97 protein-coding genes and 2 tRNA genes (2 of these 99 running past the window's edge) are annotated in these 115,343 nt (G+C 44.5%); 29 read left to right on the forward strand and 70 right to left on the reverse strand.

The window, feature by feature from the left end; genetic code table 11:
* Nucleotides 1-2,500, forward strand: the 3' portion of a protein-coding gene (mprF, locus tag IE104_RS08460) for a bifunctional lysylphosphatidylglycerol flippase/synthetase MprF (protein ID WP_189417488.1). It extends 68 nt beyond the left edge of the window; the window shows 2,500 of its 2,568 coding nt (coding positions 69-2,568); its start codon lies off the left edge, out of view; it ends in the stop codon at nucleotides 2,498-2,500.
* Between the two features lie 37 nt (nucleotides 2,501-2,537).
* Nucleotides 2,538-3,947, forward strand: a complete 1,410-nt coding sequence (locus tag IE104_RS08465) for a virulence factor family protein (protein WP_189417490.1) — start codon at nucleotides 2,538-2,540, stop codon at nucleotides 3,945-3,947.
* A 14-nt stretch (nucleotides 3,948-3,961) separates the two neighbouring features.
* On the opposite strand, the gene IE104_RS08470 is transcribed toward IE104_RS08465, so the two are convergent.
* The 16 genes from IE104_RS08470 to flgB form a co-directional block, all read right to left on the reverse strand.
* On the reverse strand, nucleotides 3,962-6,628 hold the full coding sequence (locus tag IE104_RS08470) for a CHASE domain-containing protein (protein ID WP_189417491.1): 2,667 nt from the start codon (nucleotides 6,626-6,628) through the stop codon (nucleotides 3,962-3,964).
* 134 nt (nucleotides 6,629-6,762) lie between these two features.
* Nucleotides 6,763-9,351, reverse strand: coding sequence for a flagellin N-terminal helical domain-containing protein (locus IE104_RS19150; protein WP_189417493.1), 2,589 nt, complete (start codon nucleotides 9,349-9,351; stop codon nucleotides 6,763-6,765).
* Nucleotides 9,352-10,144: 793 nt separating this feature from the next.
* The gene (locus IE104_RS08480) at nucleotides 10,145-10,513 is read right to left on the reverse strand and encodes a flagellar protein FlaG (RefSeq protein WP_189417495.1); all 369 of its coding nucleotides are present in this window, start codon (nucleotides 10,511-10,513) and stop codon (nucleotides 10,145-10,147) included.
* Nucleotides 10,514-10,570: 57 nt separating this feature from the next.
* Entirely contained in the window at nucleotides 10,571-12,901 is a 2,331-nt protein-coding gene (locus IE104_RS19155; protein ID WP_189417496.1) for a flagellin N-terminal helical domain-containing protein, read from the reverse strand.
* A gap of 222 nt (nucleotides 12,902-13,123) precedes the next feature.
* A complete protein-coding gene (locus IE104_RS08490) occupies nucleotides 13,124-13,450 on the reverse strand; it encodes a flagellar protein FliT (RefSeq protein WP_189417498.1) in 327 nt (108 codons plus the stop codon).
* 70 nt (nucleotides 13,451-13,520) lie between these two features.
* Entirely contained in the window at nucleotides 13,521-15,500 is a 1,980-nt protein-coding gene (gene flgL, locus IE104_RS08495; protein WP_189417499.1) for a flagellar hook-associated protein FlgL, read from the reverse strand.
* 40 nt (nucleotides 15,501-15,540) lie between these two features.
* Complete coding sequence (flgK, locus tag IE104_RS08500) at nucleotides 15,541-18,336, reverse strand: flagellar hook-associated protein FlgK (RefSeq protein WP_189417501.1); 2,796 nt, start codon at nucleotides 18,334-18,336, stop codon at nucleotides 15,541-15,543.
* Nucleotides 18,333-19,361: a flagellar assembly peptidoglycan hydrolase FlgJ gene (flgJ, locus tag IE104_RS08505; protein WP_189417502.1), complete on the reverse strand. Its 1,029-nt coding sequence runs from the start codon at nucleotides 19,359-19,361 to the stop codon at nucleotides 18,333-18,335. The genes flgK and flgJ overlap by 4 nt, the downstream gene beginning before the upstream one ends.
* Nucleotides 19,362-20,489: a flagellar basal body P-ring protein FlgI gene (locus IE104_RS08510; RefSeq protein ID WP_229837729.1), complete on the reverse strand. Its 1,128-nt coding sequence runs from the start codon at nucleotides 20,487-20,489 to the stop codon at nucleotides 19,362-19,364.
* Between the two features lie 41 nt (nucleotides 20,490-20,530).
* Entirely contained in the window at nucleotides 20,531-21,226 is a 696-nt protein-coding gene (gene flgH, locus IE104_RS08515) for a flagellar basal body L-ring protein FlgH (protein WP_189417504.1), read from the reverse strand.
* 22 nt (nucleotides 21,227-21,248) lie between these two features.
* Nucleotides 21,249-22,037, reverse strand: a complete 789-nt coding sequence (gene flgG, locus IE104_RS08520; protein ID WP_189417505.1) for a flagellar basal-body rod protein FlgG — start codon at nucleotides 22,035-22,037, stop codon at nucleotides 21,249-21,251.
* Nucleotides 22,038-22,076: 39 nt separating this feature from the next.
* Entirely contained in the window at nucleotides 22,077-22,820 is a 744-nt protein-coding gene (gene flgF, locus IE104_RS08525) for a flagellar basal-body rod protein FlgF (protein WP_189417507.1), read from the reverse strand.
* 288 nt (nucleotides 22,821-23,108) lie between these two features.
* Nucleotides 23,109-25,559, reverse strand: a complete 2,451-nt coding sequence (locus tag IE104_RS08530; protein ID WP_189417508.1) for a flagellar hook-basal body complex protein — start codon at nucleotides 25,557-25,559, stop codon at nucleotides 23,109-23,111.
* Between the two features lie 119 nt (nucleotides 25,560-25,678).
* Complete coding sequence (locus tag IE104_RS08535; protein ID WP_189417510.1) at nucleotides 25,679-26,398, reverse strand: flagellar hook assembly protein FlgD; 720 nt, start codon at nucleotides 26,396-26,398, stop codon at nucleotides 25,679-25,681.
* 69 nt (nucleotides 26,399-26,467) lie between these two features.
* Complete coding sequence (gene flgC, locus IE104_RS08540) at nucleotides 26,468-26,914, reverse strand: flagellar basal body rod protein FlgC (protein WP_189417512.1); 447 nt, start codon at nucleotides 26,912-26,914, stop codon at nucleotides 26,468-26,470.
* A gap of 47 nt (nucleotides 26,915-26,961) precedes the next feature.
* Nucleotides 26,962-27,363: a flagellar basal body rod protein FlgB gene (gene flgB / locus IE104_RS08545; RefSeq protein WP_189417514.1), complete on the reverse strand. Its 402-nt coding sequence runs from the start codon at nucleotides 27,361-27,363 to the stop codon at nucleotides 26,962-26,964.
* Nucleotides 27,364-27,744: 381 nt separating this feature from the next.
* Between flgB and gloA2 the strand changes: the two genes are divergently transcribed.
* Nucleotides 27,745-28,152 carry an SMU1112c/YaeR family gloxylase I-like metalloprotein gene (gene gloA2 / locus IE104_RS08550; protein WP_189417515.1) on the forward strand — a complete coding sequence of 136 codons (408 nt, stop codon included), beginning with the start codon at nucleotides 27,745-27,747 and terminating at the stop codon, nucleotides 28,150-28,152.
* 127 nt (nucleotides 28,153-28,279) lie between these two features.
* On the opposite strand, the gene IE104_RS08555 is transcribed toward gloA2, so the two are convergent.
* Both IE104_RS08555 and IE104_RS08560 read right to left on the reverse strand, forming a co-directional pair.
* Nucleotides 28,280-29,161 (reverse strand): CheR family methyltransferase, encoded by an 882-nt coding sequence (locus IE104_RS08555; protein WP_189417517.1) that lies wholly within the window; start codon nucleotides 29,159-29,161, stop codon nucleotides 28,280-28,282.
* Between the two features lie 83 nt (nucleotides 29,162-29,244).
* Nucleotides 29,245-30,201 carry a chemotaxis protein CheV gene (locus IE104_RS08560; protein ID WP_189417519.1) on the reverse strand — a complete coding sequence of 319 codons (957 nt, stop codon included), beginning with the start codon at nucleotides 30,199-30,201 and terminating at the stop codon, nucleotides 29,245-29,247.
* Between the two features lie 247 nt (nucleotides 30,202-30,448).
* On the opposite strand from IE104_RS08560, the gene flgA reads away from it, so the two are divergent.
* The 8 genes from flgA to IE104_RS08600 all read left to right on the forward strand — a co-directional run bounded on the left by flgA (nucleotide 30,449) and on the right by IE104_RS08600 (nucleotide 38,942).
* Complete coding sequence (gene flgA, locus IE104_RS08565; RefSeq protein WP_189417521.1) at nucleotides 30,449-31,216, forward strand: flagellar basal body P-ring formation chaperone FlgA; 768 nt, start codon at nucleotides 30,449-30,451, stop codon at nucleotides 31,214-31,216.
* A gap of 185 nt (nucleotides 31,217-31,401) precedes the next feature.
* Complete coding sequence (gene flgM, locus IE104_RS08570) at nucleotides 31,402-31,716, forward strand: flagellar biosynthesis anti-sigma factor FlgM (protein WP_189417523.1); 315 nt, start codon at nucleotides 31,402-31,404, stop codon at nucleotides 31,714-31,716.
* A gap of 123 nt (nucleotides 31,717-31,839) precedes the next feature.
* Nucleotides 31,840-32,316, forward strand: coding sequence for a flagella synthesis protein FlgN (locus IE104_RS08575; RefSeq protein WP_189417524.1), 477 nt, complete (start codon nucleotides 31,840-31,842; stop codon nucleotides 32,314-32,316).
* A 151-nt stretch (nucleotides 32,317-32,467) separates the two neighbouring features.
* Nucleotides 32,468-32,544: transfer RNA gene (locus IE104_RS08580), tRNA-Arg, on the forward strand.
* A gap of 188 nt (nucleotides 32,545-32,732) precedes the next feature.
* Nucleotides 32,733-33,497, forward strand: a complete 765-nt coding sequence (locus tag IE104_RS08585; RefSeq protein ID WP_189417526.1) for a diguanylate cyclase — start codon at nucleotides 32,733-32,735, stop codon at nucleotides 33,495-33,497.
* Nucleotides 33,494-35,023: a Y-family DNA polymerase gene (locus tag IE104_RS08590; RefSeq protein ID WP_189417528.1), complete on the forward strand. Its 1,530-nt coding sequence runs from the start codon at nucleotides 33,494-33,496 to the stop codon at nucleotides 35,021-35,023. The genes IE104_RS08585 and IE104_RS08590 overlap by 4 nt, the downstream gene beginning before the upstream one ends.
* Nucleotides 35,024-35,035: 12 nt before the next feature.
* Entirely contained in the window at nucleotides 35,036-38,143 is a 3,108-nt protein-coding gene (locus IE104_RS08595; RefSeq protein ID WP_189417530.1) for an error-prone DNA polymerase, read from the forward strand.
* 85 nt (nucleotides 38,144-38,228) lie between these two features.
* The gene (locus tag IE104_RS08600) at nucleotides 38,229-38,942 is read left to right on the forward strand and encodes a 16S rRNA (uracil(1498)-N(3))-methyltransferase (protein WP_189417532.1); all 714 of its coding nucleotides are present in this window, start codon (nucleotides 38,229-38,231) and stop codon (nucleotides 38,940-38,942) included.
* A 43-nt stretch (nucleotides 38,943-38,985) separates the two neighbouring features.
* Here the strand turns inward: IE104_RS08600 and IE104_RS08605 are convergent, their stop codons facing one another.
* Complete coding sequence (locus IE104_RS08605; RefSeq protein ID WP_189417534.1) at nucleotides 38,986-41,448, reverse strand: putative bifunctional diguanylate cyclase/phosphodiesterase; 2,463 nt, start codon at nucleotides 41,446-41,448, stop codon at nucleotides 38,986-38,988.
* A gap of 462 nt (nucleotides 41,449-41,910) precedes the next feature.
* On the opposite strand from IE104_RS08605, the gene IE104_RS08610 reads away from it, so the two are divergent.
* Nucleotides 41,911-42,438 (forward strand): hypothetical protein, encoded by a 528-nt coding sequence (locus IE104_RS08610; RefSeq protein WP_189417535.1) that lies wholly within the window; start codon nucleotides 41,911-41,913, stop codon nucleotides 42,436-42,438.
* Nucleotides 42,439-42,648: 210 nt separating this feature from the next.
* Nucleotides 42,649-44,706 carry a transglycosylase SLT domain-containing protein gene (locus IE104_RS08615; protein ID WP_189417537.1) on the forward strand — a complete coding sequence of 686 codons (2,058 nt, stop codon included), beginning with the start codon at nucleotides 42,649-42,651 and terminating at the stop codon, nucleotides 44,704-44,706.
* Between the two features lie 38 nt (nucleotides 44,707-44,744).
* Here IE104_RS08615 and IE104_RS08620 read toward each other — a convergent pair whose 3' ends face one another.
* Nucleotides 44,745-45,686 carry a chemotaxis protein gene (locus IE104_RS08620; RefSeq protein WP_189417538.1) on the reverse strand — a complete coding sequence of 314 codons (942 nt, stop codon included), beginning with the start codon at nucleotides 45,684-45,686 and terminating at the stop codon, nucleotides 44,745-44,747.
* Nucleotides 45,687-45,816: 130 nt separating this feature from the next.
* Here IE104_RS08620 and IE104_RS08625 point away from each other — a divergent pair, with 130 nt between their 5' ends.
* Complete coding sequence (locus tag IE104_RS08625) at nucleotides 45,817-47,115, forward strand: EAL and HDOD domain-containing protein (protein ID WP_229837735.1); 1,299 nt, start codon at nucleotides 45,817-45,819, stop codon at nucleotides 47,113-47,115.
* Between the two features lie 9 nt (nucleotides 47,116-47,124).
* On the opposite strand, the gene IE104_RS08630 is transcribed toward IE104_RS08625, so the two are convergent.
* From IE104_RS08630 to IE104_RS08650, 5 genes are all read right to left on the reverse strand, one after another.
* Nucleotides 47,125-47,382 carry a glutaredoxin family protein gene (locus IE104_RS08630; protein WP_189417540.1) on the reverse strand — a complete coding sequence of 86 codons (258 nt, stop codon included), beginning with the start codon at nucleotides 47,380-47,382 and terminating at the stop codon, nucleotides 47,125-47,127.
* Nucleotides 47,382-48,245, reverse strand: a complete 864-nt coding sequence (locus tag IE104_RS08635; RefSeq protein ID WP_189417542.1) for an FHA domain-containing protein — start codon at nucleotides 48,243-48,245, stop codon at nucleotides 47,382-47,384. Before IE104_RS08635 ends, IE104_RS08630 begins: the two co-directional genes overlap by 1 nt.
* Before the next feature lie 164 nt (nucleotides 48,246-48,409).
* Nucleotides 48,410-49,102 carry a sensor histidine kinase gene (locus IE104_RS08640; RefSeq protein WP_189417543.1) on the reverse strand — a complete coding sequence of 231 codons (693 nt, stop codon included), beginning with the start codon at nucleotides 49,100-49,102 and terminating at the stop codon, nucleotides 48,410-48,412.
* Between the two features lie 45 nt (nucleotides 49,103-49,147).
* Nucleotides 49,148-50,785, reverse strand: coding sequence for a response regulator (locus IE104_RS08645; RefSeq protein WP_229837740.1), 1,638 nt, complete (start codon nucleotides 50,783-50,785; stop codon nucleotides 49,148-49,150).
* A 150-nt stretch (nucleotides 50,786-50,935) separates the two neighbouring features.
* Entirely contained in the window at nucleotides 50,936-52,696 is a 1,761-nt protein-coding gene (locus IE104_RS08650) for a bifunctional diguanylate cyclase/phosphodiesterase (RefSeq protein ID WP_189417545.1), read from the reverse strand.
* Between the two features lie 186 nt (nucleotides 52,697-52,882).
* Here IE104_RS08650 and cmoA point away from each other — a divergent pair, with 186 nt between their 5' ends.
* Together cmoA and cmoB are read left to right on the forward strand one after the other, a co-directional pair.
* Nucleotides 52,883-53,611, forward strand: coding sequence for a carboxy-S-adenosyl-L-methionine synthase CmoA (gene cmoA / locus IE104_RS08655; RefSeq protein WP_189417546.1), 729 nt, complete (start codon nucleotides 52,883-52,885; stop codon nucleotides 53,609-53,611).
* Nucleotides 53,608-54,579: a tRNA 5-methoxyuridine(34)/uridine 5-oxyacetic acid(34) synthase CmoB gene (cmoB, locus tag IE104_RS08660; protein WP_189417547.1), complete on the forward strand. Its 972-nt coding sequence runs from the start codon at nucleotides 53,608-53,610 to the stop codon at nucleotides 54,577-54,579. Before cmoA ends, cmoB begins: the two co-directional genes overlap by 4 nt.
* A gap of 5 nt (nucleotides 54,580-54,584) precedes the next feature.
* On the opposite strand, the gene IE104_RS08665 is transcribed toward cmoB, so the two are convergent.
* From IE104_RS08665 to IE104_RS08680, 4 genes are all read right to left on the reverse strand, one after another.
* Complete coding sequence (locus IE104_RS08665; RefSeq protein ID WP_189417549.1) at nucleotides 54,585-54,980, reverse strand: cell division inhibitor SulA; 396 nt, start codon at nucleotides 54,978-54,980, stop codon at nucleotides 54,585-54,587.
* The gene (lexA, locus tag IE104_RS08670; protein ID WP_189417550.1) at nucleotides 54,973-55,578 is read right to left on the reverse strand and encodes a transcriptional repressor LexA; all 606 of its coding nucleotides are present in this window, start codon (nucleotides 55,576-55,578) and stop codon (nucleotides 54,973-54,975) included. The genes IE104_RS08665 and lexA overlap by 8 nt, the downstream gene beginning before the upstream one ends.
* A gap of 87 nt (nucleotides 55,579-55,665) precedes the next feature.
* Nucleotides 55,666-56,976, reverse strand: a complete 1,311-nt coding sequence (locus IE104_RS08675) for an APC family permease (RefSeq protein ID WP_189417553.1) — start codon at nucleotides 56,974-56,976, stop codon at nucleotides 55,666-55,668.
* A gap of 48 nt (nucleotides 56,977-57,024) precedes the next feature.
* Nucleotides 57,025-57,600: a flavodoxin gene (locus tag IE104_RS08680; protein WP_444542197.1), complete on the reverse strand. Its 576-nt coding sequence runs from the start codon at nucleotides 57,598-57,600 to the stop codon at nucleotides 57,025-57,027.
* A 207-nt stretch (nucleotides 57,601-57,807) separates the two neighbouring features.
* Between IE104_RS08680 and IE104_RS08685 the strand changes: the two genes are divergently transcribed.
* Complete coding sequence (locus IE104_RS08685; RefSeq protein ID WP_189417554.1) at nucleotides 57,808-58,506, forward strand: response regulator transcription factor; 699 nt, start codon at nucleotides 57,808-57,810, stop codon at nucleotides 58,504-58,506.
* 6 nt (nucleotides 58,507-58,512) lie between these two features.
* Nucleotides 58,513-59,922: an ATP-binding protein gene (locus IE104_RS08690; RefSeq protein WP_189417556.1), complete on the forward strand. Its 1,410-nt coding sequence runs from the start codon at nucleotides 58,513-58,515 to the stop codon at nucleotides 59,920-59,922.
* Between the two features lie 9 nt (nucleotides 59,923-59,931).
* Here the strand turns inward: IE104_RS08690 and IE104_RS08695 are convergent, their stop codons facing one another.
* From IE104_RS08695 to IE104_RS08710, 4 genes are all read right to left on the reverse strand, one after another.
* Nucleotides 59,932-60,489: a hypoxanthine-guanine phosphoribosyltransferase gene (locus IE104_RS08695; protein ID WP_189417558.1), complete on the reverse strand. Its 558-nt coding sequence runs from the start codon at nucleotides 60,487-60,489 to the stop codon at nucleotides 59,932-59,934.
* Nucleotides 60,489-60,953, reverse strand: a complete 465-nt coding sequence (locus tag IE104_RS08700; protein WP_189417560.1) for a methylglyoxal synthase — start codon at nucleotides 60,951-60,953, stop codon at nucleotides 60,489-60,491. The genes IE104_RS08695 and IE104_RS08700 overlap by 1 nt, the downstream gene beginning before the upstream one ends.
* 85 nt (nucleotides 60,954-61,038) lie before the next feature.
* Nucleotides 61,039-62,940 (reverse strand): molecular chaperone HtpG, encoded by a 1,902-nt coding sequence (gene htpG, locus IE104_RS08705; RefSeq protein ID WP_189417562.1) that lies wholly within the window; start codon nucleotides 62,938-62,940, stop codon nucleotides 61,039-61,041.
* Nucleotides 62,941-63,142: 202 nt separating this feature from the next.
* Nucleotides 63,143-63,219, reverse strand: a tRNA-Val gene (locus tag IE104_RS08710).
* Between the two features lie 96 nt (nucleotides 63,220-63,315).
* Between IE104_RS08710 and IE104_RS08715 the strand changes: the two genes are divergently transcribed.
* The 4 genes from IE104_RS08715 to IE104_RS08730 are packed head-to-tail and all read left to right on the forward strand — an operon-like array spanning nucleotide 63,316 to nucleotide 67,981.
* The gene (locus IE104_RS08715; protein ID WP_189417563.1) at nucleotides 63,316-64,188 is read left to right on the forward strand and encodes an NAD-dependent epimerase/dehydratase family protein; all 873 of its coding nucleotides are present in this window, start codon (nucleotides 63,316-63,318) and stop codon (nucleotides 64,186-64,188) included.
* Nucleotides 64,188-65,195, forward strand: a complete 1,008-nt coding sequence (locus IE104_RS08720) for an MraY family glycosyltransferase (RefSeq protein ID WP_189417565.1) — start codon at nucleotides 64,188-64,190, stop codon at nucleotides 65,193-65,195. The genes IE104_RS08715 and IE104_RS08720 overlap by 1 nt, the downstream gene beginning before the upstream one ends.
* A gap of 42 nt (nucleotides 65,196-65,237) precedes the next feature.
* Nucleotides 65,238-67,166 carry a nucleoside-diphosphate sugar epimerase/dehydratase gene (locus IE104_RS08725; RefSeq protein WP_189417567.1) on the forward strand — a complete coding sequence of 643 codons (1,929 nt, stop codon included), beginning with the start codon at nucleotides 65,238-65,240 and terminating at the stop codon, nucleotides 67,164-67,166.
* Nucleotides 67,166-67,981, forward strand: coding sequence for a glycosyltransferase family protein (locus tag IE104_RS08730; protein ID WP_189417569.1), 816 nt, complete (start codon nucleotides 67,166-67,168; stop codon nucleotides 67,979-67,981). Before IE104_RS08725 ends, IE104_RS08730 begins: the two co-directional genes overlap by 1 nt.
* A gap of 59 nt (nucleotides 67,982-68,040) precedes the next feature.
* Here IE104_RS08730 and ihfB read toward each other — a convergent pair whose 3' ends face one another.
* The 14 genes from ihfB to gyrA all read right to left on the reverse strand — a co-directional run bounded on the left by ihfB (nucleotide 68,041) and on the right by gyrA (nucleotide 85,060).
* Complete coding sequence (gene ihfB / locus IE104_RS08735) at nucleotides 68,041-68,334, reverse strand: integration host factor subunit beta (RefSeq protein WP_189417570.1); 294 nt, start codon at nucleotides 68,332-68,334, stop codon at nucleotides 68,041-68,043.
* Nucleotides 68,335-68,563: 229 nt separating this feature from the next.
* On the reverse strand, nucleotides 68,564-70,246 hold the full coding sequence (rpsA, locus tag IE104_RS08740) for a 30S ribosomal protein S1 (RefSeq protein ID WP_189418390.1): 1,683 nt from the start codon (nucleotides 70,244-70,246) through the stop codon (nucleotides 68,564-68,566).
* Nucleotides 70,247-70,503: 257 nt separating this feature from the next.
* Nucleotides 70,504-71,847, reverse strand: coding sequence for a UDP-glucose dehydrogenase family protein (locus IE104_RS08745; RefSeq protein WP_189417572.1), 1,344 nt, complete (start codon nucleotides 71,845-71,847; stop codon nucleotides 70,504-70,506).
* A 51-nt stretch (nucleotides 71,848-71,898) separates the two neighbouring features.
* Nucleotides 71,899-73,314: a mannose-1-phosphate guanylyltransferase/mannose-6-phosphate isomerase gene (locus IE104_RS08750; RefSeq protein WP_189417573.1), complete on the reverse strand. Its 1,416-nt coding sequence runs from the start codon at nucleotides 73,312-73,314 to the stop codon at nucleotides 71,899-71,901.
* 66 nt (nucleotides 73,315-73,380) lie between these two features.
* Complete coding sequence (galU, locus tag IE104_RS08755; RefSeq protein WP_189417575.1) at nucleotides 73,381-74,274, reverse strand: UTP--glucose-1-phosphate uridylyltransferase GalU; 894 nt, start codon at nucleotides 74,272-74,274, stop codon at nucleotides 73,381-73,383.
* A gap of 74 nt (nucleotides 74,275-74,348) precedes the next feature.
* Nucleotides 74,349-75,698, reverse strand: a complete 1,350-nt coding sequence (locus IE104_RS08760; protein WP_189417577.1) for a phosphohexomutase domain-containing protein — start codon at nucleotides 75,696-75,698, stop codon at nucleotides 74,349-74,351.
* A gap of 98 nt (nucleotides 75,699-75,796) precedes the next feature.
* Nucleotides 75,797-76,465: a (d)CMP kinase gene (cmk, locus tag IE104_RS08765; protein ID WP_229837746.1), complete on the reverse strand. Its 669-nt coding sequence runs from the start codon at nucleotides 76,463-76,465 to the stop codon at nucleotides 75,797-75,799.
* Between the two features lie 10 nt (nucleotides 76,466-76,475).
* Nucleotides 76,476-77,189, reverse strand: coding sequence for an orotidine-5'-phosphate decarboxylase (gene pyrF, locus IE104_RS08770; RefSeq protein ID WP_189418391.1), 714 nt, complete (start codon nucleotides 77,187-77,189; stop codon nucleotides 76,476-76,478).
* A 215-nt stretch (nucleotides 77,190-77,404) separates the two neighbouring features.
* The gene (locus tag IE104_RS19105; RefSeq protein WP_189417580.1) at nucleotides 77,405-77,734 is read right to left on the reverse strand and encodes a ComEA family DNA-binding protein; all 330 of its coding nucleotides are present in this window, start codon (nucleotides 77,732-77,734) and stop codon (nucleotides 77,405-77,407) included.
* 209 nt (nucleotides 77,735-77,943) lie between these two features.
* Nucleotides 77,944-79,368, reverse strand: a complete 1,425-nt coding sequence (gene cysN / locus IE104_RS08780; RefSeq protein WP_189417581.1) for a sulfate adenylyltransferase subunit CysN — start codon at nucleotides 79,366-79,368, stop codon at nucleotides 77,944-77,946.
* Complete coding sequence (cysD, locus tag IE104_RS08785) at nucleotides 79,368-80,276, reverse strand: sulfate adenylyltransferase subunit CysD (protein ID WP_189417582.1); 909 nt, start codon at nucleotides 80,274-80,276, stop codon at nucleotides 79,368-79,370. Before cysD ends, cysN begins: the two co-directional genes overlap by 1 nt.
* Before the next feature lie 30 nt (nucleotides 80,277-80,306).
* Nucleotides 80,307-81,248, reverse strand: coding sequence for a prephenate dehydrogenase/arogenate dehydrogenase family protein (locus tag IE104_RS08790; protein ID WP_189417583.1), 942 nt, complete (start codon nucleotides 81,246-81,248; stop codon nucleotides 80,307-80,309).
* A gap of 4 nt (nucleotides 81,249-81,252) precedes the next feature.
* Nucleotides 81,253-82,377, reverse strand: coding sequence for a prephenate dehydratase (gene pheA, locus IE104_RS08795; protein ID WP_189417584.1), 1,125 nt, complete (start codon nucleotides 82,375-82,377; stop codon nucleotides 81,253-81,255).
* A 4-nt stretch (nucleotides 82,378-82,381) separates the two neighbouring features.
* The gene (gyrA, locus tag IE104_RS08800; RefSeq protein WP_189417585.1) at nucleotides 82,382-85,060 is read right to left on the reverse strand and encodes a DNA gyrase subunit A; all 2,679 of its coding nucleotides are present in this window, start codon (nucleotides 85,058-85,060) and stop codon (nucleotides 82,382-82,384) included.
* A gap of 562 nt (nucleotides 85,061-85,622) precedes the next feature.
* On the opposite strand from gyrA, the gene IE104_RS08805 reads away from it, so the two are divergent.
* Entirely contained in the window at nucleotides 85,623-86,534 is a 912-nt protein-coding gene (locus IE104_RS08805) for a GGDEF domain-containing protein (RefSeq protein WP_229837747.1), read from the forward strand.
* A 63-nt stretch (nucleotides 86,535-86,597) separates the two neighbouring features.
* On the opposite strand, the gene rluB is transcribed toward IE104_RS08805, so the two are convergent.
* The 3 genes from rluB to IE104_RS08820 form a co-directional block, all read right to left on the reverse strand.
* Nucleotides 86,598-87,512, reverse strand: a complete 915-nt coding sequence (gene rluB, locus IE104_RS08810; protein WP_189418393.1) for a 23S rRNA pseudouridine(2605) synthase RluB — start codon at nucleotides 87,510-87,512, stop codon at nucleotides 86,598-86,600.
* Between the two features lie 303 nt (nucleotides 87,513-87,815).
* Entirely contained in the window at nucleotides 87,816-88,742 is a 927-nt protein-coding gene (gene scpB / locus IE104_RS08815; RefSeq protein WP_189417586.1) for an SMC-Scp complex subunit ScpB, read from the reverse strand.
* Nucleotides 88,739-89,608 carry a segregation and condensation protein A gene (locus IE104_RS08820; protein ID WP_373298485.1) on the reverse strand — a complete coding sequence of 290 codons (870 nt, stop codon included), beginning with the start codon at nucleotides 89,606-89,608 and terminating at the stop codon, nucleotides 88,739-88,741. Before IE104_RS08820 ends, scpB begins: the two co-directional genes overlap by 4 nt.
* A gap of 258 nt (nucleotides 89,609-89,866) precedes the next feature.
* Here IE104_RS08820 and IE104_RS08825 point away from each other — a divergent pair, with 258 nt between their 5' ends.
* On the forward strand, nucleotides 89,867-90,205 hold the full coding sequence (locus tag IE104_RS08825; RefSeq protein ID WP_189417589.1) for a zinc ribbon domain-containing protein YjdM: 339 nt from the start codon (nucleotides 89,867-89,869) through the stop codon (nucleotides 90,203-90,205).
* Between the two features lie 79 nt (nucleotides 90,206-90,284).
* On the opposite strand, the gene IE104_RS08830 is transcribed toward IE104_RS08825, so the two are convergent.
* Both IE104_RS08830 and IE104_RS08835 read right to left on the reverse strand, forming a co-directional pair.
* The gene (locus IE104_RS08830) at nucleotides 90,285-90,905 is read right to left on the reverse strand and encodes an L-threonylcarbamoyladenylate synthase (RefSeq protein WP_189417590.1); all 621 of its coding nucleotides are present in this window, start codon (nucleotides 90,903-90,905) and stop codon (nucleotides 90,285-90,287) included.
* A gap of 40 nt (nucleotides 90,906-90,945) precedes the next feature.
* The gene (locus IE104_RS08835; protein WP_189417592.1) at nucleotides 90,946-91,782 is read right to left on the reverse strand and encodes a PHP domain-containing protein; all 837 of its coding nucleotides are present in this window, start codon (nucleotides 91,780-91,782) and stop codon (nucleotides 90,946-90,948) included.
* A gap of 72 nt (nucleotides 91,783-91,854) precedes the next feature.
* Here IE104_RS08835 and IE104_RS08840 point away from each other — a divergent pair, with 72 nt between their 5' ends.
* Genes IE104_RS08840 through IE104_RS08860 form a run of 5 tightly spaced genes read left to right on the forward strand, consistent with a single transcriptional unit; the run spans nucleotide 91,855 to nucleotide 95,200 of the window.
* Nucleotides 91,855-92,628: a VC0807 family protein gene (locus IE104_RS08840; RefSeq protein WP_373298474.1), complete on the forward strand. Its 774-nt coding sequence runs from the start codon at nucleotides 91,855-91,857 to the stop codon at nucleotides 92,626-92,628.
* Nucleotides 92,629-92,646: 18 nt separating this feature from the next.
* A complete protein-coding gene (locus tag IE104_RS08845; RefSeq protein ID WP_189417594.1) occupies nucleotides 92,647-92,946 on the forward strand; it encodes a YciI family protein in 300 nt (99 codons plus the stop codon).
* A gap of 16 nt (nucleotides 92,947-92,962) precedes the next feature.
* On the forward strand, nucleotides 92,963-93,622 hold the full coding sequence (locus IE104_RS08850) for a TIGR04211 family SH3 domain-containing protein (protein ID WP_189417595.1): 660 nt from the start codon (nucleotides 92,963-92,965) through the stop codon (nucleotides 93,620-93,622).
* Nucleotides 93,623-93,629: 7 nt separating this feature from the next.
* On the forward strand, nucleotides 93,630-94,388 hold the full coding sequence (locus tag IE104_RS08855; RefSeq protein ID WP_189417597.1) for a pyridoxine 5'-phosphate synthase: 759 nt from the start codon (nucleotides 93,630-93,632) through the stop codon (nucleotides 94,386-94,388).
* Nucleotides 94,389-94,405: 17 nt separating this feature from the next.
* Nucleotides 94,406-95,200 carry a TrmH family RNA methyltransferase gene (locus IE104_RS08860; RefSeq protein ID WP_189417599.1) on the forward strand — a complete coding sequence of 265 codons (795 nt, stop codon included), beginning with the start codon at nucleotides 94,406-94,408 and terminating at the stop codon, nucleotides 95,198-95,200.
* A 6-nt stretch (nucleotides 95,201-95,206) separates the two neighbouring features.
* Here IE104_RS08860 and IE104_RS08865 read toward each other — a convergent pair whose 3' ends face one another.
* From IE104_RS08865 to IE104_RS08950, 18 genes are all read right to left on the reverse strand, one after another.
* Nucleotides 95,207-97,273, reverse strand: coding sequence for a glycosyl hydrolase family 28-related protein (locus tag IE104_RS08865; RefSeq protein WP_189417601.1), 2,067 nt, complete (start codon nucleotides 97,271-97,273; stop codon nucleotides 95,207-95,209).
* 167 nt (nucleotides 97,274-97,440) lie between these two features.
* The gene (locus IE104_RS08870) at nucleotides 97,441-98,712 is read right to left on the reverse strand and encodes an ammonium transporter (RefSeq protein WP_373298486.1); all 1,272 of its coding nucleotides are present in this window, start codon (nucleotides 98,710-98,712) and stop codon (nucleotides 97,441-97,443) included.
* 368 nt (nucleotides 98,713-99,080) lie between these two features.
* Nucleotides 99,081-101,069, reverse strand: a complete 1,989-nt coding sequence (locus tag IE104_RS08875; protein ID WP_189417604.1) for a transglutaminase TgpA family protein — start codon at nucleotides 101,067-101,069, stop codon at nucleotides 99,081-99,083.
* Complete coding sequence (locus IE104_RS08880; RefSeq protein ID WP_189417606.1) at nucleotides 101,069-102,028, reverse strand: DUF58 domain-containing protein; 960 nt, start codon at nucleotides 102,026-102,028, stop codon at nucleotides 101,069-101,071. Before IE104_RS08880 ends, IE104_RS08875 begins: the two co-directional genes overlap by 1 nt.
* Nucleotides 102,029-102,068: 40 nt before the next feature.
* Nucleotides 102,069-102,995 (reverse strand): AAA family ATPase, encoded by a 927-nt coding sequence (locus IE104_RS08885; protein WP_189417608.1) that lies wholly within the window; start codon nucleotides 102,993-102,995, stop codon nucleotides 102,069-102,071.
* Between the two features lie 78 nt (nucleotides 102,996-103,073).
* Nucleotides 103,074-104,267, reverse strand: a complete 1,194-nt coding sequence (locus tag IE104_RS08890) for an O-succinylhomoserine sulfhydrylase (RefSeq protein WP_189417609.1) — start codon at nucleotides 104,265-104,267, stop codon at nucleotides 103,074-103,076.
* A gap of 99 nt (nucleotides 104,268-104,366) precedes the next feature.
* Entirely contained in the window at nucleotides 104,367-105,317 is a 951-nt protein-coding gene (locus tag IE104_RS08895; RefSeq protein ID WP_189417611.1) for a Tll0287-like domain-containing protein, read from the reverse strand.
* A 45-nt stretch (nucleotides 105,318-105,362) separates the two neighbouring features.
* A complete protein-coding gene (locus IE104_RS08900; RefSeq protein ID WP_189417613.1) occupies nucleotides 105,363-105,620 on the reverse strand; it encodes a DUF8082 domain-containing protein in 258 nt (85 codons plus the stop codon).
* 42 nt (nucleotides 105,621-105,662) lie between these two features.
* The gene (purF, locus tag IE104_RS08905) at nucleotides 105,663-107,189 is read right to left on the reverse strand and encodes an amidophosphoribosyltransferase (RefSeq protein ID WP_189417615.1); all 1,527 of its coding nucleotides are present in this window, start codon (nucleotides 107,187-107,189) and stop codon (nucleotides 105,663-105,665) included.
* Nucleotides 107,190-107,269: 80 nt separating this feature from the next.
* Nucleotides 107,270-107,788, reverse strand: coding sequence for a CvpA family protein (locus IE104_RS08910; protein WP_189417616.1), 519 nt, complete (start codon nucleotides 107,786-107,788; stop codon nucleotides 107,270-107,272).
* Nucleotides 107,789-107,905: 117 nt separating this feature from the next.
* Nucleotides 107,906-108,499 carry an SPOR domain-containing protein gene (locus tag IE104_RS08915; protein ID WP_189417618.1) on the reverse strand — a complete coding sequence of 198 codons (594 nt, stop codon included), beginning with the start codon at nucleotides 108,497-108,499 and terminating at the stop codon, nucleotides 107,906-107,908.
* Nucleotides 108,496-109,806, reverse strand: coding sequence for a bifunctional tetrahydrofolate synthase/dihydrofolate synthase (gene folC / locus IE104_RS08920; RefSeq protein ID WP_189417620.1), 1,311 nt, complete (start codon nucleotides 109,804-109,806; stop codon nucleotides 108,496-108,498). Before folC ends, IE104_RS08915 begins: the two co-directional genes overlap by 4 nt.
* Before the next feature lie 8 nt (nucleotides 109,807-109,814).
* The gene (gene accD / locus IE104_RS08925) at nucleotides 109,815-110,681 is read right to left on the reverse strand and encodes an acetyl-CoA carboxylase, carboxyltransferase subunit beta (protein WP_189417621.1); all 867 of its coding nucleotides are present in this window, start codon (nucleotides 110,679-110,681) and stop codon (nucleotides 109,815-109,817) included.
* An 87-nt stretch (nucleotides 110,682-110,768) separates the two neighbouring features.
* Complete coding sequence (gene trpA / locus IE104_RS08930; protein ID WP_189417623.1) at nucleotides 110,769-111,578, reverse strand: tryptophan synthase subunit alpha; 810 nt, start codon at nucleotides 111,576-111,578, stop codon at nucleotides 110,769-110,771.
* A gap of 58 nt (nucleotides 111,579-111,636) precedes the next feature.
* Nucleotides 111,637-112,845 carry a tryptophan synthase subunit beta gene (gene trpB, locus IE104_RS08935; protein WP_189417625.1) on the reverse strand — a complete coding sequence of 403 codons (1,209 nt, stop codon included), beginning with the start codon at nucleotides 112,843-112,845 and terminating at the stop codon, nucleotides 111,637-111,639.
* 61 nt (nucleotides 112,846-112,906) lie between these two features.
* Nucleotides 112,907-113,518, reverse strand: coding sequence for a phosphoribosylanthranilate isomerase (locus IE104_RS08940; RefSeq protein WP_189418397.1), 612 nt, complete (start codon nucleotides 113,516-113,518; stop codon nucleotides 112,907-112,909).
* Nucleotides 113,519-113,678: 160 nt separating this feature from the next.
* Nucleotides 113,679-114,584: a tRNA pseudouridine(38-40) synthase TruA gene (truA, locus tag IE104_RS08945; RefSeq protein WP_189417627.1), complete on the reverse strand. Its 906-nt coding sequence runs from the start codon at nucleotides 114,582-114,584 to the stop codon at nucleotides 113,679-113,681.
* Between the two features lie 87 nt (nucleotides 114,585-114,671).
* Nucleotides 114,672-115,343, reverse strand: partial view of a motility hub landmark protein FimV gene (locus tag IE104_RS08950; protein ID WP_189417628.1) — the final stretch only. Its footprint extends 2,811 nt past the window's final position; the window shows 672 of its 3,483 coding nt (coding positions 2,812-3,483); the start codon falls outside the window, past its right edge; its stop codon occupies nucleotides 114,672-114,674.

Here is a 115,343-nt window from a genome sequence, read left to right on the forward strand (position 1 = left end):
CGCTTATGGCGTACATCACCAAATTGCAAACTACGGTTGGAGCAACCTTTGGGTGGATCTTTTCGCTACCCCATTCCAAACACTCGAAGCCATGTTTTTTATGAGTATTTTTGGCTACGTTACCTTGAGTTTATGTGAGTGGATTGCAATTCGTTATACAACAGAGAAGCTTAATTATCGATTTATTTTGTTAGGGTCTTTTTTAAGCAATGCTATTAGCCACAACGTGGGCGCATCACCCATTACTGGTGGTGCAATTCGTTACCGGTTTTACAGTGAATGGGGATTGAGTAATAGCGCTATTGCAAAAATTACTGTTTTTGGCACCTTGAGTTACTTTTTAAGCGCTTTTACCTTATTGATTATTGCTTATCTGGTTGAATTTAATTCGATTCCCATCGAATCAGCCGTAGCTAAAAATACCGTTAATTTATTATTAATCATAGGTATGGTTTTTATCGCGGGGTGGATAGCGCTTTCCTTCTTCAGCAAAAATCAATTCACTATTGGCAAATTTAGCATTTCGCCACCAACGCCAGCTTTAGCGTTCCAACAAATTGCAGTCGGCGCTATTGATCTTAGTATTGCTGCCATAGTGCTTTACATTCCCTTGTTGAATTTTACCGACATCAGCTTCAGTGAATTTTTAATTTATTACGTGGTAGCGCAGTTATTTGGTTTGATTAGCCAGGTACCGGGCGGCATAGGTGTATTTGAAAGTAGCTTTATGTTTTTGGCAGGCAGCCGCTTTCCACCAGAACAACTTTTATCGGCGTTGATTATTTACCGAATTGTTTATTACATAGTGCCCTTAATTTTTGCGGGTGTACTAATTGCCGCTTATGAAACTAAAAGCCATCGCTTTGTTTACACCTTAAAACTGCATTACATATTTAAACTCATTTACATAGCCACACCAAAAATATTCTCAGTGCTCTTGCTGATTGGCGGTTGTATTTTATTAGCGTCAGGCGCCACACCGGGAATACAGGAGCGTTTGGACTGGTTGCAATTTTTTATCCCACTGCCACTGATTGAATTTTCGCATTTGGTAAACAGCTTGGTAGGCTTAGGCATGATATTTCTCTCACGTGCCGTGAGTATCAAGCTTGACTCAGCTTATTACGCAACCATTATTTTGCTTTGTATCGGGATAGTTGCATCACTGGCTAAAGGCTGGGATTTTGAAGAAGCCTCGGTTTTAGGTTTGATGTTAGTCACCTTCATTCCCGCACGAAAACATTTTTACCGTAAATCGGCCCTCATAAGATTGGAGATTCCCTTTTCGCAATTTTTGGTAGGTGCCGCTATCGTAGGTTTATCTACGTGGTTAGGATTTTTCTCCTACAAAGATGTAGCTTATTCCAATGATCTCTGGTGGCAATTTTCATTAGATAGAGCCGGTGACGCCTCGCGTTTCTTACGTTCGCTGTTTGTTATTTCGGTGGTATGCGGCGGGGTATTGATTTATCGCTTGATGAGCAAAACCACTACTAACTTAACATTACCTACTAAAGAAGAGTTGGACATAGCCACAAAAATTGTTCATGACTCCAACACCACTGATCATCACCTTGTTCTGACCGGCGATAAATATATTTTGTGGAGTAAAACACAAAAAAGCTTTTTGATGTTTGGCGTGACCAATAAATTCTGGATCGCCATGGGCGACCCCGTGGGCGACCCAAATGAATTTGAAGAACTTGTTTGGCGCTTTCGTGAGTCAGCCGACAAAGTTGCTGCGCAAGTAGCATTTTATGAGATTGGGATTCACCAGATACCGCTCTACCTGGATTTGGGTTTAAGCCTTATAAAACTAGGTCAACAGGCACTAATCCCTCTCGATTCTTTTGGCTTGGAAGGTAAAAAACGCCAAAACTTCCGCAGTGCAATTAATAAATATCAACGCGAAGGATTCACCTTTGAAATAGTTTATGCAAATCAAGTCGACACTATTTTGCCAAACTTAAAGCGCATATCTGACGCTTGGTTAAAAGAAAAAAACGCCAAGGAAAAACGTTTCTCTTTGGGTTTCTTTAACGAAGAATATTTAAGGCACTGCGAACTTGCCGTTGTTAAAAAGGATGGCGAAATTTACGCCTTCTGTAATTTGTGGGCACTAAATAATAGACGACAAATTTCCATTGACCTTATGCGCTACTTGCCTGGCACACCTAACGGCATTATGGAATATTTAAATATTAGCCTTGCCATGTGGGCAAAAGAACAAGGCTTTACTTATTTTTGCCTGGGTATGGCGCCCCTCTCAGGGCTGGAGAACCACGAGCTAGCACCTCTCTGGCATAAAATTGGAAACACCATATTCCGAAATGGCAGTGATTTTTATAATTTTGAAGGCGTTTATTTTTACAAAGAAAAATTTAATCCCGTGTGGCAACCAGTGTATTTAGCTGCACCACCCGGATTACAAACAGCGTCTGCCCTGCTCGCTGCTACTACGCTTATCTCCGGCGGAGTAAAAGGTATTTTTTCCAAATAAGAGTCAATACATACATAGACTTAACAAAGAGTTTGATATGCAGTTATCGTTAAAACGTTCATTATTGATTGCAGGTATTATCCTGGCATTGCTTGTTGCAGGTTTTATTTATCTATTCCCGGGCAACACACAACCTGCCATCACCAATCAAATTGGCGATGAACAAGTAAAACTCAGCAACAATGAAACCCTACAGGTGTTCCGCGCAGCAAAACCTGAAAAAGGTGTTTTGATTTACATTGCTGATAAAAGCCATGACAACAAAATCGCTGACTACGCCAAACAATTCGCATCACTCAGTTACTATGTAGCTGTGCTAGACAAAGATGCACTATTAAGTTCACCGGCCAATACTGAAACCCATTGCCTGGATCTCGCAAAAAAAATTGGCGATATCAATACCCAGCTACAAAAGCATTATCAGCTTGATGACGAAGAGCTTCCCATACTCGCAGGCACTGACCAAAGTTCAGCAGTAGTTTATGCAGTGTTGGCGCAAGCCGAAGGACACAAATTTCATGCAGCTGTCAGCATCAACTTTTCAACTGACTTAAAAGTGCATACTGCTTTGTGTGAGCAAGAAAAATTCGTTAATACGGACAAGTTAATTGCCATTAAACGTTTGCCGACGAGCTTTTATGTTTTCCAGGATACTAATGCACCGGCAGAGTCAGCAAAATTTGCAGAAAATATTGGCAACGTAAAATTAACCATTGCTGCTGACCAGAAACAAAATGCACAAGCTGAAGCAATCCAGATATTGCAATGGCTCGACCCGCGTTTAGCTGATCAAATATCGTCTGATGCTAGCGACAGTGATTTGCCATTGATTGAAGTTCCTGTAACCGAATCTGCAAATATACAAGCAAGTGAATCCTTAGTTGTGTTGTTGACCGGCGATGGTGGCTGGGCAGAAATAGACAAAAGCCTTGCAAAAATTCTTGCTGATAAAGGCATTCCAACCGTCGCACTGGATTCACTGAGCTATTTTTGGAAACAACGCACGCCGCAAGAAACCGCCAAGGATATTGAAGACACAATTTCGCATTATCTGGACAAGTGGAATAAGAAGCGCGCAATTCTTATTGGCTATTCCTTTGGTGCCGATGTATTGCCATTTGTGGCAAACAATTTAACAACTGAAACCCAACAAAAAATCTCTTTAATTGCACTGCTAGGCATGGGCAAAACCGCTGCTTTTGAATTTCGTCTATCAAGCTGGATGAACGCTGACAAAAACCCAAACCGCCTGCCAATTTTGCCAGAGTTTGGAAAAATGAAATGGGCAAATACGATTTGTATTTATGGTGTAGATGATGATGCCGCTAATTGTTTACCTACCGCAGAACTCGGAGTAAAAATTATCAGCATGCCGGGCGATCATCACTTTGACGAAAGGTACGATGAATTAGTACAACATATTCTGGACAATGAAAAAGCCCGGTAATTTTTGCGGCACTTTTACCGCAATAACTCAATGGGGATTGAAAAGTAGAACACCGAACCCTTATCAATCTCTGTTGTGTAATCTATAGAGCCACCCATGCGTTCCACTATCACCCGTGAAATGCTTAACCCTAAGCCTGTGCCATCGCGCTTACGCGTGTCTGAACTATCCGCTTGCGCAAATTTCTGGAATATTTTTTTGCGGAACTCCTCCGGAATACCTGTACCAAAATCCTCAACGTAAAAAGCAATATCCTTCCCGGTTATTTTGGCGGAGACAATAACAAGCCCATCCATTTGGGAAAATTTCACCGCGTTAGAAATAAGATTGGACATAACCTGTAAAAAACGATCTGCATCCACCAGAATAATAATATTCTTATCGGCCACAGCCTGATTATCCAGCTTAAGCCTAACACCGTATTTCATCGCGTAACCGGCATTTTGATCAATTGCTTGACGCATCAAGTCATTGGCATCGCAGTCAGAGATATCAAGCTGTAATTTCCCAAACTCAAGCTTTTCTATATCCAAAATATCATTAACCAAACGCCCTAAACGCTCGGCATTATTTTTGGCAATGACTAACAGATCCATGGCTTTATCTGGTATAGCTGGCACAGCACCCCCAACCAACAAACCCAAAGCCCCAGAAATTGATGTGAGCGGTGTACGTAACTCATGACTGACGGTAGAAACAAATTCGCTTTTTAATTTATCGACTTTTTTGCGTGCAGCTATATCGTGAATCAAACACGTGTAAATTCGACGATCCGGCAAATCGACTTTACTAACACCTATTTCGATAGGCACCTTACTACCATCTTTACAAACGCCAAGTGTTTCAAGCGCCTTCCAAATCGAACGGCTTCCGGTGCGGTTATATTCTTCGCCAGGTGTAAATAATAAATCTTGCAAAATCGGGATAATTGTTTGCGAATCCTGACCAATTAATTCCTGTTCAGTTGTTTTAAATAAACGACAAGCCGCAGGATTAACGCGTTCAATATTGCCGCTATGATTAATGATAATAATCGCTTCTACAGCTTCATCCAGAATTGATTCCAACTCAAGGGTGCGTCGCTCTACCAAAGAGCTTATATATTGGGTACGCCCTGTAACTAACAGCAAAAATCCACCTAATAAGCTACAAAACAATAAACCGCCCACCAGCACGTACCATGATTGACCGCTCAACTGTTTATTAATATATTTTTCTGTGGGGGTTACCGTCAAACGCAAAGATCTGCCTGCGATATTTTCTTCAACAGCCCACATATAGGACTTGGATATCGCTGATGTAGGATTCGTATCCTGATACAAATTAATAGGGTTATTTGATTCAGTGACATCATCCAAAGAAATTACAAAATCAGTTTTGGGGAATTTTTGATGGATAATATCTAATTGGCGCCCTACTTTAATTAAAGCCGCCACATAACCCCGTAATAGTTGCTCACGCATGTCCAGCGATTTGGGTACGTCCAGCGTTTTATACACCGGCATAAAAATCACATAACTTAAATCCTTTGAAGGTGTTTGCAATAAATGCAGAGGCGCAGTCATTGCTGGCAAACCTGTTTGATTTGCAAATGTGAGAGCGCGCTTCCGTGCGGATTCAGAGGTGACATCAAAACCCTGGGCTCTACTATTTTTTGAATAAGGTTCTATAAAAGTGACAACAACATAATAATCTCGCTCTGACGCAATACTTGGGTTACCACTAGCAGCGCCTTCTGTAATAGCAAAATTAGGGAAACCTTGCGCAATCATTTGTTGTTCATAATCTTTCCGTTCAGATTGCGAAACCTTCTGATTCCAGGACAAGGCGGTAATACCATTCTCGCCACTTAAAAGCTCTGAGGTGAACAATCTAAAATCTTCTGATGAGACGATGTCTGACGCTACGTAAAGCCCTTTAAGTGGTGTTAAGGCATCGATATGTTTGTTAAAACTGGAAAATAAATTATCTGCAATTTCTTTGGCGCTTTCCTGATGCGCACGCTCTATCTTTTGTTGGTCGCTATGACTAGCGCTAAAAAAAATCGCAACAATTAAAGCGCAGCTTACCAGCAGAGGAATTCCAACAGTTTTAAGGCGACTACGCCAAAGCGCTCGCGGTCGTGCGAACAAAATAAAAACAAATGGCGCAGCGATCAAAACGCCTATTGTGTCCCCTGTCCACCAGGTGACCCAGCTGTAAATAACTTGCGAAAAAGGAATGATTCCATTCATGCATAGCGCAGCAATACCTATACTCGCGCTAATACTGCTAGCGATTGGGCCGCCCAATACAAAAAATAGAAAAATGCTCCACTCGTCCAAGAGCTCATTGGGGAAGCCGATAAATTTTTGAATTAAATTCGATCCAACCCAGGTCGCAAGGCAGCTGCCTATGGCAATTTCCATAGCAACTGTGACAACAGGTATACCGAAGTCTGCGCCTGCACTCACAGACATACTGGTGTTTAAAAGCGTAGAGCCAAGAAATACACCCAGCAACATGGGATTGCCCCACAGCAAAACTGCTGCGAGTGAAATACCTAAAGGTGGAAAAATAGCTGTAGCAAAACCGGGCGGAATGGCTAACAACAAAGCCAGACGTCCCGCCAACAAATAGGCAAATGCCAAAAGAAAAATTCTACTCACCAACAGCAGCTTGGGGGATAAAACCGCGGACATAATCCTTCTCTGTAATAATATTCTCTAAGCCTAGCTGAAAAACACCAAGTCGCGAATAAGAGAACAGGCATCCTTAAAACAAAAAACCGCTGAGAGCATCAGCGGTTTTCTTTAATCTCTTACAGCCTTACCCATTAGCCTTTGAGCAATGACAAGACTTGTTGTGGACGAGCATTAGACTGAGCCAACATGGCAGTTGCTGCTTGTTGCAGTACTTGCGCCCTGCTCATTGCTGCCGTTTCCGCCGCGAAGTCAGCATCGGTAATACGTGAACGCGATGCAGAAGTCTTTTCGGAAACGTTTGCCAGGTTGTTGATCGTAAACTCCAGACGGTTATTGATCGCACCCATTTGTGAACGTACATCGTTAATGGTATCCAACGCTTTATCGATAATACCGATAGCTTTTTGTGCACCGGCCTGGGTGGCAATACTCACGCTATTCAAAGAGGTACCGAAGCCTAAACCGGCAGACGCTTTGTTTTGCGAGATCAAACCAGTCACAACCGAGCCGTTTGCAGTCACATCCAGGCTGATTGGGTTGTCGCTCAGTGAATCTAACTGGATAGATGCCAACACGTTAGTGACATGACCTCCGATTGGGCCGGCCAAAGTAGTATCCAAGCCTAAGGTTGCCAAAGTCTTGCCGCCATTGGTATCGCCTACATCAATCGAGAACGCAGAGTTAGAATTTAGAATCAACTGACCCAAATCGTTGAGAGAAGCATAAACCCCTGTATTTGCTTGCTGTGCGTTCAATTCTGAAATCACAGTATTCAGATCAGACACATTGCTCAGCGAGATCTGAGTATTGTTCAAACGAACACTACCTGTAGCTGCTACGGTAGGCGCGAATGAAGCTGTGACAACCGCTGCAGTTAAACCCAGAGCAGTAGCTGCCGCCGCACCATTGGTACCATCATCGTCCAAATTGATTTGGCCCTCAGAGAATAAATGCAGCTTACCTGTTGAGTCCAAAAAGGCAGTCACACCTGTGGTGGTTGATGCCGCGTTAATATCAATCACGTCTTGATTGATCGTAGTCCCGGTCAAAGTCACTTGAACACCGTTAATACGAATCTGGTCACCTGCCGCGTGTGCCGCACCAGGAGTAGCGCCAGTCACTTCAGTTGAAAGCTTCAATGCATTAAAGGTTGAAACGTTTTCAGATTTGAGACTTGCAATAACACCCGTTTGATCACTCACCTTATTGATGTTATCTACCTTGCCTTGCAAGGTTCCGGTATTTTCACCGCTAATGGTGATGCCGTTAATTTTCAAATCGCCAAACGCCAGGGTTTTGGTCGAATCAGCTGCCGGGATATGTTGCCCAAACACAGATGCTTGCGCACGGGTATCCTGGAAGCCGAGAGCTGACAAGAGAGTTGGCGCCTTGGTTGTACCATTGGTCAAACCAACAGTAGCAGCGGCAGTAGATGGAACTGAACTCACGGTAATATCGCGACCTTTTGCATCGGTCAGTACCAGGTTACCGCCTGAAAGACTGGCTGTTACACCGGTATTGAGCGTCTGGGTATTAATTGCATCGCGCACAGCAGTGTTCGCCATAGCAGCGGTAAAGGCAGGAATAGCCACACCGTTAATCGAGATAACATCGGTGTTAACCGTTGTTCCGAATGCAGCTGCAGAAACTACCGTTGGCTGAGTCGCATTAGGCCCTTGAGTAATCACAATGTCCTCACCATTTTTAGAGGTCAAAGCGATTTGTCCATAGCTTGGAGAAACAATAGCGCCCAAGCCTGCTGCTGCGCCCGCACCGCTCACTGTAATAGTCGCGCCGTTGTTGTTCGCAAGCGTTACCAATCCAGCCTCAGTCTTGGTTGATTGAATTAATCCCCCAGACTGGGTGTTTATAGCGTCGATCAACTCATCCATATTGTTGGTATTGGAGATGGTAAAGGATGAGGTGGTGCCGTCAGGGTTGGTCAACGCAATGGTGATTGGAGCCGCTGCAGTAGTAACACCGGTACCCACGGTAGTCGTAGTAACTTCGTTAAATGCAGTTGCGGTAATACCTTCAATTTTCTCATTGATATTGGCCAAGAGTTTCTCAAAGGTATCTGGCGGAGTTTTAGTACCGTCAAACGCGCCAATACTCTTGCCGTTAATCAGAATATCGCCATCTTTAAAGCTGGTAGAGGTAATCGCTTTACCAAGGTGATTACTGGTGACATCACCACCGGTGGAGCCCATACCTAATGTTTTGGCATCCATCTTCGGAATCTTCATGATGATGGTTTGGCCGGCGTCAGCGCCTACCTGCAAATTCACTTTGCCCAAGGTACCATCAAGTAATTTTTGGCCGTTGAAGGATGTTGAAGTCGCGATGCGATTCAATTCCGCGGTGAGTTGTTGTACCTCGGCATCCAGAGTTTTACGGTCGGCATCACTATAGATACCGTTCCCTGCCTGAATCGCCAGTTCGCGCATACGTTGCAAAATGTTAGTGGTTTCCTGCAAGGCACCTTCAGCCGTTTGGATCAGAGAAATACCATCGTTAGCATTTCGAATCGCTTGATCCAGACCGCGCACTTGCGAGGTCATACGGTTGGAAATAGCCAAACCCGCGGCGTCATCTTTTGCGGAATTAATACGTTGGCCTGACGACAAGCGTTCTGTAGCTTTATCTAATGCGCCACCGGAATTCATCAATTGACGTTGAGAGTTCAGAGACGCAACGTTTGTGTTAATAACTAAAGACATGATTTATCTCCTAAGGATTTTTCCTGCTCAGAGTCTTAACTCTCTGCGACAAGTCATTGATGAAGCCTGCAAGAAACTTGAAAACTTCGTGGCAGATCCCGGCAGACTCTCGGAGTTCTATGCGTCAGGATTTTGTTACTTCTTTGCCTAAATGACTTTTTGCACAGACTGTGCCAAAAACAATCAAAGGAGATTTCTGTGGGTAGAAATGAAGGTTAAAATAGCATCGTTATTTTTTTAATTTCCGCATCTTTTTTCATCCAAAATTTTCTGTTGGTTAACGAAACTCCAGGACGGGCCATCGCTGAAACCCACTTCATCAAGCAACGCAAAAACATAAAAATATTCTTTAAATACAACGATTTGCATACCCCTCTTAACAAGCAAAAAGAAATCACTTTAAGTGCGGACCTTAACTAGCAGGATATAAAAGTTTTTTAAGAGTTTTGTGACAAAAGTTGCAGCTATATTTTGCAAAAGCAAAGCGAAAAAAAGTTGTGCGAGAAGGTAAAAATGGCTGCTAAATAAGCGGAAATTAAGCGGGTAAACAGCCGTTGGAATTTTGCCGCTTTATGGGTTAACGGCAATGGATTGCCGCTTGCAAAAGGTTTAATAGCGGCAATTTGGAAAAGGAATGAGGGATACTGAGAAGGATAAAGGCAATTGCACGCCCTTTTTCCGCGTTAGCGGCAAAGCCTCACCCGGATTGCATGTCAAAATGAAATGTTCTGCGACAGGCAAAATAAAAAAGGCAGCCTAAGCTGCCTTTTTTTACTACTTACTCTTAAGAAATTTACGCTTGCGCGCTAAACAATTGAAAGTTGCCATCAGAATCCTTGCTGTGGGCAAGTTTCAGGAAGGTTTCATCGGGAATCTGACGAATAACTTCCTGGGTAGAACGGTCTAGCACTTTAACAACTGTTTCACCCGATGCTTTGTCGTAACTGAAATGCAAGTCGCGTTGGGTAGATTGAATATATTCATTCATCTGGGCAACTGCAGCTTCAACGTGTTCTTGCATCTCCTTGAGGTCAGCATGTTGGGCTTTTACCACCTGATGTGCTTCTGCACTTTCAGGGCTTTTCACACCGCTAGTTACCGCTTGAACCGATACTGCTCTAATCGGTGTTACGGGTCCTGCGGCTTTAGGGATCTCGTTCATAATCTAGCCCTCGTGGAAAGATTCACCAGAGGTTACCCCCTGGTGAGGTTAGCCAACTTATCTCAAGAGAGACAACACGTTTTGTGGACGTTGGTTAGCTTGCGCCAACATCGCGGTAGCTGCTTGTTGCAACACTGTAGCACGGCTCAAGTTTGCAGTCTCTGCCGCGAAGTCAGCATCCACGATACGTGAACGAGCTGCTGTGGTCTTCTCAGAGATACTGGACAAGTTAGATACAGTAAAGTCCAAACGGTTGTTGATCGCACCGAGGTTTGCACGAGTATCGTTGATGGTGTTCAACGCGTTGTCGATTACGGTAATCGCCGCTTGTGCATTCACTTGGGTATCGATACTTACACTTGCAATTGAGGCCCCGAAACCACCGCCAGAGGCAGAGATGTTTTGGTCGATGAAGCCTGTTGCCAGCTTACCGTTAGCGTTGGTATCGATGCTGATTGGAGTACCTTTAGTGGATGTTAACTCAATTCTTGGGTTAACAGTCTCAGTATTGGTTGGATCTTTATCAGAACCAGCAAGACCAAGGATGCTGAGAGTTTTCGCACCGTTGCTTGTACCTGCCTTAACAGAGAATGCAGCGCTGGAGTTCAGTTGCAACTGGCCGTTCTCATTGATGCTAGCAAACACACCAGTAGTTGCTTGTTGAGCGTTAATTTGATCTGCCACACCACTCAAGGTTGTTGACAAAGAACCAGCCAACTCAATGTTTACGTTGTTGATGTTCAATGAGCCTGCAGTTGAACCTGTTGCAGCAAAGGCAGCTGCTACTGTAGTAACAGGAACTGCTGTAGTACCCGCAAAGGCTGCAGGTAACACGTTATCCAACTCAGTACCACCGGTATCAGACATGCTTACGTTAGTTTCACTATACAAGTGCAGGTTTTGGTCCGCATCAAAGTAAGCGGTAACACCAGTCAAGCTATCAGAAGCATTGATTGCCGCAGCCAATTCAACTTTAGTACTGCCTGCAGTCACTGTTATGGTTACACCATTGATGAGCAAGTCAGCAGCTGCAGTTGTAGTACCACTCAAGGTTGAAGTCAGGTCTACGCGAGTACGAGTCAAATCTGAAGTGCCAGCAATTTCAGCTTTCAACGCAGCAGTTACACCAGTTTGGTCTTTAACAGCGTTGATGTTGTTTACCTTACCTTGCAAGGTGTTGGTGCCAGTATCGCTGATTGTTACGCCGTTAATTTTCAAGTCGCCGTAAGCAAGTGCAACGTTGGCATTAGCAGATTGAGTCAAACCGAAGCCAACAGTAGTACCGTTAGCACGAGTTTCTTGCAAGCCTAAGTGAGCCAACAAACCAGCAGCAGCGTTGTTGCCAGTGGTTACACGCACCGCTGAGCCGTCAGCACTTGCAACAGTCAATTGCGCTTGTACGGTAGAACCGGAAGTAATACCTGAACCCAGAGCGCCAGTAGTTTGAGTCAGTGTGATGCTTGCGCCAGTGTTGCTCAGGATAGACAAATAACCGTCAGCAGTTTTAGACGCTACTATAGTACCGTTAGCCTGATTGTTAATGGCCGCAACCATTTCATCCATACTGTTGGTGTTTTTAATTACGTATTGGCTAGTGGTACCGTCAGCATTACCAAGACCAATTGTCAGGGTAGCAGCAGCGGTAGTTTTACCGTCACCAGCAGAAGTTGCAGTTACAGTGTTTACAGCACCGATAGTTACACCAGACAATTTGCTGTTAACAGCGGTCAAGAATTTGGACAAGCTTGCACCACTAGCAGTACCGTCGAAAGAACCAATGTTCTGGCCATTGATCAGTACATCACCATCGTTGAACTTGGTAGAAGTGATGGCTTGGTCAAGGTTGGTACCCAATACGTCAGCAGCAACTGAACCCAGGCCCAAAGATTTTGCATCGGTAGCAGCAATTTTGAAGCTAATCGTTTGGTTAGCTTGTGCACCTACTTGCAGTTTGATATCGCCCAACTTACCGTCCAACAGGTTTTGGCCGTTGAAAGAAGTTGATTTAGAGATACGATCCAATTCCGATACAAGTTGTTTACTTTCAGCGTTCAACTGTGCACGGTCAGCGTTACTGTAGATACCGTTCGAAGACTGTACCGCTAGTTCACGCATACGTTGAAGAATGTTGGTTGACTCAGCTAACGCACCTTCAGCGGTTTGAATCAGAGACACACCGTCGTTTGCGTTACGAACCGCTTGGTCGAGACCGCGGATTTGAGAAGACATTTTGTTTGAAATCGCCAAGCCCGCAGCGTCATCTTTTGCAGAGTTAATACGTTGACCAGATGACAAGCGTTGGGTGGATAGATCTTGCGACGAACCGGAACTCATTAATTGACGCTGAGCGTTAAGTGAGGCGGTATTAGTGTTGATAATTAAGGCCATGATAAATCCCCTAAAGTGATTTTTACTGCAGCGCTGAGCTGAGTTAGTCGGTTTGTTGAAGCCTGAACAACAGACGCATCAGCGCTTCTGAAAAGGTTATCGCCCGACTTTTCACTTGCTTTAGGGGATTTTTATAAAAAACTTAAAACATTTATCGCGAGAATCAGCAAATTGTATTGCATAGAGTTATAAGAGATAGGGTTTTGCACAACTTCCGTCAAATTATCGACCGTATGCCTCCATAGCTTTGTTGGACTGATTCAGCTGACGTAACTCTGACGCGATTTTTTCACGCTGCAAAGAGGTATGCGTATCAAGATCGTCATTCAATCCCTGGATTTGAACGATGATAGATTTGGCTGAGTCCACTAAATGAGCATCCTGAAGTGCCTGGATGTAACGATTGTCATCCAGAAAAGTAACGTGTTGCTGGTATTTGTTTGCTGCAACATCCATGGCTTCCCACTCTTCAGCTTGCGCCAGCTTTACCAAATCCCTAACACGCTCCAATACTTCATAGAGAGGCTTCAATAATTCATGGTTTTCCATAGCGGTCACCTAAAAAGGGTTAATTAAGAATGGGGCGCTGCCGCGAAAAACTCAACAGCCTTTTTATAAATTACATATATTTAAATAAACTTAATTCACTAATCTTGATAAAGCTTTGTTGCGCCGCGCTTAACACGAAGGTTTGCATTTGCAAACGGGTGGAAGCCTCTGCATAGTCCAAATCTTCCAACTGAGACAACACTTCCTGGCTGTTCAGCTCAATATCGGAATTCAAATTCTTGGTGCTTTCCAACATATTTTGACGCGCACCCACATCGCCCTGCACAGCTGAGATATTAGTTAATACGTTTTCTAAACTCGCCAGAGTTTTGGCAACGATTTTTGCAAAGTCATCTTTACTTTGTTGGGTGTTATCAATGCCCTTCATGGCTTCACTAAAGCGTGACACTGTAGTCAACAAACCTTGCTTGCCCGTTGATTCGATAACAAATTTATCACCAGGCGTTGCCAACACACCTAAAGAAGATTTAACCGGGCTACCGCTTACACCCATCGCCGCTAATACATTCGCCCCAGCATTCGTTAAAGAAATAACAGAATTACTTAGTGATGACAGGCCTTGTGCTGTTGCAATCACACCCAACTTTGCCAACTCAACGGCATTGGTTCCATTATTTAATGCTGCGGCCAAACTAATGGCATCAGTTACGTTAGTGTTCAAGGTTAAGGTTGCGGTTTTTCCGTTAACGGTAATATCAACAGTTTCTGGTGTTGCCGCGAAATTAAATGTTGAAGCGCCAGGGTATGTAATTGGAATATTTGCTGTTGTGGTGCCTGCGCCCTGCGTAGCTACACCAGTAATAGTGCTGATGGCTGCAGCAGAAGAATTTTTAATCGTAATATTCAAACCCGTAGCCGAAGTAAACACGCCCGTATCTGACAAAGTAATACCCAGATTTTGCAGCTTCTTATAATTAGCCGCAGCGGTTGACGTATTGAACGGCAAAGTGCTGTAAAAAGATTTATCGGTTGCGCCACCCAAACCGGTAATAAAATCGTTAAGAGCATTAGCACCATTATTCGTTGCGAAATTTTGATCCAACACCAAAGTTTCAGTTATACCGCCAACCGTAATTTCAAAACTGCCGGGCGTTACGGAATAATCTTTATCCGCAGCAATCGCGCCCGTAAACGCAGCCGAACTCAAAGAGATAGTTGAAGGCACTGCAGCCACACCAGAAAAAGGTGTGCCCGAAATTGAAAATTTTGCGCCATTAATTTTAATGTCCTGACCGGAAACAAAAACCTGCTTATCAACAAGCACTTTGCCAGTTGAACGCTCGGTAATCGTGTAATTAGGTGATGGAGGTATTACTGACGCATTCGCATTAAACGTGACCAACATGTCTTCAGGATACAATTTATCAAATGCGATCTGGTCGTAAACTTCGCCCACACTGATGATCGCCGCTGGCGATGCCTGATTAGTTGGGCTGGCTTTAGTGTTAAACGTATTGTGGCTCGCAGGAATATCCATAAATACTTTTTTGCCGGAATCACTCACTGCAACTGTCACAGTAGTAGATGCCTGCACACTTAATTGACCTTCATCACCCTGATATGAATAATTACCGCCGCCGTTATTAACGAAGGGCTGGGTTTGGCTTTGAAAACCAGCAAAAATATATTGGCCTGATGCGTTGCGAGTATTTTGCAAATTCATCAGCTCGCCCATACGGCTATCAACTTCAGCGGCAATGGCTTTGTAGTCAGATGGTGTTAATACCGCCGTGTTACCTGAACTTACAGCCAGCTCTTTTAAACGTTGTACCAGTGATATAACTGATTGCAGCGTTGTATCTTCCAGGCTCAGATTGTTATCAGCAGTATCAATATTTTTGGTGAATTGTGTAGTGCGTGCCAATTCCTGATTCAACATCAGAATAGCGGTAGCTGCCACAGGGTCATCAGCAGGAGACAACACGCGTTTGCCACTTGATATTTGTTGGTTGGTTTTATCAACAGCAACCTGCGCATCACGCATACCAATGTTAGCGATGTTGTAAATTTGTGAGGTAGATACACGCATAATATTTCTCCACTACGCATTCATGTAACACGAATGCCTATTAACCCATTGACCTCAAGAGCGCATCAAACAAATCTTTCGCAACCGTAATTACACGCGCATTGGCGGTGTAAAGTTGTTGAAACTGAATCAGGTTCGCTGCTTCTTCATCCATATTCACGCTGGATATTCCATCGCGCATGGTTTTGGTTTGCTCAAGCAAGCTTCTGCTTGCCTCAGTATTAATTTTTGACAAATTACTTTTTGTTCCAACTTCTTCAACCAAACGCCCGTACCCTTGACTAAAACTCATGGACTTATTATCCATGGTTGAGTTAGTTTCCAGCGCCGTCATTGCCAAAGCATTACGGTTATCGTTTTTTGAATCTTTGTTGAAATCAATTGTGAATACATCGCCTGCTTTAGGTTGACCGGAAATTTTTACCTGGTAACCCAAATAAGAAGATTGCGCAAAACCGGGCAAAGTTGAATCGCCCAAAAGCTGGCTTGTACTGGGTGATGTTGACAAGGTCACACCATCTGCCAGCGTAATATCAATTTTTCCACCAATGGTAATTGCGCTTTGTTCTACGGCTGCTGTTGCAGTTGCATCCACACCGGACAAACGAACATTAGGATTACCAGTTCCATCGTTCACACTGATATTGTTGATGGAGGTATCTGCAGCAGTGAAACGCACATCCAGATTCACACCGGATGACGCAACCAAACGCAATTCAGGTCTACCCGTTATTGGATTACTACCGCTCTCTGCACGAATGCCAAGCGCTTTTAAATTTGCGTTGGAATTGATTTGATCCCGCACATAATTATTGAAATTAGTTTCGCCCGCATAAGGATCTGTAGGCGTTGTGTAATTTGGATCAGGAACACTAGTATCCAAATTAGGTCCATTGTAACGAAGTAAATTTTCACCATTCAGGCTCAATTGCAAAGGCGAAGCAAATCCAAGCGGATCAATATTTACATCTGTAATCGTTGCCGTTGTGTAAGCATGGGCACTTACGCCTTTAATGCTATTTAATGACGCTGCAGTTTGCGCTGCAGAGGCATTATTTCCTGTGACCATAACCTGGGTATTTACCAAGCCAGTGGTTTTATCTTGCATTGAAAAAGTATATTGCTCAGCGGGGTAACCGTTCGCTTGCGCAGCTAAAGCGGTATTTAATGTCACTGGCAAACGTCCGGTAGGTAAACCTAGACGAGCGCCACTGCCGATAATACGGGTCTCACCTTTATCCGTTGTGAAAATAGAATTTTCACGATTAGGATAAAAAGTTTGCTCGCTCATTGCAGGCACTAAAGGTTTTGGATGAGCAGGATCAGTGTTATCCAAAACTTCATAAGTAGTCTCTGAAGTAAAACGCACAATTACCGGTGGTGATAATTTCCCGGAATTAGAATAAGCAGGTAGCAATTTGTTGTTTGCATCGTAAAGGCTCAAGACCTCACCTGCACTCACCGCACCATTGCCAGTATTCGCGCCAGATTTTCCAGTGCGGATTGGTGAAGCAAAAGCTAATTGATCAGGTGATTTCAACAATGAATGAATGTCGCGCGCACCGTTGCGAGTGGGCTGCAAGGTAAATGTATCGCCGCCCTGGAAAGAACCGCTTTCAAGGGTTAATTTTAAACCGTCAAATTTAATATCTTGCGGAAAACCACCTGACAAAATACCCTGGCTGACAACAGAGTTATCCGACACACGTTTAATGCTGTAATTGTTGGTTCCCGCAGCTATATCAAATTTATAATCTTCAATAGAAATCGCGCTGGAGTCTTCAATCGTTAAAGACAATACGCGATCATCTGGCTGCGCATTGTTTCCGTGTGCAATACGGGTGTAGGTAATATTTTTTTCATTGATATCGGTAAACATGGCTTGTCCATAATTACCGTTTGCATCCAACCCCTGAGTTTGCACTTTATTAAAGGTATCGCTCATTACAATGGCAATACGGCCCAATTCATTGAGCGAAGGTTGCAGTACATCTTTTTTGAATTTGAGCAAACCACCCAACTGCCCGCCAGTCACTGAATCACTAATATCTGACGATACTGTATTGGTGTTGAGGTAAATTTTTCCGCCGTTGCGAACGCTAAAGCTACTTACATTAGGGCCAACAACCAAAGGTTCACCGTTGCCAATAAACACATTGACATCACCGCCATCTTGTTGAACCAGTTGCACAGAGGCCAGCTCAGAAAGTTTTCTTAAAGCTTCATCGCGTTGATCCAGTAAATCATTCGGTTGACCACCTGAACCTGAGGCATTTTTTTCAGCGATGGATTGATTCAAATTAGCAACAGATTTTGCCAGGCTGGTTATTTGCCCCATGACGGTACTGATTTCGCCGTCCACGCCTTTTGCCGTTTCTTCCAAACGGTCGTACAGGGTGTTGTAACGTAAGGTCAGGCTTTCTGATTGGGTAATAATCAATTGGCGCGCAGGCGAAGACGATGGATCACTCGCGCCATTCTGTAAGGATGCAAAAAAACTTTGCAAGCTGCCAATTAAACCTGTGCTGGAATCAGAAAATAATTTATCAACCTTGCCAATGTTTTGGTTGTATTTATCCAGCTGATTAAAATTAGTTGCATCTAAACGGATTTGCGTGTTTAAAAATTCGTTAACAACGCGTTTTACAGATTCAGTATTAACCCCCGCCCCTAAAAATCCGGCGCTACCGAATTGCTGCTCAGGACGAGTTGAAAAATTAACTTCCTGACGGTTGTAACCAACAGTGTTTGCATTGGAAATATTGTTACCAGCCGTGCGCAATGCAATCTGGCTGGCTTGCAAACCGGAAATTGCATTGGAGAGGAGTCCACTCATGATTGCACTCCTGTCGCATCAGCTATGACATTGATCGCAGCATCAGAATTGTCTGTTGCAGAACGGATTGAATCATTATTCAACAAGCGTTTAATTTTGTCGGCATAATCCGGGTCGGTTGCATAACCTGCTTTTTGCAGAGCTTCTGCATAACTTTCAGAATCCGCACCTGCAGACAAAGCTTCTTTATAACGTGGATTGTTTTTAATCAAGGCTACATAATCGGCAAAGCTTTGCTCGTAATCATCGTATTGGCGGAATGCTGCGCGTTCTTGTTGGGCAATTCCCTGTTTATTTTCCAGCGTATTAACAGTCACGCTTTTGCCCTGCCAACCGGTAGCTTTAATATTAAAAATATTAAAAGAGTTATTGCCGTCAGTATCGTGAATTAAGTGCTTACCCCAACCAGTTTCCAATGCAGCTTGTGCGAGTAACACATCAGTGCCCACATTTAATTCAGCCGCTGCTTTTTCCGCGTAAGGTTTTACACGCTCTACAAATTCTTCAGGCGTTTGTGCCACGGCAGATTTATTACCCGCACGCAATTCACTAACGGCTGCTACAGGCTTTGTCCGAACCACAGGAGCAAACGTTGTTTTTAGTGATCTTTCCAGCGTATTCACCGGCTCAGATTTAACATTCAGGTCAACAGGTTTGTTATAGAGCTTTTGCATTTGGGCAAACATAGATTTTGCCAAACCAATGCCTTCACCGCTGGTCAGGTTTAAGACCATTTGCTGATCCATCATATCTTGATGGAATTTTACTTCTTCGCTAGAAAACATATCGCCGTCTGCAAAGACGGCGTTAGCATCGCGCATGGATTTCAGCATTTGCTGAACAAACATGGCTTCAAATTTTTTGGAAATTTCTTTCAGCGCCGCCGGGTCATTGCGATGCCCCATCAACTTCACGGAATTCAATGAATTCTGATCGAAGTAATTGTCCTTTACGGCCGATGTTTTTCCTGCCGCTGCAGAACCTGCAAGTGCAGCCGTCAATGAATTGTTATCTATTGTTGTCATTTAGATCACCACCAATTCAGCTTTGAGCGCACCAGATTGTTTTAAGGCTTCCAATATCGCCATTAAATCACTGGGAGATGCACCCACATTATTGACAGAGCGCACTATGTCATCCAGTGATGCACCAGGCGCAAACTTGAACATGGGATTGGTTTTTTCTGACGCGGTCACTTTACTGCTAGGAACAACCACAGTTTGGCCTTCGCCTAATGGATTGGGTTGGCTCACTGTTAGACTTTCTGCAACAGTCACAGTGAGACTACCGTGGGTAACAGCAACAGGTGACACGCGAACATTTTTTCCAACAACGATGGTTCCTGTGCGCGAATTTATAATTACTTTTGCAGCTTCTTCACCTAAGGTGACTTCAAGGTTTTCCAACATAGCAATAAAATCCACACGCTGTGCTGGATTTTGTGGTGAATCAACCATCACAGAAACTGAATCTAATGGGCGCGCAACGTCTGGCCCCAATAAACCGTTAATACTTTTTGCCAATTGATTAGCGGTAGTAAAATCTGCGCGGTTCAAATTGAACACTATGGGCTGGCCGCCGGCAAAATTGGTTTCAACCGCACGCTCAACCAAAGCACCACCGGGAATTCGGCCTGCACTGGGAATATTTACTTTAATACTTGAACCATCGGCGCCTTGCGCACCAAAGCCACCCACTACGAGGTTACCTTGTGCAACTGCGTAAACTTTGCCATCCAAACCTTTTAAAGGCGCAACTAACAAACTACCGCCGCGCAAACTTTTTGCGTTACTAATGGAAGACACTGTTACATCCAAAGACTGGCCAGGTTTTGCAAACGCAGGTAACTCGGCTTGAATCATTACCGCTGCCACGTTTTTCATTTGCATACGTGCACCTTCCGGTACGGTGATGCCAAATTGCTTCAACATGGAATTGAATGATTGAGTGGTAAAAGGTGATTGGGTTACCTGATCACCTGTACCATCCAAACCGACTACCAAACCATAACCAATTAATTGGTTAGGACGCACACCCGCTACGCTTGCGATATCTTTAATACGCTCGGCAGATGCGACAACTGAAAATGGCAGCAATAGAGTCCCTATTAAAAAACTAACGATAATTTTTTTGCAGGTTAAGACTTTCATCATTTAATACTCTATTGCGATAAAGGGATGACTAAACAACAAGATTAAAACGGCCAAATCGGACCATTAAAGAATTTCGCCAACCAACCCATGTTTTGCGACTCTGCTAATGAACCAGTGCCGCTGTAAGAAATTTTTGCATTAGCTAAACGAGTGGATACAACTGTGTTGTCTGGCGCAACATCATCAGGGCGAACAATGCCGCTGATGCGGATAAATTCATCACCACTATTTAAAGTGATCCACTTTTCACCGCGCACCATTAAATTTCCGTTAGGCATAATCTCTGCAACGGTCACAGTGATATTGCCTTGCAAGCTGTTGCTTTGGTCTGCGCCGGAATTACCACCGAACTTTCTGTTTTGTGCGATGTTAGTATCCAGGCTCATATTGCCCAGTGTTGGATTGGTTCCCAACAAAGTACCTGCACCGCCGTTAAATGTTTGGGTGTTATCTTTTTTCACTGAAACATTGGCAGATTTTTTTGATGCCGTACTTTCGTTCAAAGTAATGGTGAGAATGTCGCCCACGAAATGTGCTTTTCTATCGCCAAACAAACTCAAGCCATAAGAGTCCTGATACAGCGAACCTTCTGTACGCTGAGGCATTGCCTGCGTAGAAGAAATAGTAGGCGCGTAATAAGGATCACCAGGTTTTGGTTTGTTGTTGGACATGCATCCTGCTAAAGCCAGCGCACAAACTGTGACTATGAGCGATGAATTTAAGCGTGAAGATTTCATGGCATTACACTCGATGATTCAATTAAAGGTTTTGAGCAATGTTCTGCAACATTTGATCGGCAGTGGAAACGACTTTTGAATTCATTTCGTAAGCGCGTTGCGTGGTAATCATGTTTACCATTTCTTCCACGATATCCACGTTCGAACTTTCTAATTGGCCTTGCAATAACATACCCATTCCGTTTTCACCGGGTGCACCTTGTGTTGGTGTTCCGCTCGCAACGGTTTGTACAAATAAATTTCCACCAATCGCTTGCAAGCCTGCAGGGTTTACGAAATCAGTGAGAGTGATGCTGCCTAATTGTTGTGGCGTTGCTTCTTGGCCTTCAGTCAATGCAAACACACTGCCGTCTTTGCCGATGGTGATGCGGTTAGCGCCTTGCGGAACTGTAATGGCTGGTTCCAAAACCAAACCATCGGAGTTAACCAACTGCCCTTCCTGGCTCAATTGCAACTGACCGTTACGGGTGTAAGCAATGGTGCCGTCTGCTTGCAATACTTGCAGAAAACCGCGGCCGTTAATTGCAACGTCCAATGGTTGTTCAGTCACTTGCAAATTGCCCTGGGTAAATTGTTTAGTGGTTGCAACAACACGTGCACCTGTACCCAATTGCAAACCCGATGGCAGCTGCGAATCTTGCGTTTCTTGCGCGCCAGGTTGACGTTGAATTTGGTAAACCAAATCTTCAAATACCGCGCGGTCGCGTTTGAAACCTACGGTGCTGGTATTCGCCAGGTTGTTAGAAATAGTTGTGAGCTGTTTATCCTGTGCAGCTAACCCGGTTTTACTAACGTACAGTGATGACATCATGATGGAATTCCTCGTGAGACTGACTCAGTCGTAAATGGGTTAGGACATCTGCAAAAGTTGCGCAGAAGCAGACGAGTTATCCTCTGCCGTCTTCATTAACTTCAACTGCATATCAAATTGGCGCGCAAGGCTGATGATTTGGGTGAACTCGCTCATGGCATTCACGTTGCTGGCCTCAAGTACGCCACTTGCAACGCGTACGGAGGCATCAGGCGCAGCGGTCAAACCATCGCGCTGGCGGAACAGGCCATCAGGGCCTTTTTCAAGATTGGTAACTTCGGGCTTCACCAGCTTGATGCGGTTGGTTTCAACCATGGTTTCAGCAGTTTGCCCAAGGGAAATAGTTGAAATGGTTCCGTCAGAACCCACTTCGATCTTATCCAGTGGTGGCAAACTGATAGGACCAGAGTTACCAATCACCGCCAAACCATTGGCTGTACGTAAAGTACCTGTGGCATCAATCGCCAGATTGCCGGCGCGGGTATAGGCTTCGCTGCCATCTGGCGCTTGTACGGCAATAAAGCCTTCGCCATTAATAGCAATGTCCATGGGGTTACCCGTGGTTTGCATGGCACCGAATTCAAAATCAGCACGAGGGCTTTCTGTAAGTGCATAGGCGCGGGTTGGCTGACCATCCCCGTAATACACACCCATGCTGCGGGATTGCTCAAAATCAGCCTTAAAACCGGTGGTATTGAGGTTGGCCATGTTGTTGGCGCGAATCGTCTGGGCTGCCATGTTGTTCTTGGCACCGGTCATGGCGATATAAAGGGCTCTGTCCACAATGCGTTCTCCGCAAATTTCTGTTTACAAATCCAGCGCTATTTTTTTGGCAGATTTGTGGTTAAACAGGGTTTTGCAAGAGAGGTGCCAAGTGATCAACACCGGCCAAATAGAATATAACTCATTTAAAAACAATGAGTTATGAGAGGCATTAAAAGCGGCAATGAGGAAAACGAACGGCGGCAACCGGCAAACAACTTCCGCTGTTTGCCGGTTAACCTTAGACCGAAGACATAGGCTGATGCGAGACACCAAGCCTGAATCAGGCTTGGTGTTTAACTCAAATCATTAACGGAGGTTAATGATGGTTTGGGTAGTCGCATTGGCGGTTTCAATGGTTTTGGCGTTTGCCTGATAGTTACGCTGGGCAATAATCAGGTTTACCAACTCTTCCGACAAATCCACATTAGATTCTTCCAAGGCGCCCGAAGTGATGTTCCCCAGCGAAGAAGAGCCCGGCGCACCGATGATCGCCTCACCCGTTTCGAAGGTCTGTGCCCACATGGAGTTACCCACAGGTTTCAAGCCCTCCATATTATTAAAGTTAGCCAAAGCTACCTGACCCAGGGTTTGCGCTTCACCGTTGGTAAAGCGGGCAAAGAGGATACCCTTGCTGTCTACATCCAAACCTGCCAAACGGCCGGTGGTGTAACCATTTTGGTCGAGGTTCTCTACCGAGAAAGCGCTACCGAATTGGCTAGAGCCAGTCAGATCGATTACAAAGTTAGAGCTTGATGGTGGTTCGGCAACAGGAGTAGTACCACCTTGTAATACGTTCAAGGGAGCCAAGGCACCTACTGGCTTGCCATCTGCACCGAGCGGCGTCCAGTTAGAAATCAACATGCTGTCGGTCAAGGCCGTGTTTAAGGTACCGTCAGCCGAATAGTAAATATCGTAAGACGCCATAGTCGGCAAAGTATTGTCTGGCGATGGCAAACTTGGGTTTGGATCACCTACGTTTTGGCCATCAATCTGTACATACATTTTCCAATGGTTAGGTACAGTGGTCGCATCATTTGCGTCGTATTTTTCTTTTACGAAGTAAGAACGCATTACGTGCGCATTACCCAAACTATCGTAAACAGTTGATGATGTTGCGTGGTTGTATGATTTTGGATCGTTAGGATCAAATGCGTTAATCAACACCGGAGTAAAACTGTTTGATGTCAAAGGTGCAAACAAGTTACCCACCACAGGCGAAGAACTTTTAACAGCGTAACCAGATTCCATAACAATTTTTAAATCGCCACCCACTACAATCGCGTTAGTCAAACCGTTTGGTGTAACACCAGTGCCGGTCAACACAGATGGTGTTATGCCATCCGCACCTATAACAGTTACGGTTCCGGCGGCAACTGCAGCACCTGATGCATCTTTATCGCTGAAAGAAAAATTTAAATCACTACCAACTTTTGATTCAATTTCCAAATCACCTGCCGCATTAACCGTGGCGGTGATACCAGGCAAAGTTGTTGATGTTAATGAATTGATTTGAGTCGCCAAGCCACTCATGGTGAGAGCAGTTAAACGCACACCGTTTAGAATTAAATTTCCATTGGTGTTATCAAATTCTGTTGCAACGGTTGCAGTATCTTCTTTTAAAATTTTTGCATGAGTTGTCGCTGTCGCACTGATGCCAGCCAAATCATTTAATTTGGAGGCAATTTCAGAAGCAGATGCTCCGGCAGCACTGGTGAAATTAACCAAAGCGCCGCTAGGTGATTGAATTACCAAATTTTGTGCAGCATAACCGTTAGTAACAGCAGGTTGGCCTGTAGTAGTTAAAGCCATACCACCTAAACCAGCACTCAAGGCGTTTGCGGGTGTTGCCATAGCAACGGCAGGAGGAATCACACCTACCGCAATTGTTGAAGGAACACCTTTGCTACCTTCCCTAAATTCAATATTTGCACCATTAACAACAGCCACAAAGTTTGCTGGCGTTGCTGCGGTATAGTTTGCGCTGTTAATTAAATCCGCAACTTCTTGCAATTTAGTAGCGGTGCCGTTGTTTAAAGTAATATCAACAGTAGTCGCCAATGCCGGTGCTGGTGGAGTTAAGGTTAAACGAAATGCTGTAGGGTTGGTGGTAAAGTTTAATGGCGTTGTCAATGTACCTGCGGTAGAAGGCAATGCAGGTGTAAGTGTGTAAGTTTGTGTAGTGGCAACTTTAATACTGTTTTTTACCACACCAATAGCAGAACCATCGCTCACAAAACTGCTACCGGTTGTCTTTAATACTTTTGAGTTGGCATCTACGTTATAAGCTGCGTTCACACCCGTAGTTTGGCGCGGTGCTTGAGTGCTAACGTCTACTTTTAATTTGGTGAGAATACCACCCACGTTGCCATCAGCATCTGCAGCAAAACCTTGCAGGCTTGCACCAGTGCTATTGACGATGTTGCCATCTTTATCCAAACCGAATGCACCAGCGCGTGAAAACAATTGGCCGTCATTGCCATTCAATACAAAAAAACCTGCGCCGTTTACTGACAAGTCCATCGCATTTTGCGTGAACTTTAAGTTGCCCTGGCCGAATGCTTGGCGCAAAGTCAGAGTAGTTACACCGCTACCAGCAGTGTTTGAACCACCGCCTAAAAGCGAACTCGTATACACGTCACCAAATTCCGCACGCGAACTTTTAAAACCAATTGTGCCCGCGTTTGCAATGTTATTGCCGGTTACACTTAAATCGGTGTTGGCTGCGCGAATACCGCTGAGACCTGTGTTAAATGACATGACGTGCTCCTACATGTGAGTTGCTAGTGGCTAATGGATAGCGGCTAGTCATTAAAAATTTTTACGTTGTTGATAACAAAACTGACAAACAAATTTCGAACAAAATTCCAGAACAATAATTAGTTAAATTGTTTCACTTTGCTAATATCCATCGCGCCGTAACCAGCAAGGTTTAATACTAATTTTCCGTCGGCTCCAACCGTTACACTATTGACGTTTGCACTTAAGCTAGTTGCCAACTGTTGACTTTTTCCGTCTTGTGTTGACAAGACTTCAAATCTATAAGCGCCAGGTGTTAATGGAGTTTTCGCACTCCAATCCAAAAGCTTGCCATTCAATTCCATACTTTCACCGTCGAAACGGAAATTCATATCGCCTTTCTCAGCGGAGCCAATTGGAATTTGCGCAGCGAGCACACCTTTAGAGTCGTACACATTCATTTTTACTTCTGAGGTTGATGCAGGTACTGTGATGGTGCCGGAAATAATTCCATCTGGAGACAAAATACTATTAGCACCTTCAACGCTAACAGAGCGACCAACAAGAGACGAAGCCTGCAAAGCCTGATTGGATTGGAAGCTGCTACTAAAACCATTAAAACTGGTGTTCAGTTTTTCCAAACCTTGTACCGAACTAAATTGCGCCAATTGCGCAACAAATTCAGAGTTACTTTGTGGTGCCAAAGGATCCTGATTTTTCATTTGCGTAATCATCAATTGTAAAAATGCATCTTGACCAAGATCATTGGTTTTTTTCTTGGGCGTAGCCGCTGAATTTTTATCAATGGCATAACCAGCAAGAACATCTGAAGGCGATTTAGTACTTGATACGTCACTCATTTCAATTCACCCTAATCTCACTAACCTGTTGCTGACCTTGTCTTTACGCGTACTACTGACTAACTTGTATTACTGACCCAGGGTAAGAACGCGCTGCACCATTTGTTTTGCTGAGTTCATTACTTCTACGTTCATTTGAAACGAACGAGATGCAGAAATCATATTGGTCATTTCTTCTACCACATTAACGTTGGGGTAATACACATAACCTTCTTTATCTGCTTTTGGATGAGTTGGTTCGTAGCGACGTTGTAACGGCGCATCACTCTCAACAATGCCTAGCACTTGCACACCGGCATTTGCATCGTCTTCATTTGCTGCTTTATCTGCATTTAAAGATTGTTGCATGGCTTGTTTTTGAATAGCGGCAAACACTGGCTGACGGCTGCGATAAACTTGATCAACACTTGAGCTAGCTGATTGCGCATTTGCCAGGTTGCTTGCAGTGGTGTTCAAACGCAAACTTTGTGCGTTCATACCTGTGCCAGCAATGTCAAAAATATTTCCCAGTGCCATGATGTTTCTCGCTTTAAATAAAAAATGTTTTCAGTGAATTAGTAAAATTAATCGCCACGTATAGCAGATTTTAAACCCTGGAATTTACTGTTCAGAAATTGAAAGCTTGCTTGAAACGCCAAACTGTTTTTCATGTATTCCGCATGCTCAATTTGGTCTTCTACTGTGTTGCCATCAATAGAAGGTTGTTGCGGTGTGCGGTATAACAAATCGGCATCTTCACCAAATACAGTATCTGTAGAGATATGACGCTCGTTGGTCATTTGCGCTGCAAAGTTGTTAGAGCCCGCCGTTTGTTGGCTGAGCAATTGCTTGAAATCCAGATCACGCGCCTTGTAGTTAGGGGTGTCGATATTGGCCAGGTTGTTAGCCAATATGCCGGCACGTTGGCCGCGCAAGCGCAGTGCGCTTTCGTGAATTCCCAAGGCTGAATCAAATGAAATTGGCATGGTAGCAACTCTCTAAAAAAAGCAATCTGGTTTCCGGCATTTGCCGATATACCTTTGTTACAAGTTAGATTGCAACGCCTATGCCAAAGCGAATAAAATTTTTATGTTATTGATTTTATTGAATTTTTGTTAATTGAAATCTCGGTAAAAACGGCAAGAACCCAAGCGGCAAAGAGAAAGCGGCAAGGCCTTTCCGCTTTAGCTGGCGGTTAAAATATGATCCATGTGGAACCTGTGAGTTGCGACGGAAACTGCGGGAAGTAAGAAAATTAAAAATGATTTTGCCAAACTGCTTAAAGACCAAACCTATCCAGCAATAGAAGCATCGCCAAGCGCTTTATGGCAAAGTAGCCAAACTCTTTAACTATAGTGAATCATTCTATGTCGTTCCTGACCGTCCACCACGTCGCCATTATTTGCTCTGACTACGAGCGCTCCAAACATTTCTATACCCAAACCCTCGGGCTAAAAGTCATTGCGGAGGCTTATCGCGCAGAACGCCAGTCTTATAAATTGGATTTAGCGTTAGCTGATGGAACCCAGCTGGAGTTATTTTCCTTCCCCAATCCGCCCAGCCGCCCTTCCCGTCCTGAGGCCTGCGGGTTACGCCACTTGGCGTTTGCGGTTGCAGATGTTGAGCAAATTAAAGAGGATTTGGAACAGAAAGGTGTAGTTGTTGAACCCATTCGAGTTGACGAATATACGGGCAAGAAATTTACATTTTTTGCAGACCCGGATGGGCAGCCTTTAGAGGTGTATGAGGTAGGGATTGATGAAATGGCAAGGTAGGTATTCTGCTAGGAGTCGTCATCCTCGCGCAGCGGGGATCCAGTTTTTGATGTCTCTTTAGGTTTTTAAGAGCTGGATCCCCGCTGCGCGAGGATGACGACTCCCTACTAATCAAGCTTTCGAAAAATCATATCGCCTTATAAAGAATCCCCGGCTCACAACGCACCATCTCAAATAAATCCGCTGCGCCAGCCAAACCTTCAGATGACCCCAAATACAAAATCCCTTGTGGCTTTAACGAAGCATGAATTTTTTGCAAGATTTGTCGTTTCAAATCGGCATTGAAGTAAATCAACACGTTACGGCAAAAAACTATGTCGAACTTACCCAAGGCGGCGTAAGAATCCATCAAATTGATGGGGCGAAAATCAATTCGGTCGCGCAAGATTGGTTTTACTTTCCAATTACCCTCGGGTGTTTTATCAAAAAAGCGATCCAGACGCTCATTGGATAAACCACGCATTACTGAAAGCTTGTCGTACTCACCAGCGCGGGCTTGCTCAAGAACGGTAGTGGATAAATCTGTCGCCACAATTTGTACCTGGCGTGGCAAGGTTCCCATATTTTTAAGCTTGAATTCTTCGGCCATCATGCTGATGGAATACGGCTCCTGCCCCGAAGAACACGCAGCAGACCAAATGCGGATAGGACCAAACATTTTATTGTTAGGCCCCATAAGCTGCGGAAGAAGATTATTTTTTAAATGGTCGTAAGGGTATATATCGCGAAACCAGAAGGTTTCATTGGTCGTCATAGCATCAATCACTTGCTCTTTTAGCTTGCGATTAAGGCCTTGACGTAAATTGCGCACTAAATCGCCGAAGTTAGCGATTTTATGGTCATCCATTAAGCGACGCATACGGTTGGTAACAAGATATTGCTTGTTATCACCGAGCGAAATGCCGCAAGCATCTTCTAAAAATTGGCGAAACTGATCAAACTCGGCCTGATCTACATTATCGCGAGCTGCCAGTTTGGCAAACACATCATTTGAATCTTTATTTATCATAAATGCTCTTAGCAGTACTACATCGCGTTAGTGAGCCCAAGGCTCCAATTACTCTGCATAGCTAACTCCTCCGCGGAGAGAAGTTACTCTGCATCGGGCGGCAATAAGCTTTCACCCGTAATTGCTAATACACGATCATTAACCCGGCGCGCCAGTTCATCAGGATGGAACTTCGCGAGGAAGTCATCCGCACCCACTTTCCGCACCATGGCTTCGTTAAACACACCGCTTAAGGATGTGTGGAGCACAATATGAAGCTTCTTCAAATCTGGATTATTGCGAACCTCAGCCGTGAAGGTATAACCGTCCATTTCCGGCATTTCGATGTCGCAGATAATCATTACCAACTCAGCATAGGGATCTTTGCCCGATGCCAAAATATCTTTCAAATATTGGAGCGCCTCTGCACCGTCTTTTTTGATCGTCGTGCGAATGCCCATGCCCTCAACTACGCGTTGAATTTGCTTGCGCGCAATGGTTGAGTCGTCAACGATAAGCACATGTTTTTGCACCACTTTATCGGCAATACCATCTTCAATAACACCTTCTGATACGTCTTCCTTCATTGGAGACACTTCAGCGAGGATTTTTTCCACATCGATAATTTCCACCAACTGACCATCCACTTGAGTGACAGCCGTTAAATAATGTTCTTTACCCGCACCTTTTGGTGGTGGATGAATATCTCCCCAGTTCATGTTCACAATTCGCTCAACGGAGCGCACCAGAAAGCCCTGGGCAGTACGGTTGTATTCAGTGATGATCACAAAGCAGTTATCAATATCCGGCAGTTCACGGCGGCCAATGGCAAGGTTCATATCCATAATGGGAATGGTGCCGCCGCGAATGTGGGCAACACCGCGAACCACCGAGTTGCGGCCAGGAAGTGCATTTAAAGGAGGACACTGCAGAACCTCCTTCACTTTAAACACGTTAATGCCATAGAGCTGTTGGCTGCCCAGTCGAAATAACAATAGCTCCAGACGATTTTGTCCAACCAGTTGTGTACGTTGGTTGACGCTATCCATTACACCGGCCATGCCACCACCTCTTTCTTATCAAACAAATTTTACGTTCAAGCCGCTTTGGTGAAGCAACTTGCCTGGGGATTTTTTATGCTGCCTTTATGCTGTCTTTTTTATAGTCAGGGAAAACGGCATAGACTTTGCTTTTATCATCGTTAGTAAGCTTTTTCGGCTGAAAGCCGTCACTCTTTAGGTCGATTGCAGATGAAACTTGTAGATTTGTTCAAAAGCAGCAATCCGCCTTATGAGGATAGGACAAATTATGAGATTTCGTAGTTTTTATAGAATTTTCTTTTTGAATATTGCGTTCACGCCCATCAAACAAGGCATTAACAGGATTACCTGGTTTTGTGCGTTAGCGGTTTGCTTTAGCCAAAGCGCCAATGCTCAGGCACCTATTGAGAATATTGGGCAAATAGAGTTGCAAGTCGCCCGGTTTTTGACGGACGAATACAGCAAAACCCAGGCAATTAAAGTAGAAGTAAAAGTAGGCAATCTGGACAACCGTTTACGCTTGGCTCGCTGCGATCAAAGCCTTTCGTTAAACCTTAAAGATACAACCAACAGCGGTGGAAACATCAATGTACAGGTTGCCTGTAAAGGCACGTCATCCTGGACAATTTTAGTCCCTGCACAGGCAAAGGTTTACCGCTCGGTGGCAGTTGCCAGCCGCACCCTACAGCGCGGAGATGTGGTTACTGAGGATGATTTAACCACTGAAGTTAAAGATGTGAGCGAATTTCGCATGGGCTTTTCCCTTGTGCCAAACGCTATCGTGGGCAAAGAAATAAAGTTCACAGTGAATAAAGGTGAAGTATTTAGAAACTCTGCGCTTGATGCTCCACTCGTCATTAAACGTGGCGATACAGTGAGCATGGAAGCAGCAGCCGGTGAAATAAGCGTTAAAACCAATGGTACCGCGGTTTCCGATGGGCGCATTGGTCAGCAAATACGGGTTAAGAACAACCAATCGGCACGCGTTATTAATGCCCGGGTTGTAGCGGCCGGTAAAGTTCAAAGCATTATGTAATACGCAAGACTGTTGATGCCAAGCCGGCATAAACGAAGACAATGAAGTTAAATAGTCAAAAAGCCAAAAAAGTTGCTAAAGTTCCAGAGCTACTGGCCGACAACCCTCATAAGGGAACTCTGATTAATAGGAAACTATTATCACCAGTCTCTTTGAACACATAGCAATCGTTGGGGAACGAAATCATGGTTATAGATACAAACAACATCAATTCATCTGGCGGTGCCAACCGCAGCCGAAGTTCGGCGCCCGTGGCCACTACCAGCACCAAAACCCAGAGCGCGCCTGTGGCGACGCCTGAACCAAGCACTAAAGACAATGTAGTGCTGAGTTCAGAAGCGCAAAACCTGGTGCGCCTGCAAGCCAAAATCGGCAGCCTGCCCGATGTAAACCTTGATCGCGTAGCCGCCATCAAGCAAGCCATCGCAGAAGGTCGCTTTGAAATTAATCCTGAGCGCATTGCTGAAAATATGCTCAATCAGGATGAACTTTTAGGTTAAGAAATAGATAGGTTAAAAAGCCGAGCCTCAGGTTAATCGACAGCTGATTTACCCGAACTCTTTACAAACGTATCTGGCCCTTACCCCAACAATGGCCAGATTCGCTAAACCAGTGAGGTTGCTATGTCTCTCAATACCCAATTTTTGCGCGATATGCTCGCCCAAGACTCCAGTGCCATCCAACAATTGAAAGCACTCCTTACCCAGGAACGTGAATTTCTGGAACAGCGCCAGCTGCAAGGCATGCAAGAAATTGTCAGCCAAAAAGATCAGCTACTTGGCAACCTTTCTTATACAGCACGCCAGCGCGAACAAATTTTGCGTAACGCCGGGCTAACAACCGATTTAGCTGGCTGGAAAGCTTTTCTGGAGCGCGATGCCCTAACGCTCAGCCTGATTCCGGCGTGGGAGGCATTAACTATCGAATTCACCGAATGCCAGGCAGCTAATGAAGTTAACGGCAAAATGATCAATCGCTCCAAGCAAACTTTGTCGCACCTACTTAATCTCCTTCGCGGCCAAGTCGCTACGCCTTCGCTCTATACGCAAAAGGGTTCGACGACCAATTACAGCAGCACCCACACGGTTGCAAAAGCTTAAAATCCTTTCAACACTTTGCTATCTTTCGCGGATAGCAAAGTCGCTTTCCCCGCGCTTATTCAAACCTTGGTTTATCCCTAAAAAATCCCTACAATGCCGGCGCGTCATAGTTATTGGTATTTACACAAAGCTTATTAATGCCCATCAAAAAGTCCTCGTAGCTCAGCTGTATAGAGCGTATGCCTCCTAAGCGTAAGGTCGCAGGTTAGAATCCTGCCGGGGACGCCATTCTTATATAATTCAATAGATTAGAGGCTAAAAATAAAGCTTTTTATTAAGCTAATTTGGTTCACATTCAGTTATTTTGATAAATTAGATTCCCCTCTTACAAGCAAGCTTAAATATTCTAAGCAGTGCTTGACGCATTCTGTCCTGCTTGCATTATACTGTATATAAATACAGTTTTGATTGCATTTATGACAAACTTAAACCCGCCGACATCTCCCGAAATTGAATTGGAGCAACTGCTTAATCGCAGCGATATATGGCGCGGCAAGGCTTATAGCCCTGCCCCACAAATATCCTTGGATACGGGTTATGCAGACATTAATGCAGCTCTGTTTAACAAAGGTTGGCCAACATCCAGCTTGATTGAGGTCTGCCAAAAAGGGTTGCAGCAACAAGAGTGGCTGTTATTTTTACCGGTTCTCAAGATGATCAGCGGCTACATCTTGTTACTGAATCCACCGGGGGAGCCCTTCTGCCAGACATTTATCCAGGCAGGTATAGATCTGGATCGGATCGTCGTTGTCCGGATTTCCAATAAAGCTGACTTTCTGACAAGTTTTACCGAATTGGCTCGCACCCAAGCTTGTGAAGTTTTATTCGCCTGGCAAGAGCGCCAAAACCTGAGTTATACCGAGTTGCGAAAATGCCTTTTGGCCTGTAATGAAGGCAATGGTTTGTGTGTTTTATTTCGCCCGGAAAGCGCCCAGCAACAAAGCTCTCCGGCGGCATTACGCCTATACACCCAATTGACCCGGAATCATCTACAGCTAAACATCTTCAAACAAAAAGGCGCCCTGCAACAATCAACACAAGCTATACACATACCGCTGCCTGACACATTAAAAGGTTATCTTGATTATTCCTCGCTGGATCAAACCCCGCTGCCCGGCACTGTTACAAATGCTTCTAAAAAGTCGGCAAACATTCTGCCTTTAAAACGAAGGAAGAAATGATGTCGATAAATTATTACCCGGCAAATGAACGCTTATGGTTGGCGCTACGCTTGAGCAAGCTTCCATTAGAAGCATTAAAAATTGATGCAACGACTGAAGCTATTGTCATTACGGAAATGCAGCGCGTCATTTACGCTAATGAAAATGCCCGCTCGGCAGGCGTTGCGTTTGGAATGGATGCAACCACAGCGCAATTACTCAGTAATTGTGAAGTGCACTTGCGCAATCGCACACTGGAAAAACAGGCTTTAAATCATTTATCTGCGCAGCTCTACCAATTCACTCCTTATTTGGAAACTTATGAATGCGAATATTTACCACATTCAGGTTTGCTATTGGAAATTTTCAGCTGCCTGCAATTATTTTCCGGCTTGCAATCTTTAGCATCAAAAATTTTTAATTGTTTAAAAGATGCACATTACTCTTTCGAATATGGATTAGCGCATACCGCCAAAGGTGCATGGTTATTATCTTTTAAACATTACCCAATTTGTGGCAATGAAACTCAAACAATATTTTGTGAACGATTAAAAAGCTTACCCATTCATCTTTTACAGGATTACCCAAACGCAATTGACGCATTAAAAAAAACAGGATTTACAACATTGGCTGATATAGCCAAGCAAATAGACGCACAAAAAATCAGCAGCATCAAAAAGCGTTTAGGTGCAGAATTCACAGAATACTTTTGCGGAATTTTTGGAATTGAGCAAAATTTTCAACAAAACTCACTTTTCGCAAATCCATTACCCAACTATAAACCCCTGGAGTTTTTTTCTGATTACATCCAGTTTGATTATCCTATTACCCAAAATGATCAGCTTTATTATCCTGTTGAAAGCTTGCTGCAAAACCTCAGTGATTATTTGCAAAAGCGACAATTAGAATGTCAACACATTGAATGGACTTTGTCCGATATCTATCACAATAAATTTCTATTAAACGTGCATAGCGATACACCGGAAAGCCATTGGCAATTATTGTACGACTTAACACTTATTCAACTCGACAGCCGCGAATTACCTTTTGAAGTCGATTCGCTCACGCTTATTTGTCGCAACACCAACAGCATGCAAAATCGCAATCAATTACTGGTTTTCGATCACAGCAGAAAATCACGTTCTGTTGGGCGAAGTTTTGCTATCACCATGGCCAAGTTAAAAGCCCGTCTTGGTGATCAGTCCATCTATAAATTAAGTTATCGCGATTCACTTTTACCCGAAAAAAGCCATTGCAAAATTTCATTCAATGACACGCCCAACCAAAACTTACCGCCTATTCACAAAAAATCCCTGCGCCCCACCTGGCTGTTGGATTGCCCTTTAATGATTGAAGAAAGAACCCAAGGTTTATATTGGCGAGGAAAATTAAATTTATTGGCCGGGCCAGAACGTATCAATGCACAGTGGTGGGAAAAACCTGTCGCACGAGATTATTTTATTGCACAAAGGCATGACCATGTAAGGCTGTGGGTATTTTTTGATTTACACCAAAAAGCCTGGTACCTACATGGCATTTTCGCATAACAATGGTGACCTATGCGTTATGCTCACTTAAACACTACCACCAACTTTACGTTTCTCACGGGGGCATCCCATCCACCAGAATATATCTATCGTGCCGCTGAATTAGAATACGATGCTTTGGCAATTACCGATGAATGCTCGCTCGCAGGAATCGTTAAGGCTTTTGTTGCAGCAGAAGAATTAAACTTTAAATTAATTGTGGGCAGCCGTTTTACATTGAGTAACGGTATGCAACTCATTGCTATAGCACCAAACCGAACAGCTTATGCTGAATTATCCGGATTTATCACCCTCGCTCGCCGTCGCGCCAATAAAGGTGAATATGAAGCGCATTTTGATGATTTGCGATTTCGCCTGCAGCATTGTTTGATTATTTGGATTGGGCACACTGCCGAAGATAGTGTTCAGCCAGAATCGATTATCAACCAACTTTACAACTCATTCAAAGAACGCTTATGGATCGGTATAAATCATCAATTACAAGGCGGCGAACAAGCTGAGTTTGCGCGCTGGCTAAGTTTAGGTGTACAAAAAAATATTCCTTTAGTTGCGTGCGGCGCAGCACTCATGCATGAAAAAAAGCGCAAGCCCCTGCAAGATGTGGTGACAGTAATTCGTCATAATTCTTCCATTGCAAATATGGGCACCAAGCTGGAAATTAACGGAGAAGCCTACCTAAAATCCTTGGCGCAATTACAAAAACTCTACCCCGAAAGCTTGCTGGAACAAACCTGCGTTATTGCCGATTTATGTCAGTTTTCAATGACTGAATTGCGTTATCAATACCCTAAGGAATTGGTTCCAGCAGGCCTGACGCCAATTAAGCATTTACGTAATTTGGTGAATGAAGGAAAGCAAAGACGATGGCCAAAAGGAGTTCCAAAAGATGCAGAAGAAATTCTACAAAAAGAACTAGAGCTTGTAGAAGAACTCGGGTATGAATACTTTTTTTTGACTGTATACGACATTGTAATTTATGCCAGGAAACAAAATATTCTCTGTCAAGGTCGAGGTTCATCCGCTAATTCGGTGATATGTTATTGTCTATATATTACCGAAATTTCACCACAAGATATTAAAGTATTATTTGAACGTTTTATATCAAGAGAGCGAAAAGAAGAACCAGATATTGATGTTGATTTTGAACATTCCCGGCGCGAAGAAGTCATTCAATACATTTATCAAAAATATGGCCGTGAGCGTGCAGCTATTGCAGCCACTGTTATTACCTATCGTTCTCGCAGTGCCGTTCGCGATGTAGGCAAAGCTTTGGGAATGGAACAATCCTTAGTTGATCATTTGGCAAAATCAGTGGCTTGGTGGGATCGCAGAGAAGATTTATCAAAGCGTATAGCAGCTTCAGGCTTAAAAATAAATCAAAAACTATTACAACATTTTTTTATTTTAGTTGATCAAATTCGTGGTTTCCCTCGTCACCTATCACAGCATGTAGGTGGATTTGTAATATCTCAAGATAAAATCAGTGATCTTGTTCCAATTGAAAATGCCTCCATGCCAGAACGTACATTAATTCAATGGGACAAAGAAGATTTAGAATCCATGAATCTATTGAAAGTCGATGTTCTTGCACTCGGCATGCTCACTACCTTACGCAAAAGTTTGGGTTACATTAACACTTACGATAAAAAAATTTCAGCTTTGTCTGATATTCCAAAGGAGGATTCTGCAACTTACGAGATGCTATGCAATGGTGACAGCGTTGGAACTTTTCAAGTAGAGTCTCGTGCGCAAATGGCAATGTTACCGAGATTAAAGCCGAAAACATTTTATGATCTTGTTGTTCAGATAGCCATTGTTCGACCAGGCCCAATTCAAGGAGGTATGGTTCATCCTTATTTGCGTAGACGAAATGGCTTAGAAAAGCCTGACTTACCCAAAGACGAACTTAAAGATATTTTGGAAGTAACTTACGGTGTACCTATTTTTCAAGAACAAGTCATTCGTATTGCAATGGTTGCAGCAGGGTTTAGCGGTGGTAGAGCCGATAAATTAAGGCGTTCTATGGCAACTTGGGGTAAAGACAGCACACTAATGAATTTTGAAGAAGAATTTATCGAAGGCATGCTGGCTGGAGGATACGAATTAGATTTTGCAAAACGTTTATTTGAACAAGTAAAAGGTTTTGGTGGTTATGGTTTCCCAGAAAGCCATTCAGCAAGCTTTGCAATTTTAGCTTATGCATCTGCATGGATTAAATGCCACCACCCTGCTGCGTTTTATTGCGCCCTGTTAAATAGCCAGCCCATGGGTTTTTATTCGCCATCTCAATTAATTCAGGACGCACGCCGCCATCAACTTCCTATTTTGCCCATAGATATTAATCTCAGCTGCTATGAACACAAAATAGAAAAGGTAAGCAAACGCAATAAAACCCTCATGGGAATTCGCTTGGGGTTTTGTGAAATAAAATCCATTGACCATGAAAAAGCCATGATGATTGAAATATGGCGAGGTGACGCACCATTCCAATCCTTAAAAGATCTTTCACAACGCTCAGGATTAACCGCTATAGATTTACAATATCTCGCCTCAGCAGATGTACTGCGCTCGCTCAGCGGAAATCGCCATGAAGCGCGCTGGGAAGCAGCAGCTATTGAACCTTTCTCTGAATTACTTGAGCACGCAACCCCACCACCCCACGATGATTTGTTAACTGCTGCCCCAACGCTTGAGCAAGATGTGTTGAATGATTATGCGACTACGGGATTAAGTTTGCGTCCACACCCCATGGCATTATTACGCAACGCCCCCCCATTTGATCGCTGCACTCAATACAGCGATTTAAAACATTTACGCCACGGTGGATTTGTTCGTGTTGCAGGACTTGTTACCGGCCGCCAGCGCCCGGGAACAGCAAGCGGTGCATTGTTTTTAACGCTGGAAGATGAAACAGGCAACATCAATGTCATCGTTTGGAAAGGAACCCAGGAAACCTTTCGCCAAGTATTACTTACATCCAGGTTATTGCTAATTAAAGGCACCGTAGAAATTAATAATGATAATGTCGCCAATCCAGTGGTGCATGTAATCGCAGGGCAACTACATGATTATTCAGATAGGTTGGAGAATTTTTCGCTAAAATCCAGGGATTTCCATTAACAACTAAAAATAAGGCCTTATAGCTGATTCACTGCAAGCGCTATATAATTGCCTATCTTTTCTGCTTTTTTGAGCCGCTTGTGTTATGAACCTTGTGTTATTTTCTGAAGCTGATTTTATTGGCGATAGATTGATTGCGATTCGCGACTCTCGTCGCTTGCAACATATTTCACAAGTCCATCAAGTTAAAGTAGGCGAAACACTTAAAGTCGGCCTGCTGAATGGCAATATGGGTTCGGGTTTGGTTGTGCTATATAACGAAACTGAAATTCAATTGGAAGTCACCTTAACGCAAGCGCCACCAAAACCTTTACCAGTAACTTTGATACTTGCACTGCCCCGCCCTAAAATGTTGAAACGCACCTTGCAAACCATTGCGACCCTTGGTGTAAAAAAAATCTATTTAATTAATTCTTATCGTGTTGAAAAAAGCTACTGGCAGACACCATTATTGGAACCTGGTGCAATTTATGAGCATTTGTTGCTGGGCCTTGAACAAGGTTGCGATACACTTTTACCAGAAGTGCATTTGATAAAACGCTTTAAACCTTTTGTTGAAGATGATTTGAGTTCAATTGTAGGCTCTACTCGCGCTTTAGTCGCTCACCCTTACACAGACTTGCCCTGCCCTGCACAAATTGACTATGCGATTACGCTGGCCATAGGGCCCGAGGGCGGCTTTATTCCTTACGAAATTGACTTACTAAAAAAATCGGCGGGATTTACTGCGGTTAATTTAGGGGAAAGAATAATGCGAGTCGAAACTGTTGTGCCTTACTTGTTAGGTAGGCTTTACTAGAATTTATTAATTATGCAAAACCAGATCGCAACACAAGATGCAATTAAACATCTTGTGCACGTTTTTTTGCATCTGCCATTAATATTTCTTCGAAGTTTTCAATGCTAACAGCTGGGCTTGATAAATAACCTTGATAATAATGACAACCAAATTGCTGTAGAATTTTAAGCTGATCTGTTTGCTCAACACCCTCCGCAACCAGTTCCATATCCAACAAGCGCCCCATGGTAATAATCGTTTCTACCAATACACGGTCGTTGCGGTCATCAATAATATCGCGCACAAAGCCTTTATCAATTTTTAAGGTGCTTACCGGCAAACGTTTCAAATAGCTGATTGATGAATATCCTGTACCGAAGTCATCCAGCGAGAAACTAATTCCATACTCAGACAATACTGTCATGGTGGTAATCGCTTCATCCACGCGCTGGATTACGATGCCTTCGGTAATTTCCATATCCAAAGAATTGGCCGGAATTTTGTGTTTGTTTAAGGTTTGCACAACGTCATCTACGAACGCGTTACGACGGAATTGACGCGGACTAATATTAATACTTAAACGCGTGCCTTCACGCCACAAACCCATTTCATTCCAACGCTCAAGAGTTTTGCACGACTCTTCAAGCACCCATTGCCCTACGTCGATAATCATTCCCGATGTTTCTAATACAGGAATAAAATCAATCGGAGAAATAGTGCCTTTGGTAGGATGCTCCCAACGCAATAGCGCTTCTGCTCCCACTACAAAACCGGTCATCACATCAATTTTGGGCTGGTAATGTAGCTTAAACTGATACTCATCCAAGGCGCGATGCAAGTCACCTTCCATCACCAATTGACGGCTTACTTTATCGGCCATTTCTTCGTTAAAGAATTCAATTGAGTCACGGCCTTTTTCTTTCACTTGATACATGGCTGTATCGGCATAGCGTAATAATTCGTGCACCGAATTATTTTTATCGGGGTAAACCACAACACCCACGCTGCAAGTTACGCGCAATTCCATATTGTCATATAAACAGGGTTGCGAAATTACTGTGCGAATTTTTTCACTGATTTCGCCAGCACGCAAAGCAGCGGTTTCAATATTCTGATCGAGCACGGTAAGTACAACAACGAATTCGTCACCGCTCAACCGCGCCACCAAATCTTCATCGCGCACGGTGTTTTGCAAACGTGTAGCAACTTCTTGCAACACCCTGTCGCCTACGGGATGTCCCAAAGAATCGTTGATGTTTTTGAATTGATCAAGGTCGATAAACAAAACCGCACCAAAATATCCATGACGTTCAGCGCGGCGTAATTCATGCTCAAGGCGTTCAACAAGTTGTAAACGGTTTGGTAAACCGGTGAGCGAATCGTGGTGCGCCATAAATTCCATTTTGGCTTGCGCATTTTTACGGTCAGTAATATCCACAGATACAATAAGCGCAACTTTTTCATCATAAAATGCTAAAGGCATAATATGGGTTTGCAAAAATAATTGACGACCTGTTGCTGTGATAAAGCGTTCTTCAATCACATCCAGCTCTTCATTACCACGAATCACGCGGTAATCGTTTTGAAGCATGGTGTCTATATCAAACACAGAATTTTTGAGCAGCTGGCGCACATGCAAGTTGCGCATTTGCTCTGGTGTAAACCCTAACTCATCCGCAAGTGCTTTATTGGCAAATAAATAATAACCGGCAATATTTCTCGCACCGATCATCACAGGAAGGTTATCGATAATTTGACGCAAGTGTTCTTCACTTTTACGCAACGCCAATTCAACGGCCCGGCGTTTGGCGAGGGACAATTCAACAATATCTAATAAATGATTTGAGTTAACAATTAATTGCGCAAGTTCGTCGCGACGCTTGGGAGGTAATAAAGTTAAACGATGAACGCCGGGATGATCGGGATTAATATTGTTAATTTCACGCGAGAGTTTAACCAGTGGCTTGGTCAGCATGAAATAAAATACAAAGAATAGAAGCAGCACCAACACCATGTTCCGCAATACGCCAAACAACATATTGGAATAGGCACGCGCATAAAACGGGGCGAGCCATTGATCCATATCCACTTTAAAACGGATGCTGCCAGAAGTGCCCTCTGCGTAGCCGGGAATGACCAATACATCACCGTATTCTGCAATGGATTGGGAAATTTTTTGGGTGAACCAGCGAGTTGCCGCGGGATCGCGTTTTACGCTGGCTTGTGAAAGGATATTGCCCTGTTCATCTGCAATAACAACTTCGTAAATGAAGCCGTATTTTAATAAACCGTTTACCACCTCGTCTGACAACTCTTCATCCAGAGTAGCCACCGAGCGCGCAGCTGGAGGTTTGGCAACAGCGATAACCTGATCAATGAATTTAGCGAGCTCTTTTTGCTGCTCAAAATAGTCGAACGACGTTTGGATGAAGCTCATTATAAAGCTGAGCACAAAGGCCAGGATGATACCTATCTTGGCCAATTGGAAAGAAATGCCATGAATAAACGATGGAGTCTTATCTCGCATGGATGGGTACTTTCCGCTCTAGGTAATCATTGTTATGGTTCATGAATGACAGATATGACTCTTGCGCATGTATCGGCTCTCAAGCTCAGAATCACTTGTCCAAGATATGCCTTTTTGCAGTATAGATTAATCTGCCGGATTGGCATAAACAAAACAGGAATTTATCGCTTTTAGAAACCACGCCCATGTGCATTTTCTAATCGGCTCCTTTGGGCAGTTCATAGAAAACTGGCTATAAAACCTACATTGGCTCAGCTATTGCTCTATATTTAAACAAAGGGTAAGGACACATCATTTGGCCAATTTAATGACACTTGAAATTGGCTGATTTAACAGCAGATAAGAAATGAATGAACAAATCATAACCAAACAGGGAAGCACTCTAAGCGGTAGAGGCGTCACAAGCAGTACTTTCACCGCGCAGCTGTAAGCAGTTATGAGCAGCTATAAAAAGTGAGGTCAATGATGGGTATCTATGTAAACGATTTACGCGAGTTAATTATTCGCCCGGCGCTGGAACATTTAAACGAATGGTCACAAACTGCCGAAAATTTGCTCTTGGGAACGGCGGCGCAAGAGTCACAACTGGGTTTCAGGGTCCAATCCGACACCGGCGACAGCCTCGGAATTTACGGGATCAAAGCCCAAACCCATATCCGGGTATGGGACGAATTTTTGGTCACTGATCCTGAATTAGCCTCGCGCCTGCGCGGACTTGCAAGCCAGCAACAGTTTTTGAAATTCCCCCATCAAGAGCTCATTACTAACTTGAGTTATGCCTCCGGTATGGCTTGGATGATGTACAAACGCTGTCATCTAAAGTTTCCTGCAAATGCTGACATTCATGAACTCGCCAGCTATTGGCTTAACCTTTACGCAACTCAAAACGAGTCAATCGCTCAAATAAACAGCAACGAACTAACGTTGGAAAAATTTGCCCAGAACTATCGCACTTTTGTTTTACGTGAAAATAAAAATTTGGCCGCATGATGAGACTTGCGGTACTCATTAATGCTTCCAGATGCTTTTCATCACCCAAGATGCAGATTTTTATTGGCGCCTAACGCCAGACAAAAGCTTTTGTTCAGATTAGCTGCGTAATAGAATAGCCGCATTTGTACGATCTATTTGCAAGACTGTGCCATCAAAATGATTCGCAGAGCTAATAGAAATATCGCCGACATTTTTCGAGGTTTAGCAATGCACGTCCGATTTCCCTATAGCTTGCTCGCCAAGAGCTTGCTACTGAGTTTGCTTATTGTTTCTTATGCACATGCGGCTACTACTAAACCCGCAAACCAAAAACACTCCAAAGCACCTGCCAAACAATCCCAGGTTTCTGCTAAACAATCCCAAGCCCCTGTCAAACAACTTCCAGACGTTCCTGTCTCCAGCGCTCGCAAAGCGGAACGCCTTTATTATGTAGAAGCTCAAGCAGCCTTGGATAAAAAGCAATTTTCACGCTACCGCGAACTATTGCCGAAGTTAAAAAATTATCCGCTTGTCGCCTACTTGGAATACCAGGAATTAGGTGAGCGTTTAATGACCTTGCCGACGAAAGAGGTTGAACAATTTTTTAATCGTTATCCCGATGCCTATGTTTCCGAGCGTATGCGTCATCGTTGGTTGCGGGCATTGGCAATTAAAGAGTTATGGTCCGAATACCGCCGCTTTTACGACAGCAATCTCACCGATCCAGAATTAGCTTGTTTAAATTTGCGAGCTCGACTCGCTACCGGTGACAAAACTGCACTTAAAGAAGTGGAAGTGCTTTGGAATATTGAAAAGCAACAATCCACAGCTTGTGAACCTGTATTTAAAGAATGGAAAAATGCCGGTTATTTAACACCCGCGCTTTTGTGGAGCCGCCATCAAAAGGCAGTGAAGGCTGATGAAATTAGTCTTGCTGCAAGCCTTTTGCAAGAGATGTCACCAACCCAACAAGTACCTGCCCTGCTCTATGAAAATATTGCACAAAACCCACGTTTAATTTTGCAGCCTGAACACTTTAAAACCCAAACGCCAGAAACGCGCGTCAGCATAGCGCTCGGTTTGGAAAAGTATGCGCAAACAGACGCGCAAGAAGCAGCTTTATTATGGAAAATTTATTCCAACCGCAGTGATTTTACCGAAGACGAACGATTGAATATTAGTTACACCATAGCGCGTCAATTGTTGCGCCAGGATCACGGTAAAGAAGCCGAGCAAATGGTTGCTGCAATACCTAATCTAAGCCGCCCGGATTTAATGGAGGCATTGATTCGCGAAGCCCTGCTGCAACGGGATTGGGAAAAAGCTTACCGCTGGGTACTGCGTTTGCCGGCCGACAGCAAAAAAACCGAGCGCTGGACCTACTGGCAAGGTCGCATTATGGAAGAATTAAAAATTAAAGAACTGGAAGGAAAATCTTCAAAAGATTTTTACACCAATGTGGCGAATACTCGCAGCTTTTATGGGTTTTTAGCATCCGACAAATTGGGTATCGAATACAGTTTGCTCGACAAACCTTTGAATATTTCTAAAGAAGTTTTAAATAAAGTTGAAAACAATCCCGGAATTCAACGCGCGCGTGAATTCTATTTGACAGGAAATTTAGCCGCCGCTAACCGCGAGTGGACGTTTACGACTAACCGCTTGCCCACCACAGAAGAAATGGTAGCGGCCGGCCGTATTGCGGATCGCTGGGGTTGGTACCGTCAAGCAATTCAAACCATGCAAGATTCAGATTATTGGGATGAGCTATCTGTACGCTTCCCTATTCCTTTTCACGAACACGTTAAAGCGGCTTCGCAGCAAACTTCAATAGATCCACATTTTGTTTACGCTATTACTAAACAGGAAAGCGCATTCAATATAGATGCAAAATCGCCTGTAGGCGCAATGGGCCTGATGCAGTTAATGCCGACCACAGCAAAATCGACAGCGAAAAAAGCGGGCTTGATTTATCGCCCACAGGATTTGTTATTGGCTGAAAAAAATATCGCATTGGGGAGCCGCTATTTGGAACAGCTGCTCAATTCATTTTCCGGTAATCGAATTTTGGCTGCAGCTGCCTACAACGCTGGCCCATCACGAGTAAGACAATGGCTTAACAAAGATGACAACAAATTGCCGTACGATGTTTGGATTGAAACTATTCCCTACAAAGAAACCCGTTTGTACGTACAGAATGTTTTATCTTTTGCGGTGATTTACGCTTACCGTACAGGAAGCAAACAACCTTTTATCACGCCACAAGAAGCAACCAAAACTCTGTAATATATCAGCATAAAAAATGCCCCATCAGGGGCATTTTTTTATTGTGAACTAATCAATTGCCGCAATCGCTTTTGCACAACCTTGGCCAATTCATCTGGTTGGAATTTTGAGAGAAAATCATCACAGCCAACTTTTTCTACCATCGCCTTGTTAAAGCTACCACTCAAAGAAGTATGTAAGACTATGTATAAATTTTTGAGAACGGGATCTTTCCTCACTTCAGCCGTCAAACGATAACCATCCATCTCCGGCATTTCAGCGTCCGTTATCAACATGAAAATTTCATCTTCAATTTTACGGCCTTCACGTACCCATTGCTGAAGTTGTTGAAGAGCTTGCAGACCATCCTGAACATAGAGGACTTCGATTCCTAAGTTTTGCAAAGTTGCCTGAACTTGTTTAACGGCAGTAGGAGAATCATCTGCCATTAACACTTTGAGCTTACGCTTTCTCGCTTCCGTCGCTAAATCTGCATCCAGTACCTGCTCAGAAACTTGCGTGTTGTAGGGAATTATATCGGCGAGCACGCGTTCCACATCCAGGATTTCAACAAGCTGATCATCTAAACGGGTAATCGCGGTCAAAAAATGGCTACGGCCGGTGCCTTTGGGTGGAGGAAGAATTAACTCCCAATTCAAATTGATAATCCGATCAACAGCGCCGATTAAAAATGCCTGCACCGAGCGGTTATATTCCGCAACAATCAGGTTGGCATTCTCGGTGTCGGTGAGCGGCCCACTACCAATCGCGGCGCTGAGATCAATTACGGGTACGGTTTGGCCACGTAAATGGGCTACGCCTTTCACATGTGGGTGACTGTGTGGAACGGCGCGCAGCATGGGCAATTTAACGACTTCTTGCACCTTAAAAACATTGATGGCGAACAGCTGCCGCCCCCGCAAACGAAACATCAACAACTCGAGGCGATTTTCGCCCACAAGCCTGGTTCGCTGATCAATGGAATCCAATAACTTAGACATTCAATGGCCACAGGTTAACAAGTGAACAAATTTCAGGGTAATTCCACCCAATCCTTCCTGAGTATAGGCACGATTAACCACAGCCGCTAAAAATTTAACGGGTAAAAGGTGAGGACAATGTCGTATTAATTTGTATAGCAAACATATCCAGCTACACTTGGCTTATACCTTATTGGAGCCATTCCCGCTCGCCATGTCAGATTCTCTCCCATTACTAGCGCGCCAACCGATTTTCAATACTCAAATGAAAGTGGTTGCTTACGAACTTTTGTGCCGTTCCAGCCACGTCAACCAAGCCAATTTTAGTAATGGCGATGCAGCCAGCTCACAAGTTTTGCTCAATGCATTTACCGAGTTATCCATTACCAATGTGGTAGGGAAACATCTCGCTTTTATTAATTTCACACGCAACTTGCTGCAAACACCACCGCCCTTCGACCGCAAACAACTTGTCGTCGAAGTACTTGAAGGCCAGAAAGTAGATGCTGCCATGTTGCACGCACTTAAAGTCCTGCGCGAACACAATTACACCATTGCGCTTGATGATTTTATTCTTACGCCGGAAACCGAACACCTGATTCCCTACGCAGACATTATCAAGTTGGACGTCCTCCAATTATCTGCACAAGATGTAGTGTCGCATACCAAACGTCTAAAACCTTTTGGTATTAAATTGCTTGCAGAAAAAGTAGAAACTTATGAAATGCTCGAATTCTGCAAATCTGCAGGTTTCGATTTGTTCCAGGGATATTTTCTAGCACGCCCGCAAATTATTTCCGGACGCAAAATGTCCGACAACAAACAATCAGTGTTGCAGTTGCTATCTGCGTTGCAAGACCCCGATGTACCTGTCGAAAAAATAGAAAAAATGTTAGCGCGCGATACGGTACTGAGCTTTAAGTTATTGCGCCTGGTGAATTCCGCAGCATTTGGTTTAGCGCGAAAAGTAGATTCACTTAAACAAGCCATTATGTTGCTTGGCCTGAACAAAATTAAAAACTGGGTCAACATTCTCGCCATGTCGAACCTTGGCGATAAACCCCACGAGCTCAGTGTTTCTGCTTTAACGCGTGCGCGTATGTGCGAGTTAATTGCCAATCAATTTAGCGCAAAAACCAAAACTGACGGTTATTTTACTGTTGGACTATTATCTACCCTTGATGCATTTATGGATGCACCCATGACCACCCTGCTCGACAGCATTTCACTTAGCGCGCATATTAACGATGCTATTCTCAATCAGCTCGGCAGCGAAGGCAAAGTCTTGGAAATTACTACCTATTACGAAAAAGGTGAGTGGGAAAAAATTGATTGGGGTTATTTAGAGGGCCACAATATTAACGCTGAGCAACTCGCACAAATTTATGTGGATACTTTAGAGTGGGTAGATAAAACAATTAACGATTTGGGAATTGGCGAGAAAAAATAACACAAAGATTTAAACTGCAACAAGCCCTGCAAAAAACGCATCAACCTGTTCGGCTGTAAAAGGCCAGTTCAATTCATTCGAATAATTAGCTACTCGCAACACAGGAATTCGCGTTCCATATTGTTCGATAAGTTTGTCATCTTCAGCAATATCAATCTCACTTAAACGAAACTGATACTGCTGAAGCACAGGCCAAAGAATTGTTTTTGCTTGTTCGCACAGATGGCAGCCCACAGTGGAATACAAATAAACGTTTACTGCGGCCATTAGCGTTTAAAAATAAATGCCGCTATAACCACCGCAGCCAAGATTGCCAACACAATTAACCCCGCTTTGCCACCAACACCGCTCGACTCAGCAGGTTGCTCTTTTTTGGCAAAACTATGTTGTTTGGCGAATTTGTCATTCTGGGGATTGGACTTGGCTGGGGCAGGACGTGCAGCCGGTGTCGCGGGAATAGGAATAGAACGAACCGTGGTTTTGGCCATTTCATCCGCAGGCCCCATAACACCAAAGGTCAAAGCATCAAAACGCAGTTCATCGCCACGCTTCACGCGGGCTTCCATGACTTGTTTGCCATTCAAAAAAGTACCGTTCGCAGAGCCCAGGTCTTTGACAAATAAGGCGCCATCAATAATCTGCAACTGGGCGTGACGACGAGACAAGTGAGCCGCCGCCAAACTGATATCGCAATCCGCAGAACGACCAATCACAGTGGTGTCTTTCAACGGGAAAACACGATTTGCCAACGCAGTATGGTTGGCCTTAAGCGCCCAACCAGTGGTATGAACTGAACGCATTTGAGTGGCGTTAGATGTCTCAGCAGCACTTACTTTGGACTCACGCTTGGGATCTATTACGATCAACTCAATGGTTCCCAAGGTTATTTCATCATCAACTTTCAAGGTACAAGCGCCAATAACGTCAACAGTATTGACGCGAACTGGTTTAAGCGGCTGCAAGTTTTTCAGGGTCAGGGTTTCATGGGTTACATGAACTTCAAAATGCTTGTCTGCGACGTAAGGATCATCCACAACTAAATCATTGGTGGCTGAACGCCCTATAGTGATCATGGGTTCCACTAACCATACCGAATTATACTTATTATTTTTGTAACGAATTTTTAGCATAGTCAGAACAACCTAAAACAAAATTTGTAGGCTGGATAATGCTATAGGCGTTTCCCCTTTTCAAGCACCTACTTCAGGGTTTTTATTGAAGCATTGAGTAGAAACACTCTTTTCACCGCAGTTTTATAACTTTTTCCGTCATTTGTACTTATATCGAGGCAGTTTTACGGCAAAAACAGCTTAAAGCAGCCTCCACCCAATGAACTTTCATTGTTCAGACGAATAAAACCTTGTTGGGATTTGCTTTTGTGCATAAGCGCGACCCTATTTGCAAACATAAGCCCCAAGTGTGGCCGACCACCAGCGAAACTGCCTTTCGTTTCTGAAAATGTTGAGGCGTTCAACATATGCTCCGGGTAACCGGGCCCGTCGTCTTCAATTGTAATACAAACTCCTTCCGGTGTTTTTTCTGCAGAAAGTTTTAACTTGCTTTTGGAGTAGCGCGCACAATTCACTAAAATATTATTAATAACACCACCCACTAAATCACAATCAAAATAGCCCGTTAAAGCCTCATCACATTCCAACACTAAATCAATTGCACGCGTTTGCAATAACGCATAATTTCGTGCGACCTGTTCACTCAATACATCAGCCACTATGCATTCATCAATATGAGCGCGGACCTTATCGTGATCCAAGCGATAGAGTGAAAGCAACTGAATAAGCTCGCTATTAATACGTGCTGCCTCGTACTCCAACACAGCGTAAGATTTCGCATGCGCATCGTTTTGTGGAGGGTATTCATGCATCACGTCGGCCAAAGTATTTAGCAGCATGCCCAACGAATTCTTCATGTCGTGCACACTGGAAGCTAATACAAATGAAAAATCTAATTCCGGATCCTCTCGGCCCATAATCTTTTACCTTAATAACAAGCGCCTAATATTTTATGACTACAATTAATCTGCTGGTTTAGCAGAAGCAATTGCGCGCAGCATGTCTTCCAACTGACGGAAGCGTCGATATTGCGCATGTTTATCGGGAATAATTTTACGAATGTAATCCATGGTTTGTTGCATGTTGGTCAATAATTGGTTATTTCCAGGCTCTTGCTTCACTTGGCCCATGAGGGCTTGTACCAAGTTCAAACGCAGACCTATATGCTGTGGAAAATCTTGCAGCGCGCTGGTAAAGCAGTCCACAGCACGCGAAAAATCTTTTGCTTCATAATAGGAAATGCCATTTTTATTAATCTGCGCTACGAGTGCTTTGTTTTTTGCACTGCATGGCTCATCCAACAAACAATCTATTTTTTGAAGCTGATCTTCATCATCAGCGTATTCTTCCAAAAGCGCAGCAATAATTTTTTCGCTTTCTTCTTTTTTACCTAACTCACGCAGGGCCCTGACCAATTCAATGCGCAGCTCCAAGCTTACTGACTCCTCAGAGTTAATAATTTTTTGCGCACTTATCAGTGAATCTGCTGCCCGCCTTTCCTCGCCGGACGCGGAAAACAATTGCGACTCCAGCAAATAAGAACTGACCTTACTGCTATTATTTTTGCCAAAGCGAAGCGGAATTTCCGACACAACTTTTAATGCATCGCGCACAAAAGGTGAGGCTAAATTTTTGTCGAGCTTTGCAAGTTGAATTCCGGCATGGGCAAAGCTTTCGTGGAATTTAACATCATCGTGACAAGAATTTTCACCCAACTTGACCGCCTTACGATAGGCATTTGCTGCGGTCAACAAATCATTGTTTTTAAATCCAACATCACCTAATACCTGCTGACGCAAAATAGAAAGTGGTGAAATATCGACTGCTTGCTGCAAGATTTTTTGTTGCCCTTGATAATCAGCACGCTCCGCTAAAATATCGGCAAGCAGATCATAGGCTTTCAAACATAGGGGATTAAATTGGATAATTTCTTCCAACCATTGTTGTGCGCTCAGGGTATCGCCCTGCAATTTTTTGGCTTGTGCCATACCCAGCATGGCCCAATCGAGTTGGCGGGCATCCAGAATATTTCTATAAAGATTTTCAGCCTTTTCGTATTCACCGAGATCCAGCAAAACGCGCCCCAATATTTTTTGGCAAGACCCCGCATAACGTGTGGCTGATTTAAGTTCGGCCTCACAAAGCTCAACTGCCACATCAAGCTGACGTTCTTTTAGAGCTTTATAGATAGGCGCCAGTGCTATGCGTTGCTTGAACAAACGCTCCAGACGCTGCCCTAAGGTTTGACCCGTAATAGGCTTGGTGAGATAAGCATCGGGCTCGTAATCATAGGCCGCCATGATGATGCTTTTGTTGGATTCGGCGGATACCAGCAGAAACAAACTATCGCTATTAAGATTGGGTTTATGACGCAAAACCTCCAGCACCTGCTGGCCGGTTTTCCCCTTCCCCAGATTCTGGTCGCACAATATGATGTCGTAAACTTTAGAGTTGCAGTAACGCAAAGCTTCGTTGCTTGAAGGCACTGAGTCCACCGAACCTACACCGAATTCTTGCAGCATCTTCGACAAGGTAATACGGAAACTTTCAAAGTCATCTACGATAAGCGCCTGCATCTTGGCGTACGGATTATCAGACATGCGCCCTACTCCTCCACACCAACGCTGCTGCACCTGAAAATTCCATGAGGACACCCGCCTGAGGCAAAAATAAGAATAACAGCTAGAGAATAGCCCAAGTTCAGCTATGTGCGATTATTTCGCGACTGGGAACGCTCACTGAAAAGTCACTTATACGGAAGAGGCAGACGCCAGGTCAGGTGCTAACGCCAGCCTGCGACGGGATTCAAAAATCGCGTTGCCGCCCAATTTCTTGGCATTGTGTTTGGCGTCGGCTAGTAAGAGCGCAACATGATGATGGGTGGTACATGAGGTCGGATCGGGGAATACGCAGCCAATCGCAAGCGTCAGGGCACCAAAACGCTGACGGTTGCCATCGCGATCATGGCTCCAGTAATCTTTGTGCGCTTGTGGTAAAAGAGTTTGATAAGCGAGCGTAAAATCGGCGAACACAGCTTCACATTTTTTTCGCCAATCCTGACTACGAAAAATCACGATAAAATCATCTCCGCCAACATGACCGATAAAATCCCTATCAGGCTCAATATATCCACATAATATTTTACTCAGTCGTAAAATAATTTCGTCACCAAAGCTGTAGCCAAAAGCGTCGTTAAATGGTTTGAAATGATTGATATCCACATATGCCACTACAAAAGATTCACGCTTGTGCAGCAAATGATCTATCCATTCATATAAAGGCACGTTACCCGGTAATTGAGTGAGTGGATTACTGTGTTTTGCCGCGCGCAATTTTTCTTCCGTAATACAGCGCAACAAGTGGCGAATTTTTCCCACACCCGCGTACTTGCCTGCGGTACTCACGATAAAATCTACACTTAAATTTTGATGCGGATCTTCTGTAATTAATTGCCCTACCTTTTTGAGTTCGCAGCTGGAATCAACAATTAATGACATAGGACTGATAAATTCAGCGATAGATTTTTTTGAATAGAGATCGTGTGCAAAAGGTTGGGAAAAAATATTCAGCAGTTCCGCACGGCTCACCATTCCCAGCGGCTTCTCGCCATCAACAACGGGAATACACGACAATCGGACATCTGCACGAAACATTCGAACGACAACTTCTGCATTCAGGCTGGGCGATATCACGTCTACCTTTACCATTATTTTATCAACGGTATGGCGGAAAAAATCCTGATGGGGAAAATGTTGTTGACGCGAAGCTAGATTAATATGAGCCGGAAATTCATCTATAGGCACAGGCGCAGGTCGCGCAAGAAAAAAGCCCTGGACATTTTCAATGCCCATGGCAATTAAGGTATTTAGCTCTGCTTCGGTTTCGATGCCTTCTGCAATAACTTTGTTGCCCATGCGATTAGCAATATCGAGCATAGCGCGAACAAATTCCCTTTTAACCGGATCTTTATCAATGCCGCTGATAAAATGCCGATCAATTTTTACGTAGTCGGGACAAAGCTCGCTCCACACACGCAGCCCTGCGTAACCCGCGCCCAAATCGTCAAGCGCAATTGCAAATCCCTGCCGCTGAAAATGTTCAGAAGCTGCACGCAATAAATCAAACTGGTCGAGCGGTTGGCTTTCCGTTAACTCAAATACAACTCGCTCGGGACTTAAGCCAACACGCTGCAAAATTTCTCGAGTAACCCCATCGCGATATTGGCTATCGGTAAAACTTAATGGAGTCATGTTCAAAAACAATTTTCCACTTAAATTTAAGGCTACAAATTTTTCACAGGAAGCAGCGCGACATGCGAACTCCAAAGACGCCAACTGTTTGGTTCGGCGCGCAACAGAAAAAAGCTGATCAGGTGTGTGCAATGGGCTATTTTCGGGGCCGCGAATCAGGGCTTCATAGCCAAGAATACGGCGGCTATCCAGCGCAATGATTGGCTGAAATACGGGGATTAACAAACGGAGCTCTATAATTCGCTGCAATTCCGCTTGCATTTGTGACTCCGAGTAAACACTTGCCGTTTGAGAGATGCTAAGGGGGAGACTTTTCATGTCGGCTATAGTCGGCCGCAATTATGACAATGCTATGACAAGCCGCTAAAATGCCCACCCTTTTCGCTAAATTTGTGACACTTCTGCGCTGCAGGTACAATACGCAACCACTTTTATGATTATTTGAACATGCCCAACCACGATAACCTCTACGCCAATCCTCTACCGCAGGTTAACGCCTTCGCGTTTGATGAAGGTGTGGTCAATGTATTTCCCGACATGATCAAACGCTCAGTCCCGGGCTATGCCACTATCATTAATATGATTGGTAATCTGGCAGAGCGTTATGCTCAAGCCGACAGCTTTTGTTATGACTTGGGATGCTCACTGGGTGCAGCCACCTTGGCCATGCGCCATCGAATTCAAGCCGCGAATTGCAGCATAATTGGTGTAGATAATTCTGCTGCGATGATATCGCGTTGTGAACAAGTTATTGCAGCCGATAGCGCGGAAATAGATGTGGAATTGCATTGCGCAGATTTGTGCGAATTCCCGATTAACAATGCGTCAGTTACCGTATTGAACTTTACTTTGCAGTTTATTGCCTTGGAAAAACGCGCCGCGATTTTGCGCAAAATCTACGAGGGATTAAAACCTAATGGTGTTTTAATCCTGTCGGAAAAGCTCGCCTTTGACGATGAACAGCATCAAGCTCTCATGATTGAACTGCACCACAACTTCAAGCGCGCTAACGGTTACAGTGATTTAGAAATTGCGCAAAAGCGCAGCGCTATTGAAAATGTTCTTATTCCAGAAACCCTCGCCACTCACCGTCAGCGCCTTAAAGATGCAGGTTTTGCCAGCGTAGATGTTTGGTTTCAATGTTTTAATTTTGCCTCGATAATCGCCATCAAATGATTGAATACTCCACCTTACTCGCATACTTGCCTGAAAGCCCTCTCGCACCTTGGTCCGCTGATTTACCACAGCAAATTGCTGATGGCCTGTGTGAAAAACGTTACGGCGATTTGCCGGATTGGAAACAAGCACTTGCACGCCTACCCAAAATTACCAGCAGCCAAAATAATTTTAGCGATAAAGTTGAGATAGGCGCGCCCACAGATTGCGATGCGGCAACCCGCGCAGAATTACAACAAACGTTGGAAGCACTTATTCCCTGGCGCAAAGGCCCCTATTGGTTGCACGGTATTCATCTCGACACAGAGTGGCGCTCAGATTGGAAATGGGATCGCGTCACTCCCCATTTGGCCCCACTCAAAAATAGATTAATTTTGGATGTTGGGTGCGGCAACGGCTACCACTGCTGGCGCATGCTGGGTGAAGGAGCGCACCGCGTAATTGGAATAGATCCATCGCCACGCTTTGTAGTCCAATTCCATATGATTAAACAACTTGCAGACAAGGATTATCCAATTGATGTTTTGCCGGTAGGAATAGAAGATCTACCGCCTAAACTGCAAGCGTTTGATACGGTTTTTTCCATGGGTGTTTTCTATCATCGCAAATCACCTATGGATCATTTGCGCGAACTTAAGGAAGCACTGCGCCCCGGCGGGCAGCTGGTGCTGGAAACCTTGGTAATTGAAGGCGGCTTGGGCGATGTTCTGGTACCCGAAGGGCGTTATGCGAAGATGAATAACGTATGGTTTTTACCGAGCTGCGAAACCATGCTGAGCTGGTTACGCAAAATGGGTTTTAATAACGCGAGAGTTGTCGACGTTTGCACAACGTCAGTTGAAGAACAACGCTCAACTCATTGGATGAAATTTCATTCACTCCCTGAATTTCTAGATCCTCAAAACCCTTCGCTAACTGCTGAAGGACATCCGGCGCCTATTCGTGCCGTTTTTGTAGCAGAAGCTTAAATCGACTACCTAACTCTTAACAACAAGCCTTGGCATTGGCCTTGGTAAGCTGCATTTTCAAGTTGCTTTAACTCTTTGTCTGTCAGCTTTCCAGGGCTTGCGATTACCGTGTGGCTATTACCAGCCGCCAGGGCTTCCCACGTAATCCACAACCGACTCGCTTCATCACTACAGTGAATTAAACGCACAAAACGCGTATCAACACCGAAAGATTCCAGAAACTCCCGCGATAAATGTTGCGGCGCAATCCAAGTGACCCAACGATCAACACAACTCTGCGTTAAAAACGCAATCATGGGCATCAGTAACGCAGCTTGTTCAGGTGATGCGTTGGCAATAATCAGTTCAGTAATACCGCAGCTGGTTGCTGCAGGCTGACTAGCTTGACGAATATTATTCACGACGAATCACTCCTACACTTAAACCTTCGATAGTAAATTCCTGATCAGTCAAATCCACCTGGATAACATCAAAATCTGGATTTTCTGGCCACAGCTCCACTTGGGAACGGTTGCCAATTCGCTTGTAGCGTTTCACAGTCACTTCTTCGCCTATACGCGCTACCACAATTTGGCCGCTACGAACCTGGTCGGTACGATGAACTGCCAACAAATCTCCATCCAGGATGCCAGCGTCCTTCATACTCATGCCATTAACGCGCAGAAGATAATCCGCAGAAGGTGAAAAGAAGTTGGGGGGAATGTTGCAGTAATCTTCAATATGTTCTTGCGCAAGAATGGGATTACCCGCAGCAACACGGCCTACAATAGGAACGCCTTCATCAACCGTCTCTGGCAGGCGAATACCGCGTGATGCACCTGGAACGATTTCAATAGCGCCTTTTTTAGCGAGGGCTTTGATATGCTCTTCGGCAGCATTAGGGGATTTATAACCAAGAATACGTGCGATTTCTGCACGGGTGGGCGGATAGCCGGTTTCTTCGGCATAATCCTTGATGAGCTGTAAAACCTGTTCCTGACGCGCCGTGAGATTGTACATAACCACCCCTGTTGATCTGTTTGTTTATACAGTAATTGGGATTATATACAGTATTTTATACAGTGCAACAAGTTTTTTTAACGAAAATTAATCAGCATTGGCGGGGTTGCTGGAGATCGACGCTGGTCTGATTACAAAATAGAGAATCACGATTACCACCAGAATAGCGCCTGCAACTTTGATTTCCTCGATCTTGGCGTAAGACAACATCAAGGCACAGACGACGGTACCAAGCACAGGGACTACCGCTGGAATTTCAAATCGACCTTTAGGCTCCCCCTTGCGATACTTCAGTACCACTAGTGCCAAATTAACCATCATGAAACATATCAATAGCAGCACACTGGTAGCGCGCGCCAGCGACGCAATATTACCGGTCAGCGCAAGCACTAACATAAAACCAAGCACTGCGAGCGACGAAACATAAGGCGTGCGGCGGCGGCTTACCTTGCCAAGCACCTTAGGCATCAACCCCTGATTCGCCATCCCATAGATAAGCCGCGAACCCATAATGAAATTGAGCAGCGCAGTATTAGCTACCGCAAACATCGCAATGAAAGCAAAAGCAATAGGAGGAAACCAGGGTGCAGCCCGTTTGACCACATCTACCAAGGGGGCTGAGGACGTTGCAAGTTCAGCTGCCGGAATCACTGAAACCGCAACAAGCGAAATGGTTACATAAATAGTCGACGCAATAAGCACCGCCAGCAAAATCCCCTTGGGCATGGTTGATTCGGGATTTTTAACTTCTTCGCTGACGTTGATAATATCTTCAAATCCGACAAACGAATAAAACGTGAGCACCGCCCCCGACAGAATCAACGAAAAACTCAGATCACCCGCAGGATTCGCCACGGTTACTGTGCTGGTGTAATCGACCGAACCAATAAATTTTGCACCCACGGAGATGACTAGCAAAAGCCCGCCAAGCTCTATGCCGGTACACAACATATTCATCCACATAGATTCGCGAATGCCACGAATCACCACTCCCGCCAAAACCAAACAAAAGGTAACCACTACCAAGTCCACAGGTACTGCAGATACCAGCGTCGTAAAATATCCAGCAAAGGCGCGGCTACCCGCAGCCATTGAGGTTACGCCCGATGAAAGCGCGGCAAGACCTATGACATAAGCCAAAAAATTGCTTTTAAACGCGTGATGAGTAAAAAAAGATGCACCACCTGCGCGCGGATAGCGTGAACCAAGGGATGCATAGGAAAGCCCGGTCAAGCCAGCCGCCACCATACTGGCGAGGAATGCCATCCAAATGCCGTTCCCCATTTCACCGGCAGCTTTACCTATAAGCGCATATATACCGGCACCAAGAATATCGCCCACACCGTAGATAACCAGCGCAAATAATCCAATGTGACGATGTAAGGCTTGAGGAGTCATGGCGTGAGCTCAAAAGACATGCAGTGTGATATTAAATAAATACCAGAGCTAATCATCAACTTCGTGAAGAGGAGTCTCAAGACCAAATTCAGTGTGAAGTTGTGCGCACCAGCGATTTAAACGAGCAGCAGTCAGATGTTCCTGATGATCTTCATCAAGCGCCAAGCCAACGAATTTTCCCGCGCCTGGAATCTCTGCCTTGGAGGCCGAAAACTCGTAACCCTCTATAGACCAATGCCCAACAATATTAGGGGCGGATTGAATGACCACATCGTGCAGCATACCCATAGCATCCAGAAAGTAGTCGCTGTAGCCGAATTGATCACCCAAACCAAAAAAGGCCACTGTTTTACCGGAGAAATCTATTTCGCTGACATCAATCCAAAAATCTTCCCAATCGGATTGGATCTGGCCAAAATCCCACGTGGGTATCCCCAGAATGATCTTGTCGTAATGGGTAAAGTCCAGCTGCGTTGCGTCTGCTATATCATGTACATCGACAACATCTTTACCAAAACGTTTTTGAATTCGATAGGCGATGCGTTCGCTATTACCTTCATCACTGCCAAAAAAAAGCCCCAGGCTAGCCACACGCACCTCAAGTTGAATTGATAAGAAACGCAATTTTCCCAACAATGGCTTTTATACGCAAGCAATCTTGTGTATACATGCGCCACCCCATAAGGGACATAAAATTTCTTAAATATTTTGCTTAAATAAATTTCATTCTTTAATTTGTTAAGAAGCGTTAAACAGCTACAATTTCAATGACACTCTAAAGTGGCTACTGCACACTTGCGGCATAACTTCTTCTAATAGTGATGATAATCCATGAATAAACTCTTACTCATCGATGACGACAAAGAACTTAGTCAACTACTCAGCGAATACCTCACCACTGAAGGCTTCGAAGTAATCGCCGCTTATGATGGTGAAGCAGGCGTCCAACTTGCAACTCAAGACCAGTATGCCGCTATTGTATTGGACGTCATGTTACCGATTCACAATGGTTTTGAAGTATTAAAAATTTTGCGTAAAACCCATCAAACACCAGTGCTTATGTTAACCGCAAAAGGCGATACGGTTGATCGAGTTATTGGCCTTGAAATAGGCGCAGATGATTACCTACCTAAACCCTGTGATCCACGCGAATTGGTAGCGCGCATACGCGCGATTTTGCGCCGTTCACATAGCAATGAACCAAGCCCGACAAAACTTGAAAAAATCAGTTCTGGGCCACTCGTATTGCATTTGGGTAGCCGCCACGTGACCTGGAATAACAGTGAAATTGTACTCACCGGTACGGAATTTAGTGTGTTGGAAATTTTGGTGCGCCAAGCCGGCCAAGTCATAAGCAAAGATGATATGACAGAACAAGCACTTAACCGCAAGCTCACACCTTATGATCGTAGTATCGACGTTCATGTCAGCAACATACGTAAAAAATTAACGGCTGCAGGTGCAAACAAAGAATTAATTATTAACGTACGCGGCGCAGGCTACATGCTTACTTTGCACGAAGATAAATAATTTTCTATGACGCGGTTATACCTCAAAATATTTTTAACATTTTGGCTGATAACCGCCACCATCATCGTGGGTACCAATGTGGTAGTGCATTGGTTTGATATGACTCCCGATGGCAATTTGCAAAACGCCCACTTAAATCATGATGAAGAGCCCGCCAAACGTTTGTTATTCCAAATGGCCGGCAGCATTATCAATCGCAACGCTGCAGATATTCGTAAAGACATACGCGCCCTGCCCGCCTGGTCTTCGCCATTTATTTTCGCACTCGACAATAACAATCAAGACGTTTTAAATCGCCTGCTCCCACCCGGCGTACTCATGATGGCTGAGCAACTTAATGCCAAGCATCCTTACGAAAAAATTCAGGACAGGAACCGCAAACTTTTTGGCCGCTACATCACTTTGAATGATGGCGATGTTATTAAATTGGTTACCATTTCTGACGGGCTTGATGAAGGCCCTGATCGCGATATTATTTGGGAACTTTTCATTAATAATATTTGGCCGCTATTACTCGTTTCAATTCTCGTAAGCGGTAGCGCGTGTTTTCTGCTTGCACGTCATTTCACCTCAAGCATTAAAAGCTTACAGGAGACCATTCAAAAAGTGTCTCATGGCGACTTGAGCGCACGCGTAAGTAAACATTTCAGCGGAAGAAAAGACGAAATTGCCGCTCTCGGCCGAGACTTTGACCACATGACTGCGCGCCTGGAAAAGGCCATGCTTGAACAAAAACGTTTAATTAAAGATGTGTCGCACGAATTGCGTACCCCACTCGCTCGCTTGCAATTCGCGCTTGCACTTGCACAACAGCGCAGCCAGGGAATTGTGGATAACGAACTTGAACGCATTAAGCAGGCAGCTGACTACTTGGGAAATATTATTACCGAGATTCTCTCTCTGCCTGTGCACGACCAACAAGGCTGGCAATTGGATGACACCCTGGATTTAGTTTCACTTTTGCAAAGTATTATCAGCGACTATGAGCAAATGGCGGATGAGAAATCTATCAGCATCCATTTCAATAGCCATTGTGATGAAGCGTTGGTGGCAACTTACGGAAACATGCTGGTTGGAGTGTTCGAAAACATTTTGCGTAATGCAATTCACTACACACCAATCGCAGGAAACATAAACGTTGGTTTATTGCATAAAACGGATGAGAATATTTTTTCTATTGAAATTGCAGACTCAGGCACAGGTGTTCCTGAGGAATTGCTAAATGATATCTTCCAACCGTTCTTTCGCACTGATTCCGCGCGCGACAGGGAAAGTGGTGGTCACGGCTTAGGGCTGGCAATTGCCCATAGAAGCGTTACGCTTCACTATGGAAAAATTTGGGCGGAAAATAAACCGGAGGGTGGATTAAAAATTACGGTAGAAATTCCTGCACTCGCTGAAGAAGACGATGATTAACAAGCGAATTTATTCGCTTGTATTTGTTAACTCGTAAATCCCCGGCGCATTGCGCCAACCCCCTTCGTAATCCATTCCATAACCAAATACATAAGCATCTGGCACCAATAGAGCTACGTAATCAGCCGAAATAGCAGGAGAAAAATTTGCGATTTGCTTTTGGCAAAGCACGGCAATTTTAACGTCTTTAGCTCCTAGCTCGTAACATTTATCTGCAATTGCTTTGAGCGTGATACCGCGATCCAAAATATCATCAATCAATAACACCCTGCGATCTTTTAATCCCACATGAGGTTCGTGCAACCACATCAGCTCACGGGTGCCGAGATTTTCCTGGTAACGAGTCGCGTGTACATAATCAACTTCAAGATAAAAAGAAAGTCGCGGCACCACATAACCCATCATGGGTAGCGCACCGCGCATAACACCAAGCACTACCGGACTTTCATTAGCGAAATCATTCGTTAATTGCTGGACAACAACATCTAATGCTTGTTCGACTTCCTGCAAATTAAACAAGCATTTCGCGTTTTCATTTACTTGCTCAAGACTGCTAAAAAATTTCATTAGAGACTCACTGCGCGCTTGGCCAAATATGCCGCATAGTCAGGCACAGTTCTTGGTGACGGCGAATTAAATAATGGCGACGCGATTAAAAAATCTGCCGAAATATGATTACACGCAATAGGAATGTTCCATACTGCGGCAATGCGTAACAGTGCCTTAACATCAGGATCATGGGGCATAGGTTCAAATGGATCCCAAAAGAAAATGAGAACATCCACTTCACCTTGGGTAATTAACGCACCAACTTGTTGGTCGCCACCCAAAGGGCCGCTAATTAATTTTTTTATGGGTAAGCCGGTGTCTTGCTCAATAATCATGCCGGTAGTGCCAGTCGCATAAAGATTATGATTTAGCAATTCGGCTTTATGCTCTTTACACCAGGCAACCATATCTTGCTTTTTATTATCGTGTGCAATGAGCGCAATATTTTTTTTTGCACCAAGCGTTACTTGTTTAAATTCCATTGTCATCACCAAAGGTAAAATGCAAAAACAAAAAAGGCCTTGGCTAGAGTATAGCCAAGGCCTTTGATTATTGACAGGTTTAAGCTTAGTTGCTTAGTTCCAGCAACAACTTGTTTAAACGTTGCACATAAGCCGCAGGGTCTTGTAGCTGTGCACCTTCAGCAAGATTTGCCTGATCAAAAAGGATGTGCGCCAAATCACCAAATCGTGTTTCGTTGCCTTCCTGCTCCAATTTTTTAACCAATGGATGCTCAGGATTCAATTCAAAGATTGGTTTTGAATCTGGCAACTTCTGTCCAGCTTGCTCAAGAATACGACGCATTTGTGCGCCCATATCATGTTCAGCCACTACCACGCATGCAGGTGAATCTGTTAGACGATCAGTAATGCGCACTTCTGCAACTTCTTCAGTCAAAGCCGCTTTTACACGCTCTAACAGAGGTTTTAATTGCTCAGCGACTTTTTCTTTAGCTTGCTTCTCTTCTTCAGTATCAAGCTTACCTAAATCCAACTCACCCTTACCTACGTCTTGCAAAGACTTGCCGTCAAACTCAGACAAATGGCTCATTAACCACTCATCTACACGATCGGTTAACAACAATACTTCAATGCCTTTTTTACGGAACACTTCCAAGTGAGGGCTGTTTTTTGCAGTGTTGAAATTTTCAGCCGCAATGTAGTAAATCTTTTCCTGCCCTTCTTTCATTCGCGCAACATAGTCTTCCAGTGATTGGCTTTGTTCAGCGTCACCAGTATGAGTCGTTGCGAAGCGTAATAGCTTGGCAATTTTTTCACGATTAGCAAAATCTTCTGCTGGGCCTTCTTTCAACACCTGACCAAATTCTTTCCAAAATTTGGTGTAATTTTCTGGTTCACCACTGGCCATTTTCGACAACATATCCAACACTCGCTTGGTCAAAGCACCACGCATAGTGTCGATATTGGGATCTTTCTGCAAAATTTCACGCGATACGTTCAACGACAAATCGTTTGAATCCACCACGCCTTTAATAAAGCGCAAATAGAGCGGCAGGAATTGTTCAGCATCGTCCATAATGAAAGTGCGTTGTACATATAACTTCACACCACGGGATGCATCGCGGTTGTACAAATCGAATGGAGCGCGAGCAGGAACATAAAGCAAACTGGTGTAATCCAAATTACCTTCAACGCGGTTATGGCTCCAGGTTAATGGTTCAGCATAGTCATGACTTACGTGCTTATAGAATTCTTTGTACTCTTCGTCTGTTACATCACTGCGTGAGCGAGTCCAGAGTGCTGTTGCAGTATTGATAACTTCATCTTCAGAAGCTTCAGTTGCATCGCCATCAACAGCGACAGGTTTTTGCATCACAACAGGAATGGCAATATGATCTGAATATTTTTTGATGATGGTGCGCAAACGCCAATTATCGGCAAACTCCAAAGCATCTTCTTTCAGATGCAATTCAACAGTCATACCACGTTGCGTTTTTTCAACTGTTTCTACACTGAATTCCGCATCACCTGAACATTCCCAACGCACAGCTTCGTTAACCGGGGCACCCGCGCGACGAGTAGTTACAACGACTTTATCGGCAACAATAAAGGCAGAATAAAAACCTACACCAAATTGACCAATCAGTTGGGCATCTTTCTTCTGATCGCCACTCAACTTTTGCATAAAGTTAGCAGTACCTGACTTGGCAATGGTGCCCAGGTTTTCAATCACTTCATCGCGAGACATACCAATGCCGTTATCGCTGATAGTGATTGTCTTGGCATCTTTATCAAAACTCACACGGATTTTTAACTCGGTATCACCTTCGTACAAATCACCGTTAGACACAGCCTCAAAACGCAATTTATCTGCTGCATCCGACGCATTTGATACCAACTCCCGCAAAAATATTTCGCGGTTGGAATACAGCGAGTGAATCATCAAATGCAATAATTGTTTGGCTTCTGTTTGAAAGCCGCGCGTTTCTTTACGAGCATCTACAGTCATGGTGGAACCCCTAATAAAATGCAAAATAACGATAAACGGCCTTTGGCTAGCCAGCCAAAAACCTATGAACACAAAATGGGGCGAAACGAAGCGAAATCAAGGGGAACGGCATAAAAATATGCGTTTAGCTCAAACTTTAGCCATGGCAATAACAAAAAAGCCCGCAATAAGCGGGCTTTTGAAAAACTGTCACGTTAAATAGTGGTAGGACTAAGCAGACTCGAACTGCTGACCCCCACCATGTCAAGGTGGTGCTCTAACCAACTGAGCTATAGTCCTATACGTGCGGCGCGCACTTTACCAGTTGCATCTATGCCAATCAAGCAGGGATAATCAATTTCATAAGAATCACCCTGGATGAGGATATTGGGCCGCATGAGAATTGCCGTTACAGGCGCTAATGGTTTTGTTGGACAAGCCCTTTGCCCTTTCTTACAAAATCGCTTGCAAGCCGACCTTGTCAGCCTGACGCGCAACCCCTCCACATCTGCCAATAAACAGCTGGCGCTTTCTGCAACTGACGAAGAGTTAATTGCAGGCCTTGAGGGCGTGGATTGCCTGATTCATTTGGCGGCTCGTGCGCACACTCGCAATTCAACTCCTGATGATTTTGAGCGCGATAATCTTGCCTTGACCAATCGCGTTGCTGACTTATGTGTTGCAGCAAAAATTCCCCGTTTGATTTATCTCAGCAGTATAAAAGTGAACGGTAACTCCACCAACGGGCGGCCACCTTTTTCAGCAGATGAAACTCCGCAACCGGAAGATATTTACGGCCAATCCAAGCTTGCCAGCGAAATAGCGGTAAAAGAGCGCCTCATAAACTCGCAAACATATTGGGTAATTATTCGACCGCCGCTAGTGTATGGCGACAAGAATAAAGGCAACTTACATTCGCTTGAAACATTAATAGATAAACGCTTCCCGTTGCCCTTTGACAAGATCCACAACCAGCGTGATTTAGTATCTATCGAAAATTTATGCGAATTGATTGCGCTTTGTGCAACACACCCACAAGCTATCCATGAGATTTTTTTGGTCAGCGATGGAGTTGCGCGTAGCACAAAAGAAATTATTCAGTTACTTGCTGACCGTAAACATCAATCACCATATTTTTTTAATGTTCCAGATTGGGTTTTTACACTTATAAAAAAATTTTCACCTCAAGCAATCGAGCGATTAACAGGAAATTTGCAAGTGAACATCGCTAAAACCAAATCACTTTTGGGATGGAGCCCGCGCAACTAATGGGCTTAATTATCGCTTTATTTTTTATTCTATGCATTGCAGGGTATTTTATAACCAGGGCATTAATCTCATACGCTCATAAAAAGCAGTTGCTTGATGTAGCCAATCATCGCAGCTCCCATACACAAGCTACACCGCGAATCGGTGGTTTGAGCTTTGTTGTTCTCATAAGTTTGTTAGTTTTTACTTATGCATTGTTGAATAATAAAATAAGCACAAATATTTTACTTTTTATTCTTCTACCAATCGTATTGGTCGCTTTAACCGGCTTAGTGGATGACCTTAAAGGTCTTAGTCAAGCTGCGCGATTCATAATATATTTTTTCTGCTCGGTAGTTGCGCTGGGCAATTTACAATCGTTCTTTTCTCAAGCTTCCTGGCTCATTGTGCTCGAAGGCCTATTGTTGAGCTTAAGCCTATCCTGGCTGATCAACTTATTTAATTTTATGGACGGCATAGATGGAATTGCCGCCAGCGAAAGCATTTTTGTCCTTGCTGCCCTCGCCTTCTTTTCCTATCAGGGAGGTGAAATTAACCTGAGCTATTTCCTGCTCTTATGCACAGCACCTGTGATAGGTTTCCTCGCACTTAATTGGCAGCCTGCAAAAATTTTTATGGGCGATATTGGCAGCACTTTTTTAGGATGCTTAATTGGCTGCTTATGTCTCTATGCCATCAACACAAAGCTCATAAGTATTTGTTCAGTAATTATTTTACTGGGATGTTTCATCGTCGATGCCAGCTGGACTTTGGCTTATCGTATATTAAGCGGGCAAAAGTGGTATTTGGCGCATCGCAGTCACCATTATCAAATCCTGTCACGCAAACTTGGTTCTCATCAAAAGGTGAGCTTGCGTTATTCTTTGGTAAATCTGGTCTGGTTACTTCCATTAGCACTAACCGCGTTCCACTATAAGGAATACGCATTACTCATTACTACAATTTCCCTGTTACCTTTGATATGGCGGTGCTTTATAATCGGCGCAGGTAAATCCGAACAAAATTGAGTTGCCCACCGAACTCACAACAGGCCACGAGAAAAAGCCCTCATGAATAGCTTACTCGCCAAATTCCTGAATGCACCGCGCCCGATAAAACGCGCGATAAGTGTCGCTTACGATGTTGTAGCGATTTCGGTCGCCTTTTATTTGGCCTATGTGTTACGTCTCAGCCAATTGGAATTTCATTTTAGCTTACAGGAACTACTCTGCCTTGTAGCTACTATTGTAATTTCTATTGCGCTTTTTGTTCGCATGGGACTCTACCGCGCCATATTGCGCTACATTCCTCCACAAGCCATTGTGACAATATTAATTGGCATAGTCGCGTCCAGCTTCGCCATGATCGCTACCGGTTTCTATTTGCACGCGTTTTTACCGCGCTCTGTTCCTGTTATATATTCTTTTATCGCACTGTTTCTAATTGGTTTGCCGCGCCTAATGTTTCGTAGCCTTTTGCAATTTTTCACCCCAAAGGGTAATGCAAATGTCATTATTTACGGTGCAGGCGAATCTGGTCATTACCTGGCATCACAACTTAATAAAAGCGTGCAATATAAACCGGTTGCTTTTGTAGACGACAACGAAAAACTACATCAAAGTAATTTACGTGGCATTAAAGTTTATAGTCCCACTGAACTTCCTCATTTGGTTAAAAAATTTAACGCAAAGAAAATACTTCTCGCCTTGGATACTGCGAACCAACAGCAAACCATAAATATTGTCAGAGCCTTGGAAAAACTGCCGGTACAAATTCAGGCAATCCCGCCCTTAAACGATCTCATTAACGGCACAGCACATATTGAAGAATTCCGCTCAATTCAAATTGAAGAGTTGCTGGGGCGCGAACCTGTAGCACCGGCAGCTTCATTATTGGAAGTTAATATCACTAATAAAGTTGTTATGGTTACTGGTGCTGGCGGCTCCATTGGTTCCGAAATTTGTCGGCAGGTAATCGCCCTCAAGCCCGCAGCGATTGTTTTATTTGAGCGATGTGAATTTAATCTTTACCAAATTAACGATGAGCTTCTATCTTTAGGTGCTGACAACTCAATAAAAATCTATCCAATATTAGGGTCGATTAATAATGAAGCCCTGCTTGAAAATATAATGAAGTCCTTTCACGTAGAAACACTTTATCACGCAGCAGCTTATAAGCACGTGCCTTTGGTTGAATACAATATCCTGGAAGGCACCAACAACAATTTATTTGGCACTCTTAAAACAGCAAAGGCTGCTATAGCTGCGAAAGTAGAACACTTTGTATTGATATCTTCGGATAAAGCGGTGCGCCCCACTAATGTAATGGGTGCAACTAAACGTCTTGCAGAATTGGTATTGCAAGCACTTGCAACCCAAAATCATTCAACCATATTTAGCATGGTGCGCTTTGGCAATGTGCTCGACTCTTCCGGCAGCGTAGTACCAAAATTCCGCGAGCAAATTAAACGCGGCGGCCCTATCACGGTGACGCATCCTGAAATTACTCGCTACTTTATGACCATGAGTGAGGCGGCACAACTCGTTATCCAAGCTGGCGCTATGGCACAAGGCGGCGATGTATTTGTATTGGAAATGGGAGAACCGGTTAAGATTGTTAACCTCGCAACCGAAATGGCATTCTTATCGGGATATAGTATTAAGTCCGAAGCCAATCCCGACGGCGATATAGAAATTAAATTTACCGGATTAAGACCCGGAGAAAAGCTTTATGAAGAATTATTAGTGGGTGAAAACTGCGAAGGAACAGAACACGCACGAATTCTACGTGCCAATGAAAAATCAATCCCACTACCTGAACTGGAAACTTACTTAGGTGTTTTACAAAGTCATATTGAAAAATTTAACCATAACGCATTATTCAATGCGCTAAAACAACCCTTTGTTGAATTTAATGCTGCGGATAATACGGAAGATTTATTGCATTACGTTCGCACTAACAATGTCGTTCAACTTAAAACCAATAAGCATCACAAGTAATGGTAAACACTAAGCCAACTGAACCCAGCACTTTAAGTATTAGTTGCGTTGTTTACGATACTGATTACGATATTCTTGCGACTACAATTGAATCTTTAAATATCGCATTAGAAATTGCCAAGCAATACGGTAGCCTGAAAGATTACAAATTCTCCCTTATCAACAATCAATCTTTTATACCGGATTTTTTCAAGCACGCAGTTGAACTCGCAAAACTCAAATTAAAAGATGTCGAGATTATTAGTGGCCATGGAAATATTGGATACGGCAGAGCCAATAATTTAACCATTCATAAGACCGATTCCAACTTTCATTTAATTTTAAACCCTGATGTCAAATTAGATTCTTTAGCAATTCATGAAGGACTCAATTTTTTAAAGAATAACGAAGACGTGGGTTTAGTCGCGCCTAACGCATTAAATGAAAATGGTGTGCCAGAGTACCTTTGCAAACGTATGCCTAGCCCCTTAGTTATCTTCCTTCGCGGGATAAATAATAAGCTGCTGAACCGAATTTTTAAGCGAAGCCTGGATTGGTATACTTATAAAGATAAGCTACCTGCGGACAAACCTTTGTCTATAGAGCTTGCCAGCGGTTGTTTTATGCTATGCAGAACTGAAACATTGAAAAAAATAGGTGGATTTTCACCTGAATATTTTCTCTATTTTGAAGACTTCGATTTATCGAGAAGAATTGCGAAGAAAGTTTTTCTGCCATCCATGCAGATCACTCACCTTGGGGGAAAAGCAGCAACAAAGGGTTGGAAACATATTAAATTGTTTCTCAGGTCTTATTTTATTTTTTTAAAAGGATAGCTGATTAGTTTCAGGCAAGGTCGATAAAACTGAGTTTACCGTCAAACAACCGCCTAAAATTAATTTGCCTGGATACTTTCATTAACCCGATCACGCATTTCTTTACCGGGTTTAAAATGAGGGACGTATTTACCCTCAAGAGTCACCGACTCTCCGGTCTTGGGATTGCGTCCAGTACGCGGAGCACGATAATGCAAGGAGAAGCTCCCGAATCCGCGTATTTCGATACGCTCACCTGTCGCCAGAATATCTGACATATAATCGAGCAGAAGCTTAACCGCAAGCTCCACATCTTTTACAGGCAATTGGTTTTGTTTTTCGGAAATGTATTCAATAAGTTCAGATTTTGTCATGACCTACACTCATACTCTGGGCTAGATAGTGGCAAGCAAAATTTGCTGCAATCCTTTTCCAATTAAATTGAAAAACAGTAGAACTCAAGATGCAGTGTTTAAAACGCTATAAACTCTTTATTCAATAAACTTCACGTTCAAACTTAATAAGTACAGAGTTTACACGGGTTTAAAAACTGAGCAGTGAAAACAACAACGGCTAGAACAAGTCTAGCCGTTGTTTGCAAAATTACTCTTTATTTTGCATTTGCGCTTTGATCAAGTCGCCCAAGGTTGTAGCTGGAGCTGCTTGTTCAGTTTGTTTGGTGCTGTGCTCTTTCAATGCTGATTTTTCTTCTTCAACATCTTTAGACTTCACAGACAAGCTGATACCACGATTTTTGCGGTCTACTGCAATGATCTTGGCTTCAACTTCGTCGCCCACTTTCAACAAGTTGCGTGCATCTTCAACCTTCTCACGGCTCAATTCAGAAGCCTTCAATACTGCTTCTACATCTGGAGCCAAAGTGATAGTTGCAGCTTTAGCTTCTACTTCCTTAACGATACCTTTAACAACAGCACCTTTGTCATTTACAGAAACATATTCTGAGAATGGATCAGCTTCAAGCTGTTTGATACCTAAAGAAATACGCTCACGCTCTGGGTCGATTGCCAATACAACGGTTTCCAACTCATCGCCTTTCTTGTACTTACGAACGGCTTCTTCACCAGCTTCGTGCCAAGAGATATCAGACAAGTGAACCAAACCGTCAATACCACCGTCCAGACCAATGAAGATACCGAAGTCAGTGATTGATTTGATTTTACCGCTGATCTTGTCGCCTTTAGCGCAAGTGCGAGCAAATGCATCCCATGGATTTTCCTGGCATTGTTTCAAGCCGAGAGAGATACGACGACGCTCTTCGTCAATATCCAATACCATAACTTCAATTTCGTCGCCCAACTGAACAACTTTTGAAGGATGAATATTTTTGTTGGTCCAATCCATTTCAGAAACGTGGATCAAGCCTTCTACGCCCTCTTCCAACTCAGCGAAACAGCCGTAGTCAGTCAAGTTGGTGACCTTCGCTTTAACACGAGCACCTTCTGGGTAACGCTTGGTGATTTGAATCCATGGATCTTCACCGAGTTGTTTCAAGCCCAAAGATACACGGTTACGATCGCGATCAAACTTCAATACTTTAACGTCGATCTCTTGACCAACTTCTACGATCTCACCTGGGTGCTTGATACGCTTCCAAGCCATGTCGGTGATGTGCAACAAGCCATCTACACCGCCCAAATCAACGAATGCGCCGTAGTCGGTAAGGTTTTTAACGATACCTTTAACAGCTTGACCTTCTTGCAAGGTAGCCAACAATTCATCACGCTCAGCAGAGTTGGTTTGTTCCAACACAGCACGACGAGAAACAACGACGTTGTTACGCTTTTGGTCCAACTTGATAACTTTAAACTCAAGCTCTTTACCTTCCAGGTGAGCGGTATCGCGCACTGGACGAACGTCTACCAAAGAACCTGGCAAGAACGCACGGATGCTAGCAACGTCAACGGTGAAACCACCTTTAACTTTACCGTTGATAACACCTTTAATAACTTCTTCTGCAACGTGTGCAGCTTCAAGCACTTTCCAGGCTTCTGAACGCTTGGCTTTTTCACGAGACAGTTTGGTTTCACCGAAACCGTCTTCTACGCTTTCCAGCGCTACTTGTACTTCGTCACCGATTTGGAGATTCAACTCACCCAATTCGTTACGGAATTGTTCTGCAGGGATTACACCCTCTGATTTCAGGCCGGCGTGAACAGTCACCCAGTCCTTGTCGATATCGATAACTACACCAGTTACGATGGTGCCCGGCACCATATCAACGGTCTTTAAACTCTCTTCAAATAACTCAGCAAAACTTTCAGTCATACTCATGGTGATACCTTCTAAGGGACATAGACTAGCTATGCCATCCCGCGAGCCAGTAAGCGGGTCAAATTAATAGGAGCGAAGGCTTCCTCTGGCAGGATGCTAGCCCTCTACCACTCAAAAATCAGATAGACTTTTCAGCAGGTGCGGCAGGCTAACAGAATCAGCCTTATAGATCAAGAAGTTAGCAGAGGTTTAGGCGGGATTTTTGATATGTAGCGGGCGCAAGCTTTATGCTTAGCGCCCGCTCTAACTAGCTACTGGTATTGCGTAACACTTTTACCACGGCCCACTGCGTAATAATCAAAACCATATTCCAACATACGCTCAGGCTCATATAAATTACGGCCATCAAACACCACAGGATTTAACAGGGTGCTTTTGATGAGCTCGAAATTAGGTGCGCGGAAGGTCTTCCATTCAGTGCAAATAATCAAAGCGTCTGCTTTTTCAAGGGCAGCCTCTTTGGTGCCTACCAATTTCAAATCTTCCCGCAACCCGTAAATATGCTGCGTTTCATCCATAGCAACAGGGTCGTAAGCCTGAACCTTTGCACCTGCCGCCCATAGAGCCTCGATCAAAACACGACTTGGCGCTTCCCGCATATCGTCAGTGTTGGGTTTGAATGCCAAACCCCATAAGGCGAAAGTTTTGCCTTTGAGATTGCCGCCAAAATGCTTGGTAACATAAGTATACAACTTACTCTTTTGGATGTGATTGACGCGATCGACCGCTTCCATAAGGCTCGCTTGGTAATCAACATTTTTAGCGATATTGATTATCGCTTTCACGTCTTTCGGGAAACACGAGCCACCATAACCACAACCAGGATAGATGAATTGGTAACCAATCCTCGGGTCCGCCCCTATACCATTGCGGACTTGCTCGATATCCGCACCCAATTTTTCCGCGAGATTTGCCATTTCATTAATGAAGCTAATTTTGGTCGCCAGCATGGCGTTTGCGGCATATTTGGTTAACTCAGCCGAACGCACATCCATAAAAATCATACGATCATGGCTACGATTGAATGGAGCATAGAGTTCACGCAACAGCTTTTCCGCGCGCTCACTATTTGTACCCACTACAATGCGATCAGGCTTCATAAAGTCATTGATTGCCGCACCTTCTTTTAAAAACTCAGGATTGGAAACCACATCAAAAGGGACATCAACACCACGCGCGTTGAGTTCCCCAAGCAATGCTTCAGATACTTTTTCTGCAGTGCCAATAGGTACGGTAGACTTATTCACAACGGCTTTGTAACCATTCATGCGCTGACCAATGGTTTTGGCCACCGCGACAACATATTGCAAATCTGCGGAACCATCCTCGCCTGAAGGTGTACCTACGGCTATAAATTGCAGCTCACCGTGATCAACTGCCTCGTCCATATTGGTCGTAAAATTCAGCAATCCATTTTGTACAGCTTGTTTAACAATAGGCTCAAGACCTGGTTCAAAAATAGGAATAATCCCATTTTTCAAATTATCGACCTTTTTCTGGTCGACATCGACACAAAGAACATCATGCCCCACGTCCGCCAAACAAGTTCCTGTTACCAGACCAACATAACCAGTACCAAATACTGTTACTTTCATTTGCTCACTCCCTATATCAACATAAAATCATGCGATAGTTGGCACCAATTATTAGGAGCGACCATAACTATCCTCGTAACGAATCACGTCATCATCTTCAAGATAAGGACCTGATTGAACCTCGACAATTTCTAACGGTATCTTCCCAGGATTACTGAGCCTGTGTTTTGTCCCCACAGGAATGTAAGTGGATTCATTTTCGGACAAAAGCATAACTTCATCATTTTTCTGCACCAGCGCCGTACCCTTCACTACAATCCAGTGCTCAGCACGATGATGATGCACTTGCAAAGACAAGCTTGCGCCAGGTTTTACACGAATTCGATTTACTTGATAGCGATCACCATCATCAATTGCGTCGTAGCAACCCCAAGGGCGAAAAATTTCGCGATGTTGCAGATGCTCTTTGCGCGCCTGATTTTCAATTTGCGAAATAATCGCTTTCACCTCTTGAGCTTTAGACTTGTCAGCAACAAGAACGGCGTCCGGCGTATTGATGATCATCAAATTATTCACGCCTAATGTCGCCACTAATTTATGCTGCGAAAAAACCAAAGTGTTAGTTGAGCCAACATCAATACTATCGCCAATAAAACTATTGCCCGTTAAGTCTTTTTGCGACACATCCCAAAATGACTTCCAATCGCCTACATCGCTCCAACCTGCATTTAGAGGAACGCAAACAACGTTGCTGCTTTTTTCCATCAACGCGTAGTCAACAGAAATATTAGGTGCTTTTGCAAACGACTCTTTATCAACGCGAATAAAATCCAAATCGCGAACAGCATTGCCTCTCGCTTGTTCTGCTGTTGCAACAACATCTGGACTATGCTTTTGCAATTCATTAAGAAACACATCTGTTTTAAAAACAAACATGCCGCTGTTCCAATAATAACAACCAGCATCCAAATAACTTTGTGCTGTTTCTAAATTTGGTTTTTCAACAAACTGCTCAACTTTGAATTCTTTTTCTGAATCTCCAGAGCTTTTGTCGGTTTTTATGTAACCGTACCCTGTTTCAGGATGCGTTGGATGCACACCGAAAGTGACCAAATGATTTTTTGATGCGGCATCAGCAGCAACCTTAACGACCCGGCGAAACTCTTCCACATCGCGAATCATGTGATCAGCAGACAACACCAATAAGGTTGATTCTGGTTGCGTTTCTTTAGCATGCAACGCGGCGAGCGCAAGCGCAGGCGCTGTATTACGCGCAAGCGGCTCAAGAATAATGGCACTGTCCGATAAACCAATTTCATTTAATTGTTCTGCCACCATAAAACGGTGCTCAACATTGCACACTACTATAGGCGAACCTAAATCGGGCAACCCAGTTAAGCGCAAAATAGTTTGCTGCAACATGGTTTTGTCGCCAAACAATTTCAACAATTGCTTTGGATAATGTTGGCGAGACAGGGGCCACAAGCGAGAGCCAGAACCACCGGCCAAAACGACGGGAACAATCATAATCTTCTCCGGGATTTAACTTGCTGCGCGAAAATTCCTTTCCGCGCAGAAGACGTCAACGCACAACTATTTTGCAAATTGATCTTTCAGGAAAGCTTCAAAATCTGCACCGACACTTGAGTGACGAATACCATAAATTACATTTGCCTGCAGGTAACCTAACTTGGTACCGCAGTCATGGCTACGACCAATTAACTGATAAGCCTCTATAGTTTCCAAACCAAGAAGCGCATCCAAAGCATCCGTTAATTGGATTTCGCCACCAGCACCTGGCTGGGTAGTCGCTAATAACTCCCACACTTTTTTAGACAAAGCGTAACGACCAACGATGGCCATGTTTGAAGGAGCCTCATCAACAGGTGGTTTCTCAACCATTGCCTTGATGGGTGCTGTTTTACCTTCTGGAATATCGACACCTGAGCAATCAACTACACCGTATTTGTCTACTTGATCATGTGGTACTTCTTCCACAAGAATTTGGCTGTGACCAGTTTCCTGAAAGCGTTTTACCATACCTGCCAAGTTATCTTGCTTGAGATTACACTCGACGTTATCAACCAATACATCCGGTAAAAGCACAACAAAAGGTTCATCGCCCACAACTGGTTTTGCAGCAAGAATGGCGTGCCCCAAACCTTTTGCTTCAGCTTGGCGAACTGAAATTACCGTTAAACCTCTTGGCGTGATTGAACGCACTTCTTCCAACAAAGAACGCTTCAAGCGTGATTCCAATTGTGCTTCCAACTCAAAGCTGGTATCGAAATGGTTTTCGATAGCATTTTTACTGGCGTGTGTTACCAAAACAATTTCCTTAATGCCCGCAGCAGCAGCTTCTTCGATTACATATTGAATTAACGGCTTATCAACTACTGGCAGCATTTCTTTAGGAATCGCTTTGGTAGCAGGCAACATACGTGTACCCAAACCAGCAACAGGAATAACAGCTTTTTTAATTTGCATTTTTGTTTCCTAGAATAAAAACAAGGTTTTAATAATTACATAACTAACAACGAAATAATTATGCAGAGGTTGAGTTACTTCAATAAGGCTAAAATCTCTTCAGTTTTTTCTTTAACCAATTTTTTGTCGCCACGGCTTTCTACATTTAAACGTACAACCGGTTCAGTATTTGACATACGCAAGTTAAAACGCCACTGCTCGAACTCAAGGCTAATGCCATCGGTTTTGTCGATAACTAAGGCTTGGGGACTGTATATGTTAAATACATTTTCAATCGCCGCTTTTGCATCGACAACATGACGATTAATTTCACCTGGTGATGGAAATTTCGCAATGCGATCTTCTAGCATTGAGGATAGGGCTTGCTTTTTACGGCACAACAATTCAGCGACCAACAACCATGGGATCATGCCGCTATCACAATAAGCAAAATCACGGAAGTAATGGTGCGCACTCATTTCGCCACCATAAATCGCATCTTCCAAACGCATACGCTCTTTAATAAACGCGTGGCCTGTTTTGGATTGAATAGCATTACCCTTGCTTTGTTTAACTATATCCTGGGTATTCCAGGTCAAGCGAGGGTCGTGGATAATGTTTGAGCCCGGACTCTTAAGTAAAAAAGATTCAGCCAAAAGCCCAACAATGTAATAACCTTCGGTGAATTGCCCCTGCTCGTCAAACAAAAAACAACGGTCGAAATCACCATCCCATGCAATGCCCATATCTGCACCCTGAGCCAATACAGCCTCACTGGTAACGGGTTGGTTTTCATGCAATAGCGGGTTGGGAATTCCATTTGGAAATGTGCCGTCTGGCTCGTGATGGATTTTAATAAATTCAAATGGTAAATATTTTTCGATAGCGTCAATGACATGACCAGCTGCACCATTACCTGCATTAACAACTAATTTAAGCGGCGTTAATTGATTTACATCTATGTAGGTCAATAAATGTTGGATATAAGCATCAAGCGTACTTTGTTCACGATAAGAACCGCGCTTTGAAAAATCTACGGCAGGAAAATTATTTTCTTCTGCCAAACGTTTGATTTCATTTAAACCCGTGTCGCCACTAATAGGTTGTGAGCCTGCACGAACCATTTTCAGGCCGTTGTAATCAATTGGATTATGACTGGCAGTAACCACACAACCGCCGTCAGTTTTTAAATAGGTTGTAGCAAAATAAATTTCTTCTGTGCCACACATGCCTATGTCAATAACATCGACACCTTCGTCGCGCAAACCATTTGCAAATGCAGTTTTTAATTCGTTACTTGTCAAACGAACATCGCCACCAACAACAACCGATTTAGGTTTTAAAAAAATGGCGTAGGCGCGACCAATACGATAAACAATATCCCCATTAAGCTCATCACCTAATTTTCCTCGGATATCATAGGCTTTAAAACACGTTAAATTCATTTAAATCGTCCTAAATTAAACATCATATGTAGTGTGAGCACACAGTTATCCAGCTTTTTATTTATATACTATTTGGATGACAATACTGCGTGCGTTATTTAACGTACATAAGCCAAAATTGCATTTAATACCTGTTCAATAGTCAATGAAGTACTATCCAATATCACTGCATCGTCTGCGGGTTTTAATGGCGATGTAGCGCGCTGAGTATCGCGATCATCACGAGCTTTAATATCCTTAACAAGCTCTTCCATATTTACTGCAACACCTTTTTGTTGCAATTGTTTGAATCGACGCTCTGCCCTCGCCTCTGCGCTAGCCGTCAAAAATACTTTTACCTGCGCCTGGGGAAATACTGTTGTGCCCATGTCACGCCCATCTGCAACCAAACCCGGTGCCTGAGCAAAATCTTTCTGTCGCTGCAATAACGCAGCCCTAACTTTTGGATAGGCTGCTACTACTGAAGCATTCATACTCACTGCTTCCTGACGAATTGCATCAGTTACATTTTCGCCAGCCAAAAAGATTTTTGTCGTGTCGCCTGTAACATCAAATTTTACATCAAGCTTGCTAGCCACATCCGCGACTGCTTGCTCATCTTGTAAATTCACATTCAATTTATATGCCGACAAGGCAACAAGGCGATATAAGGCGCCACTATCCAACAAATGATAGCCCAACCGCTTTGCAACTAATTGACTAAGCGTGCCTTTACCCGCACCGCTCGGCCCGTCGATGGTAATAACGACAACGGATTCTGTATTCAAGAAAAAAACCTTAGGAAATGGATTGAATAATGGCTTTGCAAGTGGCAACGGGGTCATGGGCCTGAGTGATGGGACGGCCTATAACAAGATAACTACTACCAGCAACAACAGCCGCATGCGGTGTCAAAGTGCGTTTTTGATCATCTGCCGGGCTTGAGTCAAGACGAATGCCGGGAGTCACCAGACAAAAATCCTCGCCGAACTGACTGCGCAATAGACCTGCTTCACGAGCGGAACAAACAACCCCATCCAAACCACAATGTTGCGCCAATTTGGTGAGGCGAAGTACGTGAGCTTCCGGTTCCTCTGCAATGCCAACCGCATGCAGGTCATGAGCCTCCAGGCTGGTCAGCACAGTAACACCTATAAGAAGCGGTTTATGACCATTATGGTGATGAGCGTGTTTATCAAGCATTTCCCGCGCAGACACCATCATACGCTGCCCGCCAGAGGCATGGACGTTTACCATCCAAACCCCAAGCTGGGCCGCAGCCTTAACGGCTTTAGCAACTGTATTTGGTATATCGTGAAATTTCAGATCGAGGAAAACATCAAATCCTAAGCGCATCAGATATTCCACAACGCGCGGGCCACAGGCAGTAAACAACTCTTTACCCACCTTCAAGCGACAATATTGCGGGGATAGACGCTTTGCCATATAAAAACAATCGTCTGCATTATCAAAATCCATCGCCACAATAATACGTGGGCCTTGAATATCTATCATGAGGTGCCTCGCTTGAAATGAAAAAGCCCGGATCATGGATCCAGGCTCCCATTAAAACAAACTTCAAACAAATTCGCAGCTCCTTAATGCGTGGTGATGCGAGTCTAGCAAAGTAAGTCTTCGTTTTATTAGCCAATCGGTTCAAAACCCAATTTTGAAGATTAAAAAACATCCATTAATCTAAAAATCTGAGTTCTGGATTAGCCAATGCACTAAATGCGAATGTTTTTGCGATTAGCCTCAACAGTTTTCGCACCAATACCTTTTACATCAGCCAACTGATCAACCGTTTTAAATGCGCCATTAGCCTTGCGAAATGCAACTATGGCTTCCGCCTTTTTTGCGCCCACGCCTTTTAATTTGGTTAAAGCCTGCGCATCAGCAGTATTGATATTAACCGCTTCTTGTGGGGCAACAGCAGCAGGTTTTGCAGCGGTAGCCGCAGGAGTAACAGTGGCAGGTTTTGCAGGAGCGTCAGCAGCAAAAGAGGCGGATGACAAAGCGAGGAGAGCACAAGCGATAGCGGAAAAAATAGTTTTCATAAAAACACTCCATGTATATAAGTTAGATTTGATTAGCCCGCGACTTCCTTCTGCGAGTGGGTGTAGATTACTGAAATTGAATTTCCCTTGCTACTGGCAAAATTCGGAGATTATTGTGCGAGATATCTTACACGCCATCGGCATAATTGCACCCAACAAAAAAGCCCCTATCTTCACAGATAGAGGCCCTTTCAAACAACCAACAATTTTTACTTTTTCAACAGCTGAGCCAAATCCACCGCACCCCAATGTGGGAAATGCTTACGCACCAGCGCATTCAACTCAATTTCAAATTCACTGAAATTAGTTTGTGAATTAACAGCCTTTTCGTCAAGACGCTGATTAACCATACCAGCACCTACAGTAATGTTGGTGAGACGATCAATCACAATAAATGCACCAGTTGCACGATTGGCTTTATAGGTATCGGCAACAACAGATTGCGTTAAGAGCACATCAACCACTGCAATATCATTTAGTTGCAACTGATCAACTTGGGTGTGCTCTTGGGTATTTACATCAATACGATAATCAATTGCTTCAACTTGGCCGCTTACTGTTTTACTTGCAAACTTGAACAAATATTCTGAACCCGGTTGCAACGCTTTTTCAGTCATCCAAACAACGTGAGCTTTCAAGTGATTGGATAAAGGCACAGCTTCTTTCTCAAGCACAATCACATCGCCGCGACTAATGTCGATCTCAGTATCCAATGTGAGCGTTACAGCTTGACCTGCAAAAGCCTCCTGCAAATCGCCATCGTAAGTCACGATAGATTTTACTGTGCTGGTTTTGCCAGATGGCAAAGCTTTAATCGCATCACCAACTTTTACAACACCAGAAGCGATGTTCCCGCAGAAGCCGCGGAAATTTAAATTCGGGCGATTTACATATTGAACCGGCAAACGGAAATCAGAAAAGTTTTTATCGCCTGCGATGGGCACGTTTTCCAAAATTTCCATTAAGGTTTCGCCCTTATACCAAGGAGACGAAGCTGAGCGATTTACAACGTTGTCGCCATTCAATGCAGAAATGGGAACGAAGAAAACATTTTCCATGCCCAATTTTTTAGAGAATTCCAGATAATCTGCTTTGATTTTTTCAAATACAGATTCGCTGAAATCCAGCAAATCCATTTTATTTACCGCAACAACAATATGTTTAATGCCAAGTAAAGACGCGATGTAACTATGACGGCGAGTTTGAGTAACTACGCCATAGCGCGCATCAATCAAAATAATCGCGAGATCGCAAGTGGATGCACCAGTCGCCATATTGCGCGTGTACTGCTCGTGACCGGGAGTATCCGCAATAATAAATTTGCGCTTAGTGGTAGAGAAATAACGATAAGCAACATCGATAGTAATGCCCTGTTCGCGCTCAGCTTGTAAACCATCAACAAGCAACGCCAAATCAACTGCTTCGCCCGTAGTACCGTGTTTGGTGCTGTCAGCTTGCACGGCAGCCAATTGATCTTCGTAAATCATTTTTGAATCGTAGAGCAAGCGGCCAATCAAGGTACTCTTGCCATCGTCCACACTGCCGCAGGTTAAAAAACGCAGCAGTTCTTTTTGTTCATGTTGCGCGAGATAAGCGTTGATATCTTCGGCGATTAAATCTGACTGATGACTCATTAAAAGTAACCCTCTTGCTTTTTCTTCTCCATCGAACCTGAACTATCGTGATCAATCACACGGCCTTGACGCTCTGAGGTTGTGGTAAGCAACATTTCTTGAATAATTTCTGGCAGCGTGGTTGCCGTTGATTCAACAGCGCCCGTTAATGGGTAGCAACCAAGTGTGCGGAAGCGAACCATTTTTTCTTCGACTTTATCGTCGGGGCCAATTGGCATACGGTCGTCGTCAACCATAATCAAAGTACCGTCGCGCTCAACCACGGGACGCGGCGCAGCAAAATACAAAGGAACAATTGGGATATTTTCCAAATGAATGTATTGCCAAATATCCAGCTCAGTCCAGTTTGACAAGGGGAATACACGAATGCTCTCGCCTTTATCAACACGGCCGTTATAAATATTCCACAACTCAGGGCGCTGATTCTTAGGGTCCCAACGATGGTTTTTATCGCGGAAAGAATACACACGCTCTTTCGCGCGTGACTTTTCCTCATCGCGACGCGCACCACCAAAAGCGGCATCAAAACCATATTTATTCAGCGCTTGCTTGAGCGCTTGGGTTTTCATGATGTCTGTGTGTTTTGCGCTGCCATGAACAAAAGGACTGATACCCATATCAACGCCTTCTTGATTGATATGCACAATCAAGTCCCAGCCCAAATCCTTAATACGCTGATCGCGGAATTCAATCATTTGTTTGAATTTCCAGGTGGTATCAACGTGCAACAAGGGAAATGGTGGCTTGCCAGGGTGGAAAGCTTTCATGGTGAGATGCATCATCACCGCAGAATCTTTACCCACAGAGTAAAGCATAACGGGATTATCAAACTCGGCAGCTACTTCACGAATAATGTGAATACTTTCTGCTTCGAGTTGTTTCAGGTGCGTGAGTTTATAGTCGGACATTACAAAAGTTACCGATGTGAAAAGAAAACGTTAATCTTTTTTAGCTTCGCTTTTACTAATCACGTGGGTACTAACCACGTGGGGCTTAGCTAAATTTGCAGTGAATTCATCGCGCACATTTTTTGCGCGGGTAAAAACATCTAACATATATTGCGAATCTTCAATTTCAATACTGGTCCGCAAACGCGTCAGATTAGCAATAAATAAATCCAGCGCATGCAATACGCCGGTTTTGTTTGCACGCATTATGTCGTGCCACATAATCGGGTCACTGGAGGCAATGCGTGTAAAATCGCGAAAGCCACCGGCGGCGTAACGGAAGATATTGGGGTTATCAATATCATGTGCAAGGGTATCAACCAGCGAATAAGCAATTACATGGGGTAAATGGCTGGTTGCACCTAAAACCTCATCATGATCTTCTACGGTCATAGTGAGCACTTCTGCACCTACGGCTTGCCATATGCGTGTAACCAAATTGAGATGTACTGCACTGGTAGTCGCAAGCGGCGTTAGTATGCAACGATGGTTTTCATACAAGTCTGGATTCGCAGCGGTCACACCACTTTTTTCGGAACCCGCGATTGGATGCCCCAATATAAACTGAGCGGGAACTTCACCATAAACTTCTTGCGCAGCCGTTTGCACATTGCCTTTCACACTTGCGCCGTCAGTGATTGTCACATCTGCAGACACATGGGTTTTAATATCAGCCAAAACAGCTTTAACCGATAAAGTCGGCACTGAAATAAAAATCACATCTCCTGCAGTAAGCTCACTAGCAACGGATTGCAAGGATGTATAAGCGCGATCAACAACACCAAGATTAACCGCATCAACGCAAGTTTGTTCACTGCGCGCAATACCAATAACTTCGCGGCAAGCGCCGCGTTTTTTTAAACCTGTCGCAAGGCTACCGCCAATTAAGCCGATGCCGATAACGACAAACTTATTAATCACTGGTGATGACATTGAGTTAAAGTACAGCCTTGGGATAAGAGCCGAGCAGCTTTAAATCTGCGCAGCGTGTGGCAACTTCTTGCAGAACTTCGCTGATCAATGGATCGTTTGCATGACCGGCGAAATCAATAAAAAATACATAATTCCAAACACCAGTGCGCGATGGACGTGTTTCAACGCGCGTTAAATCAATGTTGTGGCGATGGAAAGGTTCCAGCAAATTATGCAGTGCACCCGGCTCATTGCGCATAGCAACAACGATAGACGTTTTATCAACACCGCTTGGTGGAACTTCCTGGGAACCAATAATTAAAAAGCGGGTTGAATTATCTGGCTGGTCTTCAATTTTTTCAGCCAGGATTTTCAAACCATATAATTCGGCTGCCATGCTGCCTGCAATTGCTGCAGCATTCCATTCGCCTTTCAATCGTTTTGCCGCAGTTGCATTATCACTTACTGCAACCCGCTCAGCTTTTGGATAATGCGACGTCAACCATTTGCGACATTGCGCCAAAGCTTGGGGATGCGCATATATGCGTGAAATATTATTAGTGCTCGTTACATCTGACACCAACAAGTTATGATGAACCCGCAATTCAACTTCACCGCAAATTTTCAAATTCGAATCCATGAAGTTATCAAGCGTAAAACTCACCACACCTTCAGTTGAATTTTCTACTGGAACAACCCCGTAATTAACTGCGCCCGCTTCAACTTCACGAAAGACTTCATCTATTGCAGAGAATGAAATTGTGGACGCCGAGCCGCCAAAATGTTTTAAAGCTGCCTGATGGGTAAATGAACCTTCCAAACCAAAAAAAGCAACTTTTACCGGGTTTTCCAAGGCTAAACAAGCCGACATAATTTCACGAAACAAACGCGCCATTTCTTCATTACTGAGCGGGCCTTTGTTTTGTTCCATCGCTTTACGCAAGACTTGTGCTTCGCGTTCAGGGCGATAAAACAAAATTTTCGCATCATCTGGCAAATTTGCTTTTTTAACTTCAGCTACTTCCTGCGCGCAGGTTGCACGCGCAGAAATCAAACGACCAATTTCTTCATCAATCGCATCAATCTTGTTGCGCAATGCGAGCAGTTTTTCTGCTTCCGTTTGCGTTTTGTTGTCAGACTCTAAAGACATTTAATTACTCGTTGCTTTCATCAGCATCGTCGACACTATCGTCGCCGGCGTCATCAACAATATCATCGACCGCATCATCTACCACACCATCTTCAAGCGCTTCTTCGCCCTCCGGTGCTTCGGCATGCGCTAATTCACGTTTGGCGTTTGCATCTGCGCTTTCTTCAATACGCTCAAGGCCTTGCATACGCTCGCCTTCTTTCAGCTTGATCAAACGAACGCCCTGGGTGTTACGGCTTAATACAGACACCTCATCTACACGAGTGCGAACCATAGTGCCTTGATCAGAAATCAACATAATTTCTTCACCATCGAACACTTGTACTGCACCCACCAATTGACCATTACGCTCAGTGGTTTGCATACCGATCACACCTTGCGAGCCACGGCCTTTCGCTGGGAAATCACCCACGTCAGTACGTTTGCCGTAGCCGTTTTCACTCACAGTCAGAACCTGGCCGTTTTCCATTGGAATAACCATGCCGACTACGCGCTGACCTTCTGCCAAACGAATACCGCGTACACCTCGCGAGGTTCTGCCCATTGCACGCACTTGCGATTCACGGAAGCGCGCTGCTTTACCAGAACTTGAGAACAACACAACGTCGCATGAGCCATTGGTGATTGCTGTACCTACCAAGGTATCGCCTTCATCCAATTCAATTGCACGCAAACCTACACTGCGCTGACGAGCAAATTGCGTCAGAGCAGTTTTCTTCACGGTACCGTTTGCAGTCGCCATGAAAATAAATTTATCTTCATCGTAAGACTTCACTGGCAAGATCGACGTAATTTGTTCGCCCTCTTCCAGCGGCAACAAATTCACAACTGGGCGACCACGCGATTGACGACCCGCAACCGGAATCATATACACCTTCAACCAATAAACTTTACCGGCGTTGGTGAACAACAAAATCGTATCGTGTGTGCTGGCGATCAACAGATGCTGTACATAGTCTTCGTCTTTAACCGCGGTAGCAGATTTACCCATACCGCCGCGACGCTGCGCCTGGTAATCATCAAGCGGCTGGCTCTTCGCATAGCCACCATGAGAAATGGTTACTACGCGGTCTTCAACGTTAATTAAATCTTCCGTTGTTAAATCTAACGTCGACGCAACAATTTCTGTACGGCGTTTATCACCGTAATCAGCAATTACTTGTTCCATTTCTTCGCGGATCACTTGCATTAAACGAACAGCATTGCCAAGGATTTCAAGGAACTCTGCAATTTGAACTAACTTTTCATCGTACTCGGCGAGCAGTTTGTCGTGCTCCATGCCGGTTAAACGATGCAAACGCAACTCAAGAATGGCTTGCGCTTGCGCAGCCGATAAATAGTAACGCCCATCGCGCATACCAAACTCAGCACCCAAATCTTCAGGGCGACAGGCATCTTCACCAGCGCGCTCAAGGTAAGGAGCCATTTCGGCTGCGTCCCAGCCACGAGTCATCAAGCCATCTTTTGCATCTGCAGGTGACGCGGAATTTTTGATGAGCGTAATCACTTCATCAATATTGGAAATGGCAACTGCCAAACCTTCCAAAATATGACCGCGCTCGCGCGCTTTACGCAGCAAGTAAACAGTACGGCGCGTAACAACTTCACGACGGAATTTTACGAAGGCCTCCAACAATTCTTTTAAGTTAAGAATTTTTGGTTGGCCGTCATCCAAGGCAACTACGTTAACGCCGAAAGTAGTTTGCAATTGTGTTTGCGCGAAGAGGTTGTTCAACAATACTTCTGCTGACTCACTCTTTTTCACTTCAATAACGATGCGCATACCGTCTTTGTCAGACTCATCGCGCAGTTCGCTAATGCCTTCAACTTTCTTTTCTTTTACCAATTCAGCGATACGCTCAATCAAGCGCGCTTTGTTTAATTGGTAAGGAATTTCGTGAACGATAATCGTCTCACGACCGGTTTTTTCATCGCGCTCAATTTCAGTTTTGGCGCGCACAATAATACTGCCACGACCTGTGCGATACGCCTGAACGATTCCCGCGCGGCCATTAATAATTGCACCCGTTGGGAAATCGGGACCAGGGATGAACTCCATCAACTCATCGACAGTGATATCTGCATTGTCGATTAGCGCCAAACAACCGCGAACCACTTCGCCGAGGTTGTGCGGCGGAATATTGGTCGCCATACCTACGGCGATACCCGAGGAACCATTCACCAACAGGTTAGGAATGCGGGTTGGCATTACTGCCGGAATTTGCTCAGTGCCGTCATAGTTAGGCACGAAATCTACAGTTTCTTTATCTAAATCTGCCAACAAATCATGGGCGATTTTCGCCATACGGATTTCGGTATAACGCATTGCTGCTGCGCGGTCACCATCGACCGAACCGAAGTTACCCTGGCCATCCACCAGCATGTAACGCAAAGAAAACGGTTGCGCCATACGTACGATGGTGTCGTAAACCGCAGTATCACCGTGTGGGTGATATTTACCGATTACGTCACCCACCACACGGGCAGATTTTTTGTAGGGTTTATTCCAATCATTGTTCAGCTCGCTCATAGCGAACAAAACGCGGCGATGTACGGGCTTCAAGCCATCGCGCACATCGGGTAACGCACGCCCTACGATTACGCTCATGGCGTAGTCGAGGTAGGACTGCTTCATTTCGTCTTCAATACTTACCGGTGAAATTTCTTTTGCGAATTCGACCATGGGAATACAGCTTTCCTTTTAATAAGGCTTTGGTTATTAAGTCTTTGTTATGGTGACTGCTAGTAATGAAAATGGCTAAAAGCCGAGCGTTTTAAGGCCCTGATTCCACGCCAAAATAAAGGCCGCAATACTACCACAATAGCGCGCAGATAGGCACTTTTTAGTAAAAGCCGCTCCACCCCTCAAGCACGCATCTAAACCGCCTGAAACCGCCCTTAAAATCAGTAACAGAAGCGTTTATTTTTTAATCTGTTGGTCGAACTGTTTTCCTCCTTTAGCTAGCGGATTCAAGTCATCCAACCCTGCCAATTTTTTGGCTGACGGCAAATGCTTGCCGGTTTGGCTGCTTAAGCTTGCCGTTTTTCTGGCTAATTTCCTAAATTAAAGCGCCATAAAAGTTTTATAAATACATGATTTTAATAGATATTCTATTAATTTTGAGATATGGCACACATTTCGCTAAAGAGCATTTGGACGCACACGTTATTCGTTGGGATTGTCAGTAGTGGAAAGCAAGCGGCTGCGCTTAATCATCAAAAAAAGGTAAAAGAATATGCGGGACATGACTATGTTAACAGGCACACAGGCAAGGCCTTTAGGCTACAGTGCACCGCTCACGCCTGAACAAGAAATTGAAGCCAGAGCCAAGCTCATTCAAGCACTCCAAATGTCACTTGATCCGAACGATGTGCTGGCGATCTTCTTTAAGCATCTGCAAGCTATTATCCCCATGGGCGGCATTCAGTTTCGCTTTCCCAACAACAAAGACATTACCAAGCTGGGCCGCGATGCGTTGCATCACTGCGACTACCGCTTGACGACCGATGAAGGCTACCTGGGTGAAATCATTTTCAACCGCAGCAAGCGATTTATTGAAAGCGAACTTACCACGCTGGAAATCCTGCTGGGCGCACTGGTTTACCCTATGCGCAACGCCCTGCGCCACCAGGCGGCAATGCAATTAGCGCTTCTTGATCCATTGACTCGCTTGGGTAATCGCGCGGCTTTGGATAATGCATTGCGTCGCGAGCTACAGCTGGCGGAACGCCATCATCACGAATTATCGCTACTCATGATTGATGTTGATCACTTCAAAAAAATCAACGATCAATATGGGCATACCCTTGGCGATCAGGTCCTGCAAGAGATTGCCCGCACTATTGAATCCGTTTGTCGCGAAACCGATATAAGCTTCCGTTATGGCGGCGAGGAATTCGTGGTCTTGTTACGAAAAACCAACGAGATGGGCGCACGGACTATTGGTGAGCGCTTACGCCGTGAAATAAGCACCATTAGCATTGAAAAAAATGGTCAAAGCATAGAACCCACGGTAAGTGTTGGAATTAGCACTCGCGCTTCCGGCCAGAAAGAACATATTAGCGATTTGTTTGAGCGCGCAGACGAAGCACTTTACCGCGCCAAGCAAGCGGGCCGAAATTGTGTACGGGATTTGAGTGATGTGGTGACTGCTTAAGCATTCGACATCACCCATAAAAAAAGCCGCATTTTATATGCGGCTTTTTTTATGGCGGAATTATTATTCTGGTTTAGGTTTGCGCGGTGCCGGTTTTGTACGACGCGGAGGAGCTGAAGCAGCACGTAATTTGTTTTCATGACGTGCACGCTGGCTTTTTTCATCTCGCGATGGAGGCATCACCTTGGTGTGTGCGTTATTATCAAAACCAGCCGTTAAACACAGATCCGCAATTTCACGTTCGCTTAACTCTGTCCACTGACCAACACGCACATGTGATGGAATAAAAATATTCGCATAACGCACACGCTTCAAACGGCTCACTTTTACGCCTTGTGATTCCCACAAGCGGCGCACTTCACGGTTGCGACCTTCCATCACCACACAATAGAACCAGCGGTTACGAGATTCGCCGGCACCATCAACGATATCGGTAAAACGTGCGACGCCGTCATCCAACAACACACCTTCTAGCAAAGCGCTTTTCATCTCATCATCGACATTGCCCTGAATACGCACGAGGTATTCACGATCAATCACTGAAGATGGATGCATGAGCTTATTTGCCAACTCACCATCGTTAGTGAACAACAGCAAACCGCTGGTATTAAAATCCAAACGACCGATAGAAATCCAACGCTCGCCTTTTAAATGCGGCAAACCATCGTATACCGTGCGGCGGCCTTCTGGATCAGAACGTGAACAGATTTCTCCTTCTGGCTTGTTATACAAAATCACGCGGCGACGAGTTGCTTCAGTACGCAGCACAACACGTTTGCCATCCACAAAAATCTTATCGTCTGGCGTTACGCGGTCACCAAGTTTGGCAACGCGATCATTAACTTTAATTTGGCCAGCTTCAATCGCGCGCTCCATTTCACGGCGCGAACCTATGCCTGCGCGAGCGAGCACTTTTTGCAATTTTTCATCGCCAACATCGACCGCATCTTGGTTATCTGCAGAAACAGCGTGGTTCAATTTGGCAGCTTTCTTATCACCAAATTTTTCTGCACGCGGGTCGCGCTCTTTCAATTCCGGTTTTCTTTTGGACGAATGCTTGGCTTTAAATTCAGCCGACAAACTATCGGCTGCTTTTTTACGTGAGGCTTTTTCAGTAGCTGCCGCGAAATATTCGGCAATCGCTGGCTTCACAGCCTTGGCGGACGTATCACGATTCGACGGGGCTTTGCCCTTGTTCGAATCCTTACCTTTTGATGAGCCATCAAAAGTGGTGTTGTCAGTTTTCTTCACCATAAAGTGTTACAACATTAAGCATATCGCTTAAGCGTTGTTAATTTCCTCATCTGTATTTTCATCTTGATCATCTGCAGTATTTACATCATTTAAACTGGCTGCATCTGATTTTTCATTCACTAATGGCTCAGCTTCTTCGTCAGCATCGACAAAAGCTTCTTCACCATCCACAAATTCTTCTGGCTCGCCTGCGGCTTCGTCTGAAATAATTTCAGCGGGCGCATCAGTGATGACTTCATCATCTTTTTCACCAATGCCTTCTTCGTCACCCAAATTCAGAACATTGTTCAACTCATCCAAATCGCGAATTTCACTCAGCGATGGCAAATCTTCCAGATTTTTTAAATTGAAGTAATCCAAAAATTGGCGCGTAGTTGCGTAGAGCGATGGACGACCGGGAACATCGCGGTGACCAACAACTTTGACCCAATCACGTTCCATCAAAGTCTTCATAATGTGCGAGCTAACCGCCACACCGCGAATTTCTTCGATGTCACCGCGCGTGATGGGTTGGCGATAGGCAATCAACGCCAAAGTTTCCAAGAGTGCACGCGAATATTTTTGTGGTTTTTCATCCCACAAGCGATTCACCCAAGGTGCGGTTTCTTCACGCACTTGAAAACGCCAGCCTGAAGCAACTTCTTTTAATTCAAAACCACGATCCGCATTGTCTGCCTGGATATCTTGCAAGGCTGCCAGCACTTCATCTTTTGCTGGCGCGACTTCTTCATCAAATAATTCGAGAATACGCGCAATCGTCATGGGTTGAGCCGCTGCTAAAATTGCGCCCTCAACAATTTTGCGCAACATGGCAGCATCAACCGGCTGTTGTGTTACAGCAACAGTTGCCGATTCTTCAGCCGCCTCTTCGCGGTCATCAGAACTTACAGCTTCTTCAGAACCGACTTCTTCGGACTCTAAATTTTCTTCTAAGATATTATTTTCGTCTGTCATTGCATTCTTGCTTTTACGTGAATAGGGCCAAAGGATTCGCTTTGCACAATTTCCACTAGCGATTCTTTAATTAATTCCATTACTGCCAGGAAAGTAACTACCACACCTAAACGTCCTTCTTCAACTTTAAACAAGCTTACAAAAGGAACAAAATGTTGGTGCGCCAACTTGTCCAACACTTGAGCCATACGCTCACGGGTGGAAAGTTTTTCTTTTGATACGTGGTGACTTTCAAACATATCGGCACGACGTAAAACTTCTGACAATGCCAATAATAATTCCTGCAATTCCACATCGGGATCTAGCCGCGTCAAGCTGCGATCTGGTGCTTGCGCTGATGCCTGGAAAATCTCGCGCCCGACACGCGGAATGCCATTTAAATCTTCTGCTGCTTGCTTGAAGCGTTCGTACTCTTGCAAGCGACGAATCAAGGAAGCACGCGGATCATCTTCTTCCTCTGCCTCTTCGCTGGAACGCGGCAAGAGCATGCGCGATTTAATTTCCGCCAGCATAGCCGCCATCACCAAATATTCAGCGGCCAGTTCAAACTGGCTCGCATCCATCAGCTCCACATAGGCCATGTATTGCGAGGTAATTTCTGAAACGTTGATATCCAAAATATCAATATTTTGGCGGCGAATCAGGTAAAGCAACAAGTCCAATGGGCCTTCAAAAGCCTCCAAAAAGACTTCCAACGCATCCGGCGGAATATACAAATCTTGCGGTAATTGAGTGTATGCCTTGCCGTGAACTATGGCGAAAGGCATTTCGCCCTGAGTAGGCCGTGAATGGGCTTCAGCCTGGGGAGCTGCATCTGCTTCAGATGCTGGCTCGCTGGGCGCTGCATCGTCGGCAACAGGCTCTATGGGCTCTGCGACCAAGGCAAACTCGTTGTTTTCTTCGTTCGATGAATTCACTACACAACCCGATTCTTAAATTCTAACGGGCTGTGCCCGCAAATGAGTCGGGCATTATAGCCATAAGCGCTGGGTAGAGCCATTAACAATCGCGTTGAGCTCGATTGAGAGAAAGAGGCAGCAAAACCATAAGGCTTTAGCGTAGAATATCCCTACTTTTTATCTGGATATCAAAATCCAGCTTTCAATTACCTTATAGGAACCTTCATGAGCGCTTTGCCACCCTGCCCCAAATGCCAGTCTGAATATACATATGAAGATGGCGGCCTTTTAATTTGCCCCGAATGCGCCCACGAATGGTCTGTCGGTGAAACAAACTCAAGTGAAACCACTAAAATCTTTAAGGATGCTAACGGCAACATCCTGCAAGACGGCGATACAGTTACTGTTATTAAAGATTTGAAAGTGAAAGGGACCTCTTCCTCCGTGAAAGTCGGCACCAAGGTTAAAAATATCCGCTTGGTCGATGGCGACCACGACATTGATTGTAAAATCGACGGTTTTGGCGCGATGAAGCTCAAGTCGGAGTTTGTGAAAAAGGTATAGCTACTTCTCATAGCGATTCATAGCGATTGCGCCAAAAACAAAAACCAGCTTTAAGCTGGTTTTTTGTTTAGGTTCAACATCACGCAAAGGGTGCGAAATCCCCCTTGCCCTGCCGGATTAACTCAGGGTTATCTCCCGTTAAATCAATCACTGTGGTTGGATCCATTCCGCAGAAGCCGCCGTCAATTATCAAATCGACCTGATGCTCTAACACATCCCGCATATCGTAAGGATCAGTCATGGGGTATTCCTCGCCCGGCATTAACAAGCTACTAGTCATAATGGGCTCACCCAACTCTTCCAGCAGAGCCAAGGCAATTAAATTATCTGGAACCCGCAGGCCAACGGTTTTACGCTTGGGATGCATCAAGCGGCGCGGCACTTCCGCCGTCGCTTCCAGAATAAACGTGTATGCACCGGGAGTATGATTTTTAATAAGGCGGTAAACCGCGTTATCGACGCGGGCATAGGTTGCCAATTCGGATAGATCGCGGCACATGAGCGTAAAGTTGTGGTCTTTATCGAGCTTACGCATGGTGCGAATGCGATCAAGTGCGTCCTTATCGCCAATGTGACACCCTAGGGCGTAAGCGGAATCCGTGGGATAAACCACTATACCGCCCTTACGAATAATATCTGCCGCCTGCACAATTAAACGATGCTGCGGGTTTTCAGGGTGAATCTGGAAAAACTGAGCCATTAGGTATTCGTCCACGTTAATAAGTCATTCAAGCACTGCGTTATGCAGCAAAACCGAGTAATTCCCATACCGGGCGACAAGTTTCCGGCAGACTGGGAAAAGATCCCAACTCCTGCCAGGCTTGGCCGGGTAAGTGAAAATCACTACCGCAAGAGGCAGCAAGATTATTTGCCGCTGCTATTTTTGCTAAATCTTCCGTCACCGGGTGCGCTTGCATACCACTGACAACCTCCAAAGCATCGCCACCGGCTGCGGCGAAATCTTTAATCAGCGCACACATTTTGGTTCGGGTTAAATCGTATTTACAGGGGTGCGCCAGAACTGCAACACCCCCTGCAGCGTGAATCCAGCCAATGATGGTCGCCATTGCAGGCCACTGGTATTTCACATCTGCCGATTTGCCGGTGCCCAAATATTTTTTAAAGGCCGCATTAATATTGGCAACTGCGCCTACATTGACTAAATATTGTGCAAAATGTGGGCGGCCGACATACGCATTTCCCGCTAAAGCCTGGGCACCTTCGAGGCTTCCCGCAATACCAGCTTTGGCAAGACGCGCTGCAATTTGTTCTGCACGACCAGAGCGCGCATTATTTTGAGCTTCAATTGCTGAATTTAATTCCGCGGAATCGGTCTTAATACCCAAGCCGACAATATGCACGCCACCCTTACCCCATTGGCTGGAAAATTCGATGCCATTTATAAAGGTAATACCACATTCATCAGCGGCTTTTTGTGCCAAATAAAGCCCTGCTATGGTATCGTGGTCGGTTAAAGCCAATACGTCGACTTCGCGTTCTTTCGCTCGCGCAACCAGCATTTCAGGGCTTAAAATGCCATCCGAAAAATGGCTATGACAATGCAGATCAAATTTCACAGGGTCATCTCAAATGGCCTAAAGAATTACTACTGAACCGGGCTAATTTGCCCATTATGACCGAGACTGACGATGACCGATAATTTTTCTGCTGATAATTCTAATAAAGAACCAGCAACCGCTCAGGAAAGCAAATCGCCTCTGACGCCAAAAGCAGCTCCAAAAAAAGAAAATATGCTGATTAATATCCTGATGAATATCATCATCCCCACGTTGATATTAACCAAATTGAGTGGCCCCAACTATTTAGGCCCGGTATGGGGATTGGTCACTGCACTCGCCTTCCCAATTGGCTACGGTTTAAAAGATTTTATTGCCAACAAAAAAATAAACTTTTTCTCAGCTTTGGGAATTGTGAGCGTTTTGCTCACTGGCGGGATTGGTATACTTAAATTACCGACAGAATATTACGCAATTAAAGAAGCCGCCATCCCGGGCTTAATTGGCTTGATGGTATTGATATCCACCAGAACGCGTTATCCGCTGGTTAAAACGTTTATCTACAATGACACCATTCTCAATGTAGAAAAAATTGCAGCAGCCTTAAAAGAGCACCGCAAGGAAGACGCTTTTGAAAAAACCTTGCGCCTTGGTTCTTATTTGTTAGCAGGCTCATTTTTTCTGTCATCAACATTGAATTACATTCTTGCGGAAATGATTGTTAAGAGCCCTGCAGGCACAGAAGCTTTCAATATCGAAGTTGGCAAAATGAATGCCTTAAGCTTCCCTGTTATAGCGCTGCCGTCCATGATTATTATGATTGCAACGCTTATGTATATTTTTCGCAGTATTCGCTTGTTAACCGGACTGACTTTTGAAGAAGTTTTGCACGAAACAAGTAAATAAATAATTAGAGATCGATTTATGCTGTACGCCATTATTAGTGAAGATGTTGTTGATAGTTTGGAAAAGCGCAAACTCGCGCGCCCCGATCATTTAGCGCGTTTGCAATTACTTAAAGATGAGGGGCGCTTAATATTAGCGGGGCCTCACCCCAAAATTGATAATGATAACCCGGGCGACGCCGGCTTTAGCGGTAGCTTGGTTGTTGCAGAATTTAATTCATTGGCAGACGCAGAGGCATGGGCCGCTGTTGATCCCTACGTGGCTGCTGGCGTTTATGCCAAAGTCACTGTCAAACCTTTCAAAAAAGTGTTGCCTTAATTTACAAGGATTCCGCATGAAAAAATTAGCTCTCGCAAGCTTGATTAGCGTTACTGCATTATGCGCAGGTTTTTCATCTGCCAGCTTTGCTGAAGACAGATACGTAACCGATGTGATTTATATTCCATTGCGCTCAGATAAAGATAACCAGGCCACCATCATAAAAAATGGTTTAGCAACCGGCACGCGCTTGAAACTGATTCGCGAAGAAGAAGATGCGAACAAAAACAAATGGGCGCAAGTAATTACCAGTGAAGGTATTGAAGGTTGGGTGCGCAGCCAAAACTTGATTGCAGAACCAACAGCGGCAATGAAGCTGGCGGCATTAACGTCTGGCCCAACCGATATGGTTGAATTGCAAAAACAAAATATTGCGTTAAAAAATGAATTGGATAGCGTTAAAGCAACCTATCAAAGCCTTTCAAAAGAAATGGAAGAAATCCGCAAGTCTCCCACGTCAGATATTAATCTGGAACAAGAAAACCAAAGCATGAATCGTATCAACCAATCATTGCAGGTTGAACGCGATTTATTGCGCGCAGAAAACGACAGATTGCAGAAAAGCGATACTTATCAGCAACGCATTTACGGTGGCGGCCTGATTTTAGCTGGCGTAATACTTTCTTTCATCTTGCAATTGTTCGGCAAGCGTAAGCGCCGTTCCGAGTGGAATTAACACCTGCATGAACACAGCATTAAGCGTAAACCTTAACAAGATTGCTCTTATCCGTAATTCCCGTGAAGGCAACTATCCTGACGTAGTTGCCCACGGAAAAATTTGTTTAGCCGCTGGCGCAGATGGACTCACTGTTCATCCGCGCCCGGACCAACGTCATATTCGCCCACATGATGTTTACGACCTCGCCGAATTATTGAAAGATAATCACAGCGCAGAATTTAATATTGAAGGTAACCCCTTCGCGGAAAAGATCGGCGATTTTCCCGGCTTTATAAAATTGGTTTTAGGCACAAAGCCTGAACAATGCACACTCGTGCCCGATAGCAATGATCAACTGACTTCTGACCATGGTTTTGATTTAAAAAAATCTGGCGAAACTTTAAAGCCTATTCTGGATCAATTAAAAACTGCCGGTGTACGTGTTAGCTTGTTTATGGACCCGGACTTGGAACAAATTGAATTAGCCAAAGCCTTGGGCGCAGACCGCATTGAACTTTATACCGGCCCCTACGCAGAAGCGTTTAAGCACCAGGATGCCAATTTTGAAACTCTCTTCCAGCGCTATTACGCTGCTGCACAACACGCGGCAAAAATTGGTATAGGCTTAAATGCCGGTCATGATTTGAATCTGGATAATCTCGCCCGTTTCCGTACGGTTCCGCAATTACTGGAAGTATCCATAGGTCATGCACTTACCGTAGATGCCATTGCAATGGGCTTGGACAAAGCCGTACGTGCGTACAAAGAAATTTGTACCGCCTAATTTAATACATAAATCCAATGACTAAAAAAACTGACACCAACAATGAGCGTGGCGATAGCCAGGCTTATCTGGAAAAGAAAAAATTCTTTGACGGAATGTTAACTGTTTACGGGCGCAAGCCTGTGCTGGAAGCTTTGCAGGATAAAGCTACCAACATTCATCGCCTGCATTTAGCCGACAGCAATAAATCAGCAGAAATTCTGGATGATATTATCAAACTCGCCGAAGCCAAAGGCGCAGAGATTCTTTACCACAATCGCGCTGCCCTTTCACGCATCTCCAAGAACTCCAGCCAAGACCAAGGTGTCGCCGCTGATTTAATTTGTCGCGGTTTTCAAACCTACGATGATTTTCTCGCAAATAATAAAGGCAAGAAATTCAGATTACTTGCATTAGACGGCGTCAGCAATCCGCAAAACCTGGGCATGATTATTCGCTCAGCTTGCGCTGGCAATATTGATGGAATTCTTCTACCACAACAAGGTAGCGCACAAATTGACCCGCTAGTGATTAAAGCCAGCGCAGGCACTGTATTTCGCGCGCCTATTTTACGCTGCAAAAATTTAGCGGCGGCGCTCAAGGATTTTAAAGCTGAGAACAGCCTTGTGTGTGCACTCTCATCTCACGCCAATACTGTACTGAAAGATTTTAATCCTCAAGAAGCCTGCGTTTATGTTCTCGGCAATGAAACTGAAGGCGTATCCAAAGAGGTAGCTCAGCTTTGTAACGCCAGCATTCGCATTCCTATGAACAATGGCGTTGAATCCTTAAACGTTGCAGTGACAGCTGCGCTCATCGCTTTCTCGGTTTAAATCCTTTTAGTGAAAATTGATTTGATCGTTTGCATTTTTTTTGTAAGGAATCAGATTACTTCCCTGCACAGTGTTAGCAAAATCCTCAACCGAACTAACGTTCATGTAATTTCGCGCAATGACACTAAAAGCACTCACACCTGAATAAAGCTGCAGTATTTCATTTTCTTTCACCACCGTATTTTTTACGTAAGCGATAGTCAACGCATCGTAACTTTTTGTTGGCGCAGCCGATTTAAGCTCTATGTGGTTTTGCGATATTTCAACATTATCCAAAGCAAAGTTAGTATTTCCAATCACGTAAATTGCCGACCTTACTGTGTAGGCACCCGAATCATCACCCGAACTGAATCGATTTTTGGTAATTACAATATCCTTGGCTTGCAGCTGTAAATTATCGAAAGTGCGAACAAGAATCCCCAAGGTGAAATTGATGATGTCATTATTTTCAATGCGCACATGGCTTGCGTCCGAGCGGAAACCATAATTATCTTTTTTAGGCTGACCGTTATCTAATTGCGAACCGGGAATTATGCTCGCATCCAAATAATTGTCGTGAGCATAAATAGTCGCCGCAGTATCGGGCGCTGTTGAAGGCGGCAAAAAGATATAGTGCTCCTCAATAAAGTTTTGTGTTTTGTTGCGATAAACCTCTAAACCATAAACATTGCCGAGAAAAAATCCATCCATAGCTCTTTTAGAAACTGTGTTAGCCAAATTCTTATCACCACTAAAACCATCTGCAAAGTTGTGATGTACTTTCACATCATTACACAAGCCATTGGCGTTATCGAACAGCCACACAAACACTGCAGGAGTGGTACCAAACTTTGACTCATCGTGGCCCCGCGGCGCTAAGAATTCGTTGTGCGCTATATTCAACCCATTGAGTCCTTGCCCCTGTAAAGCGCCACCAAAACCGATAAATTGATTGTCTGAAACATCTGCACCCACCATATTTTGTACACCAGTGCCCTGCAAAAATAAACCGTATTGATATTCGGTTTGCGCGGGTGCGTGATTGCTTACAAAGCTCACATTATAAATTTTGAAATTCGTGACTTTGCTATAAGCATAAAGATACATAAGTGTAGATTTCGTATTCAGGCTGGTGACCAATTTACTGCTAGCACCATCACCAAAAATAACTGCATTGTTCCAACCACCAATACTGGCAGTGAGCAATCGATCGCTGTTATTTACATTGGTCGCCTGATTGCAGATATAGGTTCCTGCAGGTATGTATAAATGTTTGGCTTGCGTTTTTGCAGATGCTAAAGCTGCATTAATAGCTGCAGTATCATCAGTTACGCCATCACCTCTGGCTCCAAAATCTTTCACATTAACAAATTGGGATGTAACAGGGACAACTGAATATTCAGGATAAACACTGGTACACACAAAATTATTTTGGCCACTTTTTTTGACCGCCACTGAAAAATGATGATGGCCAAGCTCAAGCGGAGTACCAAACTGCAATTGCAACTTATCGCTCACGCTAATTGATCTTGCTATATCTGCCCCTTCACATTCAGTCTCTTTATAAATGCGCAACTCATCACCCACATCTAAATTTTTAATGGTGAGTTTGGGTTGTGTCGCTGTACCTGTTGCCACATCAAAAGCAGCTGTTATATCAGCTACAACAAAATGATTTGCTGAACTGGAGGAAGAAGAAACACTACTTTTGGAAGATGATGACAAGGAAGACGAACGCGAACTACTTGTTGATGACAAGGTAGAATTCAATGAAGATGATAAAGCACTACTGGACTGAGAAGACGCAGAACTACTTACCGAAGAGCTAGTGGAATTAACCAAGCTGGACGAACTGCTGGATTCGCTGGACGAACTGGTTGCAACCAGACTGGAAGAACTCGAACTAGAAACAGACTTCGAACTACTGGATTTTATAGAGCTCGTAGAAACAGAACTTGCTGAAGTTGAATTCTTTGGGGATTCAGGCGTATTACCGCCACCAAAACTACCACCTCCTCCGCCACCGCCTCCACAAGCAGACAGAAAAATAGATAGGGCAATTAGCAAACCAAATCGAGTCAGGAATGTGTTCATATTCTTTTCCGTTTTTTATTTTCAAAAAAATCTAGTACGGAAAAAAACAAAAATCATGGAGGTTTACAAATCATTAATTCCTTTTGTGACAGCCTAATCAATAATCCCTGCTAACCACAAATAAACCAGAGGTTGCATAAGGCCTGCAACCTCTGGCCAGACAAGCATTACAACTTGTAGCCGTCTTCTTCATGCAGACTGATGTCTAAACCAACAGACTCTTCATCTTTGGTAACACGCAAGCCATTAGTCAGCAAGCTCGTCACCTTCAACAGCAAATAAGTTACCGCAACACTGAAGACCAAGGTTGCCACAATACCGATAACTTGCACTTGCAATTGTTGGCCAATGCTTTCGATTCCAGCAGCAAAGCCCAAACCGCTAAACGCGCCTAATTGCGTAGATGCAAAAATACCGGCCATAAAAGTTCCGATAATCCCGCCCACACCGTGAACAGGGAATACGTCGAGCGAGTCATCGATTTTCCACACACGCTTAACCAATTGCGTCATGAAGAAACAGATAACACCAGCTACCAAGCCAATCACAATCGCGCCGCCAGGACCAACATAACCTGATGCAGGAGTGATAGTGCCGAGACCTGCAACCATACCTGTCACAATACCCAGCACGCTTGGCTTTCTGAACTTCATCCATTCAATACTCATCCACGCCAGCGCACCTGCCGCTGCAGATAGATGTGTAACCAACATCGCCATTGCGGCGTTACCGTTCGCTGCCAATGCACTGCCTGCGTTAAAGCCAAACCAACCCACCCAGAGAATACCCGCGCCGGTCACCACCATAGTCATGTTGTGTGGTGGCATGGCAACAGTCGGGAAACCATTACGCTTGCCAATCACCAGAGCAGCAACCAAAGAGCCAACACCAGCGGTGATATGTACGACGGTACCACCCGCAAAATCGAGCAAGCCCATTTTGTACAACCAGCCAGAGCTGCTCCACACCCAGTGGCAAACCGGTACGTAACATAGCAGCAACCACAGAGCCGAGAAAATCAACATGGAAGAGAACTTCAAGCGCTCAGCATAAGCACCTACGATCAACGCAGGTGTAATCACCGCGAAAGTCATTTGGTACATAGCAAACAGGGTTTCGGGGATATCGCCCCACAAATCATCCTTTTTGATGGACGCAAGGAAAACCTTGCTGAAATCGCCGATGTATTCATTGCCTGGCCCAAACGCCAGGCTGTAGCCAACAATAACCCACAATAAGGAGGCAATAGCGGCTATAGCAAAGCATTGCATCAACACCGACAGCACGTTTTTAACGCGCACCAAACCCGCATAAAACAACGACAAGCCTGGCAAAGTCATAAACAATACCAAAGCACTCGCGGTCAGCATCCAGGCTGTATTGGCATTATTGAGTACAACAGGTGCCGTTTCTGCTGTAGCCAGTTGGCTCACCGACATAACTGCCGCAGCCAGGGATAAACAAATGGTCTTCTTCATAATCACACCTTATGTTTTTTGTCCGCTACTGAGCGTGCGAACTTTATAGAGTGATAAAACTGCCCCAATTTGATTCAACGACTATTATTTTTAGCCAGAATTTTCGAGATCGGGATTGAAATTGCTGGTTAATTAACCTTTAAAACCCCATTTTTGGGCAAGAAAGATAAATTATTTCGCAGGCATGAGGCGTGAGCACAAACCATACCACATATTTTTTATTATATTTTTCAATAAGTTATTATCACAACAAAATCGGCCAACATTCTTTTTTGCACCATTTTAAATCACTCAAAATATCACAGGCACAAAATTGAAACATTTTATCTTCAGATTCTAAATTTACGCACAGCGGCTTTCACTTTAGCTTCAGCCTCCAAATCTTCTGCGTAAGCCCATTGCTCGTAAAGCTCGATGAATCCCTGTAGCGGAATCGCCCAATTGGGCTTGGACAAAATAACGCGATCAATAAAAGCGCGTGGTGTTTCAGTGGATTGGGGGGCAAAACCAGCGCCTTTAAGTTTTTTACACAATTGTAGATACACTCGCGCAGTTTCCGGCAACTCCTGTTTGCTAGAGCGAAAAATCAGTAACACAAATAGCAAAACCCCAAAGCCGCCGCCCGTCAGCACCATCAAGACAGCAATGCGCATGGGCGAGACATCTCCCAACAACTTTTCTAGAAGCGACGCCTGCGAGCTTGAATCGTAATTCATAACCCACTGTATCCACGTCAGGTTTACCGCATCCCACTGCTCGCGCACAAGTGACAACAATTTAAAAGAAGAACCAAAAGGCTTGGCCAAAAATTGTTGATCTGTTGCCGATAATGATTGCTCGATTCCTTTTTGCACACGCTCAGGCGCAACGGCGGCGGTAGGATCAAACATAACCCAACCGCGCCCATCCAACCACACCTCCGCCCAGGCATGGGCATCGCGTTGGCGAACCGCGAGCGAGTTATCGACTGAATTGATATCGCCCCCCTGATAACCGACGACGACCCGTGCAGGAACTCCCGCTGCGCGCATAAAAAATACAAAGCTGCTGGAAAAATGTTCGCAAAATCCCTGACGCGTGTTCCATAAAAAATCGTCGACCGTATCGACACCTAGAGGCGGCGGCTTAAGTGTGTAAAAGAAACTCTGGCGATAATATTCAAAGAGTTTGGCAATGAGTTTTTCTGTACTGCCAGTTTCCGCCAACCACTCCTGCGCGCGCTCGCGCGTTTTAAGGTTACCGTTCTTAGGTAGCTGTTTATTTTGCTCAAGCTCCTCTGCATCTATTTCGTTGAGCTGGTAAGTCAAGGATGAAACCACGTGATAACCCATGCGCTCTATAACAGGATCAAAGGCTCGCAAACGCATATCGCGTGCAAAAGCAAGATTGCGCGACCAGGATTCCGGCGCAGGCAAAGCATAGAGCCAGGATTGCATACTTGCCTCTGCAATCACATCGTACTCAACCCGGTCAGCTTTATACTCAAGGTGTGAGCGCAAATTATCGCTAGCCTGATTGAAATAGTTTCCAGATTTCTGCTCGCGGCTTTGCGACCATTTTTTTCCATCAAAAAGCGAGAACACCAAGCTACGCCAGTAAAGCTTTTCTCGCGCAGGTATTTCAGTTGCAAAACTAACGCGAAACGCCAACTCATTAGATTCCATTAATTCGGTAAAATCACCGGGAGACATTGAATCGCTCATACCCGTCTTCGCTTGCAAAGGTGTTGGCACCGCCCAAAAAGAGCCAAGACGAGGAACCACTACAAACAGCAAAATCATAAATGGAATTGCTTGCAGTAAAATTGCAATGCTTGGGCGAATATTTCGCCAAATGGAATCGTGTTCAGATTGCCTGTAGAGCTGCATAAGAGTTGCGCATAAAAGCGATAGACAACCAAAACCATAAAAGGCAGCAAGAAAGTGATTAAAGGCTATAAACTGCGCGGCCAAAATAAAAAACGCAATAAAGATGAGCAGCACAAAATCTTTTTTATTTTTTAACTCTAACAACTTTAACGTGAATCCAATGATGAGAAGGCTCACCATAGATTCAAATTTAAAACCCGATCCCAAACTAAAAAATAAACCCGCACAGCAAACAAAAACCAAAATCGTTTTTTTCAGTTTCCCCGGATAATTCCACGCGCCTTGAAAAATTCTCCAGCGCCAAAACGCGACCATTATCCAAACCAAGGCAATCCAGGCGGGTACAGTTACAAAATGGGGAGCCAAAATAAAAACTTGCACGCAAAGCAACCATGCCAAACCTGTGCGGGATATAGGTTGTTCTTGTGCAGGGGACTTTTTAAATATCATTAATCCTCCTGCACCCAACCGAATAGAGCCAAAGCTGTTAAGGCATTTAGCCGATGCACATCACCCGTACCACGCTCGATGGTTTGGTTCGGTAAACGCAAACCAAATTCAATATTGCTATCCGCAAAATAATTTACCCAATAAGTTAAATTTGATAATGCCAATTCAGTATCGTGAGTATTCAGCGCCTGCCAATCCAACCAATAATGTTCGCTTTGTAAAGCGCGATAGTCTTTAAGATGCAGACCAGCACCACGCGCATATTGTTTCCACGCGATTTGTGACAAAGGTGAACCCGGTTGGTAATTTTGAAAGCCCTGAAACTCGTCACCGCGCTGCATTGACACGTAAATGCCTTCATCGCCCTGTCCCGGCCCTAAAGGTGGTTGATCGCAGGCGATAGGTTTTGGAAAAATCAAAGCGCGATGATGAAGATCTATGTATGCCCACGCACGAATTAAACCGAATGGAAAATAACTTTTTAAAACTATGCGCGGCAACTTTAACCATCCGCGATGCCGCGCCGGTAAATTCAGACGAACCTGTGTGACTTTCCCTGCAATGACATCAGCTCGAATCGGATCAAAGTCAGCATTAACTCGCAATAAAAGACCGTGATGATCATTCAGATATGAAGAACTAATTTCAATATCAAAGGAAGCCACATCACCAACCGCAGCGTGTTGAATAGCATCGGGTATGAAAATTAAACCGAGGAGATTTTTAAAAGCGTGAATAACAGATACCAACATCACGCTGGTTAAAAAAAAGGATAAACCTAAAATTAAATTATTTTGGTAATTGGTGCCCAAAATCCAGATAAGCAGAATCAATACTAAAAAAGCGGCGCCTTGCTTACTGGGAAACACATAAATCGTACGATGCTGCAGCACAACCTGGTTTGCCCGCGGCGATCTTTTGCTAATCCAACGCTGAAAATATTGATCGATCTGGGACAAGAGGTAAATCCTCTGCAAAAATTAAACAGCTATTGAACCGCTAGTTGTTCACCACTGGCACAGAAGATAATATTTTTTTTACCAGTAAATCCTGTCCTATTTGATGTGCAGCATTGCCTTTAGCAATAATGCGGTGAGACACAACTGCTGAAAATAAATATTGTACGTCCTCGGGGACCACATAGGCTCGCTCATGCATGAACGCCCAGGTTTTTGTCGCTTTGATGAGTGCCATGGCACCGCGGGGAGAAAGCCCCACAACTATATCGTCTGACGTGCGAGTGTAATGCACTAGACGTTGAACATAATCTACCAGGCTATCTGAAACTTTTACCGCGCTGATTGCACGTTTTATTTCTGGAATTTTGTCGGGAGTTAAGCACACGCGCAGTTGCGCCAATTGATCACGTGGATCACCACCTTTGAATAAAAGCTTTTCAGTTTCAGCATCTGGATAACCTAAACTAATGCGCATCAGGAAACGATCCAGTTGCGATTCAGGCAAAGGATAGGTGCCCATTTGTGACATAGGATTTTGCGTAGCAATCACAAAAAAAGGCTGCGGCAACTCGTAGGTCGTCCCTTCATTAGTGACTTGTCGCTCTTCCATGGATTCCAGCAAAGCACTTTGGGTCTTTGGTGTGGTTCGATTGATTTCATCGGCCAATAAAACTTGCGTAAATATAGCGCCTTTATGAAACGTAAATTTCTGCTGCTGCGGATCAAAAATAGATAAACCCAAGATATCCGCTGGCAACATATCGCTGGTGAATTGCACACGGTTATAAGTTAAACCCAACACTTTTGCGAGCGCGTGGGAAAGCGTGGTTTTACCCATACCGGGTAAATCTTCAATCAAGAGATGGCCATCTGCCAAGAGGCAAGCCAAGGCGAGTTTTATCTTCTCATCTTTACCAAGAAGAACTCTGCCAATTTCATTTACAAGTGTTTCAATGAATTTTCTCACAGCGAATCCTTCTGGTTTGAATCAGGAGTATTGAGAAAAGGGTTGTCACCCTCGCCTATTGCGAAAGTGACTTTTTGATTAAATGGAATTTAATCCGCGCTCTAGATCTGCAATTAAATCTTTTACAGACTCCAGACCCACTGAAATACGAATCAAATTTTCAGTTATACCTGCTTCGATTTTTTGCTCAGGCGTCAAGCGGCCATGAGTTGTTGTCGCAGGGTGAACTATAGTGGTTTTAGTATCGCCAAGATTGGCAGTAAGCGACATAATTTTTGTTGCATCAATAACTTTCCATGCAGCTTCGCGTTCACCCTTTACGCGAAACGATAAAACACCACCAAAAGCAGATTGTTGTTTTGCAGCAAGTTCATGCCCCACATGTGAAGGCAAACCTGCGTAAAACACTTTTTCTACTTTAGGGTGCGCATGCAACCATTGCGCAAGTGCAAGTGCGTTACTGGAATGAGCTTCCATACGCAAACGCAAGGTTTCCAGACCTTTTAAAAAAATCCACGCATTAAATGGACTCAAGCTTGGGCCAGCGCTGCGAATAAATCCAAGCACTTCGTCTACCAATACTTTTGGTCCAGCCACTACGCCACCTAAACAACGGCCTTGGCCATCAATATATTTGGTTGCGGAATGCACAATTAAATCTGCACCTAGCTCCAACGGACGCTGCAAAGCGGGTGTGCAGAAACAATTGTCCACCACCAACAAGGCAGTGTGCTTGTGAGTGATATTTGCCAAGCGTTCTATATCTATCACATCACATAAGGGATTTGATGGCGTTTCAACAAACACAATTTTTGTCGCGGGTGTAAAAGCAGCTTCCCACGCGGCGTAATCAGTTGGCGCAACAAATGTTGTTGTGACGCCAAACTTCTGCATAAATTTGGTGAACAAAACGGTGGTGGTACCAAACACACTGCGTGAGCAAACAATGTGATCACCTGTTTTTAGCAATGCAATGCAAGTGCTTAGAATGGCAGCCATGCCTGATGAAGTACCAACGGCAGATTCTGCACCTTCAAGCGCAGCAATGCGTTCTTCAAATGCACGCACCGTTGGGTTGGTATAACGCGAATAAACATTGCCGGCTTGCGCGCCAGAAAAACGCTCAGCAGCTTCTTGCGCGCTGCCGAATACGTAGCTTGATGTCAGGAATAAAGCTTCGCTGTGCTCACCCTCATGAGTGCGCACCTGACCCGCACGCACGGCCAGGGTATCAAGTTCGTATTGCAAAAGTTCTTGTTCAAAATGTTCCATTAGCTTAAGCCTGTATCAAATATGGTCACTAATAATGTACGACTAAATTAACCAAAAACCAAACACCACTTTAGTGCCCATCTTTATATTTACTCCAGCTTAGGACTTGCGATGCTTTTCTGCCTCGGCGCGAGCTTCACGCATTTTCTTCAATGCAAGCTGCGTGCTGTTACGCATACGGCTTAAAGCCAAGGTTAATTGATGGATTTCGTTATGAGTATTGAGATCAATACCAGCAGTATCCACTGGTGTGTCTTTGCCGGTTGATACCTCATGGGCAACTTCAGTTAGCTTTTTAATAGGCGATATAATTGCAGCGCGAACAAACCAGAGTGCGATGATAAAAGGCACAAGAATCAAAACAATTTCTTTTATACCAACAAAATTCAAGGCCTTCATATACAGCGGATTAGCAGGGATGCTTACGCTAATCACACCAGCAACGTCACCTTCTTTAAATCCAAAACCGTGTTCAGATCCATAACGCTTGATAACATCTTCCGGCGCTTTTGCTGGATCACCATGACAAGAAATACAAGATGCCTTGTGATAAATCGTTTGCGCAAAACGGTATTGTCCATCGACAAATTCGGAGTACTCAGCTGCACCGGTTTTGGTTACGATTGCCAAGGCCGTTTTTTCAAAGTCGTCCGGAGCATTAACTGGATTCATCACATTTTGTGATGTCATATGGAATTTGGCCGGCGAAGAAGATTTTGCAACCACTTCTGAAAATTCACGTTGTGCCAAAGCCGGGTTCTTGGAATAGAAATGCACAAATCCTTCTTCATCAATATTTTCACATGAAGCTTTGTACAATTCCTGGCTCAGAAAACTTTCTTTACTGCCCTCCTTTACCCAAACCCTGCCATTTTGTGCGACCCACGCACCAAATGACTCAACGTTAGAAACCACCGTTTTAGCTTGGGATTTAAGTTCCTGCTGATAAATATTTTGCAGCATAAAATAATAAGCCAAGGTGTTTAGGCTCACTATTAGCAAAAATAAAGCGACGAATTTTGCGGAGATAGATATCTTATTCTTTTTCATTCCATACATCCTTACAACGAGGTTTAGTCTTATTAGTTTGTATTATTATTGAAGCAACAATTTTTCTGCTTTTTGTAAAAACACCTGGCGTTCAGAATTGGCATCTAATTGTTCGCCCAGTGCCAAGGCATAATGACGAATGGCTGCCGGGCCAAATTTTCCGCTAGCAAGCCACTGGTCAAATACATCTTGCGATATATCCTGACCAATAGGCCCTACAAATTCAGCGAACAAATCATTTAACTGCAAAACCAATTGTCTTGCAGCCGGCGATAATTTTTTTAAACCTGAGTGATCTACCATTTGGGTTCCTTGATCATTAAAAAATTAAACACAATAAATAGATCAACTCATAGATGCGCCGTTGTGAAGCCCCATAGGCGCATCAGTAGGCTTACCGGTTTTTTTATTGGATTTAGCGGAGTCATTACGCGCCGCGGCTACCCTATCCAAATATTCCTGGGTTACATCGCCACCAATATATTCGCCAGTAAATACGGCACAATCGAATTCGGTCACTTTGCTGTTACCTTCGGTAGATGCTGCAATCAAATCCGTTAGATCTTGATAAATTAACCAATCAGCGCCGATTTCTTTACACACCTCTTCGTCAGTACGACCGTGTGCAATTAATTCAGATGTGGTTGGCATATCAATGCCATACACATTCGGATATTTCACCGCCGGTGCTGCAGACGCGAAATACACTTTGCGCGCACCTGCATCGCGGGCCATCTGGATAATTTGTTGGCAGGTAGTCCCGCGCACAATTGAATCATCCACTAACAACACATTCTTGCCTTTGAATTCCAATTCGATAGGATTCAATTTTTGGCGTACAGATTTTTTACGTTGTTGCTGACCGGGCATAATAAATGTGCGGCCGATGTAACGATTTTTTACCAAACCTTCACGAAACTTCACGCCGAGTTTTTGTGCAAGCGCTTGCCCTGCTACACGGCTTGAATCCGGAATTGGGATCACTACATCAATATCGTGATCGGGTCTTTCACGCAGAATTTTATCCGCTAATTTTTCGCCTTGACGTAAGCGCGCTTTGTAAACCGAAATACCATCCATAATGGAATCAGGGCGCGCAAAATATACGTGCTCAAAAATACAAGGAGCCAAACGCGAATGCTTGGCGCACTGACGGCGATGCAGTTGCCCGTCTTCAGTGATATAAATTGCTTCGCCAGGTGCAACGTCGTCGATCAAATGAAAGCCTAAAACATCCAGCGCAACGCTTTCAGAGGCAACCATATATTCAACACCCGCTTCGCCTTCGCGCGAGCCGTAAACCAGAGGGCGAATACCATTCGGATCGCGGAAGGCAATTAAGCCATAGCCGGCAATCAGGGTGACAACCGCATAACCACCGCTAATACGGTTGTGTACGCCGCTTACCGCCGCAAAAATATCATCCGGTGTTGGTTTTAATTTGCCTTGTAATTGTAGTTCGTGGGCGAACACATTGAGCAGTACTTCTGAATCCGAATCTGTATTTACGTGACGCAGATCCGTTTTAAATAAGTCTTCGCTGAGCTTTTCGGTGTTGGTGAGGTTACCGTTGTGTGCCAGCGCTATACCGTAAGGCGAATTCACGTAGAAAGGTTGAGCCATGGCAGGACCAGAGCTACCTGCAGTTGGATAGCGAACGTGACCAATCCCCATATTTCCAACTAAACGCTGCATATGGCGCGTTCTAAATACATCTTGCACCAGACCATTGGCTTTTTGTTGCGCCATGCGGCCATCCTGACAGGTCACTATACCAGCAGCGTCCTGACCGCGATGTTGGAGTATGGTTAGTGCATCATACAACTGAACGTTGACATCGCGCTTACCCACAATACCTACAATGCCGCACATACTTGCTCACCTTTAATAAATCGAAAACGTGGTTAAAATTCTGGTTAAAAAGCTTTGCTAACTATTCTACACGCTGTTGTTTACACAGCTGTTGTTTCAGGTTTTTTTAATAAACCGACAACCCAGGCAGTAATGCCATTAATCCCGTTTTGCACCGCTGCCTGGTAAGGTGAAAAATAAGGGATTAGTTGAGATTGCTGATACCAGGGGTCTTTAGTAATCGCTACGTAATTAGGTACGTAAATCAAAAAGATCATTATCACGAGTAGCCCGCGTACAAATCCAAACACCGTGCCCAGCAGGCGATCTGTACCTGATAAACCTGTCGCTTTTACAATAAGGCCAATCAAAAAATTTAGGAGGGCGCCGATTAGCAATACCCCAATAAAGACCAACAAAAAGGCCGCCATAGCCCGCAATGAAGGTGTAGATATTGTGTTAACAAGAAAAACTTCAAGACGGTGGCTGAACACATTGGCAACAACCAAGGCTACAACCCAGATGACAAGCGACAAGGCTTCTTTGATAAAACCGCGCGCGAGGCTGATAACACTGGATAGCGTCAAAACAATCACTATGGCCCAATCTGCCCAATTCATGCGCCGGAATTCCCCGCTTCACTAAGGAGGCGCATTTTAACAGAGCCGTCCCATATCAAACAGCTCTTTAACCACAAGTTTACTAGTGACATTCGCGATTGTTCGACACCTGATCACTTACGGCTGGAAGCGCATAACCATGGATTTCACCTTAAGGCGCTTATCCATTTGCTCTTTAAGTGCCTGGGCTTGTGCCCTATCCAACTTGGGGCCTATATAAACGCGGCTAATCGAACTGTTGCCACTAGTCGTTGTACGCACGTAGGCCTTTTGCCCATCGGCCTGCAAATCATCACGCAATTTATTGGCAGCCTCTTTAGTCGTAAAACTACCGACTTGAACCACCCAGGCATCTGGCAAACCTTGCTGATTTAAAGGCATTGCAGGCACTGAAGAAGCATGTGCAACTGTTGCTTTGACGGACGAAGCCGTAGAACTTGTGCTGGCAGACGAAGCGGCAACTGCCGGGGATTGCTCGGGCGCAGCTTCCGTGGGTGCAAACATAGTTTCAGGTGCAGGCGCCGGTTCTATATTGGGAACGGGTTGTGGCGATTTGAATTCTTCTGCTACCAAATTCGGGCGGGCAGGAATCTGGGATTTGGTGTTGACCTGGTAATCTTTCTTCTCCTTAAAGAAGCTGGGCAGCAGCAACACTGCTACGGCGGCCAATACTGCCGCGCCGATTAACCGATGCTTTAATGTGTATCTCACAGTGGACCTCGAGAAGCTTGTGTATCCGCCGACAATAAAAAATCCAACGCAGCGGCAACGGTGAAGAAAGAACCAAATACCACTACGCGATCTTGTGGTTGGGCCTGCGCCAAAACGCTGCCCATCAGCTGGTTTATATCGCCAGATTGTTTAACCTTGGCATTCAATGATAATAAATTTTCAGATAAAGCTTGAGTGCTGGCGGCACGCGGAATATTCGATAAATCCAGTAAAAACCATTCATCCACCACAGCAACCAAATTCGCCAAACTGGCAATGCGATCTTTGTCGCTCATCATAGCGGCTATAGCGAAAGTATTTCCGGCTACAGGCTCGGCAGTCAAACGCTTGGAAAAATATTCTGTTGCGGCAGGATTATGAGCAACATCCAAAATAAATTCGCGATTTTGATAAACAATTTTTTGAAAGCGGCCTGGCAAATTTAAATTCAATAATGTTTTTTCAATGTATTCAGGCGCTAATTCAACATTTAATAATTTTATTGCTTGCAAGGCAGCAGCCATGCTTGGCAAAGGTAAATGGGGAGCGCGCATGGCTGGTAAATGTACATCATCACCTAACGCCGTTTTACCTTGCCAAAGCCAGGACTGCCCATGCTCACTGAATGAAAATTCTTTTCCAATGAAATGGGCATGTGTATTTAATTGTTTTGCAAGATCCAGGATTGTTTGTGGAGGATGTTCATCAGCGCAAACAAACAATTGTTGATCGCGCAAAATCCCTGCTTTTTCTCGCCCTATAACTTCGCGGTTGTCACCTAACCAATCTTGATGATCAATAGCAATCGATGTAATGACCGCGACATCTGCATCAATAATATTGACTGCATCGAGCCGCCCACCAAGGCCAATCTCTAACACCATGCAATCAACATTGTGTTGCTTGAAAATTTCGAGTGCGGCCAAAGTGCCATATTCAAAATAGGTAAGGCTAATTTCGTTCGCATGAGTTGAGGAGCCACAAGCATCCGCAATTTTTTCGAAGGCTGCGCAAATAAATTCATCGGCAACTGGCTTGCCGTTTATTTGGATTCGTTCATTGTAATGCAGTAAATGTGGCGAGGTATAAACTCCCACATTGAAATTGGCAGCGTGCAACAAAGCCGCCGTTGCCGTAACGCAAGAACCCTTACCATTAGTTCCTGCAACAGTAACAACTTTTGCATGGGGTTTAAGTAAATCTAATCGCGCAGCAACTTGGCGAATGCGATCTAAACCAAGATCAATTTCTTTAGGATGGCTTTGTTCAAGCCACCCCAACCAATCTGCTAATGACGTGAATCTCATAGAGAGAATTAATTCAACACGGGCTGACGAGTAAATTTAGCGAGGAGAGAAGCGAGTTTATCGCGCATATCGCGGCGGTGAATAATTAAATCGATAGAACCGTGGTCCAACAAAAATTCTGCACGCTGAAAACCTTTCGGTAATTTTTGACGAATGGTTTGTTCAATAATGCCAGGACCAGCAAAACCTGCACGAGCACCTGGTTCTGCTACGTTTAAATCACCAAGCAACGCCAAACTCGCAGAAACACCACCGTAAACGGGGTCAGTCATTACCGAAATATAAGGCGTACCTTGCATTTTCAAACGTTCAATCACTGCCGATGTTTTTGCCATTTGCATAAGCGAAATAAGCGCTTCTTGCATGCGGGCACCACCAGTGGCAGAAAAGCAGACTAATGGAATATTTTCTTTCAAGGCTATAGTTGCAGCGCGCGTGAATTTCTCACCGACTACATAGCCCATCGAACCGCCGTGAAACGCAAATTCAAAAGCAACTGCAACTATCGGCATACCTTTTAGTTCACCGCGAAACGCGACCAGAGCATCTTTCTCGCCAGTTTCTTTTTGTGCTGCAGTTAAACGGTCTTTGTATTTTTTGATATCTTTAAATTTCAAACGGTCAATTGGTTCAACTTCTACGGCCAATTCTTTACGATTTTGCGGATCAAGAAAAATATCCAACCGTGCGCGAGCGCGAATACGCATGTGATGGTCGCATTTTGGACACACATCAAAATTTTTCTCAAGTTCAGGCTTGTACAAAACCGCATCGCACTTAACACATTTTTCCCACAAACCTTCGGGAACTTTGTTAGAGCGTTTGGCTTCTGAACGCGCTGCAACACCGGGAATAATTTTTTCTAACCAACTCATCGTGAAATCTCTTTTGGTTGTAGTTTTTACTCTCGGCGGTTAGAGCTCCGCAAGCTCTAACTACCGATTCACATAATTTCTTCGGGATTAGAGCGAATCAATCGCGGTGCGAATACCGCCAATAATTTCGCCAACTGCGCCTGCAATCACCGCGGGTGATTGACCTTCAAGCGAACCCATTTTTTCGACCAATACGCTGCCAATAACAACGCCGTCTGCCAATTGCGCAACTGATTTTGCTGTGGCTGGATCTTTAATTCCAAAACCAACACATACCGGCAAATCGGTTAGCTCACCGAAAGATGCAAGTTTGGATTTAACATCATCAACATCCAAATGGCCCGCACCGGTTACGCCTTTTAGTGAAACGTAATACAAAAATCCGCTCGCGTGCTCTGCGATTCTGCGTGCGCGCTCAACAGTCGTTGTTGGGGCGAGCAGGAAAATATTATCCAAACCAACCGCATCTAGAGCACCTTTTAAAACCACAACTTCTTCTGGCGGTAAATCTACGGTAAGCAAACCATCGACACCGGCCTCAGCGGCGGCTTTTGCAAAAGCTTCGTAACCAAAACGCTCAACAGGGTTTGCATAACCCATCAATACGATAGGTGTTGTGCTATTGGTTTTGCGAAACTCTCTCACCAAATCCAATGAGCCTGTAAGACTCGTCTTGTGTACCAAAGCGCGCTCGTGGCCTTTTTGAATCACTGGCCCTTCCGCCATTGGATCAGAAAAAGGTACGCCAAGCTCAATTACATCCACACCTTTGCCAACCATTTCATGCATGGTTGGCAATGTTACTTCTGGCTGTGGATCACCATTGACAATGTAGGCGACTAAAAGTTTTTTATCGGCCGCTTTTGCATCGGCTACACGTTGTTGAATACGACTCATCACTTATTTTCCTGTTCTGTTTTCTGCGTATGGCTTTAGACGGTGATACCGCCTATTGTTAAACGGTAATACCGTCCAAGGCAGCAACAGTGTGAATATCTTTATCGCCACGACCAGAAAGGTTGACGATGATGATTTGGTCTTTGCTCATGGTTGGTGCCAGTTTTTCAGCGTAAGCAATTGCGTGGCTGGATTCTAATGCCGGCATAATGCCTTCAGTCAGCGTTAGCTTACGGAAAGCAGCAAGAGCTTCGTCGTCATTGATAGCTACGTAATTGACGCGGCCAATGTCTTTTAGCCATGAATGCTCAGGGCCTACGCCTGGGTAATCCAAACCAGCTGATACCGAATGGGTTTCAATAATTTGGCCGTTCTCATCTTCCATTAAGTAAGTACGATTGCCGTGCAAAACACCGGGGATACCCACACTCAGGGGAGCGGCGTGCTTGCCTGTTTCAATCCCCAAACCACCCGCTTCCACACCGTACATTTTTACGGAAGTATCGGTCAGGAACGGATGGAATAGACCGATTGCGTTTGAGCCTCCGCCTACGCAGGCAACGAGAGCATCAGGTAAGCGACCCGCTTGCTCCAAACATTGGCGACGTGCTTCACGACCAATAATGGATTGAAAATCGCGCACTAATTGAGGATAAGGATGCGGACCCGCAGCCGTACCGATGATGTAGAAAGTATCATCCACATTGGTTGCCCAATCGCGCATGGCTTCGTTCATGGCATCTTTCAAAGTGCGTGAACCTGATGTCACCGGAAAAACTTCTGCACCCAGCAACTTCATGCGGTAAACGTTCAGGGTTTGACGCTTGATATCGTCCAAGCCCATATAAACGCGGCATTTTAAGCCCAAACGCGCAGCAACAGTTGCAGTCGCAACACCGTGCTGACCAGCGCCGGTTTCAGCAATCACTCTGCTCTTGCCGGTAAATTTTGCCAACAAAGCCTGGCCGATAGTGTTATTTACTTTGTGCGCGCCCGTGTGGTTTAAGTCTTCGCGCTTAAGGAAAATCTGAGCGCCGCCCAATTCGCGGGTCCAGCGCTCGGCAAAATAAAGGGGAGATGGACGGCCAACATAGTGAGCCATATCTTTGTCAAACTCGGCTTGAAACGCTGGGTCATCTTTCAAACTGAAGTAGATTGATTCAAGCTCGTCGAGTGCGTGAATGAGGGTTTCTGAAACAAACCGGCCGCCATAGGGACCAAAATGGCCTTCGGCATTGGGAAAACTACTGTAATCAATATCGCTCACTGCTTTATCACCTTATTCAAGTAGTAAATCTAATAAAAGAGCAATTCGCTCGTTACTCCGCTCAGGCATTCCGGGCGTTGTAAATAAATTGTTCGACTTTATGTGCGTCTTTTTTACCGGGCGAGGACTCAACCCCACCGCTGACATCTACCCCATAAACGTGGGTAGACCGGATTGCCGAAGCGACATTTTCAGCGGTTAAACCGCCGGCTAATACGATTGGCCGAGGCGACTGGTTTGGAACACGGTCCCAATCAAAGGTTTCACCCGTACCACCCGGTACACCAGGCCTGTAAGCATCCAGCAAAATTGCCGCAGCGCGTGGATGCTCGCTAATCTCCCGTACAACATCCAAGTCTGGACGCATACGAATTGCTTTCATGTAGGGACGCTGGAATTGTTCGCAAAACTCGCGTGACTCATCTCCATGAAACTGCAACACATGTAGGTCAACATTAGCCAGAACTTGCCGCACATAAGACTCGTCAGCATTAACAAATAAACCGACAACTGTCACAAAAGGCCCTACTGATGCCGCAATTGCTCTGGCCTGCTCAATGGATACCGCCCTGGGGCTCGGCGCATAAAATACCAAGCCAATTGCGTCCGCCCCCGCATTTACAGCGACTAGGGCATCTGCAACCGAGGTTATTCCACAGATTTTGACGCGAATTCTCTTCACTAACGGATCGACTCTAGCAAGGGCGAAGCCTCATTGATCTTAAATAAGCCCTATTGACCTTAAATAAGGCGGCGATAGTACCAGAATTCACCGTGAAAAACCGCAAATGGCAGACTTGGGATGCAAAATGCTGACACCCAAACCAGATAATTTAAACGCCATGTTCAGTAGCAAAACCGCCAATCGGCTCGGGCAGAAACAATGGCCCCGGAGGAGACACAGGTAAACTAAATTCTGCTGGGAAATCTACCGAGACCAAATAGAGACCAAAAGGTCTGGCCGTCACACCGCCAGCGCTCCGGTTTTTAGCAGCCAAGACTTCGCGCACCCAAGTCGCAGGCTTATCCCCTGCCCCCACCGCCATAAGCACACCAACCATGTTGCGCACCATGTGATGGAGGAAGGCATTAGCTTGCACCTCTATTACGATCAAGTCGCCGCGGCGGATTATGTGTAGATAATGAATTTGTCGGATTGGACTCTTAGCCTGACATTGGGTTGCACGGAATGAAGTAAAGTCATGACGCCCCACCAAACAGGCAGCTCCCTCGCGCATTTTATTGACATCAAGCGAACGCGACGACCAGGTAATTTGATCATGCAGCAGCGCCGACGATGTTTTTGCATCGGATATTAAATAGCGATATGTACGGTTCAATGCGCTGAAGCGCGCGTGAAATTGGGGGCTTACATCTTGCGCCCATTTAACACTAACCTCGTCTGGCAAATGCGGGCGTGTACCCATAACCCAGGCTTTGGGTGGGCGTTTTGCCAAAGTATCAAAATGAATCACCTGGTTGGTTGCATGCACACCTGCATCAGTACGGCCTGCACAGACCAGGGTGATAGGCTCATCGGCCACTTTTGACAGGGCTTTTTCCAGCGCCTGCTGCACAGTTTTCACCCCATTAGGCTGGGTTTGGAAACCGTGAAAATCTGACCCCTTGTATTCAATCGCCAAAGCCACACGTTGCATGGCTTCCGGCCACACTGTGTCCTCCACGATCTCACCATTGCGTGTATAGACCTTGCTTTTGGGAATAAAATTATCACTCATAAAAAACCTGTCCAACAGAAACAACAAAGCCTTGCATAGCGCCTATCTTACAAGGGCCCATGCAAGGCTTTCAGTGCCTAGCCTATATTAAGCGTCGATACGACTCAACAAATCTGCCGCTTCCTGACGCTGTTGATCGTTACCTTCATGCGCAACTTCTGCAAGAATATCGCGAGCACCTTCGTTGTCACCCATATCCATATAAGCGCGCGCCAAGTCTAATTTAGTTGCAGCTTCGTCAGCATCTGCCATGAAATCCAACTCTGCATCCATGTCATCTTCTGACATATCGGCAGCGTCATCCATCGCTAAACTTTCGGCTGAGAAATCAGAAAGCGCTTGTTCAAAAACATCATCATCAGAGATATCGTCTTCAATAGCATTGTTAGCTTCGGCAACTTCTTGAATCGCTTCTTCATCAATATTATCGAGCTGTGCTAAGTCTTCTTGCTCAACTGGAACCTCTTCTTCTGCAAAAAGACTTTCTTCCAAATCCAAATCTTCTGCGGCTAATTCAGTTTCAGCATCTGACAAATCTAACTCACCAACATCAGCTGCTTCTACATCTAACTCTTCATCAAGCAATTCGTCATCGAGTTCGGCAAATGCATTTTCGTCGAGATCAGCAATTTCATCAGCTGATTCTTCTGCAAGTGCTTCATCCAAATCTTCTAGGCTGACGTCATCGGCAAGCTCAACTGAACCATCAATATCGAAATCGTCATCATCGTCTACACTTAAATCTTCTTCAGACAGCAA

The sequence above is a fragment of the Cellvibrio zantedeschiae genome, assembly GCF_014652535.1.
Taxonomy (GTDB): Bacteria; Pseudomonadota; Gammaproteobacteria; order Pseudomonadales; family Cellvibrionaceae; genus Cellvibrio; species Cellvibrio zantedeschiae.

Bases quoted from the DNA above. Each gene is read 5' to 3' on its own strand.
- IE104_RS08465 (WP_189417490.1), top strand. From the start codon at position 2,538: ATGCAGTTATCGTTAAAACGTTCATTATTGATTGCAGGTATTATCCTG.
- IE104_RS08470 (WP_189417491.1), bottom strand. From the start codon at position 6,628: ATGTCCGCGGTTTTATCCCCCAAGCTGCTGTTGGTGAGTAGAATTTTT.
- IE104_RS19150 (WP_189417493.1), bottom strand. From the start codon at position 9,351: ATGTCTTTAGTTATTAACACAAACGTTGCGTCTCTGAACTCTCAACGT.
- IE104_RS08480 (WP_189417495.1), bottom strand. From the start codon at position 10,513: ATGAACGAGATCCCTAAAGCCGCAGGACCCGTAACACCGATTAGAGCA.
- IE104_RS19155 (WP_189417496.1), bottom strand. From the start codon at position 12,901: ATGGCCTTAATTATCAACACTAATACCGCCTCACTTAACGCTCAGCGT.
- IE104_RS08490 (WP_189417498.1), bottom strand. From the start codon at position 13,450: ATGGAAAACCATGAATTATTGAAGCCTCTCTATGAAGTATTGGAGCGT.
- flgL (WP_189417499.1), bottom strand. From the start codon at position 15,500: ATGCGTGTATCTACCTCACAAATTTACAACATCGCTAACATTGGTATG.
- flgK (WP_189417501.1), bottom strand. From the start codon at position 18,336: ATGAGTGGACTCCTCTCCAATGCAATTTCCGGTTTGCAAGCCAGCCAG.
- flgJ (WP_189417502.1), bottom strand. From the start codon at position 19,361: ATGACAACAATAGATAACAATTCATTGACGGCTGCACTTGCAGGTTCT.
- IE104_RS08510 (WP_229837729.1), bottom strand. From the start codon at position 20,489: ATGATGAAAGTCTTAACCTGCAAAAAAATTATCGTTAGTTTTTTAATA.
- flgH (WP_189417504.1), bottom strand. From the start codon at position 21,226: ATGAAATCTTCACGCTTAAATTCATCGCTCATAGTCACAGTTTGTGCG.
- flgG (WP_189417505.1), bottom strand. From the start codon at position 22,037: ATGATGTCATCACTGTACGTTAGTAAAACCGGGTTAGCTGCACAGGAT.
- IE104_RS08530 (WP_189417508.1), bottom strand. From the start codon at position 25,559: ATGTCATTTAACACAGGTCTCAGCGGTATTCGCGCAGCCAACACCGAT.
- IE104_RS08535 (WP_189417510.1), bottom strand. From the start codon at position 26,398: ATGAGTGACGTATCAAGTACTAAATCGCCTTCAGATGTTCTTGCTGGT.
- flgC (WP_189417512.1), bottom strand. From the start codon at position 26,914: ATGGCACTGGGAAATATTTTTGACATTGCTGGCACAGGTATGAACGCA.
- flgB (WP_189417514.1), bottom strand. From the start codon at position 27,363: ATGCCAATTTCATTTGATTCAGCCTTGGGAATTCACGAAAGCGCACTG.
- gloA2 (WP_189417515.1), top strand. From the start codon at position 27,745: ATGTCGTTCCTGACCGTCCACCACGTCGCCATTATTTGCTCTGACTAC.
- IE104_RS08555 (WP_189417517.1), bottom strand. From the start codon at position 29,161: ATGATAAATAAAGATTCAAATGATGTGTTTGCCAAACTGGCAGCTCGC.
- IE104_RS08560 (WP_189417519.1), bottom strand. From the start codon at position 30,201: ATGGCCGGTGTAATGGATAGCGTCAACCAACGTACACAACTGGTTGGA.
- flgA (WP_189417521.1), top strand. From the start codon at position 30,449: ATGAGATTTCGTAGTTTTTATAGAATTTTCTTTTTGAATATTGCGTTC.
- flgM (WP_189417523.1), top strand. From the start codon at position 31,402: ATGGTTATAGATACAAACAACATCAATTCATCTGGCGGTGCCAACCGC.
- IE104_RS08575 (WP_189417524.1), top strand. From the start codon at position 31,840: ATGTCTCTCAATACCCAATTTTTGCGCGATATGCTCGCCCAAGACTCC.
- IE104_RS08585 (WP_189417526.1), top strand. From the start codon at position 32,733: ATGACAAACTTAAACCCGCCGACATCTCCCGAAATTGAATTGGAGCAA.
- IE104_RS08590 (WP_189417528.1), top strand. From the start codon at position 33,494: ATGATGTCGATAAATTATTACCCGGCAAATGAACGCTTATGGTTGGCG.
- IE104_RS08595 (WP_189417530.1), top strand. From the start codon at position 35,036: ATGCGTTATGCTCACTTAAACACTACCACCAACTTTACGTTTCTCACG.
- IE104_RS08600 (WP_189417532.1), top strand. From the start codon at position 38,229: ATGAACCTTGTGTTATTTTCTGAAGCTGATTTTATTGGCGATAGATTG.
- IE104_RS08605 (WP_189417534.1), bottom strand. From the start codon at position 41,448: ATGCGAGATAAGACTCCATCGTTTATTCATGGCATTTCTTTCCAATTG.
- IE104_RS08610 (WP_189417535.1), top strand. From the start codon at position 41,911: ATGATGGGTATCTATGTAAACGATTTACGCGAGTTAATTATTCGCCCG.
- IE104_RS08615 (WP_189417537.1), top strand. From the start codon at position 42,649: ATGCACGTCCGATTTCCCTATAGCTTGCTCGCCAAGAGCTTGCTACTG.
- IE104_RS08620 (WP_189417538.1), bottom strand. From the start codon at position 45,686: ATGTCTAAGTTATTGGATTCCATTGATCAGCGAACCAGGCTTGTGGGC.
- IE104_RS08630 (WP_189417540.1), bottom strand. From the start codon at position 47,382: ATGGCCGCAGTAAACGTTTATTTGTATTCCACTGTGGGCTGCCATCTG.
- IE104_RS08635 (WP_189417542.1), bottom strand. From the start codon at position 48,245: ATGCTAAAAATTCGTTACAAAAATAATAAGTATAATTCGGTATGGTTA.
- IE104_RS08640 (WP_189417543.1), bottom strand. From the start codon at position 49,102: ATGGGCCGAGAGGATCCGGAATTAGATTTTTCATTTGTATTAGCTTCC.
- IE104_RS08645 (WP_229837740.1), bottom strand. From the start codon at position 50,785: ATGTCTGATAATCCGTACGCCAAGATGCAGGCGCTTATCGTAGATGAC.
- IE104_RS08650 (WP_189417545.1), bottom strand. From the start codon at position 52,696: ATGCAAGCGGAATTGCAGCGAATTATAGAGCTCCGTTTGTTAATCCCC.
- cmoA (WP_189417546.1), top strand. From the start codon at position 52,883: ATGCCCAACCACGATAACCTCTACGCCAATCCTCTACCGCAGGTTAAC.
- cmoB (WP_189417547.1), top strand. From the start codon at position 53,608: ATGATTGAATACTCCACCTTACTCGCATACTTGCCTGAAAGCCCTCTC.
- lexA (WP_189417550.1), bottom strand. From the start codon at position 55,578: ATGTACAATCTCACGGCGCGTCAGGAACAGGTTTTACAGCTCATCAAG.
- IE104_RS08675 (WP_189417553.1), bottom strand. From the start codon at position 56,976: ATGACTCCTCAAGCCTTACATCGTCACATTGGATTATTTGCGCTGGTT.
- IE104_RS08685 (WP_189417554.1), top strand. From the start codon at position 57,808: ATGAATAAACTCTTACTCATCGATGACGACAAAGAACTTAGTCAACTA.
- IE104_RS08690 (WP_189417556.1), top strand. From the start codon at position 58,513: ATGACGCGGTTATACCTCAAAATATTTTTAACATTTTGGCTGATAACC.
- IE104_RS08695 (WP_189417558.1), bottom strand. From the start codon at position 60,489: ATGAAATTTTTTAGCAGTCTTGAGCAAGTAAATGAAAACGCGAAATGC.
- IE104_RS08700 (WP_189417560.1), bottom strand. From the start codon at position 60,953: ATGGAATTTAAACAAGTAACGCTTGGTGCAAAAAAAAATATTGCGCTC.
- htpG (WP_189417562.1), bottom strand. From the start codon at position 62,940: ATGACTGTAGATGCTCGTAAAGAAACGCGCGGCTTTCAAACAGAAGCC.
- IE104_RS08715 (WP_189417563.1), top strand. From the start codon at position 63,316: ATGAGAATTGCCGTTACAGGCGCTAATGGTTTTGTTGGACAAGCCCTT.
- IE104_RS08720 (WP_189417565.1), top strand. From the start codon at position 64,188: ATGGGCTTAATTATCGCTTTATTTTTTATTCTATGCATTGCAGGGTAT.
- IE104_RS08725 (WP_189417567.1), top strand. From the start codon at position 65,238: ATGAATAGCTTACTCGCCAAATTCCTGAATGCACCGCGCCCGATAAAA.
- IE104_RS08730 (WP_189417569.1), top strand. From the start codon at position 67,166: ATGGTAAACACTAAGCCAACTGAACCCAGCACTTTAAGTATTAGTTGC.
- ihfB (WP_189417570.1), bottom strand. From the start codon at position 68,334: ATGACAAAATCTGAACTTATTGAATACATTTCCGAAAAACAAAACCAA.
- rpsA (WP_189418390.1), bottom strand. From the start codon at position 70,246: ATGACTGAAAGTTTTGCTGAGTTATTTGAAGAGAGTTTAAAGACCGTT.
- IE104_RS08745 (WP_189417572.1), bottom strand. From the start codon at position 71,847: ATGAAAGTAACAGTATTTGGTACTGGTTATGTTGGTCTGGTAACAGGA.
- IE104_RS08750 (WP_189417573.1), bottom strand. From the start codon at position 73,314: ATGATTGTTCCCGTCGTTTTGGCCGGTGGTTCTGGCTCTCGCTTGTGG.
- galU (WP_189417575.1), bottom strand. From the start codon at position 74,274: ATGCAAATTAAAAAAGCTGTTATTCCTGTTGCTGGTTTGGGTACACGT.
- IE104_RS08760 (WP_189417577.1), bottom strand. From the start codon at position 75,698: ATGAATTTAACGTGTTTTAAAGCCTATGATATCCGAGGAAAATTAGGT.
- IE104_RS19105 (WP_189417580.1), bottom strand. From the start codon at position 77,734: ATGAAAACTATTTTTTCCGCTATCGCTTGTGCTCTCCTCGCTTTGTCA.
- cysN (WP_189417581.1), bottom strand. From the start codon at position 79,368: ATGAGTCATCAGTCAGATTTAATCGCCGAAGATATCAACGCTTATCTC.
- cysD (WP_189417582.1), bottom strand. From the start codon at position 80,276: ATGTCCGACTATAAACTCACGCACCTGAAACAACTCGAAGCAGAAAGT.
- IE104_RS08790 (WP_189417583.1), bottom strand. From the start codon at position 81,248: ATGTCATCACCAGTGATTAATAAGTTTGTCGTTATCGGCATCGGCTTA.
- pheA (WP_189417584.1), bottom strand. From the start codon at position 82,377: ATGTCTTTAGAGTCTGACAACAAAACGCAAACGGAAGCAGAAAAACTG.
- gyrA (WP_189417585.1), bottom strand. From the start codon at position 85,060: ATGGTCGAATTCGCAAAAGAAATTTCACCGGTAAGTATTGAAGACGAA.
- IE104_RS08805 (WP_229837747.1), top strand. From the start codon at position 85,623: ATGACTATGTTAACAGGCACACAGGCAAGGCCTTTAGGCTACAGTGCA.
- scpB (WP_189417586.1), bottom strand. From the start codon at position 88,742: ATGACAGACGAAAATAATATCTTAGAAGAAAATTTAGAGTCCGAAGAA.
- IE104_RS08825 (WP_189417589.1), top strand. From the start codon at position 89,867: ATGAGCGCTTTGCCACCCTGCCCCAAATGCCAGTCTGAATATACATAT.
- IE104_RS08830 (WP_189417590.1), bottom strand. From the start codon at position 90,905: ATGGCTCAGTTTTTCCAGATTCACCCTGAAAACCCGCAGCATCGTTTA.
- IE104_RS08840 (WP_373298474.1), top strand. From the start codon at position 91,855: ATGACCGATAATTTTTCTGCTGATAATTCTAATAAAGAACCAGCAACC.
- IE104_RS08845 (WP_189417594.1), top strand. From the start codon at position 92,647: ATGCTGTACGCCATTATTAGTGAAGATGTTGTTGATAGTTTGGAAAAG.
- IE104_RS08850 (WP_189417595.1), top strand. From the start codon at position 92,963: ATGAAAAAATTAGCTCTCGCAAGCTTGATTAGCGTTACTGCATTATGC.
- IE104_RS08855 (WP_189417597.1), top strand. From the start codon at position 93,630: ATGAACACAGCATTAAGCGTAAACCTTAACAAGATTGCTCTTATCCGT.
- IE104_RS08860 (WP_189417599.1), top strand. From the start codon at position 94,406: ATGACTAAAAAAACTGACACCAACAATGAGCGTGGCGATAGCCAGGCT.
- IE104_RS08865 (WP_189417601.1), bottom strand. From the start codon at position 97,273: ATGAACACATTCCTGACTCGATTTGGTTTGCTAATTGCCCTATCTATT.
- IE104_RS08870 (WP_373298486.1), bottom strand. From the start codon at position 98,712: ATGTCGGTGAGCCAACTGGCTACAGCAGAAACGGCACCTGTTGTACTC.
- IE104_RS08875 (WP_189417604.1), bottom strand. From the start codon at position 101,069: ATGATATTTAAAAAGTCCCCTGCACAAGAACAACCTATATCCCGCACA.
- IE104_RS08890 (WP_189417609.1), bottom strand. From the start codon at position 104,267: ATGGAACATTTTGAACAAGAACTTTTGCAATACGAACTTGATACCCTG.
- IE104_RS08895 (WP_189417611.1), bottom strand. From the start codon at position 105,317: ATGAAAAAGAATAAGATATCTATCTCCGCAAAATTCGTCGCTTTATTT.
- IE104_RS08900 (WP_189417613.1), bottom strand. From the start codon at position 105,620: ATGGTAGATCACTCAGGTTTAAAAAAATTATCGCCGGCTGCAAGACAA.
- purF (WP_189417615.1), bottom strand. From the start codon at position 107,189: ATGTGCGGCATTGTAGGTATTGTGGGTAAGCGCGATGTCAACGTTCAG.
- IE104_RS08910 (WP_189417616.1), bottom strand. From the start codon at position 107,788: ATGAATTGGGCAGATTGGGCCATAGTGATTGTTTTGACGCTATCCAGT.
- folC (WP_189417620.1), bottom strand. From the start codon at position 109,806: ATGAGATTCACGTCATTAGCAGATTGGTTGGGGTGGCTTGAACAAAGC.
- accD (WP_189417621.1), bottom strand. From the start codon at position 110,681: ATGAGTTGGTTAGAAAAAATTATTCCCGGTGTTGCAGCGCGTTCAGAA.
- trpA (WP_189417623.1), bottom strand. From the start codon at position 111,578: ATGAGTCGTATTCAACAACGTGTAGCCGATGCAAAAGCGGCCGATAAA.
- truA (WP_189417627.1), bottom strand. From the start codon at position 114,584: ATGAGTGATAATTTTATTCCCAAAAGCAAGGTCTATACACGCAATGGT.